General features: G+C 40.5%; 94 protein-coding genes, 10 tRNA genes and 1 riboswitch (1 of these 105 running past the window's edge). Of the genes, 35 read left to right on the forward strand and 69 right to left on the reverse strand.

What is annotated here, in order from left to right; translation table 11 throughout:
- Positions 1–237 precede the first annotated feature (237 nt).
- The 4 genes from OCK74_RS12705 to mutS all read left to right on the forward strand — a co-directional run bounded on the left by OCK74_RS12705 (position 238) and on the right by mutS (position 4,899).
- Positions 238–939, forward strand: a complete 702-nt coding sequence (locus tag OCK74_RS12705; protein ID WP_279297428.1) for an acyl carrier protein — start codon at positions 238–240, stop codon at positions 937–939.
- A gap of 165 nt (positions 940–1,104) precedes the next feature.
- Positions 1,105–1,689, forward strand: coding sequence for a hypothetical protein (locus OCK74_RS12710; RefSeq protein WP_279297429.1), 585 nt, complete (start codon positions 1,105–1,107; stop codon positions 1,687–1,689).
- Positions 1,690–1,750: 61 nt separating this feature from the next.
- Complete coding sequence (locus OCK74_RS12715) at positions 1,751–2,206, forward strand: methyltransferase family protein (protein WP_279297430.1); 456 nt, start codon at positions 1,751–1,753, stop codon at positions 2,204–2,206.
- A gap of 89 nt (positions 2,207–2,295) precedes the next feature.
- On the forward strand, positions 2,296–4,899 hold the full coding sequence (gene mutS / locus OCK74_RS12720) for a DNA mismatch repair protein MutS (protein WP_279297431.1): 2,604 nt from the start codon (positions 2,296–2,298) through the stop codon (positions 4,897–4,899).
- Between the two features lie 59 nt (positions 4,900–4,958).
- Here mutS and OCK74_RS12725 read toward each other — a convergent pair whose 3' ends face one another.
- Positions 4,959–6,185 (reverse strand): acetyltransferase domain-containing protein, encoded by a 1,227-nt coding sequence (locus OCK74_RS12725; protein WP_279297432.1) that lies wholly within the window; start codon positions 6,183–6,185, stop codon positions 4,959–4,961.
- An 86-nt stretch (positions 6,186–6,271) separates the two neighbouring features.
- The gene (locus OCK74_RS12730; protein ID WP_279297433.1) at positions 6,272–6,676 is read right to left on the reverse strand and encodes an SET domain-containing protein; all 405 of its coding nucleotides are present in this window, start codon (positions 6,674–6,676) and stop codon (positions 6,272–6,274) included.
- Between the two features lie 72 nt (positions 6,677–6,748).
- On the opposite strand from OCK74_RS12730, the gene mgtE reads away from it, so the two are divergent.
- The 3 genes from mgtE to OCK74_RS12745 all read left to right on the forward strand — a co-directional run bounded on the left by mgtE (position 6,749) and on the right by OCK74_RS12745 (position 12,311).
- Entirely contained in the window at positions 6,749–8,140 is a 1,392-nt protein-coding gene (gene mgtE / locus OCK74_RS12735) for a magnesium transporter (RefSeq protein ID WP_279297434.1), read from the forward strand.
- A gap of 93 nt (positions 8,141–8,233) precedes the next feature.
- Positions 8,234–10,069, forward strand: a complete 1,836-nt coding sequence (glmS, locus tag OCK74_RS12740; RefSeq protein WP_279297435.1) for a glutamine--fructose-6-phosphate transaminase (isomerizing) — start codon at positions 8,234–8,236, stop codon at positions 10,067–10,069.
- 16 nt (positions 10,070–10,085) lie between these two features.
- A complete protein-coding gene (locus OCK74_RS12745; protein WP_279297436.1) occupies positions 10,086–12,311 on the forward strand; it encodes a DUF4954 family protein in 2,226 nt (741 codons plus the stop codon).
- 210 nt (positions 12,312–12,521) lie between these two features.
- Here OCK74_RS12745 and OCK74_RS12750 read toward each other — a convergent pair whose 3' ends face one another.
- From OCK74_RS12750 to era, 3 genes are all read right to left on the reverse strand, one after another.
- Positions 12,522–12,725, reverse strand: coding sequence for a hypothetical protein (locus OCK74_RS12750; protein ID WP_279297437.1), 204 nt, complete (start codon positions 12,723–12,725; stop codon positions 12,522–12,524).
- Positions 12,726–12,833: 108 nt separating this feature from the next.
- Positions 12,834–14,141, reverse strand: a complete 1,308-nt coding sequence (der, locus tag OCK74_RS12755) for a ribosome biogenesis GTPase Der (RefSeq protein WP_279297438.1) — start codon at positions 14,139–14,141, stop codon at positions 12,834–12,836.
- A gap of 35 nt (positions 14,142–14,176) precedes the next feature.
- Positions 14,177–15,046: a GTPase Era gene (gene era, locus OCK74_RS12760; protein WP_279297439.1), complete on the reverse strand. Its 870-nt coding sequence runs from the start codon at positions 15,044–15,046 to the stop codon at positions 14,177–14,179.
- A 117-nt stretch (positions 15,047–15,163) separates the two neighbouring features.
- Here era and OCK74_RS12765 point away from each other — a divergent pair.
- Positions 15,164–15,235, forward strand: a tRNA-Met gene (locus OCK74_RS12765).
- A gap of 140 nt (positions 15,236–15,375) precedes the next feature.
- On the opposite strand, the gene OCK74_RS12770 is transcribed toward OCK74_RS12765, so the two are convergent.
- Both OCK74_RS12770 and OCK74_RS12775 read right to left on the reverse strand, forming a co-directional pair.
- Entirely contained in the window at positions 15,376–15,825 is a 450-nt protein-coding gene (locus OCK74_RS12770; protein WP_279297440.1) for a response regulator, read from the reverse strand.
- Complete coding sequence (locus OCK74_RS12775) at positions 15,812–17,734, reverse strand: PAS domain-containing sensor histidine kinase (protein ID WP_279297441.1); 1,923 nt, start codon at positions 17,732–17,734, stop codon at positions 15,812–15,814. The genes OCK74_RS12770 and OCK74_RS12775 overlap by 14 nt, the downstream gene beginning before the upstream one ends.
- Positions 17,735–18,167: 433 nt before the next feature.
- On the opposite strand from OCK74_RS12775, the gene OCK74_RS12780 reads away from it, so the two are divergent.
- Positions 18,168–18,452 carry a hypothetical protein gene (locus OCK74_RS12780; RefSeq protein ID WP_279297442.1) on the forward strand — a complete coding sequence of 95 codons (285 nt, stop codon included), beginning with the start codon at positions 18,168–18,170 and terminating at the stop codon, positions 18,450–18,452.
- Positions 18,453–18,533: 81 nt separating this feature from the next.
- Here the strand turns inward: OCK74_RS12780 and OCK74_RS12785 are convergent, their stop codons facing one another.
- Positions 18,534–19,250, reverse strand: coding sequence for a head GIN domain-containing protein (locus OCK74_RS12785; protein ID WP_279297443.1), 717 nt, complete (start codon positions 19,248–19,250; stop codon positions 18,534–18,536).
- A gap of 96 nt (positions 19,251–19,346) precedes the next feature.
- Positions 19,347–19,450: riboswitch (TPP riboswitch) on the forward strand.
- 35 nt (positions 19,451–19,485) lie between these two features.
- On the opposite strand from OCK74_RS12785, the gene OCK74_RS12790 reads away from it, so the two are divergent.
- Positions 19,486–21,636 carry a TonB-dependent receptor gene (locus OCK74_RS12790; protein ID WP_279297444.1) on the forward strand — a complete coding sequence of 717 codons (2,151 nt, stop codon included), beginning with the start codon at positions 19,486–19,488 and terminating at the stop codon, positions 21,634–21,636.
- Between the two features lie 50 nt (positions 21,637–21,686).
- Here the strand turns inward: OCK74_RS12790 and OCK74_RS12795 are convergent, their stop codons facing one another.
- From OCK74_RS12795 to OCK74_RS12810, 4 genes are all read right to left on the reverse strand, one after another.
- Positions 21,687–22,010 (reverse strand): rhodanese-like domain-containing protein, encoded by a 324-nt coding sequence (locus tag OCK74_RS12795; protein WP_279297445.1) that lies wholly within the window; start codon positions 22,008–22,010, stop codon positions 21,687–21,689.
- A 110-nt stretch (positions 22,011–22,120) separates the two neighbouring features.
- Positions 22,121–22,942, reverse strand: coding sequence for a PASTA domain-containing protein (locus tag OCK74_RS12800; RefSeq protein ID WP_279297446.1), 822 nt, complete (start codon positions 22,940–22,942; stop codon positions 22,121–22,123).
- 56 nt (positions 22,943–22,998) lie between these two features.
- A complete protein-coding gene (locus tag OCK74_RS12805; protein WP_279297447.1) occupies positions 22,999–23,985 on the reverse strand; it encodes a D-alanine--D-alanine ligase in 987 nt (328 codons plus the stop codon).
- Positions 23,986–24,155: 170 nt separating this feature from the next.
- Positions 24,156–24,503 (reverse strand): 4Fe-4S dicluster domain-containing protein, encoded by a 348-nt coding sequence (locus OCK74_RS12810; protein WP_279297448.1) that lies wholly within the window; start codon positions 24,501–24,503, stop codon positions 24,156–24,158.
- 171 nt (positions 24,504–24,674) lie between these two features.
- On the opposite strand from OCK74_RS12810, the gene OCK74_RS12815 reads away from it, so the two are divergent.
- Together OCK74_RS12815 and OCK74_RS12820 are read left to right on the forward strand one after the other, a co-directional pair.
- Complete coding sequence (locus OCK74_RS12815; RefSeq protein WP_279297449.1) at positions 24,675–25,679, forward strand: acyl-CoA reductase; 1,005 nt, start codon at positions 24,675–24,677, stop codon at positions 25,677–25,679.
- 171 nt (positions 25,680–25,850) lie between these two features.
- The gene (locus tag OCK74_RS12820) at positions 25,851–27,365 is read left to right on the forward strand and encodes a trypsin-like peptidase domain-containing protein (protein ID WP_279297450.1); all 1,515 of its coding nucleotides are present in this window, start codon (positions 25,851–25,853) and stop codon (positions 27,363–27,365) included.
- A 117-nt stretch (positions 27,366–27,482) separates the two neighbouring features.
- Here OCK74_RS12820 and OCK74_RS12825 read toward each other — a convergent pair whose 3' ends face one another.
- Together OCK74_RS12825 and rpoB are read right to left on the reverse strand one after the other, a co-directional pair.
- The gene (locus OCK74_RS12825; RefSeq protein WP_279297451.1) at positions 27,483–27,680 is read right to left on the reverse strand and encodes a hypothetical protein; all 198 of its coding nucleotides are present in this window, start codon (positions 27,678–27,680) and stop codon (positions 27,483–27,485) included.
- Between the two features lie 309 nt (positions 27,681–27,989).
- Complete coding sequence (rpoB, locus tag OCK74_RS12830) at positions 27,990–31,793, reverse strand: DNA-directed RNA polymerase subunit beta (RefSeq protein WP_279297452.1); 3,804 nt, start codon at positions 31,791–31,793, stop codon at positions 27,990–27,992.
- Positions 31,794–32,039: 246 nt separating this feature from the next.
- Between rpoB and OCK74_RS12835 the strand changes: the two genes are divergently transcribed.
- Positions 32,040–32,966: a ComEA family DNA-binding protein gene (locus OCK74_RS12835; RefSeq protein WP_279297453.1), complete on the forward strand. Its 927-nt coding sequence runs from the start codon at positions 32,040–32,042 to the stop codon at positions 32,964–32,966.
- An 88-nt stretch (positions 32,967–33,054) separates the two neighbouring features.
- Here OCK74_RS12835 and rplL read toward each other — a convergent pair whose 3' ends face one another.
- The 17 genes from rplL to rpsU form a co-directional block, all read right to left on the reverse strand.
- Positions 33,055–33,429: a 50S ribosomal protein L7/L12 gene (gene rplL / locus OCK74_RS12840; RefSeq protein ID WP_279297454.1), complete on the reverse strand. Its 375-nt coding sequence runs from the start codon at positions 33,427–33,429 to the stop codon at positions 33,055–33,057.
- Positions 33,430–33,529: 100 nt separating this feature from the next.
- Entirely contained in the window at positions 33,530–34,057 is a 528-nt protein-coding gene (rplJ, locus tag OCK74_RS12845; RefSeq protein ID WP_279297455.1) for a 50S ribosomal protein L10, read from the reverse strand.
- A 35-nt stretch (positions 34,058–34,092) separates the two neighbouring features.
- Positions 34,093–34,788 (reverse strand): 50S ribosomal protein L1, encoded by a 696-nt coding sequence (gene rplA, locus OCK74_RS12850; protein WP_279297456.1) that lies wholly within the window; start codon positions 34,786–34,788, stop codon positions 34,093–34,095.
- A 29-nt stretch (positions 34,789–34,817) separates the two neighbouring features.
- Positions 34,818–35,261, reverse strand: a complete 444-nt coding sequence (gene rplK / locus OCK74_RS12855; protein WP_279297457.1) for a 50S ribosomal protein L11 — start codon at positions 35,259–35,261, stop codon at positions 34,818–34,820.
- Between the two features lie 238 nt (positions 35,262–35,499).
- Positions 35,500–37,923 (reverse strand): DUF5916 domain-containing protein, encoded by a 2,424-nt coding sequence (locus OCK74_RS12860; protein ID WP_279297458.1) that lies wholly within the window; start codon positions 37,921–37,923, stop codon positions 35,500–35,502.
- A gap of 180 nt (positions 37,924–38,103) precedes the next feature.
- Positions 38,104–39,741, reverse strand: coding sequence for an ArnT family glycosyltransferase (locus OCK74_RS12865; RefSeq protein WP_279297459.1), 1,638 nt, complete (start codon positions 39,739–39,741; stop codon positions 38,104–38,106).
- Between the two features lie 82 nt (positions 39,742–39,823).
- Positions 39,824–40,405, reverse strand: coding sequence for a transcription termination/antitermination protein NusG (nusG, locus tag OCK74_RS12870; protein WP_279297460.1), 582 nt, complete (start codon positions 40,403–40,405; stop codon positions 39,824–39,826).
- 3 nt (positions 40,406–40,408) lie between these two features.
- Positions 40,409–40,600: a preprotein translocase subunit SecE gene (gene secE, locus OCK74_RS12875; RefSeq protein WP_279297461.1), complete on the reverse strand. Its 192-nt coding sequence runs from the start codon at positions 40,598–40,600 to the stop codon at positions 40,409–40,411.
- Positions 40,601–40,722: 122 nt separating this feature from the next.
- A tRNA-Trp gene (locus OCK74_RS12880) sits at positions 40,723–40,793 on the reverse strand.
- A gap of 62 nt (positions 40,794–40,855) precedes the next feature.
- The gene (gene tuf / locus OCK74_RS12885) at positions 40,856–42,043 is read right to left on the reverse strand and encodes an elongation factor Tu (protein WP_279297462.1); all 1,188 of its coding nucleotides are present in this window, start codon (positions 42,041–42,043) and stop codon (positions 40,856–40,858) included.
- Between the two features lie 128 nt (positions 42,044–42,171).
- Positions 42,172–42,243: transfer RNA gene (locus tag OCK74_RS12890), tRNA-Thr, on the reverse strand.
- An 87-nt stretch (positions 42,244–42,330) separates the two neighbouring features.
- Positions 42,331–42,403 (reverse strand) — tRNA-Gly (locus OCK74_RS12895).
- A 133-nt stretch (positions 42,404–42,536) separates the two neighbouring features.
- Positions 42,537–42,619: transfer RNA gene (locus OCK74_RS12900), tRNA-Tyr, on the reverse strand.
- Between the two features lie 89 nt (positions 42,620–42,708).
- Positions 42,709–42,781: transfer RNA gene (locus OCK74_RS12905), tRNA-Thr, on the reverse strand.
- Positions 42,782–43,004: 223 nt separating this feature from the next.
- On the reverse strand, positions 43,005–43,304 hold the full coding sequence (hpf, locus tag OCK74_RS12910) for a ribosome hibernation-promoting factor, HPF/YfiA family (RefSeq protein ID WP_279297463.1): 300 nt from the start codon (positions 43,302–43,304) through the stop codon (positions 43,005–43,007).
- Between the two features lie 133 nt (positions 43,305–43,437).
- Complete coding sequence (locus OCK74_RS12915; protein WP_279297464.1) at positions 43,438–44,337, reverse strand: tyrosine-type recombinase/integrase; 900 nt, start codon at positions 44,335–44,337, stop codon at positions 43,438–43,440.
- A 151-nt stretch (positions 44,338–44,488) separates the two neighbouring features.
- Positions 44,489–44,686, reverse strand: coding sequence for a 30S ribosomal protein S21 (rpsU, locus tag OCK74_RS12920; protein WP_174205484.1), 198 nt, complete (start codon positions 44,684–44,686; stop codon positions 44,489–44,491).
- A 95-nt stretch (positions 44,687–44,781) separates the two neighbouring features.
- Here rpsU and OCK74_RS12925 point away from each other — a divergent pair, with 95 nt between their 5' ends.
- A complete protein-coding gene (locus OCK74_RS12925) occupies positions 44,782–45,375 on the forward strand; it encodes a riboflavin synthase (RefSeq protein WP_279297465.1) in 594 nt (197 codons plus the stop codon).
- Between the two features lie 873 nt (positions 45,376–46,248).
- Positions 46,249–47,328, forward strand: a complete 1,080-nt coding sequence (locus OCK74_RS12930) for a hypothetical protein (protein ID WP_279297466.1) — start codon at positions 46,249–46,251, stop codon at positions 47,326–47,328.
- Positions 47,329–47,346: 18 nt separating this feature from the next.
- Here OCK74_RS12930 and OCK74_RS12935 read toward each other — a convergent pair whose 3' ends face one another.
- From OCK74_RS12935 to OCK74_RS12950, 4 genes are all read right to left on the reverse strand, one after another.
- Positions 47,347–48,093 (reverse strand): glycosyltransferase family 2 protein, encoded by a 747-nt coding sequence (locus OCK74_RS12935; protein WP_279297467.1) that lies wholly within the window; start codon positions 48,091–48,093, stop codon positions 47,347–47,349.
- A 29-nt stretch (positions 48,094–48,122) separates the two neighbouring features.
- Complete coding sequence (locus tag OCK74_RS12940; RefSeq protein WP_279297468.1) at positions 48,123–49,610, reverse strand: hypothetical protein; 1,488 nt, start codon at positions 49,608–49,610, stop codon at positions 48,123–48,125.
- 125 nt (positions 49,611–49,735) lie between these two features.
- Positions 49,736–54,760: a putative type IX secretion system sortase PorU2 gene (gene porU2, locus OCK74_RS12945; RefSeq protein ID WP_480287581.1), complete on the reverse strand. Its 5,025-nt coding sequence runs from the start codon at positions 54,758–54,760 to the stop codon at positions 49,736–49,738.
- A gap of 39 nt (positions 54,761–54,799) precedes the next feature.
- Positions 54,800–55,903 carry a putative type IX sorting system protein PorV2 gene (locus OCK74_RS12950; RefSeq protein WP_279297470.1) on the reverse strand — a complete coding sequence of 368 codons (1,104 nt, stop codon included), beginning with the start codon at positions 55,901–55,903 and terminating at the stop codon, positions 54,800–54,802.
- A 646-nt stretch (positions 55,904–56,549) separates the two neighbouring features.
- Here OCK74_RS12950 and tyrS point away from each other — a divergent pair.
- A complete protein-coding gene (gene tyrS / locus OCK74_RS12955) occupies positions 56,550–57,827 on the forward strand; it encodes a tyrosine--tRNA ligase (protein WP_279297471.1) in 1,278 nt (425 codons plus the stop codon).
- Positions 57,828–58,141: 314 nt separating this feature from the next.
- A tRNA-Gln gene (locus OCK74_RS12960) sits at positions 58,142–58,212 on the forward strand.
- 720 nt (positions 58,213–58,932) lie between these two features.
- Here OCK74_RS12960 and rpsA read toward each other — a convergent pair.
- Positions 58,933–60,939 carry a 30S ribosomal protein S1 gene (gene rpsA, locus OCK74_RS12965; RefSeq protein WP_279297472.1) on the reverse strand — a complete coding sequence of 669 codons (2,007 nt, stop codon included), beginning with the start codon at positions 60,937–60,939 and terminating at the stop codon, positions 58,933–58,935.
- A gap of 368 nt (positions 60,940–61,307) precedes the next feature.
- A complete protein-coding gene (locus OCK74_RS12970) occupies positions 61,308–62,045 on the reverse strand; it encodes a toxin-antitoxin system YwqK family antitoxin (RefSeq protein WP_279297473.1) in 738 nt (245 codons plus the stop codon).
- Positions 62,046–62,347: 302 nt separating this feature from the next.
- Between OCK74_RS12970 and OCK74_RS12975 the strand changes: the two genes are divergently transcribed.
- Complete coding sequence (locus tag OCK74_RS12975) at positions 62,348–64,489, forward strand: FUSC family protein (RefSeq protein WP_279297474.1); 2,142 nt, start codon at positions 62,348–62,350, stop codon at positions 64,487–64,489.
- A 43-nt stretch (positions 64,490–64,532) separates the two neighbouring features.
- On the opposite strand, the gene aroQ is transcribed toward OCK74_RS12975, so the two are convergent.
- The 11 genes from aroQ to OCK74_RS13030 form a co-directional block, all read right to left on the reverse strand.
- Complete coding sequence (aroQ, locus tag OCK74_RS12980; protein ID WP_279297475.1) at positions 64,533–64,952, reverse strand: type II 3-dehydroquinate dehydratase; 420 nt, start codon at positions 64,950–64,952, stop codon at positions 64,533–64,535.
- A gap of 82 nt (positions 64,953–65,034) precedes the next feature.
- Positions 65,035–66,132 carry a glutamine-hydrolyzing carbamoyl-phosphate synthase small subunit gene (gene carA / locus OCK74_RS12985; RefSeq protein ID WP_279297476.1) on the reverse strand — a complete coding sequence of 366 codons (1,098 nt, stop codon included), beginning with the start codon at positions 66,130–66,132 and terminating at the stop codon, positions 65,035–65,037.
- A gap of 154 nt (positions 66,133–66,286) precedes the next feature.
- A complete protein-coding gene (rplQ, locus tag OCK74_RS12990) occupies positions 66,287–66,814 on the reverse strand; it encodes a 50S ribosomal protein L17 (RefSeq protein WP_279297477.1) in 528 nt (175 codons plus the stop codon).
- Between the two features lie 102 nt (positions 66,815–66,916).
- Positions 66,917–67,918 carry a DNA-directed RNA polymerase subunit alpha gene (locus tag OCK74_RS12995; RefSeq protein ID WP_279297478.1) on the reverse strand — a complete coding sequence of 334 codons (1,002 nt, stop codon included), beginning with the start codon at positions 67,916–67,918 and terminating at the stop codon, positions 66,917–66,919.
- An 82-nt stretch (positions 67,919–68,000) separates the two neighbouring features.
- Positions 68,001–68,606: a 30S ribosomal protein S4 gene (gene rpsD, locus OCK74_RS13000; RefSeq protein WP_279297479.1), complete on the reverse strand. Its 606-nt coding sequence runs from the start codon at positions 68,604–68,606 to the stop codon at positions 68,001–68,003.
- A 193-nt stretch (positions 68,607–68,799) separates the two neighbouring features.
- Positions 68,800–69,201, reverse strand: a complete 402-nt coding sequence (rpsK, locus tag OCK74_RS13005) for a 30S ribosomal protein S11 (protein ID WP_279297480.1) — start codon at positions 69,199–69,201, stop codon at positions 68,800–68,802.
- 193 nt (positions 69,202–69,394) lie between these two features.
- Positions 69,395–69,775 (reverse strand): 30S ribosomal protein S13, encoded by a 381-nt coding sequence (rpsM, locus tag OCK74_RS13010; protein WP_279297481.1) that lies wholly within the window; start codon positions 69,773–69,775, stop codon positions 69,395–69,397.
- A 94-nt stretch (positions 69,776–69,869) separates the two neighbouring features.
- The gene (ykgO, locus tag OCK74_RS13015; protein ID WP_279297482.1) at positions 69,870–69,986 is read right to left on the reverse strand and encodes a type B 50S ribosomal protein L36; all 117 of its coding nucleotides are present in this window, start codon (positions 69,984–69,986) and stop codon (positions 69,870–69,872) included.
- A gap of 160 nt (positions 69,987–70,146) precedes the next feature.
- Positions 70,147–70,365: a translation initiation factor IF-1 gene (gene infA / locus OCK74_RS13020; RefSeq protein WP_146785709.1), complete on the reverse strand. Its 219-nt coding sequence runs from the start codon at positions 70,363–70,365 to the stop codon at positions 70,147–70,149.
- Positions 70,366–70,555: 190 nt separating this feature from the next.
- Positions 70,556–70,960, reverse strand: a complete 405-nt coding sequence (locus OCK74_RS13025) for a hypothetical protein (RefSeq protein ID WP_279297483.1) — start codon at positions 70,958–70,960, stop codon at positions 70,556–70,558.
- Positions 70,961–71,113: 153 nt separating this feature from the next.
- Entirely contained in the window at positions 71,114–72,271 is a 1,158-nt protein-coding gene (locus OCK74_RS13030; protein ID WP_279297484.1) for a homogentisate 1,2-dioxygenase, read from the reverse strand.
- A 511-nt stretch (positions 72,272–72,782) separates the two neighbouring features.
- Here OCK74_RS13030 and OCK74_RS13035 point away from each other — a divergent pair.
- Both OCK74_RS13035 and OCK74_RS13040 read left to right on the forward strand, forming a co-directional pair.
- Entirely contained in the window at positions 72,783–73,346 is a 564-nt protein-coding gene (locus OCK74_RS13035; RefSeq protein WP_279297485.1) for a metallophosphoesterase family protein, read from the forward strand.
- A gap of 25 nt (positions 73,347–73,371) precedes the next feature.
- A complete protein-coding gene (locus OCK74_RS13040; protein ID WP_279297486.1) occupies positions 73,372–73,908 on the forward strand; it encodes a Uma2 family endonuclease in 537 nt (178 codons plus the stop codon).
- Between the two features lie 111 nt (positions 73,909–74,019).
- Here the strand turns inward: OCK74_RS13040 and OCK74_RS13045 are convergent, their stop codons facing one another.
- Positions 74,020–74,520 (reverse strand): hypothetical protein, encoded by a 501-nt coding sequence (locus OCK74_RS13045; protein ID WP_279297487.1) that lies wholly within the window; start codon positions 74,518–74,520, stop codon positions 74,020–74,022.
- Between the two features lie 110 nt (positions 74,521–74,630).
- On the opposite strand from OCK74_RS13045, the gene OCK74_RS13050 reads away from it, so the two are divergent.
- From OCK74_RS13050 to OCK74_RS13065, 4 genes are all read left to right on the forward strand, one after another.
- Entirely contained in the window at positions 74,631–75,584 is a 954-nt protein-coding gene (locus OCK74_RS13050; protein WP_279297488.1) for a tetratricopeptide repeat protein, read from the forward strand.
- A 124-nt stretch (positions 75,585–75,708) separates the two neighbouring features.
- Positions 75,709–76,359 (forward strand): ribulose-phosphate 3-epimerase, encoded by a 651-nt coding sequence (rpe, locus tag OCK74_RS13055; RefSeq protein ID WP_279297489.1) that lies wholly within the window; start codon positions 75,709–75,711, stop codon positions 76,357–76,359.
- A 175-nt stretch (positions 76,360–76,534) separates the two neighbouring features.
- Complete coding sequence (locus tag OCK74_RS13060; RefSeq protein ID WP_279297490.1) at positions 76,535–77,281, forward strand: class I SAM-dependent methyltransferase; 747 nt, start codon at positions 76,535–76,537, stop codon at positions 77,279–77,281.
- Positions 77,282–77,446: 165 nt separating this feature from the next.
- Positions 77,447–79,930, forward strand: coding sequence for a TonB-dependent receptor (locus OCK74_RS13065; protein ID WP_279297491.1), 2,484 nt, complete (start codon positions 77,447–77,449; stop codon positions 79,928–79,930).
- 1 nt (position 79,931) lies between these two features.
- Here OCK74_RS13065 and OCK74_RS13070 read toward each other — a convergent pair whose 3' ends face one another.
- The 7 genes from OCK74_RS13070 to OCK74_RS13100 all read right to left on the reverse strand — a co-directional run bounded on the left by OCK74_RS13070 (position 79,932) and on the right by OCK74_RS13100 (position 83,174).
- Positions 79,932–80,417, reverse strand: coding sequence for a hypothetical protein (locus OCK74_RS13070; RefSeq protein ID WP_279297492.1), 486 nt, complete (start codon positions 80,415–80,417; stop codon positions 79,932–79,934).
- A gap of 148 nt (positions 80,418–80,565) precedes the next feature.
- On the reverse strand, positions 80,566–80,847 hold the full coding sequence (locus OCK74_RS13075) for a hypothetical protein (protein ID WP_279297493.1): 282 nt from the start codon (positions 80,845–80,847) through the stop codon (positions 80,566–80,568).
- 291 nt (positions 80,848–81,138) lie between these two features.
- The gene (locus OCK74_RS13080; protein WP_279297494.1) at positions 81,139–81,405 is read right to left on the reverse strand and encodes a hypothetical protein; all 267 of its coding nucleotides are present in this window, start codon (positions 81,403–81,405) and stop codon (positions 81,139–81,141) included.
- A gap of 173 nt (positions 81,406–81,578) precedes the next feature.
- Positions 81,579–81,664, reverse strand: a tRNA-Leu gene (locus OCK74_RS13085).
- A 40-nt stretch (positions 81,665–81,704) separates the two neighbouring features.
- Positions 81,705–81,777: transfer RNA gene (locus OCK74_RS13090), tRNA-Gly, on the reverse strand.
- Positions 81,778–81,851: 74 nt separating this feature from the next.
- The gene (locus OCK74_RS13095; protein ID WP_279297495.1) at positions 81,852–82,076 is read right to left on the reverse strand and encodes a hypothetical protein; all 225 of its coding nucleotides are present in this window, start codon (positions 82,074–82,076) and stop codon (positions 81,852–81,854) included.
- Between the two features lie 63 nt (positions 82,077–82,139).
- Entirely contained in the window at positions 82,140–83,174 is a 1,035-nt protein-coding gene (locus OCK74_RS13100) for a glycosyltransferase family 2 protein (RefSeq protein ID WP_279297496.1), read from the reverse strand.
- Positions 83,175–83,265: 91 nt separating this feature from the next.
- Between OCK74_RS13100 and OCK74_RS13105 the strand changes: the two genes are divergently transcribed.
- Both OCK74_RS13105 and OCK74_RS13110 read left to right on the forward strand, forming a co-directional pair.
- Complete coding sequence (locus tag OCK74_RS13105; RefSeq protein WP_279297497.1) at positions 83,266–84,414, forward strand: sensor histidine kinase; 1,149 nt, start codon at positions 83,266–83,268, stop codon at positions 84,412–84,414.
- A 27-nt stretch (positions 84,415–84,441) separates the two neighbouring features.
- Positions 84,442–84,525: transfer RNA gene (locus OCK74_RS13110), tRNA-Leu, on the forward strand.
- Between the two features lie 29 nt (positions 84,526–84,554).
- On the opposite strand, the gene OCK74_RS13115 is transcribed toward OCK74_RS13110, so the two are convergent.
- A complete protein-coding gene (locus OCK74_RS13115) occupies positions 84,555–84,848 on the reverse strand; it encodes a hypothetical protein (RefSeq protein WP_279297498.1) in 294 nt (97 codons plus the stop codon).
- Positions 84,849–85,018: 170 nt separating this feature from the next.
- Between OCK74_RS13115 and OCK74_RS13120 the strand changes: the two genes are divergently transcribed.
- A complete protein-coding gene (locus tag OCK74_RS13120) occupies positions 85,019–85,672 on the forward strand; it encodes a DUF6766 family protein (RefSeq protein WP_279297499.1) in 654 nt (217 codons plus the stop codon).
- Positions 85,673–85,674: 2 nt separating this feature from the next.
- On the opposite strand, the gene OCK74_RS13125 is transcribed toward OCK74_RS13120, so the two are convergent.
- On the reverse strand, positions 85,675–86,397 hold the full coding sequence (locus OCK74_RS13125; RefSeq protein WP_279297500.1) for a hypothetical protein: 723 nt from the start codon (positions 86,395–86,397) through the stop codon (positions 85,675–85,677).
- 308 nt (positions 86,398–86,705) lie between these two features.
- On the opposite strand from OCK74_RS13125, the gene OCK74_RS13130 reads away from it, so the two are divergent.
- A complete protein-coding gene (locus OCK74_RS13130; RefSeq protein ID WP_279297501.1) occupies positions 86,706–88,262 on the forward strand; it encodes a lipase maturation factor family protein in 1,557 nt (518 codons plus the stop codon).
- A gap of 1 nt (position 88,263) precedes the next feature.
- Here OCK74_RS13130 and OCK74_RS13135 read toward each other — a convergent pair whose 3' ends face one another.
- Positions 88,264–89,709 carry a phytoene desaturase family protein gene (locus OCK74_RS13135; protein WP_279297502.1) on the reverse strand — a complete coding sequence of 482 codons (1,446 nt, stop codon included), beginning with the start codon at positions 89,707–89,709 and terminating at the stop codon, positions 88,264–88,266.
- Between the two features lie 105 nt (positions 89,710–89,814).
- On the opposite strand from OCK74_RS13135, the gene OCK74_RS13140 reads away from it, so the two are divergent.
- The 4 genes from OCK74_RS13140 to OCK74_RS13155 all read left to right on the forward strand — a co-directional run bounded on the left by OCK74_RS13140 (position 89,815) and on the right by OCK74_RS13155 (position 93,138).
- On the forward strand, positions 89,815–90,582 hold the full coding sequence (locus OCK74_RS13140) for a M90 family metallopeptidase (RefSeq protein ID WP_279297503.1): 768 nt from the start codon (positions 89,815–89,817) through the stop codon (positions 90,580–90,582).
- 152 nt (positions 90,583–90,734) lie between these two features.
- Positions 90,735–91,268: a PAS domain-containing protein gene (locus OCK74_RS13145; RefSeq protein ID WP_279297504.1), complete on the forward strand. Its 534-nt coding sequence runs from the start codon at positions 90,735–90,737 to the stop codon at positions 91,266–91,268.
- The gene (locus OCK74_RS13150; protein ID WP_279297505.1) at positions 91,265–92,095 is read left to right on the forward strand and encodes an MBL fold metallo-hydrolase; all 831 of its coding nucleotides are present in this window, start codon (positions 91,265–91,267) and stop codon (positions 92,093–92,095) included. The genes OCK74_RS13145 and OCK74_RS13150 overlap by 4 nt, the downstream gene beginning before the upstream one ends.
- A 269-nt stretch (positions 92,096–92,364) precedes the next feature.
- Positions 92,365–93,138: a hypothetical protein gene (locus OCK74_RS13155; protein WP_279297506.1), complete on the forward strand. Its 774-nt coding sequence runs from the start codon at positions 92,365–92,367 to the stop codon at positions 93,136–93,138.
- Positions 93,139–93,341: 203 nt separating this feature from the next.
- On the opposite strand, the gene OCK74_RS13160 is transcribed toward OCK74_RS13155, so the two are convergent.
- The 3 genes from OCK74_RS13160 to OCK74_RS13170 form a co-directional block, all read right to left on the reverse strand.
- The gene (locus OCK74_RS13160) at positions 93,342–93,983 is read right to left on the reverse strand and encodes a response regulator transcription factor (protein ID WP_279297507.1); all 642 of its coding nucleotides are present in this window, start codon (positions 93,981–93,983) and stop codon (positions 93,342–93,344) included.
- 112 nt (positions 93,984–94,095) lie between these two features.
- A complete protein-coding gene (locus OCK74_RS13165; protein ID WP_279297508.1) occupies positions 94,096–96,699 on the reverse strand; it encodes a M1 family metallopeptidase in 2,604 nt (867 codons plus the stop codon).
- A 49-nt stretch (positions 96,700–96,748) separates the two neighbouring features.
- Positions 96,749–98,080, reverse strand: coding sequence for a cyanophycin synthetase family protein (locus OCK74_RS13170; protein ID WP_279297509.1), 1,332 nt, complete (start codon positions 98,078–98,080; stop codon positions 96,749–96,751).
- 308 nt (positions 98,081–98,388) lie between these two features.
- Here OCK74_RS13170 and OCK74_RS13175 point away from each other — a divergent pair, with 308 nt between their 5' ends.
- The 3 genes from OCK74_RS13175 to OCK74_RS13185 all read left to right on the forward strand — a co-directional run bounded on the left by OCK74_RS13175 (position 98,389) and on the right by OCK74_RS13185 (position 100,426).
- Positions 98,389–98,991: a TetR/AcrR family transcriptional regulator gene (locus OCK74_RS13175; protein ID WP_279297510.1), complete on the forward strand. Its 603-nt coding sequence runs from the start codon at positions 98,389–98,391 to the stop codon at positions 98,989–98,991.
- A gap of 65 nt (positions 98,992–99,056) precedes the next feature.
- Entirely contained in the window at positions 99,057–99,689 is a 633-nt protein-coding gene (locus OCK74_RS13180) for an NAD(P)H-dependent oxidoreductase (protein WP_279297511.1), read from the forward strand.
- A 32-nt stretch (positions 99,690–99,721) separates the two neighbouring features.
- Positions 99,722–100,426, forward strand: a complete 705-nt coding sequence (locus OCK74_RS13185; protein ID WP_279297512.1) for a DsbA family oxidoreductase — start codon at positions 99,722–99,724, stop codon at positions 100,424–100,426.
- 168 nt (positions 100,427–100,594) lie between these two features.
- Here OCK74_RS13185 and OCK74_RS13190 read toward each other — a convergent pair whose 3' ends face one another.
- From OCK74_RS13190 to OCK74_RS13220, 7 genes are all read right to left on the reverse strand, one after another.
- The gene (locus OCK74_RS13190; RefSeq protein ID WP_279297513.1) at positions 100,595–101,959 is read right to left on the reverse strand and encodes a sugar porter family MFS transporter; all 1,365 of its coding nucleotides are present in this window, start codon (positions 101,957–101,959) and stop codon (positions 100,595–100,597) included.
- Positions 101,960–102,006: 47 nt separating this feature from the next.
- Entirely contained in the window at positions 102,007–105,357 is a 3,351-nt protein-coding gene (locus OCK74_RS13195) for a DUF5107 domain-containing protein (RefSeq protein WP_279297514.1), read from the reverse strand.
- Between the two features lie 485 nt (positions 105,358–105,842).
- The gene (locus tag OCK74_RS13200; RefSeq protein ID WP_279297515.1) at positions 105,843–108,233 is read right to left on the reverse strand and encodes a beta-L-arabinofuranosidase domain-containing protein; all 2,391 of its coding nucleotides are present in this window, start codon (positions 108,231–108,233) and stop codon (positions 105,843–105,845) included.
- A gap of 81 nt (positions 108,234–108,314) precedes the next feature.
- A complete protein-coding gene (locus OCK74_RS13205; RefSeq protein WP_279297516.1) occupies positions 108,315–110,921 on the reverse strand; it encodes an alpha-L-arabinofuranosidase C-terminal domain-containing protein in 2,607 nt (868 codons plus the stop codon).
- 265 nt (positions 110,922–111,186) lie between these two features.
- Complete coding sequence (locus tag OCK74_RS13210) at positions 111,187–113,511, reverse strand: glycoside hydrolase family 31 protein (protein ID WP_279297517.1); 2,325 nt, start codon at positions 113,509–113,511, stop codon at positions 111,187–111,189.
- Positions 113,512–113,605: 94 nt separating this feature from the next.
- Positions 113,606–115,243, reverse strand: coding sequence for a RagB/SusD family nutrient uptake outer membrane protein (locus tag OCK74_RS13215; protein WP_279297518.1), 1,638 nt, complete (start codon positions 115,241–115,243; stop codon positions 113,606–113,608).
- An 18-nt stretch (positions 115,244–115,261) separates the two neighbouring features.
- A protein-coding gene (locus tag OCK74_RS13220; RefSeq protein WP_279297519.1) for a SusC/RagA family TonB-linked outer membrane protein crosses the window boundary here: on the reverse strand, positions 115,262–115,343 show its final stretch. It continues 3,299 nt past the right edge of the window; only the last 82 of its 3,381 coding nucleotides appear in the window; its start codon lies off the right edge, out of view — the gene reads right to left on this strand; the stop codon is at positions 115,262–115,264.

Below are 115,343 nucleotides of genomic sequence, written 5' to 3' on the forward strand. Positions count from 1 at the left end.
ACCCCGCACATAAGAGACTTTCACTCTCTGGCATTCTTACTTCTAAGAACTATATTTACCATTCAAGGCACACACACTCGGCTTTTCAAAATGGCAGCTATGCAGTAATTTGGAGCTACAAAACATTATTAATAAAACGAAGAAAGGCTGAACAATGGTAATCCAGACGTCAGCCACTTTGAAAAGCCTCATCTTCGTTGTGTGTAAGATTAAACGAACTTCCTAACACAAAATGTTATGGGACTTGACAGCGTAGAAATTCTTATGAAGGTTGAAGATACCTTCGATATTAAAATCCCTGACCGAGAGGCTGAACAAATTTTAACGGTTGGCGACTTTCACGACGCTGTTTGGCGACACCTTTCGGGTCGGTACAGCGACAAGTGCAAATCACAAATTCTGTTTTATAAGTTGCGACGGTCGTTCGCTGACAACTTTGGTTTCTCTCCACCCAACTTCAAGTTGGACACATCACCGGAAGACCTTTTTCCAAAAGAAAAGCGACGACACGTCTATTACAGCTTTGCTGACACCACAAATTTGAAGCTGCCAGACCTTGAATTGACAAAACCCTGGGCGACGCTTTTGGCTTCATTCGGCATCACCACAATTCTTGGCGGACTCGCAGCATCACTTATTCTTATAAATTTCTTTGACGTTACCAAGTGGACACTTCTCATTCCGGTTGCAGGCATTTTTCTGACATTTCTACTTTCCGACTTGTTTGACCCCAGGCGGATATTAATCCCGGCAAAAACTGTTCGTGACTTTACCGAGCAGACCTTAGCCTTAAATTATAGTTCGTTTGTTTCAGACCTTGGAACAAACCGGCGAGAGATGGAAAAAGTCATTAACCATATTATTGCGGACATGGCAGGTTTGGACTTAGAAGAGATAACACCAGAAAAGAAAATTGCTGACGACTTAGGAATTGACTAAAGTGGAGGCGTATGCTATACACACAACAGGCGGTTTTGCATCAGCCGTTATGTGCAAAACATATCCTGTGTTTAACAGATCATCAGGTAAACCACTCAACTTGTTCAACTAATTTTGATCTGTGTGATTTACAACCGTGTTTGAGAAAGAATTTAAAGGATAACCATGAAAATGGTCTTTTCAATAGTATTCATGACTTTAACTGTTTTGAGGTGCGGCCACCCTCCTGCACCAGGTAAGAATACAGGGCAATCCAAAAGAGAATACTCTACCCCAGACACTACTCCAACAGATCAAATAAATCTAACGCAAAGCTCTATCCGACTAAGGAATTTATTTACCTTACCAGATGCCGAAAGAATCTTAGGAGAAAAAGCTCATTTAAGCGACAGCGCATTGACCATCAAGGAGGACACTTTAGCATACAAGTGTGCATATACCGCAAATGCTACAGATCAAAAAACCGGTAAAACAGGCAATATCTATTTTATGGTTGAACAATTTGCCAAAGTTTCAATTGCCCAATACATCTATTCTTCTATCAAGAGGGCAAACGAAAACCACGAAGGCGTCAAAGTACTTCATGACCTGGGAGACGAAGCTTACTTTCATAGTGACAGACAAAACTTTTATTTTATTCTGGTCAGAAAGGGAGAAAAATTGCTCCGGATGAAAGTGAATAAAACGACCAGTGCGACTTCTTTGGATGAGTTCAACTCGATTGCAAGAAATATTACCGCAGTCCTCTAAACTTTTGAAGAATAGCAGAAAATTGAAAATTTAAATATTAACACTTGAACGGAAATTAACCATGAATAATTCAATTCCCCGTATTCGGCCACCAGTATACTTTTTAATCGCAATAGCATTGATGATTCTATTAAACTCAGTTTTCCCTCTTGCGCATTGGTTAAAATTTCCGTGGAAATATTTTGGAATTGTCTTTATTATTCTGGGATTCGCTCTTACTTACGGAAGCTTCATTTTGTTTCGACAAGCAGGAACTCAAACTCATCCTGGTGTCAAAGCCACCGTGCTTGTTCATAAAGGTCCTTATCGCTACACGAGAAATCCAATGTATGTCGGACTTGTTGTAATACTGCTTGGTGTTGCTATTTTATTGGGCTCGCTTTCTCCATTTTTAGTAATTCCCATTATGATCTGGATTCTGCACTCGAAATTCATACTTCGGGAAGAAAAATGGATGGAAAGTTGGTTCGGTGAATCGTATTTGGAATACAAGAAAAAAACTCGCAGATGGTTGTAACGTTCAGTTGGTGATAAATGGGGGATTATAATATTATGGATCAATAACACGTCTCTAATTCATCTGTGTTCTATTTTTGCCGCTTCACCATGAGTAAACAAAAAACAGCCGATACCCCACTAATGCAGCAGCATAAAGCGATCAAGGCCAAATACCCTGATGCCGTATTGCTGTTTCGTGTAGGAGATTTCTATGAAACCTTCGGTCAGGATGCAATCATCGCCTCCCAAGTATTGGGCATTACGCTGACCAAACGGAATAATGGCGGCGCGGCTATGTCTGAATTGGCAGGTTTCCCGCACCACGCTATGGACACTTACCTGCACAAATTAGTAAAGGCAGGCTACCGAGTGGCTATATGTGACCAATTGGAAGACCCGAAGACTGTAAAAGGAATTGTGAAACGCGGCGTTACTGAAATGGTGACCCCCGGCACGGCTACCAATGAAAAGCTCCTGGAGCACGGAACTAACAACTTTTTAGCGGCCGTGCATATTACCGCCAACGAAAAGTACGGGCTTTCTTTCCTGGATATTTCTACGGGAGAGTTTTTCGTAGCAGAAGGAGACCGGGAGTATGCAGATAAACTGCTGAGCGGTTTTAAACCGGCTGAGGTGATCTTTCAGAGGCACCACCAGAAGAAATTCAGGGAAGAATTCGGCTCTAAGTTTTATACCTATACGCTTGATGAATGGATTTTCCAAGAGCACTACACCCAGGAAATTTTACTGAAACATTTTGATACGCACTCTTTTAAAGGCTTCGGTGTAGAGGATGTAAGGGATGGCCTGATCGCTGCAGGCGCAGTTCTGCATTACCTGAAAGAAACTGAGCACCCCAATCTCCAGCATATTACCTCCATCCAACGCATAAATCAGAATGACTACCTATGGATGGACCGGTTTACCATTCGTAACCTGGAATTGTTGAACAGTCCTGTTGAAAATGGCAGTACATTATTAAAGGTGTTGGATAATACCTGTACTCCAATGGGTGCCCGCCTTTTAAAGCGCTGGATCGTTTTCCCTCTAAAAGACCTCCATAAGATTAATGAAAGACTGGACGCGGTTGAACACCTGATTCTGCAGACTGACCTTCGTAATAAACTGGTACAGGCAATGCGCCAGTGCGGCGATGTGGAGCGGTTGGTATCGAAGATACCCCTGAAAAAGATCAATCCCAGGGAACTGTTGCAACTGGCCCGTGCCCTGAAGCAGATCGATGCTATCAAGCATATGTGCAGCGCCAGTGAACATGCTTACCTGAATCGCCTGGCAGATGCACTGAATCCTTGTATTTATATAGCAGAAAAGATATTTAAAGAGGTGGCTGACAATCCACCTGCAGTAGCAGCTAAGGGTGGATTTATCAATGCTTCTGTTCATGAACAACTGGATGAATTGCGCAATATTGCCCATCATGGCAAAGAATACCTGCTGAAACTACAGCAGGCAGAATCTGAGCGTACAGGTATTACTTCTCTCAAAGTAGGCTTCAATAATGTATTTGGCTATTACCTGGAAGTAACCAATGTGCACAAAAACAAAGTGCCGTCAGAATGGATGCGCAAGCAGACTTTAGCCAATGCAGAAAGATATATTACACCAGAGTTAAAGGAATACGAAGAAAAGATCACAGGAGCTGAAGAAAAGATCCTGGAAATTGAATTGCAGCTGTTCGACAACCTGGTCAATGAACTTCACGACTTCCTTTCCTGCATTCAGACCAACGCACAAATTGTGGCTGCACTGGATTGCCTTAGTTGTTTTGCCAACAATGCCATACAGTTCAATTACAAAAAGCCCCTTCTTCATGAAGGAGAAGAGATCATGATCAAAGAGGGCCGTCACCCGGTTATTGAACGGAACCTGCCACCTTCAGAGCCCTATATTGCCAATGATGTGGTGCTGAATAAAACAGAACAGCAGATCATTATCCTTACAGGCCCTAATATGAGTGGTAAGTCGGCCTTGTTGCGACAGATGGCCCTGGTAACGCTGATGGCACATATGGGCAGTTTTGTGCCTGCAAGTGAAGCCCGCATTGCACTGACAGATAAAATTTTTACACGTGTTGGAGCTTCGGATAACTTGAGTGCCGGTGAGTCGACATTTATGGTCGAAATGAATGAGACCGCTTCCATTATCAATAATATTTCTTCCCGTTGCCTTATCTTATTGGATGAAATAGGAAGAGGTACGTCTACTTACGATGGCATTTCCATTGCATGGAGCATTGCCGAACATTTGCACCACTCTCCTCACCAGCCTAAAACATTCTTTGCCACGCATTATCATGAATTGAACGAACTGGAAAACAAACTGCCCCGCGTCAAAAATTATCATATTACCAATAAGGAAATTGGCAATAAGGTGATCTTTCTGCGGAAACTGGCACCAGGAGGCAGCACACATAGCTTTGGTATCCATGTGGCCAAGATGGCCGGTATGCCGCCAGACCTAATTGCAAGGGCCCAGGATGTATTGAAACAACTGGAAACTAAACACGTGGACGAAGGCCTCAATAAGAACATCAAGCAGCTTTCGGCGCCGAAACTGCAGTTAAGCATTTTTGATGCTCATAGCCAAACCTTTGAAGAGATCAGGGAAATGCTGACCCAAATTGACATCAACCGCCTGACACCAGTGGAAGCTCTCCTGAAATTGAATGAGATCAAGAACATTCTAAAATGACGAACCGAGGGAATGATTCGAATCCGCCAGAGGCGGACAAGTTTGAATGACGAATTGGGTTAGAGATAGCTTAAGATCCAATGTTTATTAGACATTTTTATTTTTTCGTACCAGTGGCATAGAGGATATAATAAAAAGACCACCATAAGCCAGATGCCATAGACAATCCAAAGATTAAAGCCAAGGTCTGGCGGACGGAAAAGGAAGGGTGTTTGAGAAACAATATCTTTTGTACCATACCCACTGGCAAAAAAAGTAATAAGACATAGCAAGTGGATGAAGTAAATATGAATGACATAAAAAAAGAAAGGTACCCGTCCGAAAGTGATAAAGAACTTTGCAAACCTGCTTTCCATACGCTCGAAGAAGTATAGGAATAAAATGGCTGGCCCTAAAGTCATCATCAAATAAAGGAGTGAAGGAGGATACTTGGTGGTATTCAAAAAGGAGAGCACGGTATAGATGCCGTTCCTTTGTACACTCCATGGCGCAGGATCTCCATATTGATTAATGTATCGAAGAATAATAAAAGAAATGATTGCTGAGAGGCCTAAAGCCAGCAATGTTTTTTTGCGAGCCATCAGATCAGAACCCTTACGGTAAAGCCAACCGAAGCAGTAGCCAAGCATCATCACACCGGCCCACGGTCCAAGGGCATATATTAATATGAAACCCCGGTTTGGGGCTATTGGATGGAAGGAGAACCTTGACCTATGAAAAATATCCCACAGCAGGCCCACTTTCCCACTTCTTTCTGCCTCAAGGCCATCGAGCAAATTATGGCCGAAGACAATGGCAAACCCTACTGCAAAGATTACAGGCAAAGGCAACCGGACCATAATCCCCAGGAAAACCATGCTCATACCTATTGCCCAGATTACCTGCAGGATGAATAGATGATAAAGAGGATCAAATCGCCAGCCGAGTGTAATTACAATCATTTCAACCAGCACCAGCCAAAAACCTCGTTTGAGCAGGAAAAGACTTAATTCCTTCTTAGTCTTTCTCTGTCCTGCCAGGAAAGCAGAAGTCCCTGCTAAAAACACAAAGACAGGAGCGCAAAAATGGGTGATCCAACGGGTAAAGAATAACCATGGAGTGGTAGTAGCTAAATCGGTCGGATCACCAGTCATAGCTTCAACATGAAAAAAATCCCTGACATGATCAAGAGCCATGATCACCATAACTAAGCCGCGCAGAAAATCTATAGAATTAATCCTCTGCCGCTGAGCGACTAAGTGCTGCTGTATTGGAGCAGTTTGAAGCTTAAAGCCTGAAGTGATCATAAATGGTTAAGGGATTTTTTATGAACTGATGAATACCCAGATCAATATTAATCTTATATCAGGGAAACTTCAAATTCCTAACAACTCTATCTCACATCAAACCAAATCTCTTCTTCATTGTTCCATTCGCCATTATAATTAATCAGCAACTCCTCCCCTGCTTTTACTTTTTGCACTGTTCTGATCGTGATCAACTGCCTTCTAAAATCCATTTCATATTCACAATTTGAAACATAAGCATGGTTATAAAGGGAAACATAACCCAAAGCTACACAGCATTGCTTGCGGTCTGTGCCCCATTCAAAGATGTAATTATGTAAAAGGGTTTTTTCTACATGTTTCCGTTCTTCAGGGCTGAGGACTACGACAGGTGATATTTCAATAGTTGTATTGGCTGGCAGCGCTTTCTTAGTAAACATGCCTCTGCCCCTTCCTTTCTTCCTTGATTTCATTACAAACACATCATCTGAGAGAAAGCTAATCGATTTCATTAGGTAGTTTTTGTTTTGCAAGATAAAAGTTTATTGAGTTTAAGTATACTCATGAACCTGTAATTTTGACCTATGTCTCAGGAAATTATACAGGAAGGATTGAAACAGGAGTTCGAGGATATCTTGCAAAATAATGACCCTTTGCAAACAAGGGATTTCCTCGATCATCAAAATATAATTGATGTTGCAAACCTTATTTATGAATACCCTGATTATGAAAGCAATATCATTGCGGGAATGTCCGTTCACCGTGCTGCCAGCGTATTTAAAATCCTTGAATTTCCTACACAGAAGCGCATCATTCAAACCTTACCTGCCAGCAAAACAGCGGAACTTTTGAATGAATTGCCTGCCGATGACCGCACAGACTTTTTAGAGGAGCTGCCGAGCAATGTAGTTAGGGAACTAATCAAACTGTTGAATCCTGAAGAAAGAAAAATAACACTATCACTTTTGGGCTACCCCGAAAATAGTGTTGGCCGCCTGATGACACCCGATTATGTGTATGTTTATGAGCACAATACGGTAATAGAAGTACTTGATATTATCAGAAGAGTGGGAAAGAACAGTGAAACCATTGATGTCATCTATGTCATCAACGATAAAGGAGAGCTCCAGGATGATATCCGTATCCGTGAGTTTATTCTTGCGAATCCTGATAAAAAGGTGAGTGAGTTGATGGACGAACGGGTGATTTCCCTGAATGCATATGACGACCAGGAAGTTGCTAATGAGGCTTTTAAAATGAATAACCGTGTTGCATTACCGGTTGTAAGCAATAGTAACAAATTGCTTGGCATTGTAACCATTGATGACGTTTTGTGGGTAGCTAACGAAGAATTCAGCGAGGATATGCAAAAGATTGGTGGTACTCAGGCATTGGAACAACCTTACCTGGAAATGCCACTCTTTAGCCTGCTAAAGAAACGAGCGACCTGGCTGATTGTTCTTTTTTTAGGTGAAATGCTGACAGCTACAGCAATGGCCTATTTTGAAGATGAAATTGCCAAAGCGGTAGTATTGGCGCTTTTCGTCCCCCTGATCATTTCGAGTGGCGGCAATAGCGGCTCACAGGCCTCAACACTGATCATCCAGGCAATGGCTGTTGGCGAGATCTCCATCCGCGACTGGTGGCGGGTAATGCGCAGAGAAATACTTTCCGGACTTTCCCTGGGAGCCTTACTGGGAGTCATCGGCTTTTTGCGCATTCTTGTATGGCATAGCATAAATCCTGAAGTATATGGACAACATTGGATCATGCTAGGCATTACCGTTGGACTGGCATTGATAGGTGTAGTTTTATGGGGCACCATTTGCGGTAGCATGCTGCCGATGATCCTAAAACGCCTCGGTGCCGACCCGGCAGTTAGTTCGGCTCCTTTCGTAGCAACTCTTGTCGACGTAACAGGCCTGATCATTTATTTTTCGGTTGCTTTCATGACGCTTAGCGGAAAACTATTATAAGTCGAAAAACGGGCAATTCGGGTCAATCTTTTGTATTGTCCCATCAATTTCCCATTTTCGCAATGTAAAATACACAATTAACTATTAACTATTATGTGTGGAATTGTCGCCTATATCGGCCATAGAGAAGCCTACCCTGTTATATTGAAAGGATTAAAAAGACTGGAATATCGTGGATATGACAGTGCAGGCATTGCACTTTTAAACAGCGGATTGAAAGTTTATAAAAAGAAAGGAAAGGTTGCTAAACTAGAAGAATCACTCCAGGGCAAAGACCTGCACGCTAGTATTGGTATTGGTCATACCCGTTGGGCTACCCACGGAGAACCAAGTGACCGCAACGCACACCCCCACCTGTCTTCCAGCGGACGTTTTGCAATGATCCACAATGGCATCATTGAAAACTACGCTCAACTGAAGCAAGATCTTATTAGTAAGGGATATGTTTTCCATAGTGACACAGATACAGAAGTTCTGCTCAATTTTATAGAAGATATTCAAAAAAACAATAACTGCATCCTCGAAGAAGCTGTACGCATAGCACTGAAGAGAGTGATCGGTGCTTACGTTATTGTTTTGATCGACCAGGAAAATCCCGATACTTTGATTGCGGCCCGCAAAGGAAGTCCGTTAGTAATCGGTGTTGGAAAAAATGAGCACTTCCTTGCCTCTGACGCCTCTCCTATTATTGAATACACCAAAGAAGTAGTGTATGTAAATGATTATGAAGTTGCCATCATCAAACCTGATGAATTGATTTTAAAAAATCTTGGTAACGAACGTCAGACACCATTCATTACCAAGTTGGATATGGAACTGGCAGCCATTGAGAAAGGTGGTTATGACCATTTCATGTTGAAAGAGATTTTTGAACAACCCCAAACCATCTACGACTGTTTACGCGGCCGCCTGGATGCCAATGCCGGAACGATCACCATGAGTGGCATTGATAAATTTGCCGAACAACTGGTCAATGCCCGTCGCATTGTAATGGTTGCATGTGGCACCAGCTGGCATGCTGGTTTGGTTGCAGAATACATTTTTGAAGAGCTCTGCCGTACCAATGTTGAAGTTGAATACGCCTCAGAATTCCGTTATCGCAACCCTGTAGTCTGTGAGGGTGATGTGATTATCGCTATTTCGCAAAGTGGAGAAACGGCAGATACGCTGGTAGCTATTGAAACTGCGAAGACAAATGGCGCCATCATCATGGGTATTGTTAATGTTGTTGGATCGTCTATTGCCCGTGCATCACATACAGGTGCTTATACGCATGCCGGACCCGAAATTGGTGTAGCGTCTACTAAAGCTTTTACAGCTCAATTAGCGGTCCTGACCATGATCGCATTAAAGCTTGGCTATAAAAAAGGAACACTTGATCAACAGCGTTACCTGCAGTTATTGAAGGAATTGGAATCTATTCCTGAAAAAGTTGCTGCCCTGCTGCAAAACACAGAACACATTAAGCGCCTGGCGGAAAAGTATAAAGATTCGCAAGACTTTCTGTTCCTTGGCCGGGGTTATAACTTCCCAGTAGCACTGGAAGGTGCCCTGAAATTAAAAGAAATCTCCTATATACATGCTGAAGGATACCCTGCGGCAGAAATGAAGCATGGACCTATAGCATTGGTTGATGAAACGCTTCCTGTTGTTTTCATTGCTACCAAGGACTCTTACCATGAGAAAGTGATCAGCAACATGCAGGAGATCAAAGCCCGCAAAGGAAAAGTAATTGCAGTGATCAATGAAGGAGACGACCTAAGCGCTTCGTTAGCTGATGATGTGATTGTAGTACCAGAAGCTGATGAAATTGTAGCTCCCATGTTGAGCACAGTTCCTTTACAGCTTTTAGCATATTATGTAGGTGTAGCTAAAGGACTGGATGTGGACAAACCACGTAATCTTGCCAAGTCAGTAACAGTAGAGTAAAGAGGAAAAAACACCCATGAATGAAATCATTAAAAGACCACTAAACGCCTTAGGATACAATTTTATAGATCCTCCATTCCTGCCTGCAGGCAAAGATGAATATCATTTACGCAACCTGCAAAACAGGAATGGTATAGAGTACCGCAACCTTACAGCCTATGAAATTGAGGCTCTGGTGCGTAATAACAATACTTCTGACGACTGGACTAAAATACTTGTATCTGATGCCTTCAACCCGGAACTGGTTAAGAACTGTAAGTTCTATGGCCTGGTGCGCATTGGAAAGCTCGAACCAGTTTACCTTGAATACCATAATGTTTGCCAACCGGTAGGACTATACAACAGTACGCTGATCAGTTGCGACTTTGGCGATAATGTGGTGATCAAGAACGTTAATTACCTGGCACATTATATCATTGGCAATGAAGCAATCATTACCAATGTGCATGAATTGCATACGACAAGCAGGTCCAAGTTTGGAAATGGCGTCATCAAAGATGGCGAAGAAGAAGACGTAAGGATCTGGCTGGAGGTATGCAATGAGAATGGCGGCAGGAAAATCATGCCATTCAATGGTATGTTGCCTGGAGATGCATTTCTATGGTCAAAGCACAGGGATGATAAACTGCTGTTGCAAAAGTTTAAGGAATTTACAGAAAGAAGGTTTGATAAACAGAGAGGTTATTATGGAAAGATTGGTGATCGTACGGTAATCAAGAACACGAGTATCATCAAAGATGTATGGATCGGGTGCGATGCGTATATCAAAGGTGCTAACAAGTTGAAAAACCTTACCATTAATTCTTCGCCTGAAGCACAAACACAAATAGGCGAAGGTTGTGAACTGGTGAATGGAATTATAGGCTTTGGTTGCCGCATCTTTTATGGAGTAAAGGCTGTTCGCTTTGTTATGTCCTCACATTCGCAATTGAAATATGGAGCCAGGTTGATCAATTCATACCTGGGAAATAATGCCACAATATCTTGTTGCGAGGTACTGAACTCTCTGATATATCCCGCTCATGAACAGCACCATAACAACTCATTTTTGTGTGCAGCCTTGATCATGGGTCAAAGCAATATGGCAGCAGGTGCTACTGTTGGATCTAACCATAATAGCCGTGCTGCAGATGGAGAGATCATTGCGGGGAGAGGATTCTGGCCCGGCCTATGCGTGAGCCTCAAACACAATTCAAAATTTGCGAGCTTTACTTTGATCGCTAAAGGAGATTATGCTTCAGAACTAAACATCCTGCTCCCATTCAGCCTGATTAGTAATGATACCTCCAACAACCAACTAATCGTGATGCCTGCATACTGGTTCCAGTATAATATGTATGCCCTGGCACGCAATGCGGCTAAATATATTGACCGTGACAAGCGCATCAAGAAGACGCAGCATATAGAATATGATTTCCTGGCACCCGACAGCATTAATGAAGTTTTCTCAGCACTGGATCTGCTTGAGCAATTTGTTGCCATTGCAAAAAATGGTAGTGAAATGAATGATCCTGATGATTTCATAACTGCAGTTGGAAAGAAAGTACTGGAAGAAAAGAAATTGGGTACAACAGATGTATTTGCTTTTGGATTTGAAAATGATACCCGCCCGGTGAAGGTTGTTAAAGTGCAGCAAGCTTATGATATCTATAAACAGTTGATCGTCTATTACGGAGTCAGCCAGGTTATTAGTCATATTCAAATCAATAAGATCAACTCATTTGAAAAGTTAATAGAAAGCCTGCCTGCAAAACCGAAAAGGCTCGAATGGCATAATATAGGGGGGCAATTGATCCAACAGAATGCTGTGGACTCACTACTTAGAAATATTAAGTCAGGTAGTATCAACAGTTGGGTGGAAGTACATGAATTTTACAGGAAGCACGGACAACTTTATAAGACGCAAAAGTTAGAACATGCTTTTGCATCATTGCTGGAACTGCTCAATATTACCAGAGAACAGTTTACACCTGCATTGTTTAAAAACCTGTTGCAACAATTCCTGGAAATAAAAGAATGGATGGTTAAAAACATTCACGACTCCAGGGCAAAGGATTACCAGAACGAGTTTAAGAAAATGGTTTACGACAACCCAAAAGAAATGGATGAAGTGATAGGAGCATTGGAAGATAATGTGTTTATCCAGCAGCAAACTGAAGAACTGGACACTTTAAAAATTACAGTAGAAAGTATCCTGGAGAGATTTCAGCTTTTGGAAGTAACTACAGATTTACCGAATTAACAGAAACCTTGGTTGAATTCGATAATAATAAGATTTCAAGGATTTTTAGAAAGGCGCTTTATTAGGAAATAAGGTGCCTTTCTTTTTTAATAGAATCCAAATATTCCATTAATAATCTTGCAAATTTTCAGCCCGATACTGGATAATAAAAAATCCCTCGCGCTTTCAGCGGGAGGGACCTTCTTGCAAGAAGTAATATCTTATAATTACTTATTTGTGAGCAGCAGTATCAACTTTAGCAGCAGTATCAACAGCAGCAGCAGTAGTATCAACACTTACAGCAGCAGTATCAACAACAGTAGTAGCAGTGTCAACAGTAGCAGCAGTATCAGTTGTTGCTTCAGTTGATTCAGAAGAGTTGTTACAAGCTACTAATGCACCTGCGATAGCGAATACAGCGAAAAACTTTTTCATAGTACTTTTTATTTTGTTTTTTAACGGCTGCAAAGGTATAAGCTGTCAGGAAAAAAACAAATCTTAATTAAAGTTTTTTATTTATAGTTTTTTGTTTATAACGATCATTTACTTTTTTCTAAAGAAAACACGTACAGGCACACCTGTAAAATCAAAGTTTTGGCGCAATTGATTCTCGAGATAGTTTTTATACGGTTGCTTGATATCATCAGGGAAGTTGCAGAAAAAAGCAAATGAAGGCACAACTGTTGGCAGTTGCGTTACATACTTGATTTTTACAGGATTTCCACGAACCACAGGCGGGTGATAGGCTTCAATAGCCTTTAGCATTACTTCGTTCAATGTCGATGTGGAAATCTTCTTCTTCCTGTTTTCAAATACCTGCAGGGCTACTTCAATTACTTTGAATATCCTTGTTTTCTCTTTAGCAGAAATAAAAATTACTGGTACATCAGTGAAAGGGGCAAGGCGTTGTTTCAATACTTTTTCATAATCCCTGGCAGTATTGGTCTGTTTTTCTACCAGGTCCCATTTATTTACTAATACAACAAGGCCCTTACCTTTACGTGCAGCCAGGCTAAAAATGCTTAAATCCTGGGCTGTGATGCCTTTTTCAGCATCAAGCATTAAAAGACAGACATCAGCTTCGTCAACAGCCTTAATAGCACGGATAACTGAATAGAACTCCAGGTCTTCATGCACTTTAGTTTTGCGGCGAATACCAGCTGTATCGATCAGGATAAAATCTTTTTGAAAAAGACTATACCGGGTATGTATCGTATCCCTGGTTGTACCCGCAATATCGCTTACGATGGTACGCTCAGCACCAATGAGTGAATTCAGTAACGATGATTTACCCACATTTGGCTGACCAATAATGGCGAACTTTGGCAAATGCTCTTTCTCATCCTCTTCTGGTTCTTCTTGGATCAAAGCAGTAACATCATCCAGCAAGTCGCCTGTTCCGCTACCACTTATTGACGCAATAAAGTATACCTTTTCAAATCCAAGACTGTAAAATTCAGCAGCCTCCAATAAACGCTGGTTATTGTCTACTTTGTTCACAACAAGAAATACAGGTTTGGTTGACCGGCGCAATAGATCCGCCATAGAATCATCCAGGTCTGTAATGCCTGTTGTAGCATCGGTCAAAAATAAAATAGCGCTGGATTCATCAATGGCTATTTGCACCTGCTTGCGTATTTCACGCTCGAACACATCTTCTGAGTCAGGAACAAATCCTCCGGTATCTATGACGTCGAAGGTTTTACCCCCCCACTCTGCTATACCATACTGGCGGTCTCTTGTTACACCAGGTATGTCTTCCACTATGGCCTTCCGCTGCTCCAGCAAGCGGTTAAAAAAAGTGCTTTTTCCCACATTTGGCCTTCCAACAATGGCTACTGTAAAACCCATTCTATTTTACGTTTTGTATTTTAATTTCTAATTATTTATTGATATCCATATTCCTTTAAAAACAGATCATTTTCTCTCCACTTAGGACGAACTTTCACGTGCAGTTCAAGAAAAACCTTACTAGCAAGGAACTTTTCAATATCTTTTCTTGCCTCCGTACCTATTTTCTTAATCATTTTTCCTCCTTCCCCGATAATGATCGACTTTTGAGTTTCCCGCTGTACTATGATGTCGGCACCAATCTTTATTAAAGTAGATTTATGCTTGAATTCCCGAACAACTACTGTAGTATGATAGGGAATTTCTTCTTCAAACAAATCATATATTTTTTCCCTGATCAACTCCGCTACAAAGAAGCGCTCTGACAGATCTGTAATTTCATCTTCTGCAAAAAAAGGCTCACCCTCAGGCAACTTTTGTGCAACCTTTTTTAACATCTCTTTTACCTCTACCCCATTTAATGCAGAAAGAGAGATGAGCTCAGAGCAGTAAGGCTTAGCCTTAAAGAAGGTTACAGCGTTTTCTATTCTTTCTTTTGATGCAGTATCCGTTTTGTTAATGATAACAATACATGGAACTTTTAATTTCAGGGAGCTGAATATGGCATCACACTCTTCCCAATTGTCCTTTACATCTACAAGCAGTAAAGCAACGTCAGCATCTTCCAGGGAGCTTTTAACTGCCTGCATCATCCTTTCATGAAGCTTGTATTTTGGTTCAATGATCCCGGGAGTATCCGAAAAAATCATTTGGTAATCATGCTCAGTAAGGATTCCTTTGATACGGTGCCTGGTAGTTTGCACTTTAGGCGACACAATAGCGAGCTTTTCACCCATGATGGCATTGAGCAAGGTACTTTTCCCTGCATTAGGCCTTCCGAAAATGTTTACAAAACCTGTCTTCACTTGTTTAAAATATTTTGCAAATGTAGAATATTAAAAATTGTTTGGCCAGTAATGTATAAGCTCTTATATTTGCACTCCAATCGCAAACAAACAGTTCTTTAAATAAAAATATTACATCGCGAAGTAGAGCAGCGGTAGCTCGTCGGGCTCATAACCCGAAGGTCGGGAGTTCGATCCTCCCCTTCGCAACTAAGGTCCTTCCCGTTTTTTCGGGAGGGATTTTTTGTTTGTAGCCATTCCCAAATGAAATCAAAAAAATAGCTGCAAATCTTTTTACAAGAATGCAGCTAGTCCTTGCTTCTTATTTTTTAGCATAGTCTTTCCAAATATTAACGACTTTTTTTCGCTGTGGCAACGGAAAAATCTTTCGCATTGGTCAGGTCCTTCTTCTCTATCACCTCATACAACTTTTTAACAAACGGTTCATATACAACAAATGTATCGGGCTTCACAATATAATCAGAAGCACCCAGGGCTAAACATTTGTCTATAGTAGATTTTGTTGACGAGGTTGAGGTAATGATCACGGGAATATGTGCATAGTTTGGATTGCCTTTAATATCTTCAATAACATCATATCCATTCCTACCCGGCATATTAAGGTCAGATAAAATGACATCAGGTAATGGTGATTTATTTCCTTCTAACCACTCTAATAATTCATCCCCATTTTTTAATTGTGCGACTATATCGAATAAGCCAACAGCATCGAATCCCTCTTTCATAAAGAGTTGCTCATCTTCATCATTCTCAACAATAATAATTTTAAACTTTTTCATTATAGGGTAATGTCTCTTGAGTTTCTTCGTTCAAAGTAAAATAAAAAGTAGTGCCCTGGCCCAGCTTAGATTCGGGCCAAATTCTTCCATGGTGCCTGTCTACAACTTTCTTGCAAATAGCCAACCCGATCCCTGTGCCAGGATAGTCTTTTTTTGTATTTAATCGTCGGAAGATTTCAAAAACCTTTTTAAGATCAGCTTCAGCAATACCTATTCCATTGTCAGATACCGCAAACTTTACGTGCCCATTTTCTTTACTGCATTTTATCCTGATCTGGGGATTTTCGGCTTCCGTAAATTTCATTGCATTACTCAGCAAATTCTGAACCAGTTGTACTAGTTGCACACGGTCGCCTTTTATAGTTTCTACTTCACTTTCAACAGTTATCTGCGTTTTACTAGCCTCAACCGATGCCTTTATATTTTGCAAAGCATCATTCACCAACTCCTTTACATTGATAATCTCTTTAAGTGGTTCAATTTTATTTAATTGGGAATATTGAAGTAGATTCTGAATGAGCTCTCTCATACGTGTGGCAGCATTGATGGATTTAGTGATAAAAATGCTTAAATCTTCATACTGCCCATTGCTCAATTTCATCTCGATCAGCTGTAAAAAACTTTTAATCGTCCTGATCGGCTCCTGGAGATCGTGAGATACAATAGAAGTAAACTGCTCTAGTTCATTGTTAGTTGAAGACAACTGTACATTTTTCAATTTTAGTTCATCCGACAACAGGCGATATTTTTCATAGCTTTCTCTCAATGCCCGCTCAGTTTCCTTTCGCTCAGTCAGGTCCTTGGTTACTTTCGAATAACCGATCAGGATACCGTCGTTATTATAAACTGCCGTAATCACAATATTAGCCCAAAAGCGACTACCATCCTTCTTTAGCCTCCACCCCTCCTCTTCATATTTACCCGTTTCTCTGGCAATTTTTAATTCATTTGCAGGCTTTCCACTAATAATATCCTCTTCCGGATAGAAAATAGAAAAATATTTCCCAATGATCTCACTAGCAGTATATCCCTTGATCCTTTTGGCACCTTCATTCCAACTTACGATTCTTCCTTTTTCATCCAGCATAAAGATACCATAGTCAATCACCTGTTCTACTAATAAACGGTAACGCTCTTCGCTTTGACGGAGAGCCTCTTCAGCCTCTTTACGTTCAGAAAGATCACGGGTCACTTTTGAAAAGCCTATTAGTTTATTTAGCTCATTGTATAATGCAGTGATCACAACACTTACCCAGAAAAGTGACCCATTCTTTCGCACTCTCCAGCCTTCTTCTTCATATTTCCCAGTTTCAATAGCTGTTCTAAGTGCCCGCTCAGGCTTTTTGCTTTGGATATCTTCAGCCGTGTAAAAAATTGAAAAATGTTTGCCAATGATCTCATTGGTAGAATACCCTTTGATTCGTTTGGCTCCCTCATTCCAAGAGACAATGTACCCTTCTGTATTGAGGAAAAATATGGCATACTCCTTTACACCTTCAACCATCAAACGATAACGTTCCTCATTTTCCAGGAGTTCAAGTTCGAACTTCTTTTTTTCAGTAATATCACGAAGAATCAGACTGTACCCAATTAAGGAATTTTGTCCTTCATAAAGAGGAGCCAACTTCATTTCTGTCCAAAAAAAGGTCTTATTTTTTCTTCTTTTCCATCCTTCAGAAACATATTCCCCTTTCTTTAAAGCAACACTAAGCTCATACTCCAATTTTATAGAATTACTACTATGGTCATCGTTATATAGTAAGTGGATGGGCTGATTCATTAACTCTCTATTAGAATAGCCGGTCAGCCTTGCTGCTGCAAGATTTGAGTACTTGATATATCCATCCTTGTCCAGCATGAATACAGCTTCACTAAGCTCCTGAAGTAATGCCTGGAGATTTGTTAACATAGTTAAGGATAAACACTACTTTATATAATTTTTGCCATGTAAAGATAATTGATCAATAAAATACCTGGATAATTGAAATGACCATTGATGATCAAGTAAATATAAAGACCAATTTAGATATGGGCAAACTGATACAAAAAAGGTAGCCTGCCTTTGAGACTACCCTTGTCGTCAACACCACACAACAACCTATCTGCACAAAAAAATTACTATTATTTTGTCCATTAATTGCATGCCCAATTATATTCAATAATCCAAACATAGTGCCTGACTTTCCAGGTTGCACACAGCCCATTTATAGCTTGAAAAAAATAGCCACGAAAAGAAAATTGTAGATAATTCTGAACTCAACAGTAATAAGATGAGGAGAAGTTTCTACCATATTAATCAATAAAAACGCCCCTATTAGCTTCAAGAGGGAAAGCATATCCTGGTGGCACCTCGTTTGTCCTACTCCTTATTCAATATAGTGCCGATGAACCTGCAGCAATTCAAAGCAATGAGTGAGGAAACACAGCACAGGCACCTTCTTCTTAATGGATCTTGTATAGCGGATAGAAAATCAGGTGTATCACATGTACTATTATTTCAATTACATGGTTTTTACGTCGAAGTATTTTTTAATGAAGATGGGGATGAAGTAGTAGATACCAGGAGTTTTGAAGATCTGGATCAATTAGAACCTTATTTAACACAAATAAACCTCAACGGGATATAATAACCTACTGCTAAAATAACATAAGCGACCATTAATAATAGTTAGTATTAATGGTCGCTTATGTTATTGGTTTCCTTTCAATCAGCCATCCTGCCTGCTGATATTGCTGGAACCACTGGTTTTAATATCCTTGATCATGCCTGCGCCTTTATAATAAATATTGCTGGCTCCGCTTAAGTTTGCAGAAAGTTCTTTTTCTACAGTGATACGCACATTGCAGGCTCCGCTAGCCTTAATATTGCAAGTCCTTACCGTAAAATCATATGCTTTTACATTGCTGGCTCCACTGGCATCTAAATTAAACTCACCGGCAGAACCATCTATTTTAAGATCAGAAGCACCGCTTAAATCAGTATCTAAAGCTCCATTGACCATTAATTTACCCGACAGGTCACTGGCGCCGGAAAGAGAGAGCTTCAATTTGGATACAGAAAGTGTTCCTTCAATATTGATATCTGAAGCACCACCAGCCTTAAGTTCATCTAAACTCTTTACTGAAATATAGGCTTTGAGCTTTCTGTTCTTCATCCAGGAACCTTTCTCATTCTTAACGTCAATCCTCAATATACCATTAACCACTTCTGTGGTAATATAAGGGACAAATTTTTTATCGTTAGCGCTTACAACAACTCTCTCCTCATTTCCCTGGGTAAGTATGACATCAAAAGCGTCTGAAAGATGAATCCCATGGAAAGAGGCCACATTTCGCACCTCTGCATTGGGGTCGTTTATAGTCTTTTGAGCGGCTGCAATAAAAACAATAAAGTATAGAAATAAAGCTGCAATAAACTTTTTCATATGCTGGTTTTCTTTGTTCAACGTGTAGTAGTGTAAAAGGTTACAGTAATCCCCAAAAAAGTTTTATGTATCTTTGCGGCGCTAAAATTAGTTTTTCAGCGTTTCCCGGGGTGTTTTCCGCTTTTGGCGGTGAGACTGAGATCATACCCGTAGAACCTGATCAGGGTAATGCCTGCGCAGGGAGGAACTCCTCTCCCGTTGCATTTCCCTTTCATTTATTAAACCAAAATAAAAAATGAAAAGGATTGCTCTTTTTTCTTTCATGCTTTTTGCAAGTAACGCCTGGTCGCAAAGCATAAACCATGACACAACAGAACTAATGGCAATAGAAGTCCGGGCAACTAGAGCTGGCAGTTTGGCTCCGTTTACCAAAACGAATCTGTACAAGGATGCTATTGAAAAACAAAACCTCGGACAGGATTTACCATTTCTTCTAAATCAGACCCCCTCTGTTGTAGTAAATTCAGATGCAGGAAATGGCGTCGGGTATACTGGTATAAGAATAAGAGGCACAGACGCCACACGGATTAATGTCACCTTAAATGGTATTCCGTACAACGATGCAGAAAGCCAGGGTACCTTTTTTGTTGACCTGCCGGATTTTGCATCTTCCTTAAACAGTATACAAATCCAAAGAGGTGTTGGTACTTCATCCAATGGAGCAGGCGCATTCGGTGCAACACTCAATTTAAGCACCAATGAGTTAATGACTAAACCTTATGGTGAGTTCAATAACAGCTATGGTTCTTTCAACACATGGAAGAATACCGTCAAAGTAGGTACCGGACTTATTGGGGGTCATTTTACAACAGATTTGCGTTTGTCCAATATCACAAGTGATGGTTATATTGACAGGGCTAGTAGCAATCTGAAATCATACTTTTTAAGTTCAGCATATACAAGTGATAAAACAACCTTCAGGTTAAATATTTTCTCAGGAAAGGAAAAGACTTACCAGGCATGGTATGGAGTTACTGAAGCGGATCTGAAAACCAACCGTACAATAAATTATGCTGGCATGGAAAAACCTAGCTCTCCTTATGAAAATGAAACAGATAATTACAAACAGGATCACTACCAGTTTTTTTATACCCAGCACATCAACAATAATCTAACTTTCAACACTGGCCTGTTCTATGTAAAAGGAAAAGGTTATTACGAGCAATACAAAGCGGATCAAGCTTATGTAGATTATGGAATGCCCAACCAAGTAAAGGGAACCGAAACGATTACTGCTTCTGATATGATCAGGCAATTATGGCTGGACAACGACTATTATGGTGATGTGTTTTCTCTTTTGTACGAGGCAGGCAAAACTCAATTCACTTTTGGCGGCGCATTCACCAAATATGTTGGCAATCATTATGGAGATGTGATCTGGGCAAAGGAAGGTATGAGCGATCCCAAACACCGCTGGTACGATCTGAATGCCTGGAAAAATGATGCCTCCACCTATGCCAAATGGCAACAAATGATTATTCCCAACTTGCAGGTTTATGCTGATCTGCAATACAGGAGAGTACGTTACCGCATTGACGGATTCCGTGATAATCCAACATTACGTATCAATAACACCTACAATTTTTTCAATCCTAAAGCCGGTATCAGTTATCAATTAAATGATGTACTGGCCTATGCATCCTACAGCATATCCCAAAAAGAGCCTAATCGCGATGACTTTGAAGCAGGAATGACACAACAACCAAAGCCGGAAAAACTTCACGATATAGAATTAGGGGTAGAAAAAAGGAATGAATATTATAGCCTTGGCGCAACCTTATACTATATGAAGTATAAGGATCAACTGGTGCTTACAGGAAAGATCAATGATGTAGGTGCTTACACAAGAACTAATATCGACAATAGCTATAGAACAGGTATTGAATTACAAGCCAGTGCTAATATTTCCGATTGGCTCCAACTTTCAGGAAACCTGGCTATTAGCAAGAATAAAGTTTTGGACTTCACTGAATATATTGATGATTATGATAACGGAGATCAAAAACTAAACACATATTCAAAAACAGATATTGCCTTTTCACCTAATACGATCGCTGGCGCTACAGTAAAATTAATTCCATTGAAAAGCCTGGAAATTGACCTTTTAAGTAAATATGTTGGCAAGCAATACCTGGACAACACGAGCAACGAAAAAAGAAAGTTGGATCAATATTTTACAGAAGATGTAAGAGCGAGTTATTCATTCGGACATAAACTCTTTAAAGATATCAGCATTATTGCCCAGGTGAATAATTTATTCAATAAAAAATATGAACCGAACGGCTATACCTTTAGTTATTATTACAATAAAGAACTAGTTACAGAAAACTACTATTTCCCCATGGCAGGCACTAACTTGACATTTGGAGTGAATATAAAATTCTAAGCTGCACTACTGATTTCTGAACAAAAAAGCTGGCTTAATGCCAGCTTTTTTTATGCTTTACTTTCTTCTGCTTTATACTTCTCCAGCCATGCCAGGATGCCTCCCTCCAGATTATAGGTTTCTTTAAAACCCATTTGATCCAACACCAGGCAAGCCAGCATACTTCGGCGACCACTACGGCAATACACGATCACTTCTTCGTCTTTCCAGTCTTCCAGTTCATCAACCTGCATGGTTTGCACTTTACCAAGTGGCACAAGGCGACCGCCAATATTTACTTCAGCATATTCCTGTGGCTCTCGCACATCTAACAGGTTTATCCTTTCGCCTCTGTCCATTTTTTGTTTTAATTCATCAACAGTAATTGTTTTCATTTTTAATATTTTGATGGATGTAATGTTATTTATTAAAGATAGCTGTGTAAAATATTCTGATCAAAAATAATAACAAAGTAATAAGTGGAACATTTCCAATCGTCACCTTGTTATGGCTCTGGCTGCGGTGGTGGCTGTGGGATTTTGGTCGAGTCGACTACCGGCTTTTCTACACTTAACCAAATATCCATCATTTGCCCTGGCCGTATCCTGAATTGCAATCCTTGAGCAGTTTTGGGTTCAGGAGTTTGGCGGTATACAAATGCTGCTGCTGTATCCCTTACTGCTGGATCAGGAATCACAGAACCCAAAATTAATCCTTGTGCATCTAATAGAATTTTAGCCTCGCCATACGTAAGTCCTATAAGCTTGGGAACAGCCATATCTGTATTTCCAATGCCACCTCCTATAACCAGTGAAATGGGCGACCCCATTTTTACTTTAGTGCCAGGAGTAATGTCATTTCCATTATATATCTGCTCAAGTACAGAATTCTTTGCAAAGTCCGGTTTGAAAGTAGTATCTCCAAGCTTCAATCCCATATTGGATAATACCATTTCAGCATTGCGGAAAGAATAACCTATTAGATTGGGCATCTCAACATCCGGTGGCACGGTACGGTTAACTGTCACATAAACAGTACGGTTAACTTTTACTACAGCATCGGCTTCCGGAACTTGTTTTACGACGATACCAGGCTTAAGGGTATCGTTATAAATAGAGTCCTGGATCACAAGCTCAAAATTATGTTCATCCAGGAGATTACGTACTTCCTCTACGGTTTTGCCTGTAACAGCAGGAACCGTTTTTGCTTCTCCATGATGGGTTATCCAGTTTAATGAAAGCGCAAATAAGAACCATATAAGAACAACCAAGCCAATGCCTAAAATAATATTTACCCATAGGGGCTTCCGGGTTATGAGACTAAACAACGCTTAATATATTTTGAGGTGCAATATAACAAAGATGAGAAGGAGGTTTCAAAGATTTACTTGTTTTCCAAAGCATCAAGTACGAGCCAGGTATAGAATGCTTTCAATGACCATCCCTTTGCCCTGACTTGCTGTGGAATAATACTTGCCTCACTCTGCCCCGGTACAGTATTGATCTCAAGCATGTATGGAGTATCCTGCGCCTCATTATAAATAAAATCAATTCGAACTACTCCATTACAATTAAATACCTGGTAGATTTTTGCAGCAGCTTCCTCTATTTTGGCCTTCCAGCCTTCATCAATAACTGCAGGTGTGATCTCTGAAGAGGCTCCATGATATTTGGCTTCGTAATCAAAGAAGTCTTTCTGGGAAACGACTTCCGTAATAGGAAGCGGGATGATCTCTCCTTCTGATTTAAAAACACCAATTGTAAATTCTCTTCCCTGGATCATTTCCTCAACCAATACCTGATCATCTTCCTTGAAAGCTTTTTCCAGAGCCTCTTCCAGCTTTCCGGCCTCTGTCACTTTGCTCATTCCTATGCTAGAACCACCATTATTGGGTTTTACAAAAACAGGGAGTCGCAACTGGGCAAGTATATCATGAACATTGTAGCCTGTATGATGAAACAAATGAACTGATTTGGCTACTGCAATGCCAGCCACAGCTGCAACAGCTGTCGTATATCTCTTATTGAAAGTGAGTGCTGATGTAGCTGCATTGCAGGATGTATAGGGCAATTGAAGCATGTCAAAATACCCCTGGAGTTTGCCGTCCTCACCAGGTGTTCCATGCATACCGATAAATACTGCATCAAAATTGACCTCACTTCCATTAGCCTGGATGGAAAAGTCCTCTTTGTTCACTTTTGTTTTATTTCCATCCTGATCAACATAAAACCAACCTTCCGGATTAATATCGATCGTATAAACATCAAAAATTTCCTTATCTAAATTATTGTATATAGTTACTGCCGATTTATAGGAAATAGCAGCCTCACCAGAAAATCCTCCGGTGACCAATGCAATTTTTTTCTTCATGTTTTCAAAGCTAAGCTAACAGAATGAAAGTGAAAAAGAGAAAAGAAGGAGGTTATTAAATTAGAAAGGTGAAGGCTGTTCATCCTTCACCTTTTTACTACAGGAAATATCACCTGTTTATTAATGCAGCTCGCACTGCTTTTAGACAGTGTTAAGGTACACCATTCTTTTTATATGTGCAACCTTTCTTTTTTAGAAAGAAGCTCTTCAACTGTTTCCTGGTACATCTCATCGGGAACACAACAATCTACAGGGCAAACTGCTGCACATTGGGGCTCTTCATGAAAGCCCTGGCACTCAGTACACTTACTGGGTACTATATAATAAGTATCAACTGCAATAGGAGCATTGCGCTGAGCAGCATCCACTACAGTACCATCAACAAGGGTATAAGAACCCTTAACGGTTGTTCCGTCAGCAATTGCCCATTCTACGCCACCTTCATAAATAGCATTATTCGGACATTCGGGTTCACAGGCTCCGCAATTGATACATTCATCAGTTATCTTGATTGCCATAACTTTAGTTTAATTGAGTGGGAATTATTTTTGTGCGACAAATTTAATCTCTGAGGATGAATTGATCTCAAGAAAAATGTTTTACTGGTAATAGATGTACCTATTTTTTTATTATAAACCACAAATTTCCTATAATACCAGGGTTTATACTTTTATAAACGAACTTTACGCATGAATTTGAATAACAGAAAAGATTTATTAATTCGTCTGGGTGCCTACATGACAAATGAAGAGGAAGCCTTACAACAAGTAAAACTGAATGCTTTCCTGGAAAATAATTGGTTTACAACCGAGTTCATCAACTTAGCATTGAACAATATCGCAACTAATTTCCTGCAGCCTCTTCAATTGGACAACCTGATTTCAAAATACCATCTGCCTGAAAATGTGGAGCATCCAAAACGCATAGGCATTGTTATGGCAGGCAATATTCCATTGGTAGGTTTTCATGATTTGCTTTGCGCCTTTCTTAGTGGGCACATTGCTGTTGTAAAGCCTTCCTCAAAAGACGAAGTTCTGGTTAAGCATTTTATCAATAAATTGATTGAATGGGACAGCCATGTTCAGGAATTGATCCTGGTACAGCATATGCTCAAGGGCTGTGACGCCTACATAGCTACTGGTAGCAATAATTCCAGCCGGTATTTTGAACACTATTTTAGAAATTACGCCAGTATCATTCGTAAAAACAGGACATCGGTTGCGATACTTACAGGCGAAGAAACCAATGAGGAACTCGAAAAGCTGGCAGATGATGTACATCAGTATTTTGGTCTTGGTTGTCGTAATATAACCAAGCTCTATGTACCTGAAGGGTATGATTTTATTCCCTTATTAGATGCATTTAAAAAGTATGATTACTTCATCAACCATAATAAATACAAGAACAATTACGACTACCATCTGGCGGCGCATATCCTGAATCACCGATTTTTTATGTCGAGTGGCAGCACCCTGCTCGTAGAAGACCAATCAATCTTCTCGCCTATTGCCCAACTGAATTATGAATTCTACAAGGATCCAATTGCAGTACGGTCAAAACTGAATGGTAATGCATCAATCCAATGCATCGTAGGAAAAAGCGATATTCATTTCGGAGAAGCCCAATGCCCCGGAATTACCGATTTTGCTGATGGTGTAGATACAATGAAATTCTTAATGGAATTGAACAAATAATCCAAATGATAAATGTCTCTATCCCTAACTCCTCATTCAAACTACGAAAACCTTAGTAAATAGTTTGTTAAACTGGAAAAGGGGTAAAGGTTTCAATGAAAACTGTATTTATTTTGTTTGGTCAAGGCACGCAATTTGACTGACTTATTTAACCACGAAAATTATTAGAAGATGAAATTGAATCACATTCTTTTGACTGTTGCCATTAGCGCTGCCACTGCGGTAGGTAGCGTATGGAGCTACAATAAGCTTTTTAGGGAGGACAACCTTGCGGTTGGCTCTTTTGAAAAAGGCGCTCCAGCTAATTATGCAGGATATTTTGACGGAACAGCTGTTCCAGCAGAGGCAACAGACTTAACCAAGGCTGCCAATACAGCAATTCCCGCAGTTGTACATATCAAAACTAAAATACCAGCCCGCAAGCAAACCAATAATGTTCCTAGTAGACGTGGTGTTTTTGATGATTGGTTTGATGATCTTTTTGGCTATGGTCCCAATGTAGTTCCGGAACAAAGAGCTTCAGGCAGCGGCGTTCTCATTGCAGAAGATGGCTATATTGTTACCAATAACCACGTTATTTCAGATGGCGATAAAGGCGTTGCGGCAGAAATAACAGTTACGCTCCACAATAAAAAAACTTATAAGGCCAGGCTAATTGGTCGTGATCCAAGTAGCGACCTTGCTGTATTAAAGATTGATGGCAATAAGTTTCCATTCCTGGTTTATGGAAACTCGAGCAACATTCAGTTAGCACAGTGGGTATTAGCCGTAGGTTATCCTTTGACATTGGAAACAACAGTTACAGCAGGTATCATTTCAGCAACTGGACGTACAATTAACATCAACCGGAGGCAAAGCGAAACTCCTGTTGAATCATTTATTCAAACCGACGCGGCAGTGAACCAGGGAAATAGTGGTGGCGCATTGGTGAATTCAAATGGTGAACTTATTGGCATAAATTCTGCCATTTTGGCACCAACTGGTACTTATGCGGGTTACTCATTCGCTGTTCCTGTAAATATTGTAAAGAAAATTGTTGATGACATTATCCGCTTCGGTGACGTTCAAAGGGGCTACCTGGGTATTCAATACTATTCTACAGAGGATATGTCTGAAGAGCAGATAAAAGCCCAGGGCATCCCGACAGATGCGGAAGGTGTATTAGTTAACGGCGTTTCTCCTGATGGTGGTGCAGCAGCAGCAGGTATCAAAAAAGGTGATGTGATTACCAAAGTAAATGGCGCCGCTGTTAGATCCGGTTTACAAATGAGCGCTCAAATTGCTTCTTTCCGCCCTGGAGATAAAGTCCCCGTGTCTTACCTGCGTGGAGGAAAAGAATATACAGTACAAATAACTTTAAAGAAAAAAGCTGGCACTTTTGAAGACCTGGCAGTGTCTAACATTGGAAACCGTCTGGGTGCCGAACTGGTGACTCTTGAAAAAGCCAAGGCACATGAGTACGGAATTGAAGGTGGTGTGCAGGTAAGAAAGATCACTCCTGGCGGAGCACTGAGCAGGACAAAAATGAATGAAACATTTGTAATTGTTAGTGTGAATGGTGAGGATGTTGAAAATGTCGAGGATCTCAGCCGCATCTTAAGTAATAGCCAGGGTTCGATCAGGCTCGAAGGTATTTACCCGGGTTACGATGGCTTATATACTTATCCATTAAATCTGGAACAATAATTAATTAATCATTGAAGCAGCACATTTGCCAATGTATGCTGCAAAACATAAAAAGGGGTAGAATTTAAGTTCTACCCCTTTTTATGTTTACACAAATTCAAACATTACGTTCCAAGTCTAAACACCTTTATAACTTCCTCCCGGCCCATCTGGAAAATACCCTTTTGCCGGAGCCGTTCCTACATCTTTATCGGCCCCAGTTTTACGCCTGCTGGCAGGCTCATTACTTACACTTTGATCCCTATCAGGACTCCTTTCCTCTTCATTATTTTTTATGGACCGGCCATCATGCCTATCCTTAGCCTTTGTTTTCATATCACACATTTATAGGTTAAAAATTATTATGGTGAAAAAGGTTTTACTGATGGTAATAGGTTAATGTGAATTTTATCTCTAGCCAGTCTTGATCGATAAAAATCTTTACTGAATATCATTAATTCAGGTACAAACATTATTCCTTAAATTAAATTGTATAAAACAATTTGCAGAAAAATAATATGTCCTGTTCAAAGAAAATAATCAATTGATCAAACAAAAAAGCCGCTCGGTTATGAGCGGCTTTTTAATGAATGTCTATTATAAAGATGATCTAAATCACTCCGCCTCAGGCGGAAGGAGGATATCTTATTCGAACTTCAGGTCTAAACCTAAACCTCTTAACTCGTGTACCAACACGTTAAAGGATTCAGGAATGCCGGCGCGAGGAACGTTCTCCCCTTTAACGATGGACTCGTATGTTTTGGCACGGCCGATAATATCATCAGACTTGATGGTCAACAACTCTTGCAAAATGTTAGAGGCGCCATAAGCTTCCAGAGCCCAAACCTCCATTTCACCAAAACGCTGTCCACCAAATTGAGCTTTACCACCTAAAGGCTGTTGTGTGATCAAGCTATAAGGCCCGATGCTTCTTGCGTGCATCTTATCATCTACCATGTGGTGCAGTTTAATAACATAGATCACACCCACAGTGGCCTTCTGGTGGAAACGTTCACCAGTTTCGCCGTCATATAGATAAGTATGCCCGAACATTGGAATACCAGAGTCTTCACAGTACTTAGCGATTTCATCAGTAGATGCACCATCAAAGATTGGTGTAGCGAACTTAACACCCAGCTTTTCACCAGTCCAGCCTAATACTGTTTCATAGATCTGCCCAAGGTTCATACGGCTAGGTACACCTAATGGGTTCAGAACGATATCTACCGGTGTTCCATCTTCAAGGAATGGCATGTCTTCAGCGCGAACGATCTTGGCAACGATACCTTTGTTACCGTGACGTCCCGCCATTTTATCACCTACTTTCAGCTTACGCTTAACAGCGATGTAAACTTTAGCCAGTTTCAACACACCTGCAGGCAACTCGTCACCAATTGAGATGTTGAACTTCTCTCTTTTATAACGGCCCAGTTCTTCGTTGTATTTGATGCTGTAGTTGTGCAACAAGATGTTGATCTGCTCATCAATCTTTTCATCACCAGTCCAGCCAAGAGGGTTTACGTTTTGATAATCGATCTGTGACAAATTCTTTTGAGTGAACTTGGCACCTTTACCGATCAGCACTTCACCAAAGTTGTTGCTTACACTTGCACTGGCTTTGTCTTTCAACAGCACCTGTAGTTTTTCGAGCAATACTTCCAGTAAATCTTGCTCATTCTTATCATGGATCTTCTCCAGTTTTTCTAAAGCAGACTTTTCACGCACTTTGGCATTCTTGTCTTTTTTAGCACGTTGGAAAAGTTTCTTGCTGATCACAACACCTTCTACACCGTTAGGAGCTTTCAGAGAAGCATCTTTTGCATCACCGGCTTTGTCACCGAAGATGGCACGAAGCAGCTTTTCTTCCGGCGTAGGATCAGACTCTCCTTTTGGAGTGATCTTACCAATCAGGATGTCACCTTCTTTGATCTGTGCACCAATGCGGATGATACCGTTTTCATCCAGGTCCTTGGTAGCATCTTCTGATACGTTCGGAATATCTGGAGTCAATTCTTCCTCACCCAGCTTTGTATCTCTTACTTCAAGCTCGTATTCGGAAATGTGCACAGAAGTGAACATGTCTTCCTTTACTACTCTTTCAGAGATTACGATGGCATCCTCAAAGTTGTAACCTTTCCAAGGCATGAACGCCACTTTCAGGTTCTTACCTAAAGCCAGTTCACCGTCTTTAGTTGCATAACCTTCAGTTAAGAAATCACCTTCTTTCACTACCTGTCCTTTCTTCACAGCAGGTTTCAGGTTGATAGATGTTTCCTGGTTGGTCTTGATGAACTTGGTAAGTCTATAGATCTTCAGGTCATCTTCAAATGATACAAGGCGCTGATCGTCGTTGCGGTTGTAGCGAACGTGGATCTCATTAGCATCTACAAACTCAACAACACCATTGCCTTCAGAATGGATTTGGATACGGGCATCGCGGGCAGCTTTGCCTTCCAAACCAGTACCTACTACAGGCACATCGGGACGTAATAATGGTACAGCCTGACGTTGCATGTTCGATCCCATCAAGGCACGGTTGGCGTCATCGTGCTCAAGGAACGGAATCAACGAAGCACTCAAACCTACAATCTGGTTTGGCGCTACGTCCATATATTCAACTTCGTTTTTATCAAGAATTGGGAAGTCACCAGTTTCGCGGCTCACAATTCTCTCTTCAACGAAAGCTCCTTTTTCATCAAGAGGAACGTTGGCCTGGGCGATCTTAGCATTATCTTCTTCTTCAGCACTCAGGAAGGTCAACTGCTTCATATCAACTTTACCGTCTTTTACTTTACGGTAAGGCGTTTCAATAAAGCCCATTTCATTGATCGTAGCATGTACGCAAAGCGTGGAGATCAAACCAATGTTTGGTCCTTCTGGTGTTTCAATAGTGCACAAACGGCCATAGTGACTATAGTGTACGTCACGTACCTCGAAGCCAGCGCGCTCACGGCTCAAACCACCGGGTCCGAGAGCCGAAATACGACGCTTGTGTGTGATCTCAGACAATGGATTGGTCTGATCCAGGAACTGGGACAACTGCGACGTTCCGAAGAACGAGTTGATTACAGAAGACAGCGTTCTTGCGTTGATCAGGTCGACAGGAGTAAATACCTCGTTGTCACGTACGTTCATCCTTTCACGGATTGTACGGGCCATACGGGCAAGACCTACACCAAATTGAGCATATAATTGCTCACCCACAGTCCGAACACGGCGGTTGCTCAAGTGGTCAATGTCATCGATCTCAGCCTTGCCGTTTGTCAAACGAACCAGGTACTTGATGATTTCGATAATATCTTCTTTGGTTAATGTCTTCTGTTCCAGTTTAGCATTCAGGTTCAGCTTGCGGTTGATCTTATAACGACCTACTTCGCCTAAATCATAACGCTTGTCTGAGAAGAATAATTTATCGATGATACCTCTCGCCGTTTCGTTATCCGGAGCATCAGCACCACGAAGCTGGCGGTAAATCACCTGAACAGCTTCCAGTTCTGAGTTAGAAGTATCTTTATTTAAAGTGTTGTAAATGATAGCATAATCACCGCCTACATCTTCCTTCTGAATGAACACACTCTTTACATCCATATCAGCAATCATTTCGATCGCTTCTTCATCCAATACAGAATCACGCTCTAATACAATTTCATTCCGCTCAATAGACACAACTTCACCAGTATCTTCATCTACGAAGTCCTCAACCCAGCTACGCAATACACGTGCAGCCAAACGGCGGCCAATATATTTCTCGAGGTCTTTTTTGTTACCTTTTACTTCATCAGCCATACCAAACAGCTCAAGGATATCCTTATCTGTTTCATAACCAATAGAACGCAGAAGGGTAGTTACCGGGAATTTCTTTTTTCTGTCAATGTAAGCATACATGACATTATTGATATCGGTAGCAAACTCCATCCAGGCCCCCTTGAATGGGATCACACGGGCAGAGTAGATCTTTGTACCATTGGGGTGAACGGACTGCCCGAAGAATACACCAGGTGAACGGTGCAATTGGGAAACTACAACACGCTCAGCTCCATTGATAACGAAAGTACCACGAGGCGTCATGTAAGGGATGTTACCCAGGAAAACATCCTGCACAATGGTCTGGAAGTCAATATGTTCTTCATCATTACAGCTCAAACGCAGCTTTGCTTTTAATGGCACGGCATACGTCAGGCCACGCTCCATACACTCTTCAATAGTATAACGGGGCGGGTCGATGAAGTAATCCAAAAACTCAAGAACAAAAATGTTACGGGTATCAGTAATAGGAAAGTTCTCTTTAAATACACGAAATAACCCTTCGATGTTCCGCTTGTCCGGAGTCGTTTCTAATTGAAAAAATTCTTTAAACGACTGAATCTGAACAGCAAGAAGATCAGGGGTTTCGGCAATGTTTCCAATTTTTCCGAAGTTGATCCTGTGATTCATTGTTGTTGAAGGCATATGTATAAAAACCGGTTTTAAAAATTTAGACGCACAAAAAACTTTCCCCCGCCTCTATTTTTCCTCAAAATAAAAGCCGGAGTAGTTTTTTTATAACATGTGATTGTACGTCAAGATTGTTTTTGGCCAAAACTAAAGGATTGCAAAAGTAAGACTTTTAGTGTTAAGTCAAGCAAAAATTTTCGCTACAAAGATTAAGCCATTAATAGTTTATATGTATTTTTAAGAAACCACTAAACTGCTTTTATGTGCTGGAAAAAGATTCTGTCGGATTATTTTACCTTTTCCCGCAAGGACCGGATGGGCATTTTGGCTCTGATTTCCCTGATCCTTTTGATGTTCTTGATCCCATTTTTCTACGGGCAGCCCAAATCCCCTTCCTTGCTAAAAGCTGATTCAACTTTATTGATAGAAACACGCCCCTCCCCTGGCAACAAAGTTTATGAAAGAATATCAGCCAGTGAGCATTCTGCTGTTAAAAGAGGCCCAATTGCACAAGCTCCTAAAGCTGATTACAATCCAAATGCAGTTCCCTTCCAATTTGATCCCAATGCCTTGGACGAACAGGGCTGGGCCAGGCTGGGTTTACCTACGCGCACGATACATACGATCATCAATTATCGGTCTAAAGGAGGCTGGTTTTACAAAAAGGAGGATATACAAAAGATCTGGGGACTACCGGAAGGATTTTATCAGCACGTTGAAGATTTTATTCTAATACCGCAAGCATTTACAACAGCAGCTTCTCAAAATACACAAAGCAGAAAAATAACATATACTTCCATTGACATCAATAAAGCTGACACTACAGCCTTTATAGCGCTGCCTGGCATCGGAAGCAAGCTGGCAAACCGGATAGTAAACTTCAGAGATAAACTGGGCGGGTTTTACTCAATCGATCAGATCGGGGAAACCTATGGGCTTCCGGATTCCACATTCCAGAAAATCAGGAAGTATGTACAATGTCCAGAATATTCCCTTCATCAATTAAACATAAATACAGCCTCCAAAGATGAACTAAAAGCCCACCCCTACATTCGCTGGAACCTGGCCAACGCCATAGTAGAATTCCGCAACCAACATGGAAATTTCACCACCCTTGACGATCTGAAAAACATTGCACTCATCGATGAACCCACCTTCAAAAAAATCATCCCATATCTTTCCCTGTAATTCTGGGTTGTGTGCCGGTGCTTCCCTTTAGGCTGGGGGAATAAAAAAACCCCCAATTTGGGGGCCTTTTTATTGAGAAGTTATTTGATTACTGAACTTCTACGTCAGCACCAGCTTCTTTCAGCTTAGCTACTAAATCATCAGCAGTTGCTTTGTCCACACCTTCTTTAACAGGTTTTGGAGCGCCGTCTACTAAATCTTTAGCTTCTTTCAAACCTAAACCAGTTAATTCTTTAACGATTTTAACTACGTTCAGTTTGTTAGCACCAGCAGCTTTCAATACTACATTGAAAGAAGTTTTTTCTTCTGCAGCAGCAGGAGCAGCAGCAGCAGGACCAGCAACAGCTACAGCAGCAGCTGCAGGCTCGATGCCATACTCATCTTTCAGGATTTGTGCTAATTCGTTAACTTCTTTTACTGTTAAGTTAACCAGTTGTTCAGCAAATGCTTTTAAATCAGCCATTGTTTTACTTTTAAAAACCGCCTTCATAGCCTTCCGACTCCGGCGGATGGTTTATAATGCGTCTTCACTTATACCCGAAGACATAGGATTCAATGTTTAATTAAGCGTTTCTCTCTTCCAGCGCTTTGATCAGGCCAGCCAGTTTGTTACCTGCATTCAAGCCAGAAATAACATTCTTCGCAGGAGATTGCAACAAGCCAATGATTTCGCCGATAAGATCGTTCTTGCTCTTCAATGTTGTCAGAGCTTCCAGTTGATTATCACCAGCAAACACATCACCATCAATGAAAGCAGCTTTCAATGTAGGTATATCACGTTTGCTACCTTTTCTAAAGTCAGAGATGATGATAGCCGGCTCTTTTGGATTCTCACTGAACAATAAAGCAGTTACGCCATTCAGAGATTCGTAAACACCAGAATATCTTTGATTATCCAGTGATTCCAGTGCCTTTTTGATCAAAGTATTCTTAGCCACTTTCATTTCAACTTGCTTGTTGAAACAAATACGACGCAGTTTACCTACTTGATCTACAGATAATGATTCAGTATTGGTAACATAGAAGTTGTTATATTGAGAAAACTTCTCTTTCAGCGCTTCTATTACTTCATTTTTTTGTTCTTTGGTCATGATAATAAGTTTGTGATGTATCTCAAAAGATCATCTTAGTGAACAAAAGCTTTTGTGTCTACAGAAATGCCTGGGCTCATTGTGCTGGCCATGCTAACGCCTTTCAGGTAAGTACCTTTTGCAGTAGATGGTTTAGCCTTAATAATAGCATTGATCAGCTCAGTGCTATTCTCAACCAGCCTTTCAGGAGTAAAAGAGATACGGCCGATAGAAGCGTGAATGATACCAGCTTTATCAACTTTGAAGGCAATTTTACCACCTTTAACCTCAGTTACTGCAGCAGCTACATCGTTAGTAACTGTACCAGTCTTAGGGTTAGGCATCAGGTTACGAGGACCTAAGATCTTACCAAGACGGCCGATTTTAGGCATTACAGCTGGAGTAGCGACGATTACATCAACATCAGTCCAGCCACCTTCGATCTTTTGAACAAATTCATCTAAACCAACAAAGTCAGCACCAGCGCCTTTTGCAGCAGCTTCCTGGTCAGGACCGCAAAGCACCAATACTCTTTTTGTTTTACCAGTACCATGAGGTAAAGTAACTGTACCGCGGATAGCCTGGTCAGCTTTTTTAGGATCTACGCCTAAACGGATATGTATATCAACAGACGCATCAAATTTGCAGGTGGTAATTTCTTTTACCAGCGCAGATGCATCTTTCAAAGAATACACTTTGGAGGCATCAACTTTAACGTTTGCTGCTTTTCTTTTTTTAGGAATGAAAGCCATTGTCAAATTCTTTTAATAGGTTCAAAACATTATTTTTCCCAGGGAGCTGTTCCTTCAACAGTTAATCCCATGCTGCGAGCTGTACCAGCAACCATGCTCATGGCGCTTTCCAGGGTAAAGGCGTTAAGATCAGGCATTTTATCCTTTGCGATCTCTTCAACTTGTGCCCAGGTTACCTTTCCAACTTTGGTGCGGTTAGGCTCTTTTGAACCACTTTGAATTTTAGCGGCGTCCTTAAGCTGAACGGCTGCAGGAGGAGTTTTGATGATAAAGTCGAATGACTTATCAGAATATACAGTCAGTAAAACAGGAAGTACCTTTCCCATTTTGTCTTGTGTCCTTGCATTGAATTGCTTACAGAATTCCATGATGTTTACACCTTTGGAACCCAATGCCGGACCAATTGGAGGTGCAGGGTTTGCTTGGCCACCCTTGCACTGAAGCTTTACATAGCCAGTGATTTCTTTTGCCATTTTTCTTCTGATTTATTGGTTCAAGCGATGTTTCATCTCTGCGACTACTCCATCTCCCAAATTCCTCATTTTCCCGCCAGGCGGCGGATAAAAACTAAAGAACTTCATTTGGGAGCGCAAAGGTAGGAAAAGATTTATATAATAAAGCCACACCGTCGAAGATTTTTGCTTAAACAGGCCTTGCAAGCAAACTTTAGAGATTTGGTAACTTTTGTCATCTGCCATCTGCCCCCTTTCCTCACCTCTCCTTTTTCCGTTTCTTCAAATCCAAATAATCGAGGTAATAAATCACCTTCACAGATAAATTGTTATTCTGAGGAGCACTGATTGTCCTGTTGAAGTTTTTAAAATACCTGTACTGAATATCTTCATCGGATGTGCTGGTTTCGTCCTTCCAAACAATATTTATAAAACTACCTGGTGCAAATTGCCATGTATATACGGCATTGATATAAAAGTTGTTATAATTCTGATGATTGATATCAGCAGGTGCAGCTGTTGGGATTAATAAACCTTTCCCATCCAATAAAAAGAAACGCTTGCACTCCACTTTACTCCAGTAATGACGCGCAATAAAACTGATGCCCGACTTGTTATTGAAGCTGTACTTCGCCTCCAGGCCAGTTTCTACTGTATTCCGGTCACGCAATGAAAACATTACATTGCTATTTTCTTCATCATAATACCCTACCTCGTTTTTACTGGGTCTGTAACTAATATTATTACTTAATGAAAACTTATCGTTGAATCGGTATCTGTGAAACATGCCTATTGCTTGACTCCTTCCATTGAAATAATTACTATGACTCATAGACCAGTCAAAGTTGGCATAATACTTTTTGGTAAAATTCGTTTCAAACCATGCATTATAGTTAACGAATTGCGGAGTTTGATAGATACGTCCGTTTCTTGACTCATAAAAATCATTCCCTTTAGTATTTAACCCAACATATAAACCAGCCCACCACAGGTTCTTGAATTGAACATTCGCATTTACATTGGTATAAAATGTCTGGAAATAGCTTTCCTTATAACGGCGGCTGTACGTGCAATTATAATTTACCTGTATTCTATTATACCACTTCTTTGGTTTGATCCATCTGTAACTGAGCCATACATAATGATCAAGGTAATTGTTGTTAAATAAGATACCCATGTCATTACTGTCAAACTGGTCATCTACTAAATCCTGTTGAATGGTAAATAGAAAATTACCGCCGGTCTTATTAAAGCTTAGGTAATGAGAGTAGCCATTTGTATTCTTTCCCGGAGTTTGAAATAACTGGCTCAAGGCAAACTTACCCGACCATTTATAGGTATTCTTTTTATTATTGATATCAAATAATCCAGCTGAAACATTGGCATCATAATCTTTCCCACTCCGCAAAACATTAGTATTAATAAATGAAACAGAAGAGTTGTTCTTAAGCGTCTGGTCTATAACAGCAATATTATAATTTGTGAGTGGATTGGTTTCAAGTTTCCTCATTGTTTTATTAGCATCTTCAACTTCTGCATATGCAGATTTTGTTACTGCATTGAAAAAACCAATACCCAGGCCCTTAGTTGTACGCCCAGAGATCTTCGTTGCATTAATCAATTTAGATTCTATAGGATTCTTAATAATAGTTTCATCAGGATGTTTCCAATCCTCTACATCATTATAGTGCAGCGGTGTTCCTCCAATTCTCCTTGAATAAAAAAGATTCCCCTTGCTGAATAACTCTGTTCCTTCTGTAAAGAATGGACGGTTCTCTGTAAACTTTACTTCAAATGGTGTTAGGTTCAACACCTGGTTATCACTTTTCACCTGCCCAAAGTCTGGTACCAATGTCATATCTAGTGTAAAGCTCTCATTGATCCCATACTTGATATCCATACCTCCGTTTACAGATGAACTCCAGTCTTTTTCATTATCAGGATAATTATTGACGTAAGCGGAAAAATAGGGTGATAATGAAAGTCGGAGAGGTGGTTCTATTTTCTCAATCCCTGTCCATAAGCCAGATTGATTGATAAATCCATTTACCTTCGGATCAACAGGGCTCCACATAAACTGCCGACCTACCTTTTTTCGGTTTCTGGTAATATTTAATCCCCAGGTCTGATTTTCTTTACTTACAAACCGGATCGCTGAATATGGAATGCGCATCTCAAATGTCCACCCTTCTGCCAGCACCTTGGCCTCACTGCTCCAAACCGCATTCCAAGAACCATCTTCTCCTGCTGTGCTGGAATACTTGGCATCAAACTGTTCACCCAATGGCGTAACATAAAAACCAAAACCATTGATTTTATCATTGTATGTATCGAAAATAATTCCTACATAATCATTAACGCCTATCACATCCCTGCCAACTAACTCCTTGGAGATACTATCACGGCTACGCTCATGACAATATCCGCCTACATAAATTGAGGTTTGATCATAAACGAGATAGATCTCTGTTCTTGTCGCGCTATCTTCAACTATCCCAAAATTTGGACGCCATTCGACAAATCTTGTTGCAGGTGTTGTTTCTTTCCATACAGCCTCATCTAAACTTCCATCCACTTTAATAGTTGCAGAGATCCTCTTAGCAGGCAATTGCTTGGGAGAAGGTTGTGCTGCTACTTGTACAGCCATTCCTACCAAAAGGAAATACAAAAGAAATAAGCGCATAGTTTATGGTCGTGCAGCCAAAGCTGCCTGCGAAATTAAACGCTCCAAATAACCCGAATGTTACCGCTTATCAATAATAATTTATTATTTGTATTATATTTAACGATCGCTAATATATAAAATAGCAATTTTTACTACTAAACTGTATCTCACGAGGCCTTTACACGCCAGTATTTCGCTCTACTTTTTAAATAAGATCAGGGCGTCTCCAACTTTTAGATCATGAGAAGTCCATAGAACAGTTACTGACGAATCCTTGAGCCATCCCTTAAATGTAAGATAGGTTTGATTGGGCTGAATAGAACTTGCATATTGCATGATATCTCCTGTTGCCCTATGATAGTAATAAGGGAGTTGGTAATGAAACTCAGGAGGGGATGCGAGGGATTCATACTCCCATTTATTAATCTTAACATCTATGACAAAATCCAGGGAATCAGCCGGCGACCAATAGGTAACAGGCTGATGATTGTTCGCCATCCCGATTTCCTTTATAAACAGATCATAACGCATACTGCTACGCTCATGTTCAACAGGCACGATCAATGCCGCATATACTAGGCGTGTTAGTACTACTCCAATGATAAAAAACCAGATAGAAAACCTCGATTGCCTGAAATAGTTATAAGAAAAAATTAGCAGTGCCACCGCCATTAACACTACCCAGAAAATTGAAACATTTAAAAAGAAGGGAAGTACAACAACACCGCCTAAAATTAATAGGAAGAGAAAACCGGTATACTTTAGAAATTTGCTTATTGTAGAGAAATAATGACTCTTATACTTCCAATACAAATACGCCAGAATGGTATAAAAGAACGGAAGAAACATGTAAACATATCGAAGCTTTGGCCTTCCGGTAAACCAATAAACACCAATGTTGAATATTATAAAAAGAATTGAGAACCGTACCAAAGGATTACTCCATATATGTAACCTGATTTTCTTCACCAGCAATAAAAGTAACAAAGACCATGGAAGTAAAAACTTCAGGATTAAGGCTGGGTATGTAAAAGCCTTACTCCATAATTTTTCAGATCGCTCTCCTACGGCTGACTTTTTAAACGACTCATTTAGAAGATTAATCAATAATCTTTGAGGTGGATTATAAAAGCTAAAAAAGTATAAGTATACACCGGTAACAATCAGGAATATACTTATACCAGCAAGATGCTGCCATCGAAACAAATACTTTATAGAACGATGATAAACACAAACAGCTAGAAGAGTAAACACTTGGAATACAAGAGAAGGAAAGCCTTTCGTTAAAAATCCAATGGCACAAAATAGATAGGAAGCTAGGAAAAAATATAGCCATCGCCTATAGTGGCCAAAATAAAAGAGAGAGATCGCTTGAAGATAAACAACTAAGGCATAAAATATATCGATCTCACCCCCATTTTGTAAGGCATAAAAATATATATCAGCACTGGTCAATGTAAACAGAGAAGATAGCGCAGCAATTGTCTTTGGTAAAAATTTTTTGGCAATGAAATAGTGAGTACCAGCGAATATTAATAGAAACAATAACGAAGGCAATCGCACTACCCATTCAGACTCTGATCCAGTAATGTAAAAGAAACCAGTAAGGATCCAATTAAAAATGGGAGGCTTGTTGAAATAATCCTCACCAAAAATACTGGGCATTATGTAATTACCCGAATGCAACATCTCAATGGACACAAGAGCTCTTCTTGGTTCTTCACCACTAAGCAAAGGATAATTAAGGTTGATGAGAACGGATAGTATATATAGTACAAGAAAGGAAATAAGAAAAATATATACGCCCTTTCTCTTAGCGCTCATTTCGTTGATCATTCGAATGGATAGGCAATAATTAAAATGAAAAAGGCTGATTCAAATGTACAATGAATCAGCCTTTTCTATAAACAGGTTATAATTAGCTTAGCTTTTCAACTTGCATATAGTTAAGTTCTACAGGAGTTGAACGACCAAAAATCTTAACTGTAACTTTCAACTTCTTCTTCTCATCATTTACTTCTTCGATCACACCATTAAAATCATTGAATGGCCCTTCAATAATTTTAATAGTTTCACCTACAATAAATGGCTCACTCATACTTATACCACCACTTTCTGCCATTTCATCCATCTTACCAAGCATTTTATTCACTTCTGCCTTGCGAAGAGCAATAGGATTCTCTTTTCCAAGGAAATGAATAACGTTACTTGTATTCTTAATGGTATCTCTTAAATCATCACTAAGCTTACCATCTACAATCTCAATCATCACGTAGCCAGGATAATAGTTCCTTTCACGCATTACTTTTTTACCACCCTGAACTTTGTATACTTTCTCAACTGGTAAAAAAACTTGCTTTACCACGTCAGACCATCCGCCGCGGCTTATCTCCTTGTCTAAATATTCCTTAACCTTGCGTTCTTTTCCGCTTACCACACGCAGCACATACCATTTGGTATCCTGCTGTTGAGTATCGGCATTTTGGGTAGTTTCTTCCATCGTTTAGAACAATTTGTAAATAAATTTCAAGCCGCCTGCAGCAACGAGATCCATCAACCCAACAATCGCAGTAATAACTAATGTAGCGCCTAAAACAATCATTGTTGATTGCTGTAATTGCTCCCAGTTTGGCCAGGTTACCTTGTCAGTCAACTCTTTAATAGAGTCACGGAAGTAGTTAGTTACTTTATTCATTTTTTAATATGCAATTTAATGATGCAAATTAGCAAATATAAAAATGTGCAAATGCATTCTTAACCGGAAAATGTGTTATAAAAAGCACATTTTCAAATCTTGCACATTTGCACATTGCTCAGCACGGGCAGAGAGATTCGAACTCCCATCAACGGTTTTGGAGACCGCTATTCTGCCATTGAACTATGCCCGTAGAAACAATTAGCTAATTAGCAATTTCGCCAATTAGCTAATTGAATTTATGTAAGGTAATCCTTATTTCAGAATTTCAGTTACCTGACCAGCACCTACTGTACGGCCACCTTCACGAATCGCGAATTTCAAACCTTTTTCCATCGCGATTGGTTGGATCAACTTAACAGTCAGTGATGTATTATCACCAGGCATTACCATTTCAGTACCTGCAGGTAATTCAACCTCACCAGTTACGTCAGTTGTACGGAAGTAGAACTGAGGACGGTATTTTTGGAAGAATGGAGTGTGACGACCACCTTCTTCTTTGCTCAGTACGTAAACTTCACCTTTGAATTCAGTGTGCGGAGTGATAGAACCTGGTTTGCAAATTACCATACCGCGACGGATTTGAGTTTTATCAATACCACGCAACAGCAGACCTGCGTTATCACCAGCTTCACCTTCATCCAACAGTTTGCGGAACATTTCCACACCGGTACAAGTTGAAGTAAGAGGAGCTTCCATCAAACCTACGATTTCAACTGGTTCACCTACTTTAATACGACCTCTTTCAATACGGCCAGTAGCAACAGTACCACGACCAGTGATAGAGAATACGTCCTCAACAGACATCAGGAATGGTAAATCTACTGGACGAGGAGGCAGAGGAATGTAAGTATCTACAGCTTCCATCAGCTCTTCTACAGCTTTAACCCATTTATCTTCACCAGCTAAAGCACCAGTTGCAGAACCTTTGATTATTGGAGTATTGTCACCATCGAAACCATAAGAGCTCAACAATTCACGGATTTCCATTTCAACCAGCTCTAACAATTCAGGATCATCAACCAAGTCAACTTTGTTCATGAAAACTACAATACGAGGTACACCTACCTGACGAGCCAAAAGGATGTGCTCTTTTGTCTGAGGCATAGGACCATCTGTAGCAGCCACAACTAAGATTGCACCGTCCATCTGAGCCGCACCGGTAATCATGTTTTTCACATAGTCAGCGTGACCAGGACAGTCAACGTGAGCATAGTGACGATTAGCAGTTTGATATTCAACGTGTGCAGTATTGATAGTAATACCACGCTCTTTTTCTTCAGGGGCACCATCGATTTCATCATATTTTTTTGCTGTCGCCAAACCTTTCTGAGCCAGAATGGTTGTAATAGCGGCAGTCAAAGTGGTTTTACCGTGGTCTACGTGACCAATGGTACCAACGTTAACGTGAGGTTTATCCCTCTTAAAGGTCTCTTTAGACATCGTTATCGGTTTTTAGTTGTGGAGTTAAATTTATATTCTTCTATAATTCCGTTATGCTTGAAAGTCATTACTTATTTTAGCTTTTTAAACCTTTCAGCAAAGCCTCAATACCTTTCAAAAAAGCTTCGAGCCGTTGATGAGAATTGAACTCACGACCTCTTCCTTACCAAGGAAGTGCTCTACCACTGAGCTACAACGGCTTTTCAAAGTCATTGAATCAGTGGCCAAAAGCCTTCAGTCATTGATTGCTCAATGACTATTGACTAAATAACTAATGACTTCATTTGAGCGGGAGACGAGGCTCGAACTCGCCACCTATAGCTTGGAAGGCTATCGCTCTACCAAATGAGCTACTCCCGCTTATTTAATTAAATGTAAACTCCAAAAACTCCGCAAAGTTCTTGAAATTTTCAACACTTAACATTTAAAGAACTATCCAATTTTATTGAACAAACTTTCTCATTGAAAATTTGCCAATCTTCAAATTATTCCGTGGGCAGGAGTGGATTCGAACCACTGAAGTCGAAAGACAGCGGATTTACAGTCCGCCCCATTTGGCCGCTCTGGAACCTGCCCCAATTTTATCAATTTTTTGCCTCGCGAAGTACGTTGTAATTATTCACAATTACAAATCATAATTCAAAATCAAAAAAATGCTTCTTTAGAGCCACTTGTCGGAATCGAACCAACGACCTACTGATTACAAATCAGTTGCTCTACCAGCTGAGCTAAAGTGGCGCATTCAATAACATTTGAACAAAATGCACGATTAAAGCAACAACAAACACCCTGTTTTCAACTGCTTAATTAGTCGAGTAAAAGTGGCATCTTATTCATTTACAAAGAACTGTGTTCCGTTTTTGGGAAGGCAAAAGTAAAGGAATTTGTATTACCACAAAAAAAATGATGAAAAATATTTTTTACAAAAAAAAAGACCCCCAATCCTGGAGGTCTTTTTCTATTAAGCAAACTGCTTTTCTTTTTTCCGTTTAATCTGATTTACCAACGAGTCAAACGCTTCATCAAAAGAAGCTTCAAACGACTTGCTTGTTGCTTTTACAAAAAAATCGGCTCTTGGAACATGCACTCTGATTTCAGCAATCTTATCTTTGATCGTATGCACTACATTGTCAAGCTTCAGAAACACATCTACCTTAATAATCCGGTCATGAAACGTGTTCAACTTCTCTAATTTGCTTGTGACATAATCGACCAATTTTCGATCTGCATCAAAATGAAGCGTCTGAATGTGTACCGTCATAGAACTCGGTTTTAAACGTGAAACAATAAGTTAAAGAACTGTCATAAATGAATTGAGGTTACTGTTATGAAGTTAAAGGTTAAACACTTCTTTTCCAAGAAAAGGCCTGCTTTTTTATATATTCTGCAAAAAATCAAGCCTTAGGATGAGCTTTGTTATAAACGCTCTTTAACTTCTCAATGGAATTATGAGTATACACCTGTGTTGCAGCCAGACTGCTATGCCCCAACAACTCCTTGACAGCATTGATATCAGCTCCATTATTTGTTAAATGGGTGGCAAAAGTATGTCTCAATACGTGAGGACTACGTTTTTCAATAGTTGTTACCATGCTTAGGTATTTTTTTACTATTGCATACACTCCTCTCCTGTTCAACTCTCCTCCTTTTTCATTCACCAAAAGACATTCGTTTAAACTATTGAATGATGCTTCTTTTTTGAAAGATATATAGGTCAATATCTCATTCATAAGTTCTGGGGCAACAGGAATTACTCTTTCCTTCCCTCCTTTACCTAATACTTTTATGGTCGAATTGGCCTTATTCACATGACCTTCCTTTAAAGTAACCAGTTCCGTCACCCGGAGACCTGTCTGGTAGAAAATAAGCAAAAGCAACCTGTCAGTCCTCCCCTTCCAATCGTCACCAAAATCCACATGCCTGAACAAAGTGTCAATCTCCGACTCGGAAACAAAATTGGGAAGCCGCTTTTCTGACTTGGGGGCTATGATTTTATTCATAGGAGTCTGTGTCAACACGCCTACCTTCATTTGGTATTTAAAAAAGGAACGTAAGGTTGAAATCTTCCGGTTGATGGTTTTTGCAGTCATCCCCTCATCTTTTATTGAAGCCAGCCAGCTACGTATATAAATATGAGAGATCTGGGATTGTTCCACACCACCAAGGCTCGTAACCAGGTAGTCAAAAAAGGAAATCAAGTCCGTTTGATAAGAAAGAATAGTATGCTGAGAATACCGCTTCTCAAACTTGAGAAAGTCCAAAAAAGGCTGGATGATCTGTTCTGTTGATGACATAAAAAAAGATAGCTGCAAAGTAACAAATACTTTGCAGCTATCTTAAATATAGAGATTAGTAAAACTTTTAAAATATCAGCCTTTTCAATGGCTTGGTATGCTAAGCTTTACTTCCGGCAACTACCGGTATATTTTTTAATCCTCCGAGGTATTAAGATTCGATCTTTCCGCTGGCTATTTGTTGCTTGTAAACAGCTTTCAAAACCTCGCCTCTGCGTTTAACAGAAGGTTTTGTAAAGGACTGTCTTTCACGCAACTGCAACAAGATTTTAGCTTTTTCGAATTTCTTTTTATACTTCTTTAAAGCCTTGTCTATGTTTTCGCAGTCTTTTGAATCAATGATTAGCATGCTTATATACCTCCTTTAATTTTTTTAGGATGGCAAAGATAGTATTAAATATCATTTTTTGCCAAAATAAAATTTAAAACTCCGAATTTTACCGCATGTTTACGGGAATAATTGAAGCCGTGGGCCAGGTTCAGGAAATAACCGGTCACGGAACAAACAAAACTTTCTGGATTTCTGCTCCGCTCACCAGCGAATTAAAAGTAGACCAAAGCATAGCTCACAATGGCGTTTGCCTCACTATAGAGGAAATAAAAGCCCCCCTCTACCGGGTAACAGCCGTCAAAGAAACCCTCGATAAAACCAATCTAGGCTCTTGGCTAGTTGGCTCATATATAAACCTCGAACGCAGTTTGCTGCCTTCCAGCCGCCTCGATGGTCATTTTGTACAGGGCCATGTAGACACTACAGGCCTTTGCAAATCCATCAAAGACTGCAACGGGAGCTATGAAATAGAATTCGAATTTCCCGAAGAGCACGCCCCCCTAATCATCGAAAAAGGCTCCATCTGCATAAACGGCATCAGCCTCACTGCCTTCGGCGTTCAAAGAACTACCTTCAAGGTCGCCATCATCCCATTCACCTGGGAACATACGAACCTCCAGTATCTAAAGGAAGGCGATAAAGTGAATTTGGAGTTTGATATGGTAGGGAAGTATATTATACGAAAGCAGGCGCTTAATATTATGTAAACAATGAACCAAAGATCAATTAGGAAGCTAAAGGCGCCTCTGCTGTTATTACTTGTCTGCTTAATTGCGTACCTGCCCCTCAGTTCATTCTTATTTTCTCTTAAGAATGATGCATTTATTTATAATTTTCCTAACAAGTTCTTTTTTTCAGAAGCTCTTAGGCATGGTTACCTGCCCGTATGGAATCCTTACTTAAATTTTGGCTTCCCACTATATGCAGATCCAGGCTTTGCCTGGTGGCATCCTATTACGTGGCTTTTTGGATTAATTGGATATAACGCCTATACATTTACCATTGAAGTATTGCTGTATATCTATATAGCAGGACTGGGAATGTACAGGCTGGGGAGAAACCTTAATTTCCTTAAAAAGACTTCCTTTATAATGGGATGCATGTTTATGTGCTGTGGCTTCTTTATAGGGAACCTTCAACACATTAACTTTCTAACTTGTGCAGCTTTTCTTCCTTGGCTAATCTCCTTTTGGCTTTTATATCAGCAGAAGCCTAATGTTAAAAATCTGCTCGGATTTGGCATATCCACATACCTTTTATGTGCAGGAGGACATCCAGCAATTCCAATTGCTACAGCATTTTATGGATGCATCCTTGTTATTTTACATCCTCTTTTTTCCCATTCTTACAATAAGCTGAAGGAATTTATTATTTTAAACTTTAAACTAATAATTATAAGTTTTCTGTTCCTATCCCCTCTTCTATTTTCATATTTCACATTGTTTCCTTTTTATTCCAGGGCTGGAGCAGTGAATCACCTCGAAAGTACCAATGTTGGTTTCACACTTCCATCCTATATATCATTTGTACTGCCGTTAAGTACTATAAAGAACTCTACTTTCTTTTTAACGGACGTTTCCATGCGAAACGCATATTTTTCATTACTGGGTTTTATTTCTTTCCTAGTGTTTTTAATCAATGATCGGAAAAACATCCTTCAAAAAATATTTTGCATTGCAGGCCTGATAATGTTGATTTTATCCTTTGGAGGCAATGTAAAAGAAAGTATTTATGTTCACCTGCCTTTATTAAAATCGGTAAGGACAAATGGAGAATACAGAGTATTTGCTATTTTCTCATTAATTCTTTGTGGTTCTTTTGAAATCAACCAAATTTATTCAGGAAACGATGCTTACAAAAGTAAATTGAAGTTGCTTCTTAAAGGATTTGCAATCTTTCTTTTGTTGGGAGCCATTATAATTGCAATTTTATTGAACCCAAATTTGAATCTTTCTATAAGCGCAACATCAGGAATTCAACTGATCAAGAATGTAATCGATAATATAACTTTTAAACACACGCTTCTAATATCTCTTTTAGTTGCAAGCTTTCTTTCCGTCGTTTACTTGTGGTCAATTTACCGGAATAATTGGAAGGATATTCTACTATTAGTTTTCTTACTTGACATTTGTTTGAATTCCTGGTTATTATTACCTATTACAGGCGTTGGCAGAACCAGCGTTTTCAAAATGCAACAAATCATCTCAAAAAGTCCAAATGGATTTCCCTCTCCCACCTCCATCAATGGCAAGACTTCCCAGGACATAAATGAAGAAGAAAAAGCATTAATAGGCAACTGGTCATGGTATGATAAGCAAATTGTACATCCCAAAATTGAATATCCATCTCTATTAAATGGAACTGAACGTTTTTATCAAAGCAGTGATACTGCACTAGTAAAAATTAAACCATTTGCCTTCCTATTGAGCAATCTTAATGCAAATATTGGAATAGCTCATTTTACTCCTAATTCATTTTCTCTAAACCTTCATGTACCAAGAACTGACACCTTAATTATCCTGCAAAACCATTTCCCAGGATGGAAGGCATATATAAATGATAAAAGAGTACCAATATTTCCCTATTGTGAAACCTTTATGGCTATTGCCGTAAATGAAAATTCCCAAAAAGTAACGTTAAGCTTTACACCTGCCCATTAGTGAATTTTCAACCCACAATTAATTATCTTCGAAGAGTCTTGATTGAATCAAATTCAATTTACTCAATCTGTACTTTATTGAATTGATCAATACCCCCAAACCATATATTACACTTTGTTTAAAATTAATGCTTGAAGCATCCTCGAAATACTTGGTAGGACATGTAATCTCAGCAACATAATATCCCTTATATAATATTTGGCAAAGCAATTCATTATCAAAAATGAAACCATTGGAATTCTTATTATAGGTTATACTCTTTAAAACTTGAGCGGAAAAAGCTCTATACCCAGTATGATATTCAGATAATTTTTGACCAATCAGCAAGTTCTGTAAAAAAGTAAGCAGCCTATTAAAAAAATACTTATATAAAGGCATTCCACCGCGAAGAGCTCCATTGCCTAAAATTCTTGAACCGAGTACAACTTGATAAACTTCATTTGAAATCAAATATGCCATGGAATGAATTAACTTAGGAGTGTATTGATAATCAGGATGCAACATGATTATTATATCACCATTCATTTCTAATGCTTTATTATAGCAACTCTTCTGATTGGCACCATATCCAGAGTTATTATCGTGCAATACAATTACAGAAATGCCAAGCTTATTGGCAACAGCAATAGTGTCATCATTGCTTTTATCATCAACCAATACAACTTGATCAACAATGTCGAACGGAATTTCAGAATAAGTCCTCTCTAGGGTTTTACCGGCATTGTATGCAGGTAAAACAACAACAAGTTTTTTCCCTCTTATCATTAGTATATTTTACTCGCCGCTTGATAATCTTACATTTGTAGCAAATAAAGATTGTATTGTTTATCCTTGTTTAGTAGTCTTTTGAAGATAACATGCCTTTGTTGCAAATACATTTCTAAAGCGCCCTTGTTATTTGTCAAAACAAGACATGCTTGTTCAAATTTCATACGATCTGTGAACATTTCAAAAGGAACGTCATAATAATTTAAGTAGTAGTCAATCCCTGTCTGGCCAAAATCATCCCAAACAAAAAGCTTAATATTATTCTTCAAAATTATTTTTCTCGCTAATAAAGTCACCTCTTCTGCATTAAAATTTACAAGGTAATAATGGTTTCTTAGATCATGTTGATGTAATGAGAATTCATTATTGCGCTTAGAATTATTCAAAAGAATTGCAAATGAAAAAATTAAACTAAAAATATTACCAGCAATTAGATAATTAAGATACTTTTTAAATCTATAATTCCACAATATTGACTTCTCTATTGTTGAAGTTACTATAATTACAAAAAATGGAAACAAGGAAAGAAAAGTCCTTTGAATTATTATAGAACCATGTATGAAAAAAAGTAAAAATGGCATTGAGAAGCAGAAAAAAGGAAAGTAGATATTAGAATAGGATTTAAATTTTAAAAACTTGCAAAACTGGACTACCCATAAAATCAAAAACAAGTATAAATAGTACCGGATATCGGAGAAATGGAAATAAATAGCAAAAGCCTGGATTAGATTTTTAAAACTAAATAAATGAAATGAAGAAAGTAATGGATTTTCCGGCTGCAACTGAAGAAGCCATTTATAATACAATAAAACACCAAGAGTAATTAACCCCAGACCAGTCCCAATTAGGAAAATACCTTTCGAACTAATTTCCTTTTTTAAGAAAGTGTATGAAGTAAATGGGAAAAGACAAAGTGTAAAGCAGAAAATTAAATAAGATACATTTATGTAAATATTAGTTGGCAAACAAAGCAAACTTAACCCTGATAGTAGAATAAAATATGCGACCTTCTTAAATGTTGGTTTATTTTTTAAGAGATCTAAAAAGACAAAATATTGAAGTAAGGTCAAAAGTATACTTAAAGAATAGCCACGCAATTGAACACCGAAATCAATAATGACAATTGAAGTGCACCAAATTGAAACTCCTACTTCTGCAAAATGTCTCCCATAGTGATTTCTTGCGCCAAAGTAAAAAATTACAACGCCTAAAATAGAATAAAGGAAAGGAATTAATCTAAGGAGATAGGGTGCCTCAAGGGCGCTCTTAATATCATTTATTCCAAATATTCTTGCAAACCACTGAACAGAAACATTGAAAAGGACATGATTGTTAGTACTATGGTAATCAAATAATGTTGTTTTAAATGGAACAAAATCAAAATGTACCAATGTATAAACTTCATCTTGCCAGAAATCATTACAAAGAAAAAAGATTAAACCACTACAGAATATAAAAAAAGTAAATATTAGTAAAAGTTGGGTTCCATTTAACTTCTTCTTTAGTTTATTCATTTGATCTCGGCCCCTAATTTTCAAATACTAACCCAATAATATTCACCCTTGCTATCTTAAAATATTTGATACAGCAATAATTTATTATTACAATTTGAAGTATTAATATAATTATTTTTTCTATTTTATCTCATTAGGTACATTTTACCATAACCTTTATTGAAATATTTGTCTGTTTGATCATCTTCAGCTTTATACTTATCAAGCGACTTACCATTCAAACTAGTTACAACTCGATATAGATATACCCCATTTGCAAGCTTTTGTCCATATTGATCTGTACCATCCCATTTAAATTCAGTTATATTTCTGCCAATATGTAAATAGCCCAATTCCTGTTTAGTTATTTCTCTAACCACTTTACCGGTAATAGTAAGAATTTGAATTTTCATATTCTGAGGCACTTCGCTACCCGTTAAGGTAAACACAAATGCTGTTGACGTCGTAAAAGGATTGGGATAATTAAACATATTGGATATCATAGGTTTATTAATCACCTTGAACGCTATTCTATATTCTGTATTTCCTGCCTTATTACCACTTTTATCCTCTCCATAAACAATCAACTCATAGTCACCATCCTCAGTAAAATAGGGATTGAATTCAATTGTTGCAGTATTATCTGTCCCCACAACTGCCGGCACAAAGCGTAAAGTATCACTATCTTGTGAGAATGTCCGAATGGTATTATCCGGATATCTCACCTTCACTGTCAATAAGGAAGAGTCATTCAACAAAAGCTTACTTGATTCGTCCTTCATTTTGATGACAATGTTCGGCTTTGATGCGACTATATCGCCATTCAAAATATGAATATTATCAAATGTAACATCTAAAATGGGACTTGCTAAATCCTGATTTACATAAAAATCTTTATAGATAAAATTATTAAAATGGAATTGCTCTGGCTGGTCATTATCTGGATTTACTTCTACATATAAAGTATTTCTGCCTGTAAATTGCTTGGAATCTGCAATTGAAGAAACATGTAGCGTGTCATTTTCGCCTAATGGCCTCTGTTTTACAACCGGAAGAACATGCCTTACATTATTTGCATCAATAATTACCAAATTCAACTTTATGCTATCAAATGAAGTTTTACTTACATTCTTAAATGCCACTTTGAAATTGATTTCCTCACCAGCTTCTAACGAATCCTTCATACTAAAGTAAATATTGGGCGCAATGGCTCCTTCTGGTATCGGATCATAAGTAAGTCTCCAATATTTCAACTGATGCGGTAAATAATCAGTCGTATCCATTGTAGTCATGTATAGCTGCAGATAAGGATATTTCGAGGCACTTATGGATGAAATATCTGTTACTTTATTATCAACTTCAATAGAATTGAATAAAGTGTCTTTGCTATTATCGGTTCTGATACCAATAATTTTTGAGAAAGTAATAGTCTTTTGATTTTCAATAGCACCTTCCCACATAAACGTCCTCCATGATTTTGCTGGACCAAATACAGGCGACTCCACAACCCCATTATTTCCTCTAGAAAAAACTGTGGATGTTATTTTAACATTATCATAGATTCCCTGTGTATATGCATATTTAGGCTTAAAGGAATTATTGTTTTTCTGATAGATTAATATCCATGCTCTTGGGCGATCAATAGAATCTATATTGGCAAAGCCTGCTTGTAACAATTTATGATAAAGTGAATTACCACTACCAAATAAAGCAGTATCTGAGCGCCAGTTTGATGAATAAGAAGCAGTGGTATTATAATCAATACTTCTTACCACAACATAAGATCCATTGGGAATCGTATCCATAAAATTCATGATTAATTTACGGCTGGCAGAAGTCAAATAAGAAAATTCAAAATTGTAATTCCTAGTTGGTTTGCAATTCGCTGAGCCACTGCCGTACAAATATAAATTTGCACCATTGTCATCTACATTCTTCCAAGGTTTAAGTGTTTTAGCATCAAACACGTTAAAGATTAATGACCTACCGACACATGCACTTCGCATGGCATACTCAGTATTTAAGTTTACTGCAAAATCAGCATCGGTACTACCACCAGTTGGAAAAATTGTATTGGTTGCATATAAATCATTAGGAATTAATCCAAACTCCCATTTTCTTGAAGCGGAATCTAAATACATTTTTTTTGATTCAGACTTTAAATGCTGATAATAATGCGACTGATTAAATCCTGATTCACTATCCTTTAGATAAATAAAAGAAGCATTACTCCAATGATACTCGCCTGAAGCAGGCACAATTGCTACTCTCCAATAATAAACTGTATTATTTCTTAGCGTTACTCCAGGTTGATACTCTAGCATTCCGCCTCTTGATTCTATTGTTTTAGTTACCTTTAAAGGCGAATTGAATAACTCCGTTGTATCCATTTCAACTTTATAATTCTTTAATAAACTAAATGGATCAGCTGTAGATGCCGATAGTTTCACATTTGGATCATTGACAATGGCGTAATTGTAAGGATAGATTGGACGAGCCTCGTCCTGGTAAATAAATACTTCCTTCGTAGTAGTATTATTATTTTCAAACAGTTCATCAACTGCATTATCTGCATCAATGGTAATTGTCAGTTTATTTAACCCCTTATCTCTTTGTGGATCAATTGGCAAATTCAAAATAATGGAATCAGATAATAGTAAACCATTTAAAGTATCTCGATAAACTACCTGAGAAGTTTGATCAGGATATTCACGTTTTATCTCAACTGCAATATCTCTGTTTACAGCGGCTCCAATATTTAAGAACTTAGCTTTTACTTTAAATGATGGTTCTGAAATAGATACAAAAGTGGGAGATACAGTAACCAATTGATCATTGACAAAATAATCTGGCTTCGGATGGGTATTTAATTTAATAGATGGGTCTCCATGATAAGCCATTTGCTCCATATTGCACCGAAAGTAAAAATCTTCCGGGGCCATGCTATGTATCTTGTCAGCAGCAATATTTAAAACATCACCTATTGATTTCCCATAATCTGTTCTACTAATTGTATTGTAAACGTTCTGACTCCACGTATCTAAAATCCTTACAACACCATAATGGGTACTGGCAATAAACCCGATAGTACCTTTACTTGGTGTTAAGACATAGCTCTCAGATAGTGTCTGTTTTACAGAATAACGAGATGTATTAAAATCATAAATATTACCAACATTACAACCCATAGCAATAAATAAGGGATACTTTCCTTTGTTATTATAACTTTCAGGATTGTCGAGATTGAAGGATAAAGTACTTGCTCCAGAATGCCCAAAATAGGTAATCAAGCTCATTCCTTCAGTAAAAAGGTTATTCAGAACGACACTGTTAATTTGCTCAACATTATTACCAGTTTGCTTTGTTAATGTTGTCACCTTCGCACCGTATAGTGTATCACTAATAATTGAATTTAATGACGACATACTACTTTCTAAGGTTGCTTGTAACACTGGCTCACTTACACCTATAATGTGTAACACATTTTTCATCCATAGTTTATCCTTTGCCTCTGGCGAAACCAGTGCTTGTGCTTGAGCAGCATCAAATTCTTTCGCTTTATCTAAGTAGTCTATTACTTCTTGTGCATTAATGGCTGATATACGGCCTATTGAAACCCTACCCACAGAACTACCCGGATCTGCAGTCAGTAACACATCTGAAGCAGGCGAACCAAAAGTGGGAACAAGGTTGAGTAGGTTAATGTTTACATTACTCTCATTATAACGTTGTGCTGTATAATCTACGCCTTTCCCAAGCAGCAAAACATGCTTTGGTGCTGTTGTAAAATGTTGCCTTGCAAATAAGATGAAATTCCTGAGGCCAACAGGATGCTTTTTGATACCAAAGGCAAACTGGTCCGTTAGTTCATCAACCAAGCAAACTTTAGCATTATATCCGCCACCCGCTGCCGAACTGCGGTACGCCCTATATTCTTCAACCGGATTTGAACCATTAGTACCATTAAATAAAAGCGGATTCGATATTAGAAGAAAATCGCCTTGATTGGCAACATCAGCATAATTAATAAAATTTCGCTGTTGTAAGGCGGTTACACTGTTTATGTTTGTGCTTTCCTCATTTATTAAAACATAACGAGCTTCCAAAGATGGCTGAATCACAAACTTTACCAATGGCTTAGCCGATATATCGCCAACATACCTCTTTCCATTGGTAAGGTCATATAATACAGGAGCTACTGTACCGAAAGCAAAGTTGGAAATTTCCAGGTACCTTTTGTTTGAACTTGATGGTAATATAAATTCATAGTTTTTAGATGCACCAAAGTTGAACAAACGAGGATATGTCAGCTCGTATTTATGGATTACCATGTTTCCTGCTGAATTGGTTACCCTAACAGTAGCAGTTCCTGAAGATAATTTAGACAAGGGAAATGCCACAGAATCTGTCGTATACTCAAAATAGTTGAAAGCCTTATTGAGGATCGTATCCGAATTAATTAGAACAGAATATGTTCTAATATCTATCGAATTTCCTGAAACCGAAATCTTAAACTTTGGACTTGGACCAGAAGGATAAACAAATAAATTATTGTATGAGGTCGTATGATTCCCCCCTCCTCCAATATCACCAGATGTCCATCCCTCACCTTGGTCATAAGATGATGAATATAAATAAGCACCAGGATAATAGGCTAATCCACCATTAATCTTATTTCCGGTATAATTACCAATCGTATACATGAAATACGGCTCTGGTGCAAGTGTATTACCAGCGGTTTCATTAACTATTGTTGCTAACCTTGTATTTCCACCGGAAGGGTTAACAGTCAAGAAGTAATAGGCTGTATCACTAATTAAACTGTAATAATCATTCAACTGGTATTCAGGCTTGCGGTAAAGCCCTTTGTCAGCTTTACCATTATTTTTTTCACCCCAAAATTCTATATAATCACTGCTCCCTAATGTTCCTGAAGGTGTAGAAGTATAAATCGGTATTTCCGCCCCATCTCTCCACAATTGAAAATGTTCTGCAGGCACATTACCTAAACCAGCACTTGCTAATACAGATTGAGGTATGCGATAAACCCCGGAATTACGTAGTTTAAACTTATAATAAGTCTTACTATAATCAATCCATTCGTTATTGTACACTTGTCCCTTAGCTACAAAGCTGCAAGCGAGCAATAAACAAAACAGAACTTTTTTCATGCATAAACATTTTTGGGATACAGATATTTTAAACTTCTATTAATCGTCTCCTCTGCTTAGATCAAATTGAAGCGAAAATATATGGGTGAATAAAGGATTGGATTGGTTAGCCAGGTTTGAAAAAGCATAATCTATTTGCACATTTTTTATCCTAAATCCGGCTCCTAAGGATGGCTGATATATCCATACTTTCTTCTGATTTGTCAAATCACCATCTTTCAACGCTTTCTGAAAATTATTGATCCCACCTCTTAGATAAAAAACATCATTAACATTAAATTCCAATCCCAATTTAGGATCAATACTTACAGTGTTGGCACTTACCAAAGTATTGCGTTTACCATCAAAAGTCAAGTCGCAGTTTGCCTCTGCCAACAGGCTTGCTTTTTCACTAAACTCAAAGTTCCGGGCAATTCCTAAAATCAGACGAGGAGCAGTTAATTCTGTAGACCTTATTGGAATATCATTATTAGTGAGGTAAAAAACTTCCTTCTCCCTTTCTCTGAATGTAAAGTTCCAGGTATTGAAAGTTGTGGTGATATCCCTGCCCGCTATGGCAAATTTCCAACCACCCTTTAAGTACTGTAGTCCTGCATCTAGTCCAAAACCTACAGCCTTGGCAAAACTGCCAACGCTCCGGTGTATTACTTTTGCATTCACACCAAAATGAACATCCCGGTCCTCATCATAATTTATTTTTTGAGCCAAGGATACAATAAATGCATAATCTGCAGAACTGAATGAAGTAATATTATTATAATTAATAGAACCATCGGGCTCAACCAGGTAAAGTGTATTAGGAATATCATCAACAGCAAAACGCAAAACCGTTAAGCCAAGCGTCCGCCGGTTTTCAGCCAAGGGTAACGCAATACTTCCATAATCATACTTACCTATTTGTCCGAAGTATTCTGCGTGCATTAAGTTAACATTAGGATGATCCTTAACGTTAGCCAAGCCTGCAGGATTCCAGTAACCTGCCGTTCCGTCTTTAACTGATGCTACCTGGGAGCTCCCCATGCCCAGCCCTCGCGCTCCAGCGCCTATATTTAAAAATTCATTGGAATACTTGCGCCACTGACCAAATGATGCAATACCAGCAAAGCAGAAGAAAATGGTGAGAAAAAAAGCGGTATTCTTCATTAGACAGTTTTCAGATAAGCAATTAAGGTTTCGTTTTACTTGAGTTGAATCAAGCAAAAATAATTTTTATTAAAGACAGATGCAATAGCAAAACATATTAAAATTAAATTGCAATATAATACAAAATCAGTTGCTTTGAAGGGCAAAAAACGCATAAGTTTACTTGATATTGCACTTTCTCTAAGCAATCCCCTTTTATCACAATTTCCAATAAGTATAAACACTTGACCTACGAAGTTTAATGTCAATGAATAACAATAACTTTAAATTACAAGTTCCTCAATCATTGAAACAAAATACCATATATTCTTTAAAGGGGTTATTTCTCTCGCTAAAATCACTTTATTAAAAGTTCATCCTTCGTTGCTACTTCCACCCTATGCCCTTCGTAATCCATACTAAAGCCTAGGATAAAGCAAACTCACTCCTACTTAAATGTTATATATAAATTGTTTCCACACTGTTTCCCCTTTTACTGAACTACCTACCTCTGAGATTTGATCATTGATCATTTTATTACGCCCTTATCAAAAATTACAAAACTCAAGCTCCTCACCCTATAGGCTTTAATAATTAAACTTAAGCCTTTAAACCCCGATATCCACATAATCGTACTTACTTTTGCTGCTCAAAATTGACAATACATATGAATCTTATAGAAGAACTAAGCTGGAGGGGAATGATCCAGGACATTATGCCGGGAACAGAAGATCAACTCCAAAAAGAGATGACTTCCGGCTACATTGGCTTCGACCCTACAGCAGATTCACTGCATATTGGTAGCCTTGTACCTATATTGCTATTGGTGCACCTGCAAAGGGCTGGCCACAAGCCTTATGCTTTGGTAGGAGGCGCTACTGGCATGGTTGGAGACCCGAGTGGAAGAAGCCTGGAGCGCAATCTTTTGAGCGAAGATGTTCTTCAGAAAAACCTGGAAGGAATTAAAAGTCAGCTGCAAAAGTATCTTGACTTTGACTCTTCTAAACCAACTGCCGCAGAACTGGTTAATAATTATGATTGGTTTAAAAACATAAATTTCCTTGACTTTATTCGTGATGCAGGTAAGCATATTACCGTGAATTACATGCTGAATAAGGACAGCGTACGCAAGCGAATAGAAAGCGAATCAGGCATATCATTTACCGAATTTACCTATCAATTAATTCAAGGTTATGACTTCTACTGGCTATATCAAAATAAGAATTGTAAACTGCAAATGGGCGGCAGCGATCAGTGGGGTAACATTACAACTGGTACAGAGCTTATTCGCAGAAAGGTCGGTGGTGAAGCCTTTGCTTTCACCTGCCCACTGATTACAAAAGCCGATGGAGGCAAATTTGGTAAAACTGAGCAAGGAAACATCTGGCTTGATCCTGAAAAGACAACTCCTTACCAATTTTACCAATTCTGGTTAAATGCTGCTGATGCCGATGCTGAAAAATGGATCAAGATCTTTACTTTACTTGACCGACCTCAAATTGAAGAATTGATAGAAAAGCAAAAGGAAGATGCGAGTAAAAGAGTTATACAGAAAGCCTTGGCAAAAGAAGCCACCATTTTTATTCACGGGGAAGAAGAATATAAAAAGGCTATAGAAACTACAGAGAAGTTATTCAGTCAGCAAAATGCTCCAGCAGAATCTCTGAGCATTGAAGATTTGGAAAGTATACAGGGTATTGAAAAAGTAGATATTTCAAAAGAGTCATTATCGCAAGGAATTGATATTGTGAACTTCCTGGCCGAAACAAAGATATTTCCCAGCAAAGGTGAAGCTCGTAAAATGATTCAGAATGGTGGTGTAAGTATCAACAGGAATAAGGTCCAAAGCCTTGACTTTACAATAGAAGCCTCACTTCTACTTCATCAACAGTATCTTCTGATACAAAAAGGAAAGAAGAATTACTACCTGGTTAAAGTAGTCTGATAAAAGTTTTTAGCATTTTTTCGAAGGCCCGGATGATTAGACAAACTTAAGTCGCATCATGCGGGCCTCTTATTTAGAATTAACTATCGTGTATATAATATTGAAAAAATTAGCCAACATAAATTGCTTTTCCATGAAGTAAAATAACGGCTGAAAGTGCCAGGATAAAAAAAATAAGGTGACTATTCTGTCACACATTTCAGTGCTATTAACAAATAGCTTATTCTATTAAAAATGGAAAAAGTTGAAGATATTTCTGAAATAAATTTGGCTGGATTTACCTGAACTTTTATTTTTGCACTCCATTTAGCGATTGAGCTATGGTGTAACGGTAGCACTACAGATTTTGGTTCTGTCTGTCTAGGTTCGAATCCTAGTAGCTCAACAACCGGTTAGAAGTTTTCTAACCGGTTTTTTATTATAATTAACGCTCCTTAAACAAGTATTTATACTTTAGCTTATTACCTATATCTTCTTTTCTGGCCATATTCCTATGTTAGCTTAATACTGAAATAACTGGTTGGGACGCAATGAAGAAGCAGGCTATTCATATCGCATCAATCAAATTATATAAATACTCTCCTTGATTGTACCAAAACTTTGATAAGAAGCTTTCTCCAACTTCTTGTGCTTTTGTTTCTATAAAGTTGACTAATTTTTCTTGTTTATTCTTTCGAAGAAGTGAATTGAAAATAGGTAAGGTATTATACCATAATATCATGCGCAGTCATTAATGGTCGAAGCCCTAAAAGGACAGTGCGAGAAGCGTGTGGCACATCATATTTGATGATGGTTTTGTTCCCACCAAAACCATTAAAACGCTCATATGAAGTCTGATTTCTCCGACTTCATAAATAAATACTGAGTAAATATCCTCTGAAAAGTTTTTTTTAATATTGACAGCTTTTAGGAGTGATCCCTTTGTCATAGATATAGACACCTAACTCATAACGCAAATAATGATTTCATCGAGTTTTGAAACTAACATCATACATACTGTGTGAGGTTGGATGAGGAATGAAAACAGGAATGCCAACCTTGGTGGGCATTGGGGGTAAATAAAAAGGCCGCATTGCTGCGGCCTTGAATTTTATAAAGAAACAAATTATTGTTGTTGATCTTTATTTTTTTCTTCCTGCTGTAATCTTTCTTTGATTTGAGCCAGAGCACCCAGGTCTCCCAAGGTTGGCTTTTCAACTTTGCCTTGCAGGTTCTTAACTGCTTTTTTGGTTTTGTCAGCTTCAGCTCTTGCTTCCTTGCGGGCAGCGTCTTTTTCCTGAGCTTGAGCTTGTTCCCAAATGCGAGCATGAGAAACCACAATGCGTTTTTCGTTGCGATCAAATTCAATAACCATGAATTCTGCAGTTTCATCTGCACCCACGCTCTTACCATCTTCTTTAGTCAGGTGGCGGTTAGGCGCAAAACCTTCCAGACCATAAGGTAACTGTACGATAGCACCTTTGTCGTCTTTGCGGGAAACTGTTCCTTCGTGGATAGAACCTACAGCGAAAGTATCCTGCAGGCTGGTCCAAGGATCTTCTTCCAATTGTTTGTGACCCAGTTGCAGTTTGCGGTTTTCTTTGTCTATGCCAAGAATAATTACCTCGATGTTCTCACCAACTTTAGTGTACTCAGTTGGGTGGTTGAAACGTTTCAGCCAGCTCAGGTCAGAGATGTGAATCATACCGCCAATACCAGCAGTCAATTCAACAAACACACCATAAGGAGTGATGTTTTTCACCACACCTGAATGACGGCTGCCTTCTGGGAATTTAGTTTCAATATCACTCCAAGGATCTTCAGAAAGCTGTTTGATTGAAAGGCTCATCTTGCGGCTGTCTTTATCCAGAGTCACCACTTTAGCTTCATGCTCGTCGCCAAGTTTGAAGAATTCTTTAGCGTTGATTGGTGTGTTAGCCCAAGTAATTTCAGATACGTGTACCAGGCCTTCTACACCAGGCATGATTTCAAGGAATGCACCGTAGTCTTCAATATTCACTACTTTACCTTTAACGATAGCACCTTCCTGAATGGTATCAGGCAGCACATCCCAAGGATGAGGAGTTAATTGTTTCAGACCCAGAGAGATGCGTTTTTTCTCGTCGTCGAAATCCAGAACTACTACATTCAGTTTCTGATCGAGTTTCAACACTTCGCTTGGGTGGTTGATACGGCCCCATGAAATATCGGTGATGTACAACAAACCATCTAAGCCGCCAAGGTCCATGAACGCACCGAAGTCGGTGATGTTCTTAACAGTACCTTCCAGTACCTGGCCTTTTTCAAGCTTGCCAATGATTTGAGCACGTTGAGCTTCGATATCGCTTTCGATAAGAGCTTTGTGAGATACAACGGCATTCTTGATGGCTTCGTTGATTTTAACCACTTTGAATTCCATTGTTTTGTTCACGAACTGATCGTAATCTGTAACAGGCTTAACGTCGATCTGAGAACCTGGCAAGAAGGTTTCCATACCAAATACGTCTACGATCAAGCCACCTTTAGTTTTGCTGGTAACAGTACCGGTAACGATTTCGCCAGTTTTGTGAATTTCAACGATACGTTCCCAAGCACGAGTGATGCGGGCTTGTTTACGGCTGAGGTTCAGATGACCATCTCTGTCTTCTTTTTCTACAACCATAACTTCCACTTCATCACCTACTTTCAGGTTCTGCAGGTCGCGGAATTCGTTCAGAGAAACCAGACCGTCGCTTTTGAAACCAATGTTCAGAACAACGTCAGTTTTTGTGATACCAACAACCAGACCTTTAATCAGTTCACCGTCGTTGATTTGTACGAAAGTATTATCATATACTTTGTCGTACTTTTCTTTTTCGTCTTTGCTGTAAGAGGCAACATTGCGTTTGTCAATGCTCCAGTCGAAATCATCATGAGCTGTTTCTACTACAGGCTCCTGTGCAACTTTTTGTTCAGCAACAGGTTGTGCTGCAGCAGCTTCAGCCTGAACAGGTTCATTTGTTGTCGCTGTAGATGCAGCAGCAGCTTCTTGAGCTACCGGAGCATTCTCCTGTCCTTCAGCGTTTGGGTTAATAATATTATTTTGATCCATAAAAAACCCGGTGGTTTTATCCGGGGCGGCAAAGATAGCCAATTGTTTGAAGTTTGGGGATTAGAGTTTGCAGATTTTTGTTATAATTGAGGCAGTTAGATAGTGTAAAGTTTAAGGTTTCAAGAATTGGTTAAGAGTTTGAAGCTAGGGGGTACATAAGGGAGTTGATACGCCTTAGGTACGGAGTAGATAGGGAGTATACAGGGAGCATGTAGTTAGCATGTACTTAGCATGTTTACTATAACTCTACTATAACTTTACTATAAGTTTACTGTAAGTTTTCTATAACATTACTATAAGGGGTGGCCTATAAGTTTATTGGGATACTGACCGATTGTTAGAAATAAAAAGGCTGATGGTGTTGACATCAGCCAATGGAAATGTGATGAGTTTATATTTAGTTTGAAATATCAATAGCCTGTTGCTCCGTCGCGAACACGGATTTTTTTCTTGCCGGCATTTTTCTTTTCATAATCGAGGACTGCCTGAGGCTTGGGCAGTTTTTTCTTATTATCTAATTCTTCATCTCCGTCAGTTGTTGCAGCTTTTGTCTTAGTATTAGAATTGGTATTGCTGGGGTTATCTGTTACTGCGATAGGTGCAAGGTTATCGTCATCACCTTTGGTTTTTAGTTTATCGAAAACCCAATCTTCTTTTTTGTCCACTTTGCCACTAAACTGATCATAGTATTTCCAGGTACCATGCTTCAAAGTAGTTCCTTCCAACTTCACGACTCTTTTTTCAACCACTTTTGTAGGGTCGTTTACATCATATACGTCAACCGTATCATAAGGGTTCTCTGGATTTACAGCCTTCCAGCTTTCTTCGCGTATGGGATTGCCCATCTGATTCAGGTAAAGACACTTTCCATTTTTTTGTCCCCAGCGGTAATTTTCAACTGCCATCAGGTCGCCTTCCAGAGAAAAAAGCCGCCATGTGCCTTCCTTCTTACTATTTTCGAAAACGCCTTCTTCCTCATAACCACGTTCTCCCCTCACATCATCAACATGTACCACCCAACGGCCCTGCTTCAAACCTTTCATATCCACACAGTTCAAGGTATCGCCTTTTACACCAATGATGTATTCTTTGCATTGGGAGAAAGCATTGAAGCTTATTAACAATAATATCAAAGTGAGTATTCGCATAACGGCACGATTATAAGTAAATAACGTCAAAAACATTGAATTTATGTTTTCAAAATTATTTTAAAGTGTTGTTTATTTAGCCAGTGTCCTTCCTTGTTACAATTTTACCAAATGAGATCGAAATAAAGGAATGTTGAGGAATTATTTTATATAGACAGAAAAGGAATGTTTTTATTTAATCAAATTACAGGATATTGAGGATTGAAAGGGTGGAAAAGGTGGAAAGATGACTGGAGAAAGGTGTCAATTCTTAAAAAATAAGTAAAAGGAAGCCCAGGCCATAACAGATATTTTTGTAAGGAATGAAAAAACAATCAAAGGAAGTCAGGTTATTTTTTTTCAGCCAGCAGTTTGAAGACGGCATCAGAATTACTCTTGCTGTTTTACTGCCGGCTTTGATAGGATCTTTTCTTAACGAATTTGGATTAGGGCTCACATTTTCGTTAGGGGCACTGTGTACTAGTCTTGTGGATGCCCCTGGCCCTATCATTCACCGCAAGAACAGTATGTTTTTCTGCCTGATGGCAGTTTTCCTTGTTACTATTGCGACAGGCTTTGCCCGCCAGAGCAATTTCATCATGGGAATTGAGGTGTTTTTGTTCAGCTTCTTTTTTTCCATGTTTAATGTTTATGGTCAAAGAGCAGCCCTTGTTGGCAGTGCGGCCCTGCTTTCGATGGCGCTGACCATGGATAAACCGGTTGACCCGTGGCAAGTGGTACCACAAAGCTTTATTATTTTTTGCGGTGGTATTTGGTATATGACCATCAGCCTGCTTTCTTACAGAGTGCGTCCATACAGGGCTGCCCAGAGAGCATTGGGTGAATGTATCAGGGAACTAGGCATTTTTTTGAGTATCAAAGCAAAATTTTATGATGCGGATACTGACCTGGACGAAAACTACAGGCAACTTGTTGCGCAACAAATCGTGGTGAACGAAAAACAGGATGCAGTACGGGAGCTCATGTTTAAAACAAGGCAAATTGTAAAGGATACAACTCCTGAAGGCAGGAGGCTTGTGCTTGCTTTTACAGATACCGTTGACTTGTTTGAAGATATGACAGCCGCTTACTATGACTACAGCATGCTTCGGGCTCGCTATGGACAAAGCAGCATTTTAAAAGATATTCATGCGCTTGCTATGGAGTTGGCAAATGAACTGGACAATATAGGCGCAGCCATCTTTTCCAATGATTCTTACCGCATCAAATTGAAAGCAGATGAAACACTTTTGCAACTAAAGAAAAAGATTGATGAGCAAGCTGCAAATGAGTTAGATAAAAGTAACCTGATCTTAAAAAAGATGCTGGTGAACATTCGTAAGATGATGCAGCGGATAAATGATATTGCCATCTATTTTGAAAGTTCTGAGAAAAAATTCAACAAAGAAACCAAAACGGATTATGCCCAATTTGTAGGGCATCAAAGCCTGGATGCTAAAATTTTCCTGAATAACCTCAATTTTGAATCAGCCGTATTTAAACACTCCTTCCGTGTGGGAGTAGCCTGTATTATAGGCTTTGTGATTGCCAAGTCGTTTGCTTATAGCCAACACAGCTATTGGATACTGATGACAATTGCCTTCATGTTGAAGCCGGCATTTAGTCTGACCAAACAGCGGAACTATGAGCGTATCATCGGGACGCTCATAGGCGGAGTTATTGGTGCAACAATTTTGCACTTCATTGATAATAAGGATATACTGTTTGCCCTAATGGTCTTGCTTATGATCGCTACTTACAGTTTTCAACGAGTAAAATACTTTGTGTCGGTTATTTGCATGACTCCATTTATTCTAATTCTTTTTGCTTTTTTAGGAGTTGGGTTTGTAGAATTGATCAAGGAAAGAGTATTTGATACGGTGATTGGCTGTGTTATTGCTTTTCTTAGCGGATATCTACTGTTTCCTATCTGGGAATCGGCCCAACTTCATACCTACTTAAAAAACATGCTGCAGGCCAATTACAAATACCTGTACAAAGTGGCTGAAGGTTTAGCAGGTAAGGTGGTGAACGTAACAGATTACAAGCTTGCACGTAAAGAAGTATATGTAAATTCCGCGAATTTGTCTGCGGCATTCCAGCGCATGCTTTCAGAACCTAAGAGTACACAAAAGAATAAGACAGAAATACACCAGTTCGTGGTATTGAATCACATCCTGTTTTCTAATATTGCGACGCTTGCATCTACAGTGCTCCATCAAAAAGGGAAAGTGTACCCAGAAGATGTGATACGTTCTGTTCGTAAGGTACTTGGAATTTTATGCGACACTTTAAATAAGCTGGAACACAACTTTACTTCCGGAGCGGAACAAATACTGATTGAATATAAACATGAAGGACAGTTGGTGCAAAGTGCTGATGATGTGTTGTTGAAAGAACAACTGGATTTTGTGTACAGGTTGAGTAAGGATATTGGGAAAGTGACGGAGGCGATAGTGAACTAATCTAAATCCAGATTCCAAGTAGTGGAATCTGGATTTAGATTAATTATTTGCTTAACAGATAGTGAACGGCGAGTTCGTATCCTTTAAGTCCGAGGCCGATGATGCTTCCTGCGGCTTTTGCTGATACGTGGGAAAGCTTGCGAAATTCTTCTCTTGCATGGACGTTGGAAATGTGTACTTCTACAACGGGCGTTTTGATGGCAGCAATAGCATCGCCAATGGCAACTGATGTATGCGTATAACCTCCGGGGTTCATAATGATACCATCATAGTCGAAACCTACGCGCTGTAATTCATTAATGAGTTCTCCTTCTACATTGCTTTGATAATAGTGAAAGGAGATATCAGGGAATTTTGCCTGCAGCGATTTGAAAAAGTCTTCAAACGACTGGCTGCCATAAATGCCAGGTTCTCTTTTACCTAATAAATTCAGGTTAGGGCCATTGATGATTGCAATTTTCATGGCGCGAAGGTAACCACAGATAGCGGGATTTAAGATGGAGGAGAAAGTGAAATGAAAAAGTCCCGCGGGGCGGGACTTTTTGTTATTTATGATTTTTAACTAGGTTGATGAAGTCGTCAAAGAGGTAACGGCTGTCATTGGGACCTGGGGTGCTTTCTGGGTGGTATTGAACAGAGAAAGCTGGTTTACCTTTAACACGGATACCTTCAATTGACTGGTCGTTCAGATTGACGTGTGTGATTTCAATGTGATCAGCCTTTTTAACTGCTTCAGGGTCTACACCAAAACCATGGTTTTGTGTAGTGATCTCACAACGGCCTGTTATCAGGTTTTTAACCGGGTGATTTACACCTCTATGACCATGGTGCATTTTGAAAGTTGGAATATCATTGGCAAGGGCCAGCAACTGGTGTCCAAGGCAGATGCCGAATGTTGGCTTTTCTTCTTTCAAGATGCCCTTGATTGTATCTACAGCATAATCCATTGAAGCAGGATCGCCTGGACCATTTGAAATGAAGTAACCAGCTGGATTGAATTTCTTCACTTCTTCCAAACAGGTTTTTGCAGGAAATACCTTTACATAAGCACCTCTGCTCACCATGCAGTTCAGGATATTACGTTTGATACCATAATCCATTACTGCTATACGAACAGGAGAAGAAGGATCGCCTAACTCATAAGGAACATTAGTGCTAACAAAAGATGCTAATTCCAGACCTGACATATCAGGTACTTCAGACAACTTCTTCTTAAGCACCTCTGCATCCAGAATTTCTGAAGAAATGATACAGTTCATTGCTCCTTTGCTGCGGATATGTGTTACCAATGCGCGTGTATCAACACCTTCAATAGCAACAATGTTTTGACTTTTGAGGTATTCATCCAAGGAACCTTGAGCTTTTTTACGAGAGTAAAGTTCTTCAAGGTTTCTGCCGATCAGGCCTTTAATTTTAATGCCATCAGACTCTACATCTTCAATGCTTATTCCGTAGTTGCCAATGTGAACATTGTTCATGATCAACACTTGACCGAAATAAGAAGGATCGGTAAAAACTTCCTGGTAGCCAGTCATGCCGGTATTGAAACAAATTTCACCGCCGGTTGTGCCTATAGCGCCGAAGGCTTTACCGTAGCAAGTGGTACCATCTTCTAAAACTAATACTGCAGGTTTATTCTCCATTTTTATTTTGATTACGCAAAGAAACGAATTCAGAACGTTTTACTGTGTTTAAATTTTGAATTTTAGCTAAACAGTTTGTTAGGAAAAGTAGTGGGTGGGCATAAAAAAGGCAAGATTAAAAAATCTTGCCTTTGGTCTTATTAAACATTTTTCATTAACCTTCCTGAGTTGGTTCAGTAGATGAAGCTTCAGTCGTAGGTTGATCTGCTGCAGCTTGTGCTTCAGGAGCAGCTTCAGCACCTTCAGCCTTTTTGCGGCTACCACCACGACGAGTTCTCTTTGCTGGTTCTTTAGCTTCAGCAGCTTTACCTTTTCCGTAGATTTCGTTGAAATCTACAAGTTCGATCATAGCTAATTCAGCGTTATCACCAGGACGGATGCCTAATTTGATGATGCGGGTATAACCACCAGGACGGCCACCAACTTTAGGACCGATTACGTTGAACAATTCAGTTACAGCGTATTTGTCTTGCAGGTAGCTGAACACGATACGACGTTGGTGAGTTTCGTTCACTTTACTTTTTGTAACCAAAGGTTCTGCGTAAGTACGCAAAGCTTTTGCTTTAGCCAAAGTAGTTACAATGCGTTTGTGCATAAATAACTGAGAAGCAAGGTTGCTCAGCAACGCATCTCTGTGCGACTTTGTACGACCGAGGTTGTTAATTTTGTCTCCGTGACGCATGACATTTGTGTTTTATTCAGCTGCACCGTGTCAGGATTTGCAGCCTACGTTATAAATAATGTGCTCATTGGCTAAAACACCAATGAGCACATTGTGATTGATTTAGAAATCTTCTTTGTCTACTCCGAGTTTGCTCAGGTCCATACCGAAGTGCAGACCTCTTTCATTCAACACTTGTTCGATCTCTGAAAGAGATTTTTGACCGAAGTTGCGGAACTTCATCAAGTCTTCCTGCTCGTATTGCACCAGTTCGCTCAAGCTATTGATCTTAGCGGCTTTCAAGCAGTTGAAAGCACGAACGCTCAGGTCTAAGTCTTCCAGAGGCGTTTTCAATACTTTGCGCAGTTGCAATGTTTGCTCGTCGACGATATCTTCTTTCTTTTCTTCTTTGCTGTCGAAAGTGATGTTTTCATCCGTAATGATCATCAGGTGTTGGATCAAAATACGGCTGGCTTGTTTTACAGCTTCTTCCGGATGAATTGTACCATCTGTGGTTACATCCATTACCAGCTTTTCAAAGTCGGTACGTTGTTCCACACGGGTATTTTCGATGCTGTATTTTACATTCTTTATCGGTGTATAAATAGCATCGATAGGAATATAACCTACAGGAGCATCTTTAGGTTTGTTCTCTTCAGCAGGAACATAACCACGACCTTTACCAATGGTCAATTCGATATCCAGTTTAACAGAATTGTCCAGAGTGCAGATCAACAGCTCAGGATTCATGATCTGGAAAGAGTGAGTACCATCAGCAAGCATACCGGCAGTAAACTCAGTTTTGTTTTTGATGCTCAGCATGATGCGTTCATTCTGAACATCGTGGTCTACTACCTTCTTGATACGAACCTGTTTCAGGTTCAGGAGAATTTCAACCACATCTTCAGAAACACCATGGATTGTAGCAAATTCATGCTCCACGCCTTCAATTTTCACACCTACAATAGCATAGCCTTCCAAAGAGCTAAGCAGAACACGGCGCAGGGCGTTACCTACGGTAACACCATAACCTGGTTCCAAGGGACGGAATTCAAACTGAGCTTCAAAGTCAGTTACTTTTTGAAGAACGATCTTATCAGGTTTCTGAAAATTTAAAATAGCCATATCGGTTTACGATTTACTTTTTTACGATTTACGATTTGGCCTAAGATATTAAAAGAGGAACTCGATTAAGCTCTTAGTACCATTATTTAGAGTACAACTCGACGATTAGTTGTTCCTTGATATTCTCAGGAACACTTTCCCTTTCTGGGTAGGTAATGAAAGTACCTTGCATTACAGTTTCATTCCAGTCAACCCAGTTGAACTTTTGGTTCTTACCGCGGATCTGACTAGTAACAGCAGTGTTGTCTTTGCTCTTGTCTTTTAGAGAAATGATATCACCAGGCTGTAATTGGAAAGAAGGAATGTTTACGACTTCACCGTTTACTGTTACGTGCTTGTGGCTAACCAACTGACGAGCAGCAGGACGAGAAGGAGCGATACCCATACGGAAAACTGTGTTATCCAGGCGTGCCTCTAACAACTTGATAAGGTTTTCACCGGTTACACCTTTGCGGCGAGCGGCTTCTTCAAAAGTTTTGCGGAATTGTTTCTCCAATACCCCGTAAGTGTATTTTGCTTTTTGTTTTTCGCGCAGCTGGAGGGCGTATTCGCCTAAGCTTTTGCGCTTACGGGCAGCACCATGCTGACCGGGAGGGTTACTGTTTTTACCCAACCATTTACCATTACCCAGGATGGGCTCACCGAAAATTCTTGAAATTTTGGTCTTAGGACCATTGTAACGTGCCATATTATTATTTCATTTCCGCTTTTTAGAAACCGGTGTTTAATCAGTAAAAACGGTAAAAATCAATTAAACACCCTTTATATAAATGAAAGTATCAGGCTATAAAAAAGTTACGATTTACAATTTACGATGTACAATTTAAGGAAACATTGCCTTTACTTGCCAACCGTAGATATAAAACCGTAACTATGCTATATTAAACTCTTCTTTTCTTAGGAGGACGGCAACCATTGTGAGGCAATGGAGTTACGTCTTTGATCATTGAGATCTCGATGCCGCTGTTGGAAAGAGCACGGATAGCGCTTTCACGACCAGCACCAGGACCTTTTACATAAACATCTACTCTTCTCAAGCCTGCATCAACCGCTACTTTAGCAGCGTCTGAAGCAGCCATTTGAGCTGCGTATGGGGTGTTCTTTTTAGAACCTTTGAAACCCATTTTACCAGCGCTAGACCAAGAAATTACTTGACCTTGCTTGTTGGTTAAACTAACGATGATGTTGTTGAAAGAAGCTGTAACGTGAGCATCGCCATAGGCATCCACCTTTACGACTCTCTTTTTCGCAGCAGCTTTAGCGCTTACTTGTGCTTTTGCCATTGTTCTTAGGTAATCTTTAAATTGTTTTTGAAATGATCACCCTGTTTAAGCAGGATGATTGAACCAACCCTCCCCGCCGAAGCACCGGATCCGGCATTAGTTCAAAAGCTTCGTATAAAAAAGTTGCGAGCAATCAGTTTCGAGCATCGATACAAGTTGTCCGAAGCTCGAAACTAACCACTCGCAGCTAATCTTATTTCTTAGGTGCTTTCTTTTTACCAGCAACTGTCTTACGTTTACCTTTCCGTGTACGGCTGTTGGTTTTAGTACGCTGACCTCTTACCGGGAGACCTTTACGGTGACGAAGACCACGGTAGCAAGCGATATCCAATAAACGCTTGATACTCATTTGAACTTCAGAACGCAGAGCACCTTCTACCTTCAATTCATCATTGATTGTAGTACGGATAGCATTCAAGTCTTCATCATTCCACTCGTGTACTTTCTTGTTTCTATCGATATTATTCTTGTCAAGAATGTAACGGGCAGTAGAAGGGCCTATACCAAAGATGTAGGTAAGACCGATTTCGCCTCTTTTATTTTTGGGTAAGTCAACGCCGGCAATACGAGCCATAATTTATTTGCTATTTACGATTTTAGATTACGATTTCTAAGCTTTAAACAGTAAGAGAACATGACAACATGCAAACTCTTTCCTTTTTCAGCTCTTATCCTTGTCTTTGTTTGAAGCGAGGGTTCTTTTTGTTAATAACATACAATACACCCTTGCGACGCACAATTTTGCAATCGGCACTACGCTTCTTAATTGATGCACGAACTTTCATGACTAATTTATTACAGTTTTCTAGTTATAAATTTTACTATTACGACTTCTCCACTCTACTTGTAACGGAAAATAATCCTTCCCCTACTCAAATCATAAGGGCTCATTTGATGACGAATCAATGATTTTTTATTTGCGTCATCGAATTCGCCCAACCCTTATTACTTGTACCTAAATATTATTCTACCTCTACTTAGATCGTATGGGCTCATTTCCACACCTACTTTGTCGCCTGGCAAAATACGTATGTAGTGCATCCTCATTTTGCCGGAAATAGTAGCCAGGATTTCGTGGCCATTTTCCAACTTCACCCTGAACATAGCGTTTGACAAGGCTTCTAATATTGTTCCGTCCTGTTTAATTAATGGTTGCTTCGACATACAGATTTTGGGAGCGCAAAGATATAAGTATTACACTGAAAAAAGAAAAACGTAATTAATTATTTAACAGCAAATAAGACATTTTTGCAGCTTTTTTTTAAAAAAAACTGCCTTTTGCCGGTATTTGAGGGGCAAAAATAAGCAAGCTACGGTTTCTGAAGCTCCCTAAACGTAGCCTGCTCAATAAATTTTACTGAGTCAAGGGCTTCTCGAGAGGCACCTTGGTCATTTGGAGGTAATGATTTTGCAATTCGTGCACGTAGAGCGGGTGCTCAAAATGACGCCTGTCTTCCCGGTACCAAACATCCAGCTTGGTATAATTTCCGGGATCGTGCACCAGGACACGGAAAGGGCCTCTCATGTATTTGACACCATCTTCGGTGTTCTCACGTTCGAAGCCCAGCATTAGGAGTTCCTTTTCTGTAAGGGGCACAGGTATGATCTCTTCGGGCGTATACCAGAATTCCTGGACGCCATTAAAGACACAGGCCATGTTATCTTCACGGCTGAGTTCTTCAACGATACCGTCTCTTTCTATTCCCTCATCTATCACTCTTACGACATCTCCAACTTTAAGGTCAGTGATCTTTACCATAGCTTTTTGTTTAAAAGTTACTACGATTTTATTAGAATAATGATGACCCTAAAAAAATCTGGCCAAGCGATGAAATGAACGAAAGGTAATAGCCAATGAGTAACAATATTAAGCACTTGGACAATTGGGAAATTGGACTATATGGGAATTAAATTACTCTGCCCAACTCATCACATAGTTCTCATTTTCAATTTCTAATGCCTGTTTTGTGATCATTAGAGGATGAAAGGTATCCACCATGACGGCAAGTTCCTTGGTTTCCTTTGCACCGATGCTTTTTTCTACGGCGCCGGGATGCGGTCCGTGCGGAATGCCGCCCGGGTGAAGGGTAATCATGCCCCGGGTTACGTTTTTACGGCTCATGAATTCACCATCCACATAATAAATCAACTCATCACTGTCTATATTGCTGTGGTTGTAAGGGGCCGGAATGGATTGGGGATGGTAATCAAAAAGCCGCGGGACAAAAGAACAAACCACGAAATTATTTCCCTCAAAAGTCTGGTGGACAGGTGGTGGCTGGTGTACCCGACCAGTAATAGGCTCGAAATCGTGGATAGAGAAGGCAAATGGATAGCAGAACCCATCCCACCCTACTACATCAAAAGGGTGGGCAGCATAATGGATATTATATAAAATGCCTCTTTTCTTGGTTTTGATCATGAAATCTCCTCTTTCAGTTTGTGCCTGCAGATTCTGAGGAGGCCTTATGTCTCTTTCACAATAAGGGGAGTGTTCAAGCAGTTGACCATATTTACTGAGGTACCGTTGAGGAGGACGGATGGGGCTGAATGATTCCACAATAAAAAGCCTGTTGTTTTCATCATTAAAGTGAACCTGGTAAATCGTTCCCCGTGGAATCACCAGGTAGTCACCATACCCGAAAGGCAGTTCGCCATACATGGTGCGCAAAACCCCACTCCCCTCGTGTACGAAGATCATTTCATCGGCGTCGGCATTTTTGTAGAAATAGTCCTTAATACCTTGCTGAGGGGCGGCCAATACAATGTGTACGTCATTATTCACCAGCACAGGAACACGGCTTTCGAGAAATTCCTTTGCAGGCTTTACTTTGAAGCCCTCAAAGCTGCGATGCTGCAACATTTTCTCTTCAGCGATGTCGGGCATGAGGTTGACCGGCTTTTCTGTCTTGATTATTAGAGTAGGCGGGTTAATATGGTACAATAAGGAATAGTTGTTGGAGAACCCTTCCGTAGAAAACAATTGCTCAGAATAGAGTCCACCATCTGGTTTGCGGAATTGAGTATGGCGCTTATGTGGGATTTCCCCAAGCTTATAATAGTATGGCATAGGATCGTTTGTACCTTAAATTTAATAAACTTATCTGTGGATTGACCGAAGGAATGAGGAATGGTGAATGGTCAATGGTGAATTGTGAATTGGAGGAAAGGTAAAAGGAGGGGTTCAAAACTTGGAAGGTGGGGGTTGGTTTTGTACCTTTAGGACCAGCTCCATTGACTCCGTTCAGGGCTTGGAAGGCGTTCTGCCAGCAGGTTGTTTTCCCCTTATTTATGAGCATTTGCTCCATTCAGATCGAAGCATAGTCGAAAGATGGTCGAAGGATAGTCGAAGGATGATCGAAGTAGCATCGGCTAAAGTACCCTTAAAGTATAGCTAAAGTACGGCTGATGTACGGAGTAGACAGGGAGTTCCTATGGAGTTAGACCGCAGTAAGGTCTCTATAAAGTCTCTATAAGGTCTCTATAATATCTCTATAAAGTCCTCTATAAGGTGGGGAGGAAATGTAAAATTAAAAACTAGTGTCTGGGGATTAAATGGAAGATAAGAAATGTTGGGGAGGATGTCAAATAGCAAGCTGTTAGGCATTACATTGCACTTTTTGAAAGTTATGACAAGGATAGGATTGATTTCGGACACGCATAATTATTTGGATGAAGCTGTTTTCAGGCATTTTGAGCAATGTGATGAAATCTGGCATGCAGGAGACTTTGGCACATCTGCTATTTCTGACCGGCTAAAAGCTTTTAAACCATTAAAGGGGGTTTATGGCAATATAGATGGACTTGATATCCGTAGCCAATTTCCGGAAAAACTCCGTTGGCAATGCGAGGAAGTGGATGTATTTATGACGCATATAGGAGGTTACCCAGGGAAATATGCACCCATTGTAAAAGAAGAGTTCAAGATCAAGGCGCCACAACTTTTTATCTGCGGCCATTCACATATTCTGAAGATCATGTATGATGAAAAGTTTAAGTGCCTGCATATGAATCCGGGAGCTGCCGGTAACCAGGGATGGCATAAAGTGCGGACGCTGGTGCGGTTTTCCATTGATGGCAGGGATATTAAGGATTGCGAGGTGATTGAGTTGGGGGGGACGAGGAGTTTAGGAGCGATGGGTTAAATCCTTTAATAGGTTAAATTTGAGTATGGCAGAAACAATGATAGCACCTCCGAGAACATTAATGGAAGTTTATCAAATGCTTCCAGAAGGAACTTTAGCCGAACTTATTGACAACAAATTATATATGTCACCATCACCATTTACTAACCACCAAGAGATCTCAGTTAGCATTTCTTCAGAACTACATTTTTGGTGCAAAAAAAAGAACTTAGGTAAAGTTTATACGGCGCCTTGTGATGTTTATCTTGATGAAACCAGCAATGCGGTACAGCCTGATATAATTGTTGTACTAAATGACCAATTAGACATAATCAATACAGAAGGACATATTCATGGCATTCCAGCCATGCTCGTGGAAATTCTTTCTCCGGGTAATAAAAGCCATGACCTGATTACAAAAAAAGACCTGTATGAAAGATTTGGGGTCAAGGAATACCATATTGTTGATCCGGAGACAAAACTGGTCATCACTTTTGAACCTGTTGAGGGTAGGTACCAGAAATCCAAAGAACTAATTGGGAAATTGAGTTCATCTTTACTGGGACAGGAGTTTGAGTTTTGAACCAATTAAAGACCAGAGATCATTTTAATTTTAAAAAATGCGAAAAATAGAAAACCCCGGAATTGATCGTTCCGGGGTTTTTCAAATAGTTTTATTGCATCGAAATACAGGTTAGAACCAGCCTCTGCCTGCGCCTGCAATACGGAACGGCCAAGGTATAGAAACTAATATGATCAGCAAGGCAAGTATGTAAAAGCTTACCGTGCGACGATGCTTTATCTTGTCAGGCACGTTTTTCTTGCCCTGTGCTTTACCAATATGAAGCAAAATGATAGCGATCAACATACCGGCAAAGTGTTCAACAGCGTAAAAGCGGGTAACCGGGTCTTTCATCACTTCTCCTACCCCACCTTTTTCCTGAATGAGTTTTAAGCCCCATGCACCAGCAAACCACAGGTAAAGCCCGAGCAGCAACATTATATCAGCAAAAATTGTGAGGAATAATCCTGTTTTGGCATGACCTGCGGTAAATGGCTTGTTACCAGCACCCAGGCTTTTAAAGATGGCAACTAACAATAATAATAAAACGATCCAACGTCCTACGCTATGCGCCATTACAAGACTGTTGTAAATGCTGCTGTCCATGATACTGTTCTTTTTTATTTGCGCCAAAACTACAACAGCTTTTGATATCGTGTAAAAGAAATATCAACCTTAAAGCACTTAGCTTTGAGCTTATGAAATTGAAGGCACTTCCTTGTTCTTTAGTAATTTATTCATTGATGATTTTTTATTTTGTTGGTTGTTCCAGCAATGACGATGATGCTTCTATTCTGACACAAGCCCCTTACAAGACGCTCACTGATAGCATCAATGACTATCCCAACCGGGCAGAACTGTATCACCGCCGCGGTACCCTCTTAGCACAGTCTGAAGAACTGGATTTAGCAAAAACAGACTATTTAAAAGCATGGAGCCTGCAAGGCAGCGAAGAAAATGCGATCAGTATTGCTAGTGTATTGATGAAGCAAAACACTGACTCTGCGATCCTATTTATTGAACAAGCGCTGAAAAAGTTGCCACAAAGCATTGTGCTGCAAGTAAGCCTGGCCCGCGGCTACCAACAAAAGAAGGATTATAATAAAGCATTGACTGTATGCAACAATATAATCGTTCAATTTCCCAACCAGATCGATGCATTATTGTTGAAAGCAGAACTGCTGCAAACCATGAACAGGGGTGCAGAAGCATTGCAAACATTAGAACAAGCTTATAAGTATGCCCCCTTTGATGCGGAACTGGCTTATAACCTTGCGTTTGAATATGCACAGGCAAAGAACCCCAAGGCATTAGCAGTTGCCGATTCGCTGATTAAAATGGATTCATCAAAAAGTCATGCTGAACCGTATTATATTAAAGGTGTGTATTATGCCAATAATGGCAACACTACAGAGGCCCTTAATTTTTACAACCAGGCTATCCAGCATGATTATTATTTTATAGATGCTTATATGGATAAGGGCTCACTGCTTTATGACAGTAAAGATTATCCACAAGCGCTGAAGACTTTTCAATTGGCGGCAAAGGTCACTCCAACGTTTGCCGATGCCTATTACTGGCAGGGCAAGACAGAGGAGGCGATGGGCAAAAAACAAGAAGCGAAACAGAATTACCAGCGTGCCTACAGTCTTGATAAAAGCCTGGTTGAGGCAAAAACTGCAGCGGAGAAATTATAAGATGACTGCATTTGTCATGGTTCAAAACATGTGATCGGTTGTCTTTATTTATACGGTTTGGATTTGAAGTTTGATATTTGCGGCCTGAAACTGGAAATCAAAAACAATAAATCGTTAATATCTTATGCCTTTAGTTGCCCCTTCCCTGCTGGCTTCGAACTTTCTGCGTTTAGAAGATGAGTGCAAAATGCTGAATGAAAGTGAAGCCGACTGGCTGCACCTGGACGTGATGGACGGACGTTTTGTTCCTAATATTTCTTTTGGCCTGCCGGTTATTGAACATATCCGTACAGCTACAAAAAAAGTTTGTGACGTGCACCTGATGATTGTTGAGCCTGAAAAATATATTGAAGATTTCAAAAAGGCAGGTGCGGATGTTTTGACCATTCATTATGAAGCCAGTAACCATTTGCACAGGATTGTACAGCAAATCAAATCGCTGGGCATGCAGGCAGGGATTTCGCTGAACCCCCACACTCCCGTCGCTCTACTGGAAGATATACTGGAAGATGTGGACATGATCCTGATTATGAGCGTAAACCCCGGCTTTGGAGGCCAGAAGTTCATTCCGCAGTCATTCAAAAGAATTCGCCAGTTGAGGCAAATGATCGATGAAAGGGGACTTAATGTAAAGATTGAGGTTGACGGTGGCGTTACGGTTGAGAATGCAGGACCACTTGTCCAGGCTGGTGTTGATGTTTTAGTAGCAGGGAATACAGTGTTTAAATCTAAAGACCCTAAGGCTACCATTGCAGCGTTGAAGAGAGCAGGGTGATTGGATACCCCCCAGTCCGCCTGAGGCGGAGAGCATCCGCGCACATAATCCTAGTTAGGGATGGATTTAGAGATGGGAGGAAAGGAAGGAGATATTAGATATTGGATATTGCTGGTTTTAGGATTTGAGAGGGAAAGAGATTGGCTTTAATTTTAGGAAGTAATTGACGTCAATTATGAAAGATCTGTTTTCTGAGCAGGCGGCGGAATATGCCAGGTACAGGCCTTCATACCCGGCAGAACTTTTCGAATACATTTATTCTTTTATTACAGAGCATAAAGCTGCCTGGGACTGTGCCACGGGAAACGGCCAGGCAGCTCTTCATCTTGCCCAACACTTTGACCAGGTTATTGCATCAGACATCAGCACTGCACAATTGGCTTTGGCTCCGTCTGCTCCTAATATACAATATGTAAACTGCCCTGCTGAAAACACGCCTTTCCCTTTACATCACTTTGACCTGATCACAGTAGCACAAGCTTATCACTGGTTTAACTGGGAGGCATTCCGCAAAGAAGTTGCACGCGTAGGCAAACCCGATGCAGTCATTGCGGTCTGGACTTATGATCTTATTATTTCTGATGACCGGAAGCTGAACGATCTTATTCTCCACTTTTACCGCAACATTGTAGGACAGTATTGGGATGCGGAGCGCAAATGGGTTGAAGAACATTATCAAACCATTCCATTTCCTTACAAGCCGTTGCCTTCCAAAGAATTTTCCATCCTTCAGCAATTTAGCCGTGAGGACTTGATTGGATTTTTTACCAGTTGGTCGGCTTCACAAAAATATCTTCGTGCGAATGGCCAGGCAGCGACCGGTATGATTCAAAAGCACCTTGAAAGCATTTGGCCAAAGAATGAAGAGCGTACTTTCAGGTACCCGGTTTATTTGAAAGTGGGAAGAGTTTCCGAACCTTGATTTGGGAGGACATAATGGATTAGAAGGAGGTTGGATTTTTGAATAGTACATTTGTTCAACGTGTAAATTTTTACTTGCAGAGAGAAGAGTGTTTCAGTGTATTGCGACTGAAAGCAGAATTATTTCTTCTAATCATTTACTTTTAAGCTTTATAAACAACGGCTTGTGAATTTACGTTCCCTTATCGTCTACTTATTATTTACCTCTATATCTATTTGCCTTCATGCTCAAAAAAAAACAGCGGTAGTTAGTGGTAAAGTTGTGAATGAAAATGAAGAGCCATTATCTGCAGTATCTGTGACGATTTTAGGGCAGCAAACCGGTATTGCCACCAATGATTCAGGGTTATTCAGATTGAAAGTACCGGCAGACAAGGCCTTTGCACTCGTATTTTCCTATTCAGGCTACCGGCAGGTTCAACAAAATTTTATTCTGAATGAAGGAGAAGAAGAATATGTAACCATTCACCTTCAATTAAGCTCGGAGACATTAAAAGAAGTAATTGTTTCCGATCAGCGCGACCGGACGGAGATCGGACTGATCCGCCCGAACCCTAAATCTGTACTCCAACTCCCAACGCCCGTTACAGGGGTAGAGAGTATGATCAAAGTTTTTGTGGGCTCTAATAACGAGCTTACTTCCCAATACAATGTACGAGGCGGCAGTTATGATGAAAACCTGATTTATGTAAACGACTTTGAAATATTCCGTCCCTACCTGGTACGTAGCGGACAGCAGGAAGGGTTAAGCTTTATCAACCCCGAGATGGTGCACAATGTTTCCTTCTACAATGGTGGTTTCCAATCAAAGTACGGGGATAAGATGAGTTCGGTGCTCGATATTCAATACAACAAGCCCCGTGCCTTCGGAGGTTCTGCCTATGTGAGTATCCTGGAGCAAGGGCTACATTTTGAAGGTCTTGGGGCAAAGAACAAACTTTCATACATCATCGGCGCGCGCAACCGCAGCAACAAGAAATTATTAAGCAGCCAGGAAACAGAAGGGAATTATGTGCCCTCTTCAGCAGATCTGCAGGCATTGCTCACTTACCAGTTTTCTTCAAAATGGAGCGCAGAAATGTTGGGTAATATTTCTCAAACCAAGTTTTCCCTGGTACCTGAATTCAGCCAATTGACGTCTTCGGTGTTTACTCCTTATTACACCGCCAACCTTGGTGTTGATATCTATTTTGAAGGCCAGGAGAAAGACGCTTATTCCACGAAAATGCTTGGTTTCGCTACCACTTTCCGGCCCTATAGAAATTTAAAGCTAAAATGGATGGCATCACGGTTCCAGGATATTGAAGAAGAAAACATAGACATTGCCGGTGCGTATCTCTTTGGTGACCGTGATTTCGATAAATCCAACTCAACTTTTGGGACCATCGTCAATCCCCTGGGAGCAGGTGTTTACCAGAACTATGCCCGGAATGATCTCAATATTGTAGACTACAACTTTTCTCATAATGGAAGCCTGAATAAAGGCAAACATCTATTTCTTTGGGGCGTTGGATACAATAAGACCTCGATCAAAGACGAGCTAAATGAATGGGAACTGCAGGATTCGGCTGGCTATACTTTGCCTTACAATCCCAATCTTTTAGAGTTGAACAGTGTGTTGCAATCAGCGGCGGATCTGAACATCAATAAGTTTCAAGGTTATGTGCAAGATAATATGCGCTTTGGCGACTCTTCGAACGCCTTTACATTACAGGCAGGCCTGCGCTTTAATTATAACGACCTCAATAAAGAATTTCTGTTGTCTCCCCGGCTCAGTGCCTCCTGGAAACCGGACTGGGAGCGAGACATCATTTTCAGAGCAGCGGTGGGAGCTTACCATCAGCCGCCTTTTTATCGTGAACTCAGGCGGTATGACGGTTCGGTAAACACGCAGGTGAAAGCACAGAAAAGCTGGCAAACCGTTGCAGGTTTAGACTATAACTTCAAAGGCTGGAACCGGTTGTTGCGCTTTACGGCTGAAGCATATTATAAGCACATGACCGATGTGAACCCTTACGATATCGATAATGTGCGCATCCGCTATTTTGGGGAGAACAGCGCTAAAGCCTATGCAGCCGGATTGGAAATGCGCTTGTTTGGAGAGATCGTAAAGGATGCCGAAAGCTGGATCAGCCTGGGCTTTATGAGGACGCGGGAAGACCTGGAGAATGACTATTATAAGGTTTATACTGTTGACTCGTTGAACAAGCCAGTAGACAGTTCCATCACACAAAACGGATGGTTGCGCCGTCCCACTGACCGTCTGATCACTTTCGGCATGTTTTTCCAGGATTACCTGGCAACCAACAAGAATTTCAAAGTTTACCTGAACACGCTCTACGGAAGCAACCTGCCATACAATATCCCTGGCAGTGTACAATACAGGAATGCATTGACTATTGATCCCTATATACGTGTGGATATTGGCTTTAGTGCCTTGTTACTGGATACAGATAAACAAAACAGGCGCAGTCATAGTCCTTTCAGGAACTTCAATAACATTTGGGCGAGCCTGGAGGTGTTTAACCTTCTGGATCATCCCAACACTATTTCCTACTTGCTGATCAAAGATTTTGCTAATAACACCTATGCTATGCCTAACAGGCTGACGCCGAGGCTGGTGAATTTGAAGTTAGTGGCGAGATGGTAGTTTATTTTTCGAGCCAAAATTCATCATGATAGATTTCATTTGCATTTCCTTTTTCATCTTGCAAATGAGCCCCGATGGCTTCCAGCTGGCTGGCAGATGCGATGGTTTCTATGAATGGGAACAGCACGCGTTCTTCGAAGCGGATATGGAGATCTAAGATCCGTACCAGCCTTTCCAATCCCTCATATTCAGGGCGTTTTTGGATCAGTTCTATTTTAAATTGGATACCCTCGTGCTCTTCAAGCATTTTTTCCATCATGGGATGGTGGGCGGATACTATTTGCAGCAGTTCGTCTTCTTCTTTTTTGAAATGGCTTGCGAAGTGGTTTGTCCAGGCCCAAAGGCAAAAGTTAGCCATGCGACGTGGTGTCACCTCCTTTTTGATGCCTTGCCTGATTTTCCAGCAAAACAGGAGTCCATCATGGTGCTCACGGGAAAGGGGCCTTAGTGATGCGCTACGTTTGATTGGTTTCAATGTATTTGCCATGGTACAAAGTTATTTTGCCGTGGCGCGAAAGAATATGACCAAAGTTAGTGTTAAAATGAATATTCGTCATCATGAGGCCTCACCTCCAGTTAACCTCTTTGAAGCTGAAGCCTCATTGGGAACAAATTTCTCTGTCGATCTACCTGGGCTAATTTTCATTAGCATACTCAAAGGAAGCATAATACTTCCAGGGATAAGGATATAAGTGTAAAAGTTCGCCTGCAAGGGCTTCATCTTTTACAACCAGGTCGACATAAGTCCTTTTTCCTGGAGAGAGTGGTTCTGTAGTTTGTTCGCTAAATCTCCGGGTAAGAATTACATTACCGGGCACCTCCAATTTTTGTTCATCTCCCATTTCGGGTTGATAAGAACCCTGCACCCAGCCACTTGGAGTCAGGTGGAAATCCCACCACTCTTTAGTAAAAATCATAAGCTTAGGTTTTTGTGTTTATAAATATCTATTAAGATAATAAAAGGAGACGATTCTAAACAAGGAAGAAAGAAACTTTTTTAGTGTATTTTTCTATATATAAAAAGAGCTTTCAATCCTTTATAGATTAAACCAGGATGTTATAAGAAAAGCTAAGGTCTAAGGTTGCCTCTCGATGGAATGTAAAAAGCTTACCTAAAGTTGATGTATAACCGAAATATTTCTATGAATACAAGAATTAATGTATCATTCTTAAAAAAGAGGAACACTACTGATGCTAAAGGACAGCAATCAAAGCAATGAATAGATAGAATTGATATCGACCTGGTCTAAATATAAATCCAGCTTCTTATAATTACTAAAAGCCTTGACCTTATGTATCTTGTTTGATTTTTTATGAAACCACACTTCACAATAAAAGTCCCATAGTTTAAACAAGCCTACTTTACATCCTTCTGAGCGACGGTAAACATCGAGATAAACACCATGATCGTCGATAAGGATTATTTTCTCTTCTTCGCACAAGGTATCGAATTGATGTAGGGTTAAGGTTCGCATATCAGTGGTTTGGTTATGTATTAAATTAATAAATTGTTAGAATAATAACAAATACCGTGCTTCGAATGAGGGAAATAAAAGAAATGAAAATAAAGAGATAGGAGCAAATGAAATGAAAGAAAACAAAAAAGCCGTAAGCAATTGTATTACAATTTTTTACGGCTTTTGATCTGTGCCCCAGGCGGGAGTTGAACCCGCACGGGCGTTGCGGCCCACAGGATTTTAAGTCCTGCGTGTCTACCAGTTCCACCACCAGGGCTCCAAAAAAAATCCTCCCGAAAATTTGGGAGGACAATCTGAGCGGAAGACGAGGCTCGAACCCGCGACCTCAACCTTGGCAAGGTTGCGCTCTACCAACTGAGCTACTTCCGCATTTTAAGAACTTATTGTTTGGGGTTGCAAAAATAGGGTTTTTGTAATTCCTGCCAAACTTTTTTTTACTTTTTTTACTTGTATTTCGGAGTGTACAAAGTGCTCTCCTGAACCTTTGGTTCGAACTTATTTTTATTATAACGCTCGGTATACAAACGTGCACATGTGCCAAATGTAAAAGCAACAAAACAAAATACAGACAAGTAAAACACAAAAGCAGAAGATGACACCCAGTTGTGAGTAAAATCCCTGTCCTGTACTTTTTGCAACTCTTCTCTATACTCTTGCTGTAAATCCATACATGCGTTTTGAGGTTGCAAAAATAATGGTACGATTTGAATATTTCAAAACTCTTTTTAAACTTAGTTATCCACATTAATTATTTCTGAAAAGCGTGTTTTCTTCTTTACAAAATGCTCCCATATAATAATGCCTTGACAGATACCATGCAAGCTTTTTATTGGAGCCAGTGGATACGTTCTCTTTGTTCTTTTATGAAAGATGCACCAGCGGCAAAATGCAAGGTGCGCTTTTATGATAGCAATGAAGTATCCGCCATCACCGGAAAGCAAACCCTTTAGTGCTGAAACCTGGTCGAGTGCCATGCGAAAAGGAATCTTCCACCACTTCTCGGGCCAAGGCAGGTTTTTAGCCAGCATGATCTGGTTGTTGCGGAAATTAAGAAATGTCTTCTTCGAATTACCTCTTGGCAATGTGCCTCCACCTACATGATATACTATAGATTGAGGGCAGCAAAACAGTTTAAAGCCTGATAGCTGCAGACGCCAGCACAAATCAATTTCTTCCTGGTGTGCGAAAAAATATTCATCAAAACCATTCAATTGTCTGAATACATTGCTCCTGATCAACAATGCAGCACCGCTTGCCCAAAACACCTGTTGCGTTGTATCGTACTGTCCGTGGTCTTCTTCGCAAACATCGAAAATGCGACCGCGGGCGAAAGGATAGCCATAAGCATCCAACCAACCACCAGCGGCACCGGCATATTCAAACAATCTTTTGTTTTTATAAGCTAAAATCTTGGGTTGGCAGGCTGCATTCCTGTCATTGCTTTCTAATAATTCCACCATTGGCTGCAGCCATCCGGGCGTGATTTCAACATCAGAATTCAGCAGCATGAAATAATCAGCCTCTACCCTTTTTAATGCCTCATTATATCCCCTTGCAAAACCAAAGTTCTGGTGCAGCACGACAACCTCTACCTTAGGAAAGTTTGACCTTACAAAATCTACAGAACCATCTGTTGAAGCATTGTCAGCGACAACTACTTTATAGTTACCGTAATTAGTAGACAATACTGAAGGAAGAAACTGCTCCAAGTGATGTTTGCCGTTCCAATTCAAAATAACGATAGCAACAGAGGGTGAATAAACCAATTTTCAACAGATTAAGTTTCAAAAATAAGTGAAGAGGAAATAACTGGTACCTCTAACTTCGTGAGTACTATTTATTTTTCACAATTTTAGCATGCTACGACAATTATTAGACTGGCGGGTTTTACTGGCGGTGATCGCCATCCTGATCGTGAGCGGCACTATCTGGTACTCGTCTTATCTGGCAGAAAAGATAGAGAAAGAAGAGCGCCAAAAAGTGGAGGAATGGGTTGAAGCCAGTGCATCACTGCTGAACCCATTAAATACGGATACCCGTTTGCCTTTTAAGATCTTCCAGGACAATGACGATATTCCAATTATTGCTACAAACGAAAAAGACAGTATTACCGGATATCAAAACCTGGACTCGGCCATTGCTGAAAAGCGTCCTGATTTCCTCCAACAGAAATTAAAGCAGTTTAAATCGGAAAACCCGCCGATCACCTGGACAGATCCATTGGACTCCAGTAAAGTAAACCGCTATTATTATGGCCACAGCAGATTGATAAAAGAGATCCAGTATTATCCCTTGGTACAGTTATTCATTGTTGGCTTGTTCATCACCTTTACGCTATTGCTCTTACGCAGCAGCTACCGTTCAACACAAAACCAGGTATGGGCCGGGATGGCCAAGGAGACGGCACACCAATTAGGGACGCCTGTTTCGTCGCTGGAAGGTTGGCTGGAAATATTGAGGGAAGTGCCTGATAACGAAAAAGTGGTTACGGAACTTGAAAAAGACATTTCACGGCTACGGCTTGTCTCCGATCGTTTCGGGAAAATCGGGAGCACACCAAAGTTGGAAGAACACAATGTAGTGGACCTGGTAGAAGACATGGTAGAATATATCAGGAAGAGGGCTTCCGGAAAAGTTATGTTTGCCATCAATACCCACCAGAAAACTTATATTCCGGCCCGCTTATCGGCGCCTTTGTTTGACTGGGTAATTGAGAATCTTCTTAAAAATGCATTGGATGCCATGGAAGGCAAAGGATCTATTACGATCAATATTATTGAGGGAGAAAAGAACGTGATCATTGATGTTACAGACACCGGAAAAGGCATCAGCAAGCAAAATATTTCAAAAGTTTTCAAGCCAGGATTTACAACCAAGAAGCGTGGATGGGGCCTTGGACTTACACTTTCAAAGAGGATTATCGATCAATATCATAAAGGAAGTTTGACTGTAAAAAATTCTGAACCAGGAAAAGGAACAACTTTTCGCATTGTTTTGAAAAAATAGATACATTTGCAACCCGCTGATTCAACTGCCCAGGTGTTGAAATTGGTAGACAAGCCACTTTGAGGTGGTGGTGCTCGAAAGGGCGTGCTGGTTCGAATCCAGTCCTGGGCACTTACGAACACGACTTTGTAAATCAACTTTTACAAAGTCGTTTCTTTTTTTCGGATATCCTTAATGGCTGATTCGTTTTCTATTCTTCTCATCGCCAGGATTGAGTATTCGCTATTCAACTCATTGGTTGTGCTTCTGGAAACTTCCATTTGCCATCCAGAATTTCCTTTGCCAATTCTGTACTTTACATTCGAGGCATATTTATCCTCATCAAACATCATAAGCAACATAAACCGCTTACCTGCATCAATATCGAACACGCCAGAAGCGCTTATTCCGCCAAAGAACAATAATTCCGAAAAAAGTATATTGATAATCTGCATAGAACAGGAAAAGCTGGTTTCAAAATTTAAGCTTACCCAAAACTGGCTCTACATGCAATGCTTTAATACACAGTTGCTCATAAGTTGTTACTAATTATGATGTAGCCACACTTAATTGCATGTATAAAAATATTGGAATGATATTTTTTATATGTTTCAAAAACTACACTATGAAACAATTACGGAATAATGGTCTCTCTCTGGTTTTTTTATTATTATTCCTGTTTTCAATTATAGGACAGGCCTTAACAGGATTAAAAGAACACAACCAGGAGATGGAAGAAGAAGGTGGCAAGGAGATCAACATGTCACATTATCTTACATCAGGCCATTTTTTACAGGCAACGTTTGAGAACTGGGAAAGCGAGTTCTTTCAAATGGCATTATTTGTTATATTAACCATGCTTCTATATCAAAAAGGATCCTCCGAATCAAAGGACCCTGATAAAAAAGAGGAGGTAGATAAAGAACCAGACCCGGGAAAAAAGGATGCGCCATGGCCGGTAAAAACAGGTGGTATTGTGCTTGCTATCTATAAGAATTCACTGTGCTACGCACTCTTTTTGTTGTTTCTTCTCAGCTTTCTTGCACACTGGTATGGCAGTTTAAAAGATTACAATGAAGTGGCCTTGCTGAAAGGAATGCCGACAGAAACGGCCATCCAGTACCTGGGTAATTCACGTTTATGGTTTGAATCTTTTCAAAATTGGCAAAGCGAGTTCTTATCCGTGTTGGCCATTGTGGCACTTAGTATTTTCCTGCGTCAAAAAGGATCGCCCCAATCTAAACCAGTAGATGCGCCGGATAGGGAAACCGGAGGTTAACCTTATTTGCGACGTAATGCCAATGCTAGTCCAAGAGTAAGATTGCTCATTCCAAGGGACACTTTATCTGAAGAACCAACCTTCGTAAAATCTTCCACTTTGGCTGGTGGAGCGAGGGTGGTTTGAATAAAAAATTCTACCCCAAACAGTCTTTTTTCTCTTCCCAGAGGCAGCCGGGCATTGCCTACCAGAGCGGGCACTAAAGAATTTTGCTTATTGATACTGCTATCTGCATTCGTTGCTTTGGAATTCAATAAGAGCAGTGATGGACCGAACCCTAACTTTATACGGGCATTTGGAAAAGCATATTGGTAGCCGCCAGCTATTTGCCATATCTTATAATCCACCGATATATAACGTCCATAAGAGCCTCCAAGTATCAGCAAATATGCCTCTCCCTCCTTTTTGAAGCCTTTTACAGTAGCATTATCTGCCAAACCTGCTGTAAAGTAAATACTCTTGTACTCTTTCAACTTTTTTCCTGCAGTCAGCATCAAAGGCAAGCCTGGGTTTTTTCTGGGATAATTTGTTGACCAGTTAAAACCAAGTACCATATCTTCATCCATGTCATTCCATCCTGACTTTCTCATTTGATTCTTTATGCCATTGGCAGGTCCGCCAAAACTGTAGCCACTTCCGACAGTGACAAACCATTTAGAGGTTTGCGAAAAAGAGATGAAGCTGAGCAACAAGAACAAGCAGCTAAGGGTAATATTTTTTTTCATACTTCAAAGTTTAAACAAGGAATAAGCTAAACTACTAACCTCTACAGCTAACGTCAAATTGAAAAATGATGAGGTTTTTTAGAGAAGTGGTAATAGTTGCAAAAAAAATGGCGACGATTACAATTGCTCAGTGATAATTGCCATAATTTCCAATGACTCAAAACATTGTTGCACTTTTTACTAAAAAATTTCTCATCAGTTGCAATTTTTACTAAAAGAATGCCTCCTCCCAAATACATTTCAACTATTCTTTACCGGGCATTTCTTCCCTGGCAGGTAAAATGCATCATGTTTGATAGGAGTATCGAATGGAAGCACCAAACGATATAGATAATATATACAGTAGAGCCCCTCTTGAGCCCAGTACTGCTCCAACGTACTGGCTCACTCGCTTTATGATTCTTCGCCTGCTGGGCGTCATCTATGCCATTGCTTTTCTTGTGGCCATTAACCAAATCATTCCTTTGATCGGCTCTGATGGACTGCTTCCTGTTGGGCCTTATCTTAAACTATGGAGCAAGGCATTAGGCTCGGATACAGCAGGCTTTATGCGCCTGCCTTCCATTTTCTGGTTCGACCATTCTAATACAGCACTTTTAACAACTGCCTGGATTGGATTCATACTTTCCTGTTTGGTTGTGACAGGTTATGCCAATGCACTCCTGCTTGCAGTGCTCTGGTTTCTCTACATGTCTTTTGTGCATGTTGGTCAGGAATGGTATGGATATGGTTGGGAGATCCAACTTACAGAGACCGGCTTCCTCGCCATCTTTCTTTGTCCACTACTTGACATGCGTCCATTTCCCCGCTATGCTCCACCCTATCCTATTATCGTTTTATTCCGGTGGCTCATCTTCCGCATCATGTTGGGGGCAGGCCTGATTAAAATTCGAGGGGATGAAGTATGGCGTAATGGGACCGCACTCTTTTACCATTTTGAAACACAGCCTATTCCCGGCCCCTTGAGCCGCTTTTTCCATTTTCTACCGCACACAGCACTCAAAATCGGAGTCTGGTTCAATCACCTGGCTGAATTGGTAGCACCCTGGTTCGTTTTCTGGCCACGGCTGGCACGCCATATTGCTGGCGTTGTTATCGTGTTGTTCCAATTTAACATATTCCTCAGTGGTAATCTCTCGTTTTTGAACTGGCTTACGATCATTCCTGCCCTGGCTTGTTTTGACGATGGCTTCTGGTCGAAGATCCTTCCAAGCAGGCTCGTTCGTAAGGCGGAAGCTGCTGCAGAGCGAGCTGAAGAATCCAGGCCTATGATGACTACGGCATGGATCGTAACTGCTGTTATTGGCATCCTCAGCATCAGGCCGGCAGTCAATATGCTGTCATCAAGGCAAATCATGAACACTTCATTCGATCCCCTGGATCTTGTGAATACCTATGGTGCCTTTGGAACTGTAGGTAAGGAACGCTTTAATGTTATTTTCGAAGGAACTATGGCCGCAGACACCAGCGACAAAGCTGTTTGGAAACCCTATGTCTATAGAGGCTTGCCTGTAGCTCTCGAAAAGCGCTCCCCGCAAATAGCTCCTTACCAGCTGCGCTTAGACTGGCAAATGTGGTTCGCGGCAATGTCGACACCCGATGAATACCCATGGACACTCCATCTTATCTGGAAACTCCTTCACAATGATCCTAAAGCAGTGGGTTTATTTGCCAGCAACCCATTCCCCAACAAGCCGCCCCGCTACATCAGGGCTGTTCTATACCGGTACAGCTTTGCACCACCAAGAAACGCCCGGCACCATTATTGGAACCGCGAGCGGATCAGCCTCTGGCTCCCTCCCATGTCCGTTAACGATCAACGCCTGCTGGATTTTTTAAAAAGCTATAGATGGATTTCACCTTGATTTAATCTATTGATAGTGCTTCGAGCTTAAAGATGTCCTTCAATGCCTTTTTAGCAGCATAGTAACCGCACATGCCATGAACCCCTCCGCCAGGAGGTGTTGAAGCAGAGCATATGTAAATGCCTTTTGCCGAAGTGGTGTAAGGAGAAAGTCGCAATACAGGCCTGGTAAACAATTGCCGAACATCGATTACTCCACCATTAATGTCGCCACCAATATAGTTTGGATTATACGCTTCCATTTGAGCTGTATTCATCGTATGTCTTCCCAATATCAATTCTCTAAAACCAGGTGCAAACCTTTCTACCTGCCTTTCAATGCTGTCAATCATATTTATTTCTGATCCATTGGGAACATGGCAATAGGCCCAAGCAGTATGCTTGCCTTCAGGCGCCCGGGAAGGATCAAATAAGCTTTGCTGTGCCAATAAAACAAAAGGCCTGTCAGGATGTTTCCCATCCCATGTTAACTGCTCTGATGCTGCAATTTCTTCCCAAGTATTGCCAAGATGAACCGTTCCGGCCTTTCTGCATTCAGTTGCCGTAAAAGGTATGGGACCATCCAATGCCCAATCTATTTTAAACACGCCCATGCCATAGCGATAGTGTTTCAACTGCCATTGATAAAAGGAAGAAAACTGATGTCCTGCTATCTGAAGCATTTGTTTAGGCGTCAGATCGAATAAGACAGCATGAGCAGAAGGCAATTGCTCCAGGGAATGCACAAAAAAGTTTGTTTCGATCTTTCCTCCTATTGACTCGAAATAAGAAGCTAAGGCGTTGCCGATCTCTTTTGACCCGCCCTTTGGTAATGGCCAGCCATTCAGGTGCCCTACCACCATTAATACAAGGCCAATCGCAGAAGTCGCCACATTGGACAAAGGTTGAATAGAATGTGCAGCCATTCCTGCCCAAAGTCCACGTAGCTCTTTAGTATCAAAACGTTTTACCAGGTAGGCGGCAGATGTCAATCCTTTTATTCCGAAAAATGCCATATCAACCGGGCGCTTTGGAAAATGCAAAGGCCTCAATAGATCGGCGGCAATACCCGGCCATTTCTCTACCAAGGGCATGATCAACTTTGTATAAGCCTGGCCATCATTTCTTAATGATTGAGCTGTTTGTCTTATGGATTGGTACAAAGCTGCAGCCGTTCCATCCTCGAAGGGATGTGCTGCGGCGATTTCGGGATAAATCCATTGTAACCCATGTTGATCAAGTGGCAGCGTCTTGAAAAACGGAGATAAGGCAGCCAATGGATGAATCGCAGAACAGATGTCGTGAATAAAGCCCGGTAAAGTCAATTCCGCAGAGCGCATTCCTCCTCCAGGCAGCTCTTTAGCCTCAACTAACAAAACAGAAAGCCCTGCACGCTGCATGGTAATCGCGGCAGCCAGACCATTTGGTCCCGATCCCACCACTACGGCATCATAATCTCTTTTAGTCACGCCTCATTATTTTAAAGCCAAAGCAGAAGTTAACTGATTATTGTAACAAATAATTTTTATGCCTGAAAAGTGATTTTATGCTCCTTGGCTTAACTTCAACCTCTTATGATTATAGTGCTACAGATCTTATTCGCTTTATTACTCATACTCCTGATCATTCTGTTCGTTTTCCGACCCAAGCGTATAGAAGCTGTTGCATGGCCGCAAGATTACCAGGTTATATTGCAGGATTATGTTCGATTTTATGCAAACCTGGATGAAGAAGGTAAGAAGGTTTTTGAAGATAAATTTCAAAAGTTTTTATTGGCTGTAAAGATCACCGGAGCCAATGCACAAGTGGAAGATTTGGATATTGTGCTCGTAGGTGCTGCGGCTGTGATTCCCGTTTATTACATCCGTGATTGGGAATATATCAACCTGAAAGAGGTGCTATTATATCCAGGCAACTTCAATTTTGATTTTGAGCAACAGGGTTATGACCGTACAGTTTCGGGGATGGTAGGGTCAGGAGCCTTGCAAAACGTCTTGATTATTTCCAAATGGGAGTTACGACAAGGGTTTATCAATAGCATGAGTAACAATAATACAGCCATCCATGAATTTGTTCATCTCATCGATAAAATGGATGGCACCCTGGATGGGGTTCCGGAAATATTACTGGAGCGGAAATATGTTCCAAAATGGCAGCAGTTGCTTCAATTGACAATGGATCGCATCAGGCGCGGCGAATCGGATATTAATCCATACGGTGCTACAAGTGCTGTTGAATGCTTTGCTGTTATATCAGAATACTTTTTTGAAAACCCGGACTTGTTTGGATACAATCATCCGGAATTAAATGAAATGATGAAGCGGATTTTTATCAGAATTTAATCAATGCTTCTGTAGCAGTATTTATTCAGGCGAACCGATAAAATTAAAAAACACCCTTAAATAAGGCTTTTTTGTAATTTTAGACTCTAACAATTAGAGTTGCCCGCCTAATTCTTTTGCATCGTTGTAATGTATTTGTAACATGGGAGCAAATGGGAGTAAGAAAGCATGGCTGGTTGTTTTCTGTACAGCAATTTGACTCACTCGTCTTTACACCTAGTCACATCTTCTTTACAATTGTTATCAAATTGCTTACATTTAATGTAGGGTTATACGCTTCTAAAGCATTGGATATGGCATATGATATTGAGATAATTTTGAACCGACAGCTAGCCGATTGCCTTTCCATTCCGGTCTTTATTACCGACACAAACGGAAACCTTATTTTTTACAATGAACCCGCTGAAGACATTTTAGGTAAACGCTATAAAGACACTGGTGAAATGCCGGTGGAAGTATGGGGTACTGTATTTAACTACAAAGATGATGATGGGAATGCCTTAGCAACTGAGGAGCTTCCTTTGGTAAAAACACTAAAGAATCGTTTGCCTTACCATAAGACTTTTTGGATCCAGAACCTGAAAGGAATTGCAGAGAGGATATCAGTAACTTCTTATCCTATTATTGGCAGAGCCGGAAAGTTTGTGGGAGCCGTTGCCATTTTTTGGAGACCATCAGAAGAATGAATATAACTATATGGGGCGTACGTGGTTCCATACCCACAATAGGCCCTGATACTAATGAGTATGGAGGTAATACTTCCTGCATCGAAGTAGAGGCAAATGGCTGGTTGCTTGTATTGGATGCAGGAAGCGGTATCCAATATGTAAATCACAGCCAAAATTTGAAGCGTGGCCGGGTTGATATTCTATTAACCCATTTGCATATGGATCATATTCAAGGGCTTGGTTTTTTCAGACCTCTTTTCGACCCTTCCATGGAAGTTCATATCTGGGGGCCGGCCAGCAATGATAGCTTACGGTATAGACTTGGGCGTTATTTTTCTCCACCTCTTTTCCCCGTTCATTTTCGTGATCTGCCCTGTAAACTTACGCTCCATGAAATAGATAACAGTTCTTTCCAAATCGGCCCTTTCGAAATACAGTCCCGCTATGTCACGCATCCCGGTCCCACAATAGGTTTTCGAATCAAAAATGAGCATAGTGTATTTGCATACATACCCGATCATGAACCTGCCCTTGGGCCCACCGGCATGCCCCATGATGTTAAATGGCTTTCGGGCAGCGACCTGGCATTAGGAGCAGACTTGTTGTTGCATGACGGACAATATACAGTAGACGAATATAAACACAGAATTGGCTGGGGGCATAGCAGCATCGAGGATGCTGTTGAGTTTGCTGCTTTAACAGGAGTCAAACGACTGATCTTATCTCATCATGATCCCATGCATACTGATAAAAAGCTGCATGAAATCTTCAACCATCTTAAAGAAAAAAACACCTATCCTTTTCCATTTGAACTGGCCATAGAAGGATTACAGGTGAAGCTCTGAGTTTACATTGGTTTCGAACCTTTCGATTAATGGCGCGACTTTGAAGCCATTGATTAATGCTGGCCACTTTGATTACCTTAGGTATCCTTCTATCTACGTACTTCTACTGAGTTTTATAATTACGTTTTTCTACAGAAAAATCACTTTAATCTTCTTTTCATTTTTGCACTGCTAAAGCACAAAACAGCTGCTGAAGCAAAAATTGTTCGAACAGTTTTCATTTTTTCTCATCGAAACCAAATTTTAAAATCATCAACAACAAACATTTCATGAAAAAGCAACTCTTATTTGTATTTTGCGCTGCCCTGATTGCAATTACCGGATGTAAAAAAGATAATGAAGATAACGACACCTCTGGAACTGTAACTTCTAAACTGGTGAAACGCATCATTGAAACAGAAAATGGAGTAAGCACCACTTACAATATTACCTACAATGGCGACAGGAGGATCACATCCTACAAAAGCACAGATAATTCTGAAATTACCAACTTTACTTATGATGCTAACGGCAATGTTACTAAAGTAGAAAACCTGGAAGATGGAACTAAAAACATTTTTGAGTTCTCCTACAACAATGGTCGCCCTGTTACAGGTGAATTAAAAAGCTACGAAATGGTGGGCAGTCAGCAAGGCGATCTCATCGCCACATTAAGACTTGAGTATACAGTAAGCAATGACCTTGTTACTGAAATAAAAGCTCATATAGAAGGTGAAGAAGATGAAGATGATATGGAAATTACTTACGTACTTACTTATCAGAATGGGAATCTTACTAAAGTGCAATCACAAGGCTTAGGAGCTTCCACCACAACTTATACTTATGGGAATAAAAAACCTATATTTCCAGCAACGTTTAAATACATCCTGGACCCTTCAGGCTTTTCTACCCAGTTCTTTGCTAAGAATGATATTTTAACTACTACTTACGATTTCCCTGGCAGTACCATGGATGCTACAATCACCAACACCTACACCTACGATTCCAATGGTTATGTGCTGACATCAAATGATGGTGAAAAACAAGTGAAGTTTGAATATTAATCCTCAAGCAAATCCTATACTATTGAAGTACCCTAAAAACCAAGCTTAAATAATTAGTTATTTGAAGTAAACACCCTTAGGCCAGTTTCGATTGAGAAAGCCTTCCTGGAAACGGGAGGGCTTTTTCATTTGATGCAGGTGAGGATTATCATAAGTGCATACCTATCAGAGTGACAACAACGGTGCTTTATAGACAGGGAGCATTATTCTATCAGTCCGCGTTTGATGGCCTCTTTCACTAATCCTGCTGCATTTTTCACGCCTAGTTTTTGAGTAAGATTCAGCCTGTGTGTTTCTACTGTTCTGAGACTAATAAACAATGCATCGGCAATCTGCTGATTTGAGTATTCATTAGCAATCAATTTCAATATCTCTTTTTCCCTCTTGGTTAGTGGTATTTCGTAAATAGACCGCCTTTGTCCTGTAATGCTTTCGTTCAGCATCAGTTTTTTGATGGTTTCATCCAGGTACTCCTCTCCTTCTACTACTGCTTTAATGGCCTCAAGTAATGTTTTTTGAGCGGCATTCTTCAAAAGGTATCCGGAAGCACCGTTGCGTATGATCTGGCGAACATAGTGGGTCTCATCAAAACTGCTAAAGGCAATGATCCGTATATTGGGATTCAGTTTATGTACATGTCTGGTCAGCTCAATACCATCCATTCCTTCCATTTGAATGTCCATCAGCAAAACATCCGGTTGGACTGTTTGTAATTGTTGTAGTAATTGTTCACCATTATGTGCAGTAAGGATCACGTTGATTTCCTGGTGGACAGAAAGCATTGCTTTTAGACCATTGATCACGACTTCATGGTCGTCTATAATTCCCAAATTAATTGTTTGCATATTCAGGTTCTTTTTCCAATAATGCAGTCAGTAAGCATTTATTTGCTTCCATCAATAAGCGCATGTTGGTTCCAGTTAAATTGTTAAGACGCCAACAAAAATAATATTATATCTACTCGTTTGAATACAATATCCTTTCTGCACGGAACAGGCCATCTGCAGCTTGCAATATCTTTTCCCGCAGTTTTGGATGATAACCAGGATGCTCTTCCAGGAAGGCCCTCACAATATTGGCTGCTTCGCGAGATTGGTACCCTCCAAGGATTGACTGGAGCCAGGATTGAGGGAAAAAGATGTCTCCTGTGCGCTGAATCTCCTCCAGCAAATCAAGGCTTTCTTTCAGGTATTTCTGGGAAGTTGCGACGCGAAGGGGGTGGTGCAGGTATTGCAAAGACGTCGTTACCCAAGTCTCCTTTTCCCTGTTCTTTTCTTCTTTCAACGAAAGAAAGAAGCTATCCCGCTGTTGAACATCCCGAGATAGAGCAGGTAGCATGAAGGCTAAACGTTGTTTACGGTCCGGGTTCTTGATCCGTTTTAATTGTTCCTCTAATATCGTTTGATCAGGTTGATCCCTTACGGCCAATGCGAGTGCCAGTGAAGTATAGTCATCTTCTGTCAGTTTTACATCCAAAGGTGGTTTTTGTTCCTTCCATACCTTGTATAAAGAATCAACGGCATTTTTACTTAAGGCAATGCTTTGGAAGGCTGTAAACAATATTTTTTTCTTATTGGGCGCTGACACCTTTTGCATGGCCGTCCACAAGTCTTTTTCCAATACCGTTGCTAGGCGCGCTCTTTCAGAGGGTAATATAAAGCGCCAAAAGGTATTACCCAATTGTGATGTCATTAGCCTAAGGTTCAACTCCTCAGGTTCTGCAAGCAACTTTGTACGGTACCCATCTATCAACTGCAGAGGTGTATAATAGCGCCTGCTCAACATATTTTCATAAAGGTTGATGTAAGCCGAAGCCCGCATCACAGGATCATTCATATTAACTACCTGAGCAATCAGCGGTCCATCTATAGGGAAAAGCCCATACCCCTTTCCTGTCGCATTAAAGAAAATGAAAGATGGAACTCCCTTCCCTTCTGCTTCCGTAACTATGACATCCTGTTCACTCATATTTACAGCGACTTGCTCCATGTGGTCCGGATAGACCAGTGATATTTCAAAAAACTGAGGCCATTTACGGGACGAACCATCTTCACCTCTTTGTGAGATCTTTAGCTGCGTGATTTTATCCCTGTCTTTAGATAAACTATAATCGAATATTGGCCGCCCGGTTTCTTCTACCCATATCTTATTCCATGTCTGCAGGTCAACAGGTGTTCTTTCATCTAAAATCCGGATCAGATCCAGCCAGGAGGCATTGCTATTGGCATAAATTTTCAAATATTCGCGTAAGCCTTCCCTCAGGGAATCCTGCCCCAGGATCAATTCCAACTGGCGCATCACTATAGGAGCTTTATGGTAGATAATGTTGCCATACAATGTACCTGCATCCTTTAGATTCTGCAGGGGCTGACGTATTGGGTTGGCGCCTGCTGTCCGGTCCACACTATAAGCCGCAGGATAATGATCCAATAAGAACTTGAGATTATAATTGGTACCGGTCAGGACTGTACCTGTAATCTTATCAGCCATAAAGTTGGCAAACACCTCTTTCATCCACACATCGTCGAACCAGCGCATGGTGACCAGGTCGCCAAACCACATATGAGCAGTTTCATGCGCCAAAACACTGGCTCTGTCCTGCTCCTGGTCTTTGGTAGCACCTTCATCCAGGAATAGTGCGGAAGCCTTGTATTGAATGGCACCCACATGCTCCATGCCACCGAATTGGAAATCGGGAATCGCAGCAAAGTCGAATTTTTTGAATGGATATGGAATGGAGGTGTAGTCTTGCATGAACTTCAGTGAATTTTGATGTATGCGAAAAATAGGATCCAGGCTCAGGCGGATCTTTGAAGTATCGGTCTCCCTGTGGTAAAAGTTCATAACCCTCCCTCCCATTTCCTTTTGCACCTTATTGAATTTACCTGCAACAAATGAAAATAAATAGGTACTTATGGTATCTGAGGGTTCAAAACGGTATGTTTTCATGGCCCCGACTAGTGAAGAATCTTTCAATGGCGCATTGCTCACTGCGCTCCAAACCAGAGGGACAGATAATGTCAACTGAAAACTTGCCTTCAGGTCCGGCTGGTCAAAGCAAGGAAAAACAGTGCGGGCTCTGTCGGGCACCAGCAAGGTATACAGGTAATCATCATTTCGGTTCAACGACAGGTTACCAGCGATAAACTGTATCGCCACTTTATTTTTACCATTTCTTAAAAACCTGGGCTCAATTTGTATATGTTCTTTTTCAAATGCAACAGGAATTTGCTTCCCATTAACTCTTACATTTTTTATATGATCTTTTCCCTCTTTAAAATCGATTAGTAAAGGATGCTGATTCTTTTTCCATGAAAAGGATATGACTTCATCAGCCGCAATACGCTCTTCCTTCTTTTCGGGAATGTCTAGGGTTAGCTTATATCCAATATGCTGCAATACCTGTTTACGGTAAACAGCTAATGTATAAGGAACACCTGTTTCAACGGAAATTTCACTTGCAGGGATATTTTTAGGACTGCAGGAAAGAAGTAATGAGCAGATGATGAATAAAAAGCTACTAATTAGAATTGTAGTATTTATTTTTTTCTCTAAATCCATAATTTAATCAATCAAAAATCCCGGTCAAATTATGGATTTAACGTGAAATTCACTCTGCCCGAGTTGTTTGAATAGATGGAACGAATGTTCTTAAGGTCTGGCTGATTGTATTCAAATTGATTTTGTTGACATAAGCAGCCAAAATTGCTGCCAAGACGTAATATATTTTGGAAGTTGCCGAGCCGCCTAAGGTTATAGGAATATTTCGTATCTCTTCAACAGGAATAATATCCATTCCTCTTCTGATCAGGATATCACCATCATCAACAAATGCAGCTAAGCCTCCACCTGCACAATGTTGTTCGATCCGAGCACAATCCGGAAATAATGAGCATAAGCCCACCTCACATTTTACATTGTCTTTCATGGCATATACAAGGTCATCATCGGCATTCAAGATGGCATACCCTCCTTCCCTGACTGTTTCCGGAACAACTGATTTTACTTTTGCCAGCTGTTCAATAGTATGAGTACTATCCAAACCCAGACCATCCCCGCCAAGATTAGTCACTACCGCACACTCACATGCATCGAAAGCCAATCCTGACCTAAGCAGACCTCCACGGGCACACGCTAATACAGCGAATTCAACAGCAGTATCTTTTAATATCAGCTGAGCAGAATAAGGACCAGCAGCATCCCCTTCATTTATTAATACATTATTTACATAAACACCATCTGCAGTCGTATACCCGGTATTGAAACCCGCATGCTGCACCATTTGAGCTAAAAGCCTTGTTGTTATCGTTTTCCCATGAGTTCCTGTAATGGCCACAATTGGAATTCGCCCATCGCTACCGGGAAACAGCCTATCAACAATTTTCTTTGCTTCATAGCCATCCCGATCTAATGTAGCGTCAATTAACTTTTGCCGAGCTCCATACCCCAATTGAATAGCATCAGAACTGTCGAGCCGGGTAACAGGGATTTGCCGCTTGTACGCCTCAGTTACTAAGTCGTTGATATCCGGCCTCAACCGCTCCTTGTACCAAAGTCTTTTGATTTCTTCTATATCCTTTTTAATGTCATATTGAGTGCCTTTTACAAGGGCGTCAGCTATTCGAACCGCTGCTTTCGCAGTATATATTCCTTCCTGCTCTTCACAGTAAGAAAAGACCACGTGATAAACGCCTTCCCTACCAGCTCCCCTGGTACGGCCAAAACCCAGGTCCATACCTGCAAGTGACTGCAATTCAATCGCAATATGCTCAACAACGTGCCCCATCCAGGTTCCATCCTTTACCCTTTCGAAAAAGCCACCGGGAGCATTTTCACTACAGTAATGATTGTAAAGGGATGGAATTATTTGCTGTATCCTTTCATAAAAGCCCGGAATTTGATTCGTTGGTTTCATTTCCAGGTCTTCCAGATCTAAAAGCATTTGTATCAATTTCTGATTTTTTATGGACCAAATATTAGGTCCACACATAACCTTAATATCCAGGATATTCATTAAACAGGTGTTTGATGCACGATGAGGGCTAAAATATTATACCAAAACGCCTGCCTTAAATGATGTTTAAGTTAACAAAAGCTGTTATGTACTCTCCAACGCTTAATACTTTTGTTTGCAAAGTGTCAAGCATTACTTGCTTGTTATAAAATGTTAAAATCCCAACCAAAATTTATTTAGAATTCGAAACAAAACCTATCTTTGCTAACACTGTTAGGAAACAGAACACTACCTAAATGGGAATAGCAGAAAGAAAAATACGGCAAAAAGAAGAGGTGCGTTGTTCCATCCTCAGGGCTGCATGGCAGCTGGTGACGGAGGAAGGCTGGCAGGCATTATCTATCCGCAAAATTGCAGATGCTATTGAATATAGTGTTCCTGTGATTTATGATCATTTTGCCAATAAAGAAGCTATTCTGCTGGAATTGACCAAGCAAGGTTTCCAGATCCTGAATGCAGATTTAGGCAAGGCCAAAAAACGTTCCGCGAACCCGGAAAAGCAAATTGAATACATGGCCTATTCCTATTGGGAATTTGCCTTTGAGCATAAAGCTTATTACCAGGTGATGTACGGATTAGGAATGCCTTCCTGCGAAACGGTTAAGGAGATCCCGGAATTGAGCTCATTTACTGAACTAATATTGGAACCGGTTAAACACCTGATCCATAGCAGCAAACATCCGGAAACTGATCCTTATTTAAAACTGCACACATTCTGGTCCATGCTTCATGGCTTGATTTCCATCAACATGATGGGTAGCAGTTCAAATAAAGAAGAACTGAACCAAATGGTTTTACAGGATTTTATAACCAGTTTTATTTCTGGAATCAAGGGTTAACCTTTTTTTTAACCATAAGCCTAACACTGTTAGGAAAAATAATAACGATATAAAAACAAAGTAAAATGAAGTTAATTGATGCTTTAAACTGGCGCTATGCAGCCAAAAGAATGAATGGCGAAAAAGTGCCACAAGAGAAAATCGATAATATTCTGGAAGCTACACGCCTTTCAGCTTCTTCAATGGGTTTACAGCCCTATACTATACTGGTTATTGAAAATGAAGAAGTAAAAAAGAAGTTGCAACCCGCAGCCTATAACCAGCCACAAATTACAGAAAGTTCCCACTTACTGGTTTTTGCAGCCTGGGAAAATGTTACTGAAGAGCATGTGGACGAATACATCAATAGCATAGCCAAAGTAAGAAACGTAGCCCTGGAAAGCCTGGCCCCTTTTAGAGCGTCCTTGATGAACATTGTGAATGGACGTACCCAAGAACAAAAATATGAATGGGCGGCAAGGCAGGCATACATTGCATTCGGTACAGCAATAACAGCGGCTGCTGTAGAAGAAATAGACGCAACACCAATGGAAGGTTTCCAACCTGCTGCTGTTGACGAGATTCTTGGATTAAAAGAAAAAGGCTTGCGCAGTGTCACCATCCTGGCCCTGGGTTACCGCGACGCTGAAAAAGACTTTTTAGTGAATGCCAAAAAGGTACGCAGGGAGGCAGACAAGCTGATTTTGAAAGTGGCATAACCTCACCTTAATTATAATAGAAAACGCACAATATGAAAGTAGAAATATGGTCTGATATCATGTGCCCGTTTTGCTATATAGGCAAACGCAAATTTGAAGAGGCTTTGGAGCAATTTGCTCATAAAGATGATCTTCAGGTTGAATGGAAAAGTTTCCAGTTGAACCCGGATTTAAAAACACAGACCGATAAAAATATTTATGAGTATTTAGCAGAACAAAAAGGATGGACTCTGGAATATTCGCGCAATGTGCATGCACAGATGACTACAAAAGCAAAAGAATCTGGCCTGGAATATAATTTCGATTCAGTGATCCCCGCCAATAGCTTCAATGCACACAGGCTGTCACACTTAGCGTCAAAATACAACCTGCAAGATGCTGCAGAAGAACGGCTTTTTAAAGCCTACTTTACAGAAGGGAAAAACATTGATGATATCCATACATTGGTTCAATTAGGCATTGAGATTGGTTTAAAGGAAGAAGAGGTTCTTAGTATGCTGCAAAGTGATTTATACGCACAACAGGTGTATCTTGATATGTATGAGGCGCAACAGATTGGTGTAAAAGGCGTTCCTTTCTTTGTGATGGATAGGAAATATGCAGTCTCAGGAGCTCAGCCAGATTCTGTATTTCTGGGAGCCTTGCAAAAAGCATATCAGGAGTTTGAGAAGGATCAATTGGCAACTGCAACAAGCAATGCAGATGGAGCTGCATGTTCGATTGACGGGAACTGCTAATCAAGGATCAGAAATAAAAATGCATAATGAGTGACCAGTGATGAGTGAGTAAACTTGTTTACGCATTACTCATCACTGATCACTCATTTAGTTTTATTTCCTGGTTTGCGGAATGGAACAATATGTTTATTCTACAGCAAAACTTTGAAACATATTATCATTCGTTAATTAATGGACCCTCATCGTCTGTTCCAACTCCTCCAATGTCTGCCCCTTGGTTTCTTTTACCCTGGCCTTTACAAATAGAAAACCTGCCAGGCAAATACCTGCATACAAGTAAAAAGGCCCATAAGTACCAAGCCTTTCTGCCAGTATAGGAAATGTAAATACCAAAATAAAATAGGCAATCCATAAAGACACAATAGCAACGGAGGAAGCCACGCCACGTATTTTATTAGGAAAGATTTCAGAAATCAGTACCCAGGTCACAGGTGCAAGTGATGTTGCATAAGTTGCAATGGCTAGGAGCACGAACAAAGAAACCCAACCTGCACTTGCATGGATCTGTAATGAAAAGGACAGTACAATGTATAAAACTGATAGACCTAAAGAACCAAACAACATTAAAGGGCGTCGGCCAAGCTTATCCACCTGCCACATAGCAACAAAGGTAAAAACAAGATTAACGATGCCAATAGAAACGGTTTCTAAAAGTTGCCTGTCCAGGTTAGCACCTACAGATTCGAAGATGGTTGACGTGTAATTAAATACAACATTGATACCGCACAATTGCTGAAACACAGCCAGTGTAATACCCACCAAAACTGCAGGACGCACACTTTTTTGAAATACATCAGCAAAGGATTGCTTTTTTACGCCTTGTAAAGAAGTTTCAATATCCGACAAAGTGCTTTTTACAAATCCTGTACTGCCTATTTTGCTTAATACCTTTTGTGCCTGTTCATCCCTACCAGCCTTTACCAACCAGCGCGGACTTTCAGGCAGCCAGATAACACCTACCAGGAAAAGCAAAGCAGGTATCGTACCCATGCCAAACATCCAGCGCCATGCTTCAGGCCCATTGTCAGATAATGTATAGTTGACCAGGTTCGTGATCAAAATACCGATCACGATGGTCAATTGATTGATAGCTACATTACGACCCCTGATGCTTGCAGGGGAAATTTCAGCTATGTACATTGGACTCAACATGGATGCCATGCCTACACCAATACCTGCCGCAAAACGCGTGATAACGAACATGGATAAGCTGGTTGAAAATGCCATACCCAGGGAAGAAAGAGCGAAAATAGCAGCAGCCAGCATCAGTCCTGGCCTGCGTCCATAACGGTCAGCCAATGTTCCTGCAATGAGGCAACCAGCAATACAGCCTAAAGCCAGGGATCCGGTCAAAAAACCTTCCCACCAGGCATTTAAAGCAAACTCTGCTCTCAAAAAAGGAAGCGCCCCGGAAATAACGGCAAAGTCAAATCCGAAAAGATAGCCCCCTAAAGCAGAGATAAAGGAAATGCCAATAATATAGGCGTTATTGTAGCGAACTGATTGTTCTTTTATTAAAAGAGTATTGTTCATATGTGACATTTATACTGATTGTATCAATCAGCTGACAAGCAAAATTTTTATTGTTCAATAAGTGAAGTAAAATCTATCATCCTTTTATGGATACCTGCACCCTGGTGATTGACATCCAGGCCCAATACTTCATTTAAACAAGCCTCGGCACTTTCTGTATGATAATTACCCAAACCTAAATTTCCAAGTCCCATTAAATATAAACAATGAATCCTGTTACGAAGGTTCAGATCTGCATCAAATACTAATAAGTCAGGCAGTGAAACGGCGAAATAATCTATGCTGATGTTATCATCGATATGATCCAGCCCAAAACTGATCAACTTTTTGAAAATAGCCGATGCTTTTTCATTTTCGCCCAATTTCATCCAGGCAAGTCCCTGGTAAAAAATCTTATCTGGTTGCGGATCATTATAGAATATAGCCTGCACCGGCTCACTGATCCCTTCAGTAGCTTTTTGGAAATATTCCTCAGCCCTCTTTTGAACATTCAATTGTTCAAAAGCCAATCCCTTTAAATAATGGATATCATTTTCCTGGGTTCCATACAACTTTCCTTCACCCAAGTTTACCGGGTAAATTTCTGCTTGTTCTAACAATTGTAGAGCCTCTTTAGCATCACCAGCTTTAAGTGCCAGTTTTGCCAACTCGATATGACAAATCAAATATTGTCCTACCACTTTTCCTTCACCTCCTTCCCATGGATGGAATGTAAAAGCTGCAATTAAGTCTTTCGCTTTCTGGTAGTCACCCAGTTGGTTATACAAGGTAACTCTCTCCAGATACAGATCATCACGCGACTCAACTAACTGCTGGTAGGCTTCCAAAATTTCTAAACGCTGTTGATGTGGCGTATTCAGCTTCTTATATAATTGATCCAACTCCATCAGCACCCTTGCATCAGTCGCATCTAAAGAAAAAGCCTTTTCTAAAGAAGCAAGTGCTTTTTTAGCATCTTTCAACTTATTGAAATAAGCCAGTGAAAGATTACGGTGCACAGTTGGGAAATTGTCATCGATCTGCACAGAGAGTTTCCAACATCCAATAGCTTCTTTGTATTGTCGTTTGTCGTACCAGAAATTACCTAAATAGTAAGGAGCTTTAGCATCATCGGCGTTGAACGCAATGGCTGCCTGCAAAACCGGAACATCTTCAATTCGGTTGGGAAAACAAAAATCAGATTTCAGACCAGCGGCCTGTTTAAAATAGGTCATTGCCCTTTCTGTTTGCCCTTGCTGGTAAGCAAACCAACCCAAATAATAAGGTACCATTGGATATTGCTCTGCACAATTTCTGAAGTGCACCTGCAACAACGATGAAGCTTCTTCAAATAAACCTGCATGTGCATAATCAAATGCATATTCAATAAAATTATGCACCCAGTTGCGGCTAACTTCCAACAGTTGATTCAAAGCATTATCTGCCTCGGAGGTTTGACCATTTGCTGAAAAAATTAGATAGTTTTCAAACAAACACCCAAAATTGAAAGGGTCTATGGCTAATGATTCCTGGATCAATGCACTGGCTTCTTCTACTCTTCCCTGCTTTCTCAATATGAATGACTTTGCATGTCTTGCCGTATGACTATGATAGTTCCTGATCAATGATCGTTCAATCAATTCAAGAGCCTCTTCAAAATCATTTTTAGCACATGCAATCCTTGCTAAATTCAAAAAGCCAGCATGTTGCCATGCATCGTTCCAAACACTTTTATAAAAAACATCAAATGCCTCATCGTTTTTACCCTGCATTTTCAAAGCCCAGCCTAAATTGTAATAAGGCTCGCCATCGTATGGATTAGGATTGCGCTGTGTCAATGTTGCAATGGCCTTTCTGAAATAAGGTTCTGACTTTGCAAATTGCCCTCTGCGTAGATACCACAAACCCATTGCGTTATTGCACCTTACATCTTTATCATCCCTGCGGAGTGCCTCTTTGTAATAGTCTGTTGCTATATAGGTTGCATGCCTGTATTGCTCAATATGCAGCCCTGTCAGGTATAATTGCTCATTATTTTCAACATCCTGTGGCCTCTTTGCGGCTTGGGCAGGTGAAGGAATTTCCTGCTCCACGGCCTTTTCCTGTTGATAACTCACCAAAACCTTATTGTTTTCCAGGTTAGTGACAACCAATTTGATTTCTTCTGGCGCTATCGCCTGACCAAGTGTCACCGTTTTTATATAAGGTTGCTCAGGAGAGCTGCTGATCACTTCACTATACAATTCTTGTTGCTGGTGTAGCAACGCAATCTTCACTTTGTCATAAGGTGAGGTGAGATAGAGTTTGATCGCTATTTCATTTTGATTGATCTCAATTCCGGCAACAGCTTCCTTTGTCGCATTATTTACCATGCCCACTTCTCTATAAGGCATAAAGTATTGAACAAAGGTTTTTTCTTCATATGGCTGCAGCCAAGAAAAGTCGGGCTGGTTATCAGTAAATACACCGGTCATCAATTCAATGTAAGGACCGTCTTCATCAGTAAGGTTCCTGTCCCATGCCTGTCCAAATTCGCCATGCCCCCATGTCCACTGTTTCTTACCCGGTGAAATGTGATGGTTCGCCACATGTAATAAACCTCCTTGCGTATCGTGCTCATAACCACCAATGAAATTATACTTTGAGGTTATGGCCATGTATGATGTTGGCACCGGGATGTTCTTATAACGGGAAATATCGGTACCTGGCGCATAATCCACCTTATAATAGGTACCCTTTGCAATAGGGAAAGAGGAAACATCCCTCTTGCCATGGTCAAAGACTGCATATACATCAGGCGGGAAAACAGACTGATAATGATCATTTACTTTCACTGCAGGATTCGCCCACCATAAAAAGGTCTGTGGAAATGGCGTCCTGTTGTACAATTTGCCTTTAATCTCGATATAAGCTTTATCAGGATAAAGAGTAAAACCAGCCATCCCTTTCGTACGGAACATGCGCTCCACTTCATTCACCCATACCGTTTTGCTGCCATCCTTGTTTTCTTCGATGGTGTAATCCACTGGTTCAAAAGTGCTGGGACGGTGGTGTTGCGGCCAGTTGAATTCGATGCCACCAGAGATCCAGGGGCCTGTTAACCCTACGAGAGCTGGCTTGATCACCTGGTTGTAATATATAAAATGGCGCTGCTTTACTTTATCATACGCCATTTGTATCCTGCCCCCCAATTCGGGAAGCACCATGATTTTTATGTATGCATTCTCCAGGAATACAGCTTTGTATGCCTTATCAATTTTCTCATCGAAAATTTTCTCAACGACTGCATGTGGATAAACAACACCGCTGCTTCCCTGATAAACCCTTTTCTCCAAAAACATCGGATTCTTCTCCGGTTTCCCAATAGGATAGGTTGGAATCACAAAGTCTTCCACCCAGACTTTTACCTGATCACTCATATAACAAGTTGTTAGTGAATTATTATTAAATATGCCCAAAGTAAGCACACATCCGGCATTTTAAAAATGGAGTAATCTCCGTTTTTGATGGACTTTTTTATGGTTCTGACTGATATTATTCATTTACTTTTATGATATTCAAAATATTTGAATATTTACGGCCATCTAAAGAAAAAGAGAAGGATTTCCAAGGTCAAAAGCCATTGTAATACCTAGGAAGATTTTATCCAACCGGTGCGAAGCCCCACGGAACCGAACAATATATTTTAACTTACTGCCGTGATGGAAAGAGGGAAGCTACTATTTTAAAAACAGGTAGGAAATTGAATCAGGTGATTATATTTTCATTCCGATAAAACAGCCCAATCTTATGTAGCAGATGAAAAAATCCATGGACTATCTATTGGATCCATTTTAAAGGAAGCAGTCCGGATTCAATGATACTTTGATCCAGAAAAAGATGAAGGGAAGGTTTTCCCTTCCCTTTATTTCAACAAACGTACATAATAAATACCACCAGCCACAGATCCTGAATGCGCTACAAATTTCACAGTCATGGTTTCACCTGTCAGACTATTCAGGATATCGGAAGGAAGCTCATAATCCACATCGTAGAACCCATCGCCACGGTTAGCATCCATGTTTACGGTTTTAAACAGCTTGTCATTGACATAAATATCAAAGCTCCGGTTTCTGTCCCTCCCGGAATAAGTAATACGTAGTACATGCCCTTCCTTATTCCTGTTCTTAAGATCATAGCTAAACCAACCCGAAGCATGTCGCCAGTGGCGGTCCAGGAATACACCTGATTCTGTTTTTTCCCCCTGAAAGTTATGGTCCGATTCAGGCTGCTGCTCACCGGGAGCTACCTGGTCCACAGTACGGGCTTCAAGTGCCAGCCGGGCTTCTTCAGCTTCACGAATAGTCTGCTTCCTCTTTTCCAACCCTTCCGGGTTAGTGATAGGCCAGTAAATAATATAACGGGCATCATGTACTGTAAAGAATGGCACCAGTTGCAAGTTTTTAAACTGGGCAGGGTAAATAAGACTGGATGCTGTAAACGTCAACGGCTTTCCTGGAACTTGTTGGAGCGCAGAGGCAACATCCTTTTGGGAAGAAACCAGCAGAGGAGCAGTTTCAATAGGATATAGCGGACCATTGGCTATATGCCCCATCCGGCTGTCATCAGCTCTTAAACCAACAAGGTTGGTAGTATCCGTAGCTGCAGCCAATACGATAGGACCACGAACAAAAGATACCCAGTCAGAACCATCAGGGAGGCGCTCAACTTTTGTCTCCATAGGTAAAGAAAGTGTCACCACGTCTCCCGATTTCCACAAACGGTTGATCGCAACATAGGAAGCGGTGTCTTTGGTAAGCTTTACTTCTTTGCCATTCACCAGCACCTTCATTCTTCCATTCTTTACCCAGGAAGGATAACGGACATGAAGGGCAAATTGCATAGGCTTTTGAAGCTTTAATTGAATAGTCGACTTCTCTTCAAAAGGAAACTTTGTTTTTTGAGTGATGCTGATTCCACGCTCCTTCCAGGCAAGTGTTGAAGGAATAAACAGGTTCACAAAAACATCTTTATCATTGTGGGCATAGATCAACTCTCCATACTTACCATGATTTTCCATTCCGGAACCCACACAACACCAAAAACCTTTGTCCGGTTGCGAATAAACCCTGTAGTGCCTGGGGCGCATCGGTGTAAAATACACGAAGCCACCGTGCGGATGCTGGGAAGATAATATATGGTTGTACAAGCTTCTTTCATAGTAATCCATATAGCTTGCAGAAGGATGGTATAAGAACAGGTGTTTCGACAGCTTCAGCATGTTATACGTATTGCAGGTCTCAGGGCCTTCTTTATCCTCCACCATGGAAGTGAAATTATTGGCAGGATGGAAATGTTCCCGCACACTGTTGCCACCAATGGAAACAGTCCTGTGAGCCACTACAGTTTGCCAGAAGAAATCTGCAGCATCTTCCCAACTCTGGTCCCCTCCTACTTCTGCTATGCGGGCATAACCAATCACTTTGGGAATTTGTGTGTTGGCATGCAAACCTGTCAGGGAATCTTTATGTTGCAATAGAGGATTTAAGATAAAGCGGTGAGAAAACCTCTTGGCCAGCTCCAGGTATTTTTGATCGCCAGTAATCGCAGCAACATCTGCAAACACTTCATTCATGCCTCCATGCTCACTACGCATCATCTGTTGCATTTGCTGGTCAGAAAGATGAGACGTCAATTCCAGGCACCAATCAGAGAGCTTGATCAAAATATCTTTTGCCTTCGTATTACCAGTAAGCACATAAGCATCTACCAACCCCGCATACAGCTTATGAATATTGTACCAGGGCACCCACTTACCGTTCAGGGAAAAGCCGCCAGCATCGATTTTTCCATTGGCGACGTCTTTCCACATGGCTTTGCCACCTGGAATTCCTCCGACGTAGCCATCTCCCGATTGTTGCTGGCACTTTTCAATCCAGTCGATCATATAATTGAGGCGGCGTTGCACTTCCTGGTTGCCGGTTGCAGCATACATATTGGAAAGAGCTGAAAGGTAATGTCCGCCGATGTGACCGTCCAAACCGGTACCTTCCCAATTACCATAGCCTTTTGCCTTGGGCTCAATGCCGGCTTCCCTGAGAAAAGGAGCCAGCAGGCGGTCGGGATCCAATGCTAACATGTATTTCAAATCCGTCTCCTGGGCTTGTTGAAAAGGGCTTTCTAATAAGTGCACAGAAGAGAGCGGAAAGTTTTGTAACCTGGAAGTGTGCGAAAAACTTTGTAGCCTGTTGGTTTGGCTGAAAGCAATCACCGGCATCAACGCAAGGATGAATAAACGGGAATAAAGCGATTTCATTTTATAAGGCTCGATTGAATGAAATAATGAATCTAATAGTAGATGTTTACCCCTGGCAGGGAGTAAACAATTCTTATGTTATTATTTTGTTTGAATCCTGATAATGGTAAAAGAGTATGGCGGCAACTCTGAACTGAAATTTTCAGAAACAGTGCAATCCGAAATAACCGGCTTCAGGTTCTTATCATCAGGCTTACCCTGCAATACTGTTTTTACTCCTTTTGTGTTAGCCAAGGTAATATCTTTTAAGACCACAGATGCATTCACAGTTACCGGTAACAGGTTGACCATTTTAACGATCACATCTTTACTCTTCGAATCACGAACCACAGAAAATGCAATGCGCTTTTTTACAACTTCTGTATTGTTGGAAACATTGATGCTTGCAGTCAGGTATTCATTACCCGAATTGTGCCCATAGAGCTTCTGCACCTCGTAACCGACAGTAGGCTTCACCTCTGTATTATTAAAGTAGATCATGTCAGGATTCCACTGCGTATGCCCTTCTTTGGCCAGCAATGGTGCATAGGAGGTCATACTCACCACATCGCCATTGCGTTCGATAGCAGTCAGGTACAAGGCTTCAGCTAAAGCTGTTTCCAGGTTATTGGCTCTTCCGGGTACATGGGCAGCATACTCACCCAAATACACCTTTGGTTTAGAGCGGTCATATCGGTCATAAAAATCCTGGTTATTGATGAACCAACCTGGAGAAACATAGTAATGCTCATCTACCATCGGCACCTTTAACTTTGAGGCGATCTCCCATCCTTCTTCATAATCCGTTCCTTCATAGAAGGGTCCTACCGTTCCAATAACAGTGATTTCAGGATGCTTCTCTTTCAACGCATGATAGATCATCGTGAACCGCTCTTCAAAAACATCCGTGATCAGATCCTCATTGCCTATACCAATGTATTTCAGGTTGAAAGGCTTGGGGTGACCTGCCGCTGCCCTCAGCTTACCCCACTTGGTAGTCGCATCTCCATTAGCCCACTCTACCAGGTCCAGGATATCCTGGATGTATTCATCCATCTGGTCCATAGGAATGCCTCCTTGCTGACCTCCTCCATGAGGTCCATTACCTGAATTCTGGCAAGGCACGCCGGCCGCAATCACGGGCAAAGGCTGCGCACCTATATCTTCACAAAACTGGAAGTATTCAAAATAACCCAATCCTGCTGTCTGGTGATAGCCCCATAAATTGCGCTGTGGTTTACGAGCCTGCAGGGGACCTATGGTATTTTTCCATTGATAGATATTGTGGAGACCATCTCCATGGGCTACACACCCCCCAGGAAAACGCACAAAGCGGGGATGAATATCTGCGATCACCTGTGCCAGGTCAGCCCGCATTCCATTGATTCTGCCTTTGAAAGTGTTTTGCGGAAACAAGGAGATCACATCAACAGCCAGGCGACCTGCAGCCAGTGGTTGTAATTCAAGAGTCGCATCCGTAGCATCTGCATTGGGAACAAGTACAGCCCTGGATGTTTTCCACGTACCAGAAGATGCCTGCACATTGGCCTGGGCCAACACCTCGCCATTTTTTGCAACCAGGCGCACCAGCAGCTTTCCACCTTTTCCTTCAAGTTGTTTGACAAAAAGTGAAAAGTTATATTGCTCCCCTTTCCTGACTGCAATGCCATCAAAACCACTGTTCACCAACGAAGCACCAGGCGTCGTAGTTTGCAGTACTGCATAGTGTGGATTATTCGCATGTATAGGTGCTGCGCTATCCATCGTAAAGGCAGTTTGCTCACCCTTTAAAGTCCAGGCGTAAGTGGAATTCCATTTTTGATCACGACCCTCCTTATCGCTCAATGCGTATTCGAAATCACGGTTCTGCACCAACTCTGCATACAATCCGCCATCTGCCGCATAGTTTATGTCTTCGAAAAAGATCCCCAGCAGTAGATCACTGATCGGCTTTGCATTTGCTCCCTGTACGGAGATAGCTGCGTTGACAGGCTTAAGGCCTGCAAAGCGCTGGGCATCATCTTTTGCAAATTCATTGTACAAGCTGTTTTTATACTGCTTACGTTCATAGTTATTAATGAGTTGATCCACTGTGGACCAGGGCACCCTATACATTTGCCCGGTGGCACTACCTTCAGGCAAAGTGATGGTCTGACTGGGATTTTTGTATTGGGCCTGGGACACTTCCGTTGCAGGGCTGTAGGACTTAAAATCTTTTGTTATTACCCGGAAGTACTTCCCTGCAGCATCAGTATAGGTAATTTGGTAAATGCCGGATTGCTGATCATACTGCACTACCGGGCGAAGAATATTGGATCCGGCATTCATCTCAGGGTAACTTTGCCGGCCCCAGTCCACCAGGTCTTTTGATGCCGCATGGGCAAAAAGACGTTCCCTTTCATTAAGGCTCCACACACATTGCCAGGTGCCTCCTGGTCCCAGGAACAGAAAAGGAGTGATCATTCGTTTTTCACTCCCCCAGCGTCCATAATCGCTCCTCAGGAATGAGAATTCATTGCCAATAGAAAACCAGTGTTCCCTGTCGCGGCTCCAGGCAAAATGCAAGCCATTATGATTATTGTTCTTGACCGTTGCATAGGAAAAAAGATAAACAGAGTCAGGCTCATTATTCGATTTATTGTTGGCCGCAAAAACTGTTTGCACCTGGACCATTGCAAGCAGAAAGATGAAGATTGAAGTTCTTTTCATTTTGATGTTCTTGATCAGGTAGGATACCCTTTTATTTTTCTCGTTAGTATTGAATGTTTAAAATGTGCATTTAAGGCTTGATCGCATATCATATTTTTCAACAATAACTGGCTGGTATGAAGTATGACAAGCATTAAATGTAATTCAGACAAATATAAATAAGAACACCCAATATTGATCATGCTGCGAACAAGAAATCGCCCGCAACATGATCAACATCATTTATATGACATTCATGATAACCCGGATTATTTTATTCATGATCTTACAATTTGACTGTAACCTCTTTGCCTTTGTAGGTTATTGTATTATTGAATTTTGAAGAATTACCTGCTCCGGTCCCATTTTGATGGTTCACCAATACAATATCAAATTTTCTCGTAGCGAGCATACCAGGAAAACTGCCTTTACGATCTTTGATGGTTAATGTACTTGCGTGATCATTCCAGTAAAATGTTATTTCAGTGTACTTACCTTGCTCGTAATTGTAATTATTGTTTTCATCTTCATACAAGGTGAACTCAGCATCAGCACCAGGATAAATACGCAATTCCAGGTTATCCCACTTCTTTTCTTCCGCAAACTGAACTTTCGGTCCCCAGGGTATAATAGAGCCGCCCTTCACATATAAAGGAATGATGTCAATTGGTGTTTCTTTATTAACAGCTTTGCCGCCTTCAGTACGTTCTCCTGTCCAGAAATCGTACCATACAGCACCTGCCGGTAGGTATACAGATTGAGTGGCAGCGCCTTTATCCGTTACAGGGGATACTAAAAATGATTTTCCGAATAGATACTCATTTTCGATATCATACACCTTTTTGTCATTGACAAAATCCATATACAATGCACGCATAATAGAACCGGAATGACTAGTTACATTCCATGCAGTGGCGTATAGATATGGCAAAAGATGATAGCGCAAATTGATGAATTTCTCCTGTACGTCAAATGGCCATTCGCCACGATTACCAAACTGGTAGATTTCCCGGGGAATATCTGTTCCATGAGAACGCATCATTGGAGTAAAAGTTGCAAACTGCATCCAGCGGGTATAGAGTTCCTGAAACTCAGGATTCTTCGCACCTCCACCTTTCACAAAAGCTCCTGCAAAAAAGCCTCCAATATCAGTGTTCCAGTATGGAATACCGCACAAAGAAAAGTTCAAACCTGCAGGAATCTGTTTGCGGAATGTCTGCCAGTTGGAACCCACATCACCGCTCCAGGTGTTGGCACCATAACGCTGCTGGCCGGCAAAGGCCGAGCGGGTAAGGATCATTACCCTTTTATCAGAAGTCGTCTGCCGCTGATGATCGTACACCCCACCTACGTGTTGCAAAGGAAAAGCATTGCGCACACTGCGAAAAGTACCGAGGTAAGTAGGCAGGTCAAAGTCCTTTTCTTTCAGATTTACATGATCAGGTTCAGAAGAATCTAACCACCAGGCATCGCTGTTCAAAGAGAACACACCTTTGTTCAGGTAACTCCAGTAGATATCGCGTGCCACAGGGTTGTAGACATCATAAGGTGTAGTTCCACTTCTGGGAGGCCATGTCTCGAAGTCAATGAGCATTTTTTTATTCTTGAACTCTGCATATTGCTTCGTCTGAGGCCCAAAACCTGGCCATGCAACAATAAAAATATGAGCATTCAACTGGTGTACACTATCCACCATTGACTTTGGATCAGGAAAGGTAGAACGATCAAAACCCATAGCGTTCCAGTTACTGTCTTTACCCCAGTACTGCCAGTCCTGTATAATGCCATCCAACGGCACTTTCAGGCTACGGTATTTCTTTACCACATCCACGAGTTCGAATTGTGTTTTATAGCGCTCCCTGGATTGGTTGAAGCCATACACCCAAAGTGGCATCAGGGGCGCCTGTCCTGTTAAATCACGCAATTGAGTAATCACGCCATCAGCACTGCTGCCATACAGGAAATAATAGTCCGAGCAGTCCCCTACTTCCGAATCAAAAGAAGTTTCTTGGGGGTTATCTAAAAAGGTGGTAGGTGCATAGTTGTCCCAGAAAACGCCGTAACCTTTCACCGATTGAAAGAAGGGAATGCACACCTTCATGTTATCCTGGCGCAGGAACACCTTTTGGCCACGCTGGCTTATTTTACCATTTTGCTGTTGACCAAGACCATAGATAACCTCGTCTTTGTCCAACCGGAAAGCCTGCCGAACACTGTAGGTATTCTTATTGACATCTTTGATGGCAGTGAACTGTGTGCCGTAGTCTTTTTCAGTAAAGAGTTGACCGCCATTTAAGTTACTGAAAGCCACTTTACCTGTCATCAGATTAAGTTCTACTTGCAAGGCTTCACTCTTAAGCAGAACGGCATTTCCTTGCTGCTGTATATCCAGTTTAATGGATTCCGGCTTTTTAATCACCGAAAGACTCTCCTTTTTATAAGAGGTACCTTCCGGAGCTTTGACAACTCTGACAATTTTGGGACTATTAAACTGTATTTCCACAATCAGGCCGTCAACCGTAGATTGAATACCATAGGTTGTTTTTGTAAAGCTTTGACCAAATGCTACATTGGAAAAAAACAGAAAGAGTATATAGGAAATTTTCTTCATTATGTAAGAATTCAAACTTTAATCAGGGATAAGCACTTCCCACATTGCAGGCAATTCAATACCTGCAATATGGGAATATAGAATTGAAGTAATCTTAGTTGTATCCTGGATTTTGTTTCAAATTTGAGTTTTTAGCAATCTCTGTTCTGGGTATGGGGTAAAGCGACCTGTAGTCACCATTGGGAGAATGGGACAACCATGACTTCTTCGTAAATACACCAAACCGGATCAGATCAGTTCTTCTGCGGGCTTCCTGGTTAAACTCCCAGGCCAGTTCATCTAAAAAGCGGCCATATTGGATATCAGCACCTCCTTCAGTAGTTGTTACTAAATGGTTTCGAAGTCCATAATCATAACTGCTTCCTTTTAACAGATCCGCTCCAGTCACCACAGCTCTTGCAGGATTCAATTTGAAAGCTCTTTTGCGGACTTCTGTTACGATTGCGGCTGCTCCGTCAGCATCTCCGCTCCGCATTAAAGATTCAGCTTTCATCATCAATATATCGGCATACCTGAACAGTGGCCAGTCATTGCTCAGGCGATTGGTAGAGCCCGCGGCAATTTCAAACTTGCCCAACCTCAATCCATCTACTTCCTCTGAAACATCAACACCAGGAACATAATTACGATACGACAACGGCTTGCCTACATAGGCGCCCATAGTACCGTATATGCTATCACCGGTTGACGTATACTGCTGCCCCATAATGAAATTATCCAGCAAGCGACTATCCTCAGGATCAAATGTGCTGATGAATTGCGGAATGGCACAGACTCCACCCCAGGGAGAGAATTGTAGATTATAAGTTTTTTGGTTCTCAGGTTGCAGCGTTTGCATATGCACATCAAACGAATTCCAATCATTGACATACTTGGAATCAAATGGCAATGCAAAAATGATCTCCTTGGAATTTTCATTGTTCGTTACAAACACATTCTTCTGGTTGGGTTCCAATATGAACAGCTTGGAATCTATGATTTCATCACAAACTTCCTTGCACTTTTCCCATTGTGGAGTACCGGTATAAACACCTGCATTCAGGTACATTTTTGCCAATAAGGCAAGTCCTGCCCATTTATTGAACTTACCATAGGTTGTCTTATTATTTTCTGTGCTCACTTTCGGAATATTGGTCACCAGGTCATTGACAATAAAATCATATACTTCTTTCCTGGTATTTTGTTTGGGTAAATACCCTGCTGGCACATCAAACCTGTCTACGATCGGAACGTTTCCATAAATGTCACACAATATCCAATAATAGGACGCTCTCAACAGCTTCATTTCAGCAATCAATGTGGTGGTATCCTTGGGGTCAACAGGAATGGCTCCTGACTGAACCTGGTAAATGATACGGTTACTATTGGTAATGCCTTGGTAAGCCCTTGTCCATATATTGATCACGATATCATCTTCGGTTGTCCATTTATGCTCGTGTATCCGGCGATATACACCGCCATCTACCCATCCATTAGGACGGGCTGGCGTAAGCATTTGGTCAGCAGAAACTTCCTGGGCTCTGTAAACAGTATTCCATTGCAACAATAGGCCACGCCAGTCCACGTAGGCAGCACCTGCTAATGCAGCAAGATCAGTACTGTCTGGTGTAAATTCCCGTGCAATAATGGTATTATAAGAGGTGTCCTTCAACTTGGTACAGGCTGAAAATAGAAACGGAAGTAAAACAAGGATAGCTGCTCCTGAATATATATAACGGTTAATCTTTTTCATGGCTGAATCAATTAAAAATTAAAAGGTTACATTAAGACCAACACTAAATGTTCGTGTAGTTGGATATTTATAGGGTGAATCCATGCCGGGATCAAGACCT

The organism is Paraflavisolibacter caeni, from assembly GCF_025628885.1.
GTDB lineage: Bacteria > Bacteroidota > Bacteroidia > Chitinophagales > Chitinophagaceae > Flavisolibacter > Flavisolibacter caeni.

Coding starts and splice junctions, on each gene's coding strand:
- OCK74_RS12705 (WP_279297428.1), top strand. CDS start 238: ATGGGACTTGACAGCGTAGAAATTCTTATGAAGGTTGAAGATACCTTC.
- OCK74_RS12710 (WP_279297429.1), top strand. CDS start 1,105: ATGAAAATGGTCTTTTCAATAGTATTCATGACTTTAACTGTTTTGAGG.
- OCK74_RS12715 (WP_279297430.1), top strand. CDS start 1,751: ATGAATAATTCAATTCCCCGTATTCGGCCACCAGTATACTTTTTAATC.
- mutS (WP_279297431.1), top strand. CDS start 2,296: ATGAGTAAACAAAAAACAGCCGATACCCCACTAATGCAGCAGCATAAA.
- OCK74_RS12725 (WP_279297432.1), bottom strand. CDS start 6,185: ATGATCACTTCAGGCTTTAAGCTTCAAACTGCTCCAATACAGCAGCAC.
- OCK74_RS12730 (WP_279297433.1), bottom strand. CDS start 6,676: ATGAAATCGATTAGCTTTCTCTCAGATGATGTGTTTGTAATGAAATCA.
- mgtE (WP_279297434.1), top strand. CDS start 6,749: ATGTCTCAGGAAATTATACAGGAAGGATTGAAACAGGAGTTCGAGGAT.
- glmS (WP_279297435.1), top strand. CDS start 8,234: ATGTGTGGAATTGTCGCCTATATCGGCCATAGAGAAGCCTACCCTGTT.
- OCK74_RS12745 (WP_279297436.1), top strand. CDS start 10,086: ATGAATGAAATCATTAAAAGACCACTAAACGCCTTAGGATACAATTTT.
- OCK74_RS12750 (WP_279297437.1), bottom strand. CDS start 12,725: ATGAAAAAGTTTTTCGCTGTATTCGCTATCGCAGGTGCATTAGTAGCT.
- der (WP_279297438.1), bottom strand. CDS start 14,141: ATGGGTTTTACAGTAGCCATTGTTGGAAGGCCAAATGTGGGAAAAAGC.
- OCK74_RS12770 (WP_279297440.1), bottom strand. CDS start 15,825: ATGAAAAAGTTTAAAATTATTATTGTTGAGAATGATGAAGATGAGCAA.
- OCK74_RS12775 (WP_279297441.1), bottom strand. CDS start 17,734: ATGTTAACAAATCTCCAGGCATTACTTCAGGAGCTTAGTGAAGCTGTA.
- OCK74_RS12785 (WP_279297443.1), bottom strand. CDS start 19,250: ATGAAAAAGTTTATTGCAGCTTTATTTCTATACTTTATTGTTTTTATT.
- OCK74_RS12790 (WP_279297444.1), top strand. CDS start 19,486: ATGAAAAGGATTGCTCTTTTTTCTTTCATGCTTTTTGCAAGTAACGCC.
- OCK74_RS12795 (WP_279297445.1), bottom strand. CDS start 22,010: ATGAAAACAATTACTGTTGATGAATTAAAACAAAAAATGGACAGAGGC.
- OCK74_RS12805 (WP_279297447.1), bottom strand. CDS start 23,985: ATGAAGAAAAAAATTGCATTGGTCACCGGAGGATTTTCTGGTGAGGCT.
- OCK74_RS12810 (WP_279297448.1), bottom strand. CDS start 24,503: ATGGCAATCAAGATAACTGATGAATGTATCAATTGCGGAGCCTGTGAA.
- OCK74_RS12815 (WP_279297449.1), top strand. CDS start 24,675: ATGAATTTGAATAACAGAAAAGATTTATTAATTCGTCTGGGTGCCTAC.
- OCK74_RS12820 (WP_279297450.1), top strand. CDS start 25,851: ATGAAATTGAATCACATTCTTTTGACTGTTGCCATTAGCGCTGCCACT.
- OCK74_RS12825 (WP_279297451.1), bottom strand. CDS start 27,680: ATGAAAACAAAGGCTAAGGATAGGCATGATGGCCGGTCCATAAAAAAT.
- rpoB (WP_279297452.1), bottom strand. CDS start 31,793: ATGCCTTCAACAACAATGAATCACAGGATCAACTTCGGAAAAATTGGA.
- OCK74_RS12835 (WP_279297453.1), top strand. CDS start 32,040: ATGTGCTGGAAAAAGATTCTGTCGGATTATTTTACCTTTTCCCGCAAG.
- rplL (WP_279297454.1), bottom strand. CDS start 33,429: ATGGCTGATTTAAAAGCATTTGCTGAACAACTGGTTAACTTAACAGTA.
- rplJ (WP_279297455.1), bottom strand. CDS start 34,057: ATGACCAAAGAACAAAAAAATGAAGTAATAGAAGCGCTGAAAGAGAAG.
- rplA (WP_279297456.1), bottom strand. CDS start 34,788: ATGGCTTTCATTCCTAAAAAAAGAAAAGCAGCAAACGTTAAAGTTGAT.
- rplK (WP_279297457.1), bottom strand. CDS start 35,261: ATGGCAAAAGAAATCACTGGCTATGTAAAGCTTCAGTGCAAGGGTGGC.
- OCK74_RS12860 (WP_279297458.1), bottom strand. CDS start 37,923: ATGCGCTTATTTCTTTTGTATTTCCTTTTGGTAGGAATGGCTGTACAA.
- OCK74_RS12865 (WP_279297459.1), bottom strand. CDS start 39,741: ATGATCAACGAAATGAGCGCTAAGAGAAAGGGCGTATATATTTTTCTT.
- nusG (WP_279297460.1), bottom strand. CDS start 40,405: ATGGAAGAAACTACCCAAAATGCCGATACTCAACAGCAGGATACCAAA.
- secE (WP_279297461.1), bottom strand. CDS start 40,600: ATGAATAAAGTAACTAACTACTTCCGTGACTCTATTAAAGAGTTGACT.
- tuf (WP_279297462.1), bottom strand. CDS start 42,043: ATGTCTAAAGAGACCTTTAAGAGGGATAAACCTCACGTTAACGTTGGT.
- hpf (WP_279297463.1), bottom strand. CDS start 43,304: ATGACGGTACACATTCAGACGCTTCATTTTGATGCAGATCGAAAATTG.
- OCK74_RS12915 (WP_279297464.1), bottom strand. CDS start 44,337: ATGTCATCAACAGAACAGATCATCCAGCCTTTTTTGGACTTTCTCAAG.
- rpsU (WP_174205484.1), bottom strand. CDS start 44,686: ATGCTAATCATTGATTCAAAAGACTGCGAAAACATAGACAAGGCTTTA.
- OCK74_RS12925 (WP_279297465.1), top strand. CDS start 44,782: ATGTTTACGGGAATAATTGAAGCCGTGGGCCAGGTTCAGGAAATAACC.
- OCK74_RS12930 (WP_279297466.1), top strand. CDS start 46,249: ATGCGAAACGCATATTTTTCATTACTGGGTTTTATTTCTTTCCTAGTG.
- OCK74_RS12935 (WP_279297467.1), bottom strand. CDS start 48,093: ATGATAAGAGGGAAAAAACTTGTTGTTGTTTTACCTGCATACAATGCC.
- OCK74_RS12940 (WP_279297468.1), bottom strand. CDS start 49,610: ATGAATAAACTAAAGAAGAAGTTAAATGGAACCCAACTTTTACTAATA.
- porU2 (WP_480287581.1), bottom strand. CDS start 54,760: ATGAAAAAAGTTCTGTTTTGTTTATTGCTCGCTTGCAGCTTTGTAGCT.
- OCK74_RS12950 (WP_279297470.1), bottom strand. CDS start 55,903: ATGAAGAATACCGCTTTTTTTCTCACCATTTTCTTCTGCTTTGCTGGT.
- tyrS (WP_279297471.1), top strand. CDS start 56,550: ATGAATCTTATAGAAGAACTAAGCTGGAGGGGAATGATCCAGGACATT.
- OCK74_RS12970 (WP_279297473.1), bottom strand. CDS start 62,045: ATGCGAATACTCACTTTGATATTATTGTTAATAAGCTTCAATGCTTTC.
- OCK74_RS12975 (WP_279297474.1), top strand. CDS start 62,348: ATGAAAAAACAATCAAAGGAAGTCAGGTTATTTTTTTTCAGCCAGCAG.
- aroQ (WP_279297475.1), bottom strand. CDS start 64,952: ATGAAAATTGCAATCATCAATGGCCCTAACCTGAATTTATTAGGTAAA.
- carA (WP_279297476.1), bottom strand. CDS start 66,132: ATGGAGAATAAACCTGCAGTATTAGTTTTAGAAGATGGTACCACTTGC.
- rplQ (WP_279297477.1), bottom strand. CDS start 66,814: ATGCGTCACGGAGACAAAATTAACAACCTCGGTCGTACAAAGTCGCAC.
- OCK74_RS12995 (WP_279297478.1), bottom strand. CDS start 67,918: ATGGCTATTTTAAATTTTCAGAAACCTGATAAGATCGTTCTTCAAAAA.
- rpsD (WP_279297479.1), bottom strand. CDS start 68,606: ATGGCACGTTACAATGGTCCTAAGACCAAAATTTCAAGAATTTTCGGT.
- rpsK (WP_279297480.1), bottom strand. CDS start 69,201: ATGGCAAAAGCACAAGTAAGCGCTAAAGCTGCTGCGAAAAAGAGAGTC.
- rpsM (WP_279297481.1), bottom strand. CDS start 69,775: ATGGCTCGTATTGCCGGCGTTGACTTACCCAAAAATAAAAGAGGCGAA.
- ykgO (WP_279297482.1), bottom strand. CDS start 69,986: ATGAAAGTTCGTGCATCAATTAAGAAGCGTAGTGCCGATTGCAAAATT.
- infA (WP_146785709.1), bottom strand. CDS start 70,365: ATGTCGAAGCAACCATTAATTAAACAGGACGGAACAATATTAGAAGCC.
- OCK74_RS13025 (WP_279297483.1), bottom strand. CDS start 70,960: ATGGTAAAGATCACTGACCTTAAAGTTGGAGATGTCGTAAGAGTGATA.
- OCK74_RS13030 (WP_279297484.1), bottom strand. CDS start 72,271: ATGCCATACTATTATAAGCTTGGGGAAATCCCACATAAGCGCCATACT.
- OCK74_RS13035 (WP_279297485.1), top strand. CDS start 72,783: ATGTCAAATAGCAAGCTGTTAGGCATTACATTGCACTTTTTGAAAGTT.
- OCK74_RS13040 (WP_279297486.1), top strand. CDS start 73,372: ATGGCAGAAACAATGATAGCACCTCCGAGAACATTAATGGAAGTTTAT.
- OCK74_RS13050 (WP_279297488.1), top strand. CDS start 74,631: ATGATTTTTTATTTTGTTGGTTGTTCCAGCAATGACGATGATGCTTCT.
- rpe (WP_279297489.1), top strand. CDS start 75,709: ATGCCTTTAGTTGCCCCTTCCCTGCTGGCTTCGAACTTTCTGCGTTTA.
- OCK74_RS13060 (WP_279297490.1), top strand. CDS start 76,535: ATGAAAGATCTGTTTTCTGAGCAGGCGGCGGAATATGCCAGGTACAGG.
- OCK74_RS13070 (WP_279297492.1), bottom strand. CDS start 80,417: ATGGCAAATACATTGAAACCAATCAAACGTAGCGCATCACTAAGGCCC.
- OCK74_RS13075 (WP_279297493.1), bottom strand. CDS start 80,847: ATGATTTTTACTAAAGAGTGGTGGGATTTCCACCTGACTCCAAGTGGC.
- OCK74_RS13080 (WP_279297494.1), bottom strand. CDS start 81,405: ATGCGAACCTTAACCCTACATCAATTCGATACCTTGTGCGAAGAAGAG.
- OCK74_RS13095 (WP_279297495.1), bottom strand. CDS start 82,076: ATGGATTTACAGCAAGAGTATAGAGAAGAGTTGCAAAAAGTACAGGAC.
- OCK74_RS13105 (WP_279297497.1), top strand. CDS start 83,266: ATGCTACGACAATTATTAGACTGGCGGGTTTTACTGGCGGTGATCGCC.
- OCK74_RS13115 (WP_279297498.1), bottom strand. CDS start 84,848: ATGCAGATTATCAATATACTTTTTTCGGAATTATTGTTCTTTGGCGGA.
- OCK74_RS13120 (WP_279297499.1), top strand. CDS start 85,019: ATGAAACAATTACGGAATAATGGTCTCTCTCTGGTTTTTTTATTATTA.
- OCK74_RS13125 (WP_279297500.1), bottom strand. CDS start 86,397: ATGAAAAAAAATATTACCCTTAGCTGCTTGTTCTTGTTGCTCAGCTTC.
- OCK74_RS13130 (WP_279297501.1), top strand. CDS start 86,706: ATGGAAGCACCAAACGATATAGATAATATATACAGTAGAGCCCCTCTT.
- OCK74_RS13140 (WP_279297503.1), top strand. CDS start 89,815: ATGATTATAGTGCTACAGATCTTATTCGCTTTATTACTCATACTCCTG.
- OCK74_RS13145 (WP_279297504.1), top strand. CDS start 90,735: ATGGGAGTAAGAAAGCATGGCTGGTTGTTTTCTGTACAGCAATTTGAC.
- OCK74_RS13150 (WP_279297505.1), top strand. CDS start 91,265: ATGAATATAACTATATGGGGCGTACGTGGTTCCATACCCACAATAGGC.
- OCK74_RS13155 (WP_279297506.1), top strand. CDS start 92,365: ATGAAAAAGCAACTCTTATTTGTATTTTGCGCTGCCCTGATTGCAATT.
- OCK74_RS13160 (WP_279297507.1), bottom strand. CDS start 93,983: ATGCAAACAATTAATTTGGGAATTATAGACGACCATGAAGTCGTGATC.
- OCK74_RS13165 (WP_279297508.1), bottom strand. CDS start 96,699: ATGGATTTAGAGAAAAAAATAAATACTACAATTCTAATTAGTAGCTTT.
- OCK74_RS13170 (WP_279297509.1), bottom strand. CDS start 98,080: ATGCTTTTAGATCTGGAAGACCTGGAAATGAAACCAACGAATCAAATT.
- OCK74_RS13175 (WP_279297510.1), top strand. CDS start 98,389: ATGGGAATAGCAGAAAGAAAAATACGGCAAAAAGAAGAGGTGCGTTGT.
- OCK74_RS13180 (WP_279297511.1), top strand. CDS start 99,057: ATGAAGTTAATTGATGCTTTAAACTGGCGCTATGCAGCCAAAAGAATG.
- OCK74_RS13185 (WP_279297512.1), top strand. CDS start 99,722: ATGAAAGTAGAAATATGGTCTGATATCATGTGCCCGTTTTGCTATATA.
- OCK74_RS13190 (WP_279297513.1), bottom strand. CDS start 101,959: ATGAACAATACTCTTTTAATAAAAGAACAATCAGTTCGCTACAATAAC.
- OCK74_RS13195 (WP_279297514.1), bottom strand. CDS start 105,357: ATGAGTGATCAGGTAAAAGTCTGGGTGGAAGACTTTGTGATTCCAACC.
- OCK74_RS13200 (WP_279297515.1), bottom strand. CDS start 108,233: ATGAAATCGCTTTATTCCCGTTTATTCATCCTTGCGTTGATGCCGGTG.
- OCK74_RS13205 (WP_279297516.1), bottom strand. CDS start 110,921: ATGAAAAGAACTTCAATCTTCATCTTTCTGCTTGCAATGGTCCAGGTG.
- OCK74_RS13210 (WP_279297517.1), bottom strand. CDS start 113,511: ATGAAGAAAATTTCCTATATACTCTTTCTGTTTTTTTCCAATGTAGCA.
- OCK74_RS13215 (WP_279297518.1), bottom strand. CDS start 115,243: ATGAAAAAGATTAACCGTTATATATATTCAGGAGCAGCTATCCTTGTT.